Annotated in this window: 94 protein-coding genes, 3 tRNA genes and 2 pseudogenes (1 of these 99 running past the window's edge); 68 read left to right on the forward strand and 31 right to left on the reverse strand. The window is 72.2% G+C overall.

The window, feature by feature from the left end:
* Positions 1–753, forward strand: partial view of a transketolase-like TK C-terminal-containing protein gene (locus ACQPYA_RS07130; protein ID WP_433531850.1) — the end only. 1,605 nt of this gene lie to the left of the window's left edge; the window shows 753 of its 2,358 coding nt (coding positions 1,606–2,358); its start codon lies off the left edge, out of view; the stop codon is at positions 751–753.
* Positions 754–922: 169 nt separating this feature from the next.
* Here the strand turns inward: ACQPYA_RS07130 and ACQPYA_RS07135 are convergent, their stop codons facing one another.
* The 4 genes from ACQPYA_RS07135 to ACQPYA_RS07150 all read right to left on the reverse strand — a co-directional run bounded on the left by ACQPYA_RS07135 (position 923) and on the right by ACQPYA_RS07150 (position 3,083).
* Positions 923–1,825 (reverse strand): JmjC domain-containing protein, encoded by a 903-nt coding sequence (locus ACQPYA_RS07135; RefSeq protein WP_433531851.1) that lies wholly within the window; start codon positions 1,823–1,825, stop codon positions 923–925.
* 15 nt (positions 1,826–1,840) lie between these two features.
* Positions 1,841–2,284 carry a hypothetical protein gene (locus ACQPYA_RS07140; RefSeq protein ID WP_433531852.1) on the reverse strand — a complete coding sequence of 148 codons (444 nt, stop codon included), beginning with the start codon at positions 2,282–2,284 and terminating at the stop codon, positions 1,841–1,843.
* Positions 2,285–2,368: 84 nt separating this feature from the next.
* A complete protein-coding gene (locus ACQPYA_RS07145) occupies positions 2,369–2,605 on the reverse strand; it encodes a DUF397 domain-containing protein (protein ID WP_433531853.1) in 237 nt (78 codons plus the stop codon).
* A 145-nt stretch (positions 2,606–2,750) separates the two neighbouring features.
* Positions 2,751–3,083 carry a hypothetical protein gene (locus tag ACQPYA_RS07150; protein ID WP_433531854.1) on the reverse strand — a complete coding sequence of 111 codons (333 nt, stop codon included), beginning with the start codon at positions 3,081–3,083 and terminating at the stop codon, positions 2,751–2,753.
* 389 nt (positions 3,084–3,472) lie between these two features.
* Between ACQPYA_RS07150 and ACQPYA_RS07155 the strand changes: the two genes are divergently transcribed.
* Positions 3,473–4,246 carry a DUF5753 domain-containing protein gene (locus ACQPYA_RS07155; RefSeq protein WP_433531855.1) on the forward strand — a complete coding sequence of 258 codons (774 nt, stop codon included), beginning with the start codon at positions 3,473–3,475 and terminating at the stop codon, positions 4,244–4,246.
* Positions 4,237–4,437: a DUF397 domain-containing protein gene (locus tag ACQPYA_RS07160; protein WP_433531856.1), complete on the forward strand. Its 201-nt coding sequence runs from the start codon at positions 4,237–4,239 to the stop codon at positions 4,435–4,437. Before ACQPYA_RS07155 ends, ACQPYA_RS07160 begins: the two co-directional genes overlap by 10 nt.
* A gap of 122 nt (positions 4,438–4,559) precedes the next feature.
* Here the strand turns inward: ACQPYA_RS07160 and ACQPYA_RS07165 are convergent, their stop codons facing one another.
* Both ACQPYA_RS07165 and ACQPYA_RS07170 read right to left on the reverse strand, forming a co-directional pair.
* Complete coding sequence (locus ACQPYA_RS07165; protein WP_433531857.1) at positions 4,560–6,140, reverse strand: metallophosphoesterase family protein; 1,581 nt, start codon at positions 6,138–6,140, stop codon at positions 4,560–4,562.
* Positions 6,141–6,206: 66 nt separating this feature from the next.
* Complete coding sequence (locus ACQPYA_RS07170) at positions 6,207–7,379, reverse strand: PQQ-dependent sugar dehydrogenase (protein ID WP_433533404.1); 1,173 nt, start codon at positions 7,377–7,379, stop codon at positions 6,207–6,209.
* An 87-nt stretch (positions 7,380–7,466) separates the two neighbouring features.
* Here ACQPYA_RS07170 and ACQPYA_RS07175 point away from each other — a divergent pair, with 87 nt between their 5' ends.
* A complete protein-coding gene (locus ACQPYA_RS07175; protein WP_433531858.1) occupies positions 7,467–8,393 on the forward strand; it encodes a 2-hydroxyacid dehydrogenase in 927 nt (308 codons plus the stop codon).
* Here the strand turns inward: ACQPYA_RS07175 and ACQPYA_RS07180 are convergent.
* Positions 8,387–8,761: a PH domain-containing protein gene (locus ACQPYA_RS07180; RefSeq protein WP_433531859.1), complete on the reverse strand. Its 375-nt coding sequence runs from the start codon at positions 8,759–8,761 to the stop codon at positions 8,387–8,389. The genes ACQPYA_RS07175 and ACQPYA_RS07180 overlap by 7 nt on opposite strands.
* Before the next feature lie 205 nt (positions 8,762–8,966).
* On the opposite strand from ACQPYA_RS07180, the gene ACQPYA_RS07185 reads away from it, so the two are divergent.
* Positions 8,967–11,246, forward strand: coding sequence for an EAL domain-containing protein (locus ACQPYA_RS07185; RefSeq protein ID WP_433531860.1), 2,280 nt, complete (start codon positions 8,967–8,969; stop codon positions 11,244–11,246).
* Positions 11,247–11,268: 22 nt separating this feature from the next.
* On the opposite strand, the gene ACQPYA_RS07190 is transcribed toward ACQPYA_RS07185, so the two are convergent.
* On the reverse strand, positions 11,269–12,291 hold the full coding sequence (locus tag ACQPYA_RS07190) for a LacI family DNA-binding transcriptional regulator (RefSeq protein ID WP_433531861.1): 1,023 nt from the start codon (positions 12,289–12,291) through the stop codon (positions 11,269–11,271).
* Between the two features lie 383 nt (positions 12,292–12,674).
* On the opposite strand from ACQPYA_RS07190, the gene ACQPYA_RS07195 reads away from it, so the two are divergent.
* The 16 genes from ACQPYA_RS07195 to ACQPYA_RS07270 all read left to right on the forward strand — a co-directional run bounded on the left by ACQPYA_RS07195 (position 12,675) and on the right by ACQPYA_RS07270 (position 41,931).
* Positions 12,675–13,952: an ABC transporter substrate-binding protein gene (locus tag ACQPYA_RS07195; protein WP_433531862.1), complete on the forward strand. Its 1,278-nt coding sequence runs from the start codon at positions 12,675–12,677 to the stop codon at positions 13,950–13,952.
* A 97-nt stretch (positions 13,953–14,049) separates the two neighbouring features.
* The gene (locus ACQPYA_RS07200) at positions 14,050–15,042 is read left to right on the forward strand and encodes a carbohydrate ABC transporter permease (protein WP_433531863.1); all 993 of its coding nucleotides are present in this window, start codon (positions 14,050–14,052) and stop codon (positions 15,040–15,042) included.
* Positions 15,039–15,953 carry a carbohydrate ABC transporter permease gene (locus ACQPYA_RS07205; RefSeq protein ID WP_433531864.1) on the forward strand — a complete coding sequence of 305 codons (915 nt, stop codon included), beginning with the start codon at positions 15,039–15,041 and terminating at the stop codon, positions 15,951–15,953. Before ACQPYA_RS07200 ends, ACQPYA_RS07205 begins: the two co-directional genes overlap by 4 nt.
* On the forward strand, positions 15,950–18,505 hold the full coding sequence (locus tag ACQPYA_RS07210) for a glycoside hydrolase family 2 protein (RefSeq protein ID WP_433531865.1): 2,556 nt from the start codon (positions 15,950–15,952) through the stop codon (positions 18,503–18,505). Before ACQPYA_RS07205 ends, ACQPYA_RS07210 begins: the two co-directional genes overlap by 4 nt.
* A gap of 722 nt (positions 18,506–19,227) precedes the next feature.
* Positions 19,228–23,334: a BREX system serine/threonine kinase PglW gene (gene pglW, locus ACQPYA_RS07215; protein ID WP_433531866.1), complete on the forward strand. Its 4,107-nt coding sequence runs from the start codon at positions 19,228–19,230 to the stop codon at positions 23,332–23,334.
* Entirely contained in the window at positions 23,334–26,837 is a 3,504-nt protein-coding gene (gene pglX, locus ACQPYA_RS07220; RefSeq protein WP_433531867.1) for a BREX-2 system adenine-specific DNA-methyltransferase PglX, read from the forward strand. Before pglW ends, pglX begins: the two co-directional genes overlap by 1 nt.
* A 169-nt stretch (positions 26,838–27,006) precedes the next feature.
* Complete coding sequence (locus ACQPYA_RS07225; RefSeq protein WP_433531868.1) at positions 27,007–27,177, forward strand: hypothetical protein; 171 nt, start codon at positions 27,007–27,009, stop codon at positions 27,175–27,177.
* Positions 27,178–27,457: 280 nt separating this feature from the next.
* Positions 27,458–28,192, forward strand: coding sequence for a DUF4352 domain-containing protein (locus ACQPYA_RS07230; RefSeq protein WP_433531869.1), 735 nt, complete (start codon positions 27,458–27,460; stop codon positions 28,190–28,192).
* A 626-nt stretch (positions 28,193–28,818) separates the two neighbouring features.
* A complete protein-coding gene (locus tag ACQPYA_RS07235; protein ID WP_433531870.1) occupies positions 28,819–32,634 on the forward strand; it encodes a phage resistance protein in 3,816 nt (1,271 codons plus the stop codon).
* A complete protein-coding gene (gene pglZ, locus ACQPYA_RS07240; RefSeq protein ID WP_433531871.1) occupies positions 32,631–35,408 on the forward strand; it encodes a BREX-2 system phosphatase PglZ in 2,778 nt (925 codons plus the stop codon). Before ACQPYA_RS07235 ends, pglZ begins: the two co-directional genes overlap by 4 nt.
* Complete coding sequence (brxD, locus tag ACQPYA_RS07245; RefSeq protein WP_433531872.1) at positions 35,405–36,706, forward strand: BREX system ATP-binding protein BrxD; 1,302 nt, start codon at positions 35,405–35,407, stop codon at positions 36,704–36,706. Before pglZ ends, brxD begins: the two co-directional genes overlap by 4 nt.
* The gene (locus ACQPYA_RS07250; RefSeq protein WP_433531873.1) at positions 36,703–38,829 is read left to right on the forward strand and encodes a DEAD/DEAH box helicase; all 2,127 of its coding nucleotides are present in this window, start codon (positions 36,703–36,705) and stop codon (positions 38,827–38,829) included. The genes brxD and ACQPYA_RS07250 overlap by 4 nt, the downstream gene beginning before the upstream one ends.
* A gap of 99 nt (positions 38,830–38,928) precedes the next feature.
* The gene (locus ACQPYA_RS07255; protein WP_433531874.1) at positions 38,929–39,333 is read left to right on the forward strand and encodes a helix-turn-helix domain-containing protein; all 405 of its coding nucleotides are present in this window, start codon (positions 38,929–38,931) and stop codon (positions 39,331–39,333) included.
* Between the two features lie 35 nt (positions 39,334–39,368).
* Positions 39,369–39,788 (forward strand): VOC family protein, encoded by a 420-nt coding sequence (locus ACQPYA_RS07260; protein ID WP_433531875.1) that lies wholly within the window; start codon positions 39,369–39,371, stop codon positions 39,786–39,788.
* Between the two features lie 95 nt (positions 39,789–39,883).
* On the forward strand, positions 39,884–40,222 hold the full coding sequence (locus ACQPYA_RS07265; protein ID WP_433531876.1) for an ArsR/SmtB family transcription factor: 339 nt from the start codon (positions 39,884–39,886) through the stop codon (positions 40,220–40,222).
* 38 nt (positions 40,223–40,260) lie between these two features.
* Positions 40,261–41,931 carry a SulP family inorganic anion transporter gene (locus ACQPYA_RS07270; RefSeq protein WP_433533405.1) on the forward strand — a complete coding sequence of 557 codons (1,671 nt, stop codon included), beginning with the start codon at positions 40,261–40,263 and terminating at the stop codon, positions 41,929–41,931.
* A gap of 20 nt (positions 41,932–41,951) precedes the next feature.
* Here the strand turns inward: ACQPYA_RS07270 and ACQPYA_RS07275 are convergent, their stop codons facing one another.
* Complete coding sequence (locus ACQPYA_RS07275) at positions 41,952–42,413, reverse strand: DUF2690 domain-containing protein (RefSeq protein WP_433531877.1); 462 nt, start codon at positions 42,411–42,413, stop codon at positions 41,952–41,954.
* 137 nt (positions 42,414–42,550) lie between these two features.
* Between ACQPYA_RS07275 and ACQPYA_RS07280 the strand changes: the two genes are divergently transcribed.
* The gene (locus ACQPYA_RS07280) at positions 42,551–43,555 is read left to right on the forward strand and encodes a helix-turn-helix domain-containing protein (protein WP_433531878.1); all 1,005 of its coding nucleotides are present in this window, start codon (positions 42,551–42,553) and stop codon (positions 43,553–43,555) included.
* Positions 43,556–43,614: 59 nt separating this feature from the next.
* Here the strand turns inward: ACQPYA_RS07280 and ilvD are convergent, their stop codons facing one another.
* Positions 43,615–45,462, reverse strand: coding sequence for a dihydroxy-acid dehydratase (gene ilvD, locus ACQPYA_RS07285; protein WP_433531879.1), 1,848 nt, complete (start codon positions 45,460–45,462; stop codon positions 43,615–43,617).
* 112 nt (positions 45,463–45,574) lie between these two features.
* Between ilvD and ACQPYA_RS07290 the strand changes: the two genes are divergently transcribed.
* From ACQPYA_RS07290 to serA, 5 genes are all read left to right on the forward strand, one after another.
* Positions 45,575–47,986, forward strand: coding sequence for an EAL domain-containing protein (locus tag ACQPYA_RS07290; RefSeq protein ID WP_433531880.1), 2,412 nt, complete (start codon positions 45,575–45,577; stop codon positions 47,984–47,986).
* Positions 47,987–48,171: 185 nt separating this feature from the next.
* Positions 48,172–50,037: an acetolactate synthase large subunit gene (locus ACQPYA_RS07295; protein WP_433531881.1), complete on the forward strand. Its 1,866-nt coding sequence runs from the start codon at positions 48,172–48,174 to the stop codon at positions 50,035–50,037.
* Between the two features lie 58 nt (positions 50,038–50,095).
* Positions 50,096–50,611: an acetolactate synthase small subunit gene (gene ilvN / locus ACQPYA_RS07300; protein WP_433531882.1), complete on the forward strand. Its 516-nt coding sequence runs from the start codon at positions 50,096–50,098 to the stop codon at positions 50,609–50,611.
* A 79-nt stretch (positions 50,612–50,690) separates the two neighbouring features.
* On the forward strand, positions 50,691–51,704 hold the full coding sequence (gene ilvC, locus ACQPYA_RS07305) for a ketol-acid reductoisomerase (RefSeq protein ID WP_433531883.1): 1,014 nt from the start codon (positions 50,691–50,693) through the stop codon (positions 51,702–51,704).
* A gap of 343 nt (positions 51,705–52,047) precedes the next feature.
* The gene (serA, locus tag ACQPYA_RS07310) at positions 52,048–53,646 is read left to right on the forward strand and encodes a phosphoglycerate dehydrogenase (RefSeq protein ID WP_433531884.1); all 1,599 of its coding nucleotides are present in this window, start codon (positions 52,048–52,050) and stop codon (positions 53,644–53,646) included.
* A gap of 122 nt (positions 53,647–53,768) precedes the next feature.
* Here serA and ACQPYA_RS07315 read toward each other — a convergent pair whose 3' ends face one another.
* Together ACQPYA_RS07315 and ACQPYA_RS07320 are read right to left on the reverse strand one after the other, a co-directional pair.
* The gene (locus tag ACQPYA_RS07315) at positions 53,769–54,128 is read right to left on the reverse strand and encodes a hypothetical protein (RefSeq protein ID WP_433531885.1); all 360 of its coding nucleotides are present in this window, start codon (positions 54,126–54,128) and stop codon (positions 53,769–53,771) included.
* A gap of 426 nt (positions 54,129–54,554) precedes the next feature.
* Positions 54,555–55,400, reverse strand: coding sequence for an FAD:protein FMN transferase (locus tag ACQPYA_RS07320; protein ID WP_433531886.1), 846 nt, complete (start codon positions 55,398–55,400; stop codon positions 54,555–54,557).
* A gap of 216 nt (positions 55,401–55,616) precedes the next feature.
* Between ACQPYA_RS07320 and ACQPYA_RS07325 the strand changes: the two genes are divergently transcribed.
* Positions 55,617–56,648, forward strand: a complete 1,032-nt coding sequence (locus ACQPYA_RS07325) for a 3-isopropylmalate dehydrogenase (protein WP_433531887.1) — start codon at positions 55,617–55,619, stop codon at positions 56,646–56,648.
* A 202-nt stretch (positions 56,649–56,850) separates the two neighbouring features.
* Entirely contained in the window at positions 56,851–57,948 is a 1,098-nt protein-coding gene (locus ACQPYA_RS07330; protein WP_433531888.1) for a branched-chain amino acid aminotransferase, read from the forward strand.
* A gap of 85 nt (positions 57,949–58,033) precedes the next feature.
* On the opposite strand, the gene ACQPYA_RS07335 is transcribed toward ACQPYA_RS07330, so the two are convergent.
* The gene (locus ACQPYA_RS07335; protein ID WP_433533406.1) at positions 58,034–58,804 is read right to left on the reverse strand and encodes a tyrosine-protein phosphatase; all 771 of its coding nucleotides are present in this window, start codon (positions 58,802–58,804) and stop codon (positions 58,034–58,036) included.
* Between the two features lie 53 nt (positions 58,805–58,857).
* On the reverse strand, positions 58,858–59,346 hold the full coding sequence (locus ACQPYA_RS07340; RefSeq protein ID WP_433531889.1) for a PRC-barrel domain-containing protein: 489 nt from the start codon (positions 59,344–59,346) through the stop codon (positions 58,858–58,860).
* A gap of 305 nt (positions 59,347–59,651) precedes the next feature.
* On the opposite strand from ACQPYA_RS07340, the gene cimA reads away from it, so the two are divergent.
* Positions 59,652–61,235: a citramalate synthase gene (gene cimA / locus ACQPYA_RS07345; protein WP_433531890.1), complete on the forward strand. Its 1,584-nt coding sequence runs from the start codon at positions 59,652–59,654 to the stop codon at positions 61,233–61,235.
* 69 nt (positions 61,236–61,304) lie between these two features.
* Here cimA and ACQPYA_RS07350 read toward each other — a convergent pair whose 3' ends face one another.
* Positions 61,305–62,315 (reverse strand): endonuclease/exonuclease/phosphatase family protein, encoded by a 1,011-nt coding sequence (locus ACQPYA_RS07350; RefSeq protein WP_433531891.1) that lies wholly within the window; start codon positions 62,313–62,315, stop codon positions 61,305–61,307.
* Positions 62,316–62,725: 410 nt separating this feature from the next.
* Here ACQPYA_RS07350 and ACQPYA_RS07355 point away from each other — a divergent pair, with 410 nt between their 5' ends.
* From ACQPYA_RS07355 to ACQPYA_RS07390, 8 genes are all read left to right on the forward strand, one after another.
* A complete protein-coding gene (locus tag ACQPYA_RS07355; RefSeq protein WP_433531892.1) occupies positions 62,726–63,226 on the forward strand; it encodes a hypothetical protein in 501 nt (166 codons plus the stop codon).
* A gap of 205 nt (positions 63,227–63,431) precedes the next feature.
* Positions 63,432–64,481, forward strand: a complete 1,050-nt coding sequence (locus tag ACQPYA_RS07360) for an AAA family ATPase (protein WP_433531893.1) — start codon at positions 63,432–63,434, stop codon at positions 64,479–64,481.
* Positions 64,481–65,500, forward strand: coding sequence for a DUF58 domain-containing protein (locus ACQPYA_RS07365; RefSeq protein ID WP_433531894.1), 1,020 nt, complete (start codon positions 64,481–64,483; stop codon positions 65,498–65,500). The genes ACQPYA_RS07360 and ACQPYA_RS07365 overlap by 1 nt, the downstream gene beginning before the upstream one ends.
* Positions 65,497–66,456, forward strand: coding sequence for a VWA domain-containing protein (locus tag ACQPYA_RS07370; protein WP_433531895.1), 960 nt, complete (start codon positions 65,497–65,499; stop codon positions 66,454–66,456). The genes ACQPYA_RS07365 and ACQPYA_RS07370 overlap by 4 nt, the downstream gene beginning before the upstream one ends.
* 29 nt (positions 66,457–66,485) lie before the next feature.
* Positions 66,486–67,349, forward strand: coding sequence for a S1C family serine protease (locus ACQPYA_RS07375; protein WP_433531896.1), 864 nt, complete (start codon positions 66,486–66,488; stop codon positions 67,347–67,349).
* 109 nt (positions 67,350–67,458) lie between these two features.
* Positions 67,459–67,755 (forward strand): hypothetical protein, encoded by a 297-nt coding sequence (locus tag ACQPYA_RS07380; protein WP_433531897.1) that lies wholly within the window; start codon positions 67,459–67,461, stop codon positions 67,753–67,755.
* 78 nt (positions 67,756–67,833) lie between these two features.
* A complete protein-coding gene (gene arfB / locus ACQPYA_RS07385) occupies positions 67,834–68,259 on the forward strand; it encodes an alternative ribosome rescue aminoacyl-tRNA hydrolase ArfB (protein ID WP_433531898.1) in 426 nt (141 codons plus the stop codon).
* A 196-nt stretch (positions 68,260–68,455) separates the two neighbouring features.
* Positions 68,456–69,607, forward strand: a complete 1,152-nt coding sequence (locus ACQPYA_RS07390; RefSeq protein ID WP_433531899.1) for a cellulose binding domain-containing protein — start codon at positions 68,456–68,458, stop codon at positions 69,605–69,607.
* A gap of 93 nt (positions 69,608–69,700) precedes the next feature.
* Here ACQPYA_RS07390 and ACQPYA_RS07395 read toward each other — a convergent pair whose 3' ends face one another.
* Both ACQPYA_RS07395 and ACQPYA_RS07400 read right to left on the reverse strand, forming a co-directional pair.
* The gene (locus tag ACQPYA_RS07395) at positions 69,701–70,573 is read right to left on the reverse strand and encodes a 3-methyladenine DNA glycosylase (RefSeq protein ID WP_433531900.1); all 873 of its coding nucleotides are present in this window, start codon (positions 70,571–70,573) and stop codon (positions 69,701–69,703) included.
* A gap of 33 nt (positions 70,574–70,606) precedes the next feature.
* Positions 70,607–71,889: pseudogene (locus tag ACQPYA_RS07400) on the reverse strand (hypothetical protein).
* Between the two features lie 134 nt (positions 71,890–72,023).
* On the opposite strand from ACQPYA_RS07400, the gene ACQPYA_RS07405 reads away from it, so the two are divergent.
* The 4 genes from ACQPYA_RS07405 (at position 72,024) to ACQPYA_RS07420 (ending at position 73,544) form a co-directional block, all read left to right on the forward strand.
* Positions 72,024–72,827, forward strand: a complete 804-nt coding sequence (locus ACQPYA_RS07405; RefSeq protein WP_433531901.1) for a fumarylacetoacetate hydrolase family protein — start codon at positions 72,024–72,026, stop codon at positions 72,825–72,827.
* 106 nt (positions 72,828–72,933) lie between these two features.
* Positions 72,934–73,005, forward strand: a tRNA-Gln gene (locus ACQPYA_RS07410).
* 138 nt (positions 73,006–73,143) lie between these two features.
* Positions 73,144–73,216 (forward strand) — tRNA-Glu (locus ACQPYA_RS07415).
* Positions 73,217–73,471: 255 nt separating this feature from the next.
* Positions 73,472–73,544, forward strand: a tRNA-Glu gene (locus tag ACQPYA_RS07420).
* Between the two features lie 54 nt (positions 73,545–73,598).
* Here ACQPYA_RS07420 and ACQPYA_RS07425 read toward each other — a convergent pair.
* Positions 73,599–74,285: an IclR family transcriptional regulator gene (locus tag ACQPYA_RS07425; protein WP_092373513.1), complete on the reverse strand. Its 687-nt coding sequence runs from the start codon at positions 74,283–74,285 to the stop codon at positions 73,599–73,601.
* A 49-nt stretch (positions 74,286–74,334) separates the two neighbouring features.
* Here ACQPYA_RS07425 and leuC point away from each other — a divergent pair, with 49 nt between their 5' ends.
* The 4 genes from leuC (at position 74,335) to ACQPYA_RS07445 (ending at position 79,373) form a co-directional block, all read left to right on the forward strand.
* Positions 74,335–75,780, forward strand: a complete 1,446-nt coding sequence (leuC, locus tag ACQPYA_RS07430) for a 3-isopropylmalate dehydratase large subunit (protein ID WP_433531902.1) — start codon at positions 74,335–74,337, stop codon at positions 75,778–75,780.
* A 14-nt stretch (positions 75,781–75,794) separates the two neighbouring features.
* Positions 75,795–76,382: a 3-isopropylmalate dehydratase small subunit gene (gene leuD / locus ACQPYA_RS07435; protein ID WP_433531903.1), complete on the forward strand. Its 588-nt coding sequence runs from the start codon at positions 75,795–75,797 to the stop codon at positions 76,380–76,382.
* 172 nt (positions 76,383–76,554) lie between these two features.
* On the forward strand, positions 76,555–77,208 hold the full coding sequence (locus ACQPYA_RS07440; RefSeq protein ID WP_433531904.1) for an HU family DNA-binding protein: 654 nt from the start codon (positions 76,555–76,557) through the stop codon (positions 77,206–77,208).
* Between the two features lie 143 nt (positions 77,209–77,351).
* On the forward strand, positions 77,352–79,373 hold the full coding sequence (locus ACQPYA_RS07445) for an endonuclease/exonuclease/phosphatase family protein (protein ID WP_433533407.1): 2,022 nt from the start codon (positions 77,352–77,354) through the stop codon (positions 79,371–79,373).
* Positions 79,374–79,396: 23 nt separating this feature from the next.
* Here ACQPYA_RS07445 and ACQPYA_RS07450 read toward each other — a convergent pair whose 3' ends face one another.
* The 3 genes and pseudogenes from ACQPYA_RS07450 to cofC form a co-directional block, all read right to left on the reverse strand.
* Positions 79,397–80,275, reverse strand: coding sequence for an NUDIX hydrolase (locus ACQPYA_RS07450; protein WP_433531905.1), 879 nt, complete (start codon positions 80,273–80,275; stop codon positions 79,397–79,399).
* Positions 80,276–80,353: 78 nt separating this feature from the next.
* A complete protein-coding gene (locus tag ACQPYA_RS07455; RefSeq protein WP_433531906.1) occupies positions 80,354–82,681 on the reverse strand; it encodes an RNA degradosome polyphosphate kinase in 2,328 nt (775 codons plus the stop codon).
* Positions 82,682–82,963: 282 nt separating this feature from the next.
* Positions 82,964–83,569: pseudogene (cofC, locus tag ACQPYA_RS07460) on the reverse strand (2-phospho-L-lactate guanylyltransferase); the annotation flags it as partial.
* A gap of 129 nt (positions 83,570–83,698) precedes the next feature.
* Here cofC and ACQPYA_RS07465 point away from each other — a divergent pair.
* The 5 genes from ACQPYA_RS07465 (at position 83,699) to ACQPYA_RS07485 (ending at position 88,651) form a co-directional block, all read left to right on the forward strand.
* Entirely contained in the window at positions 83,699–84,436 is a 738-nt protein-coding gene (locus ACQPYA_RS07465; RefSeq protein WP_433531907.1) for a lysophospholipid acyltransferase family protein, read from the forward strand.
* 61 nt (positions 84,437–84,497) lie between these two features.
* Positions 84,498–85,496 carry an NAD(P)H-dependent glycerol-3-phosphate dehydrogenase gene (locus tag ACQPYA_RS07470; RefSeq protein WP_433531908.1) on the forward strand — a complete coding sequence of 333 codons (999 nt, stop codon included), beginning with the start codon at positions 84,498–84,500 and terminating at the stop codon, positions 85,494–85,496.
* Positions 85,497–85,501: 5 nt separating this feature from the next.
* Positions 85,502–86,659: a cystathionine gamma-lyase gene (locus ACQPYA_RS07475; protein ID WP_433531909.1), complete on the forward strand. Its 1,158-nt coding sequence runs from the start codon at positions 85,502–85,504 to the stop codon at positions 86,657–86,659.
* The gene (locus ACQPYA_RS07480) at positions 86,659–87,606 is read left to right on the forward strand and encodes a putative protein N(5)-glutamine methyltransferase (protein ID WP_433531910.1); all 948 of its coding nucleotides are present in this window, start codon (positions 86,659–86,661) and stop codon (positions 87,604–87,606) included. Before ACQPYA_RS07475 ends, ACQPYA_RS07480 begins: the two co-directional genes overlap by 1 nt.
* A complete protein-coding gene (locus tag ACQPYA_RS07485) occupies positions 87,599–88,651 on the forward strand; it encodes an ROK family protein (protein ID WP_433531911.1) in 1,053 nt (350 codons plus the stop codon). The genes ACQPYA_RS07480 and ACQPYA_RS07485 overlap by 8 nt, the downstream gene beginning before the upstream one ends.
* Positions 88,652–88,712: 61 nt before the next feature.
* On the opposite strand, the gene ACQPYA_RS07490 is transcribed toward ACQPYA_RS07485, so the two are convergent.
* Positions 88,713–88,913, reverse strand: coding sequence for a DUF397 domain-containing protein (locus tag ACQPYA_RS07490; RefSeq protein ID WP_433531912.1), 201 nt, complete (start codon positions 88,911–88,913; stop codon positions 88,713–88,715).
* A 4-nt stretch (positions 88,914–88,917) separates the two neighbouring features.
* Positions 88,918–89,763, reverse strand: coding sequence for a helix-turn-helix domain-containing protein (locus ACQPYA_RS07495; RefSeq protein ID WP_433531913.1), 846 nt, complete (start codon positions 89,761–89,763; stop codon positions 88,918–88,920).
* Positions 89,764–90,062: 299 nt separating this feature from the next.
* Here ACQPYA_RS07495 and ACQPYA_RS07500 point away from each other — a divergent pair, with 299 nt between their 5' ends.
* Both ACQPYA_RS07500 and ACQPYA_RS07505 read left to right on the forward strand, forming a co-directional pair.
* Positions 90,063–90,299 (forward strand): hypothetical protein, encoded by a 237-nt coding sequence (locus tag ACQPYA_RS07500; RefSeq protein WP_433531914.1) that lies wholly within the window; start codon positions 90,063–90,065, stop codon positions 90,297–90,299.
* A 169-nt stretch (positions 90,300–90,468) separates the two neighbouring features.
* Entirely contained in the window at positions 90,469–91,575 is a 1,107-nt protein-coding gene (locus ACQPYA_RS07505) for a D-alanine--D-alanine ligase family protein (protein WP_433531915.1), read from the forward strand.
* A 90-nt stretch (positions 91,576–91,665) separates the two neighbouring features.
* Here ACQPYA_RS07505 and ACQPYA_RS07510 read toward each other — a convergent pair whose 3' ends face one another.
* Both ACQPYA_RS07510 and ACQPYA_RS07515 read right to left on the reverse strand, forming a co-directional pair.
* Entirely contained in the window at positions 91,666–92,280 is a 615-nt protein-coding gene (locus tag ACQPYA_RS07510; protein WP_433533408.1) for a DUF3515 family protein, read from the reverse strand.
* Positions 92,281–92,289: 9 nt separating this feature from the next.
* Entirely contained in the window at positions 92,290–92,523 is a 234-nt protein-coding gene (locus tag ACQPYA_RS07515; RefSeq protein WP_013284547.1) for an Lrp/AsnC ligand binding domain-containing protein, read from the reverse strand.
* A gap of 194 nt (positions 92,524–92,717) precedes the next feature.
* Between ACQPYA_RS07515 and ACQPYA_RS07520 the strand changes: the two genes are divergently transcribed.
* Positions 92,718–93,656, forward strand: coding sequence for a thiamine-phosphate kinase (locus ACQPYA_RS07520; RefSeq protein ID WP_433531916.1), 939 nt, complete (start codon positions 92,718–92,720; stop codon positions 93,654–93,656).
* Positions 93,657–93,706: 50 nt separating this feature from the next.
* Positions 93,707–94,174, forward strand: a complete 468-nt coding sequence (locus tag ACQPYA_RS07525; protein ID WP_433531917.1) for a GNAT family N-acetyltransferase — start codon at positions 93,707–93,709, stop codon at positions 94,172–94,174.
* A 178-nt stretch (positions 94,175–94,352) separates the two neighbouring features.
* Here ACQPYA_RS07525 and rpmB read toward each other — a convergent pair whose 3' ends face one another.
* Positions 94,353–94,544 carry a 50S ribosomal protein L28 gene (gene rpmB / locus ACQPYA_RS07530; protein WP_093401721.1) on the reverse strand — a complete coding sequence of 64 codons (192 nt, stop codon included), beginning with the start codon at positions 94,542–94,544 and terminating at the stop codon, positions 94,353–94,355.
* A 247-nt stretch (positions 94,545–94,791) separates the two neighbouring features.
* Between rpmB and ACQPYA_RS07535 the strand changes: the two genes are divergently transcribed.
* Positions 94,792–96,513, forward strand: a complete 1,722-nt coding sequence (locus ACQPYA_RS07535; protein ID WP_433531918.1) for a DAK2 domain-containing protein — start codon at positions 94,792–94,794, stop codon at positions 96,511–96,513.
* Entirely contained in the window at positions 96,510–98,711 is a 2,202-nt protein-coding gene (gene recG / locus ACQPYA_RS07540) for an ATP-dependent DNA helicase RecG (RefSeq protein ID WP_433531919.1), read from the forward strand. The genes ACQPYA_RS07535 and recG overlap by 4 nt, the downstream gene beginning before the upstream one ends.
* 97 nt (positions 98,712–98,808) lie before the next feature.
* Here recG and ACQPYA_RS07545 read toward each other — a convergent pair whose 3' ends face one another.
* Positions 98,809–100,308: a cell wall anchor protein gene (locus ACQPYA_RS07545; RefSeq protein ID WP_433531920.1), complete on the reverse strand. Its 1,500-nt coding sequence runs from the start codon at positions 100,306–100,308 to the stop codon at positions 98,809–98,811.
* Between the two features lie 383 nt (positions 100,309–100,691).
* On the reverse strand, positions 100,692–101,696 hold the full coding sequence (locus ACQPYA_RS07550; protein ID WP_433531921.1) for a cell wall anchor protein: 1,005 nt from the start codon (positions 101,694–101,696) through the stop codon (positions 100,692–100,694).
* A gap of 254 nt (positions 101,697–101,950) precedes the next feature.
* Here ACQPYA_RS07550 and rsmD point away from each other — a divergent pair, with 254 nt between their 5' ends.
* From rsmD to mutM, 8 genes are all read left to right on the forward strand, one after another.
* A complete protein-coding gene (gene rsmD / locus ACQPYA_RS07555) occupies positions 101,951–102,514 on the forward strand; it encodes a 16S rRNA (guanine(966)-N(2))-methyltransferase RsmD (protein WP_433531922.1) in 564 nt (187 codons plus the stop codon).
* On the forward strand, positions 102,511–102,993 hold the full coding sequence (gene coaD, locus ACQPYA_RS07560) for a pantetheine-phosphate adenylyltransferase (RefSeq protein ID WP_433531923.1): 483 nt from the start codon (positions 102,511–102,513) through the stop codon (positions 102,991–102,993). Before rsmD ends, coaD begins: the two co-directional genes overlap by 4 nt.
* A 151-nt stretch (positions 102,994–103,144) precedes the next feature.
* Positions 103,145–103,642, forward strand: a complete 498-nt coding sequence (locus tag ACQPYA_RS07565) for a hypothetical protein (RefSeq protein ID WP_354818719.1) — start codon at positions 103,145–103,147, stop codon at positions 103,640–103,642.
* Positions 103,643–103,831: 189 nt separating this feature from the next.
* Entirely contained in the window at positions 103,832–104,395 is a 564-nt protein-coding gene (locus ACQPYA_RS07570; protein WP_433531924.1) for a YceD family protein, read from the forward strand.
* A 5-nt stretch (positions 104,396–104,400) separates the two neighbouring features.
* The gene (gene rpmF, locus ACQPYA_RS07575; protein WP_091435485.1) at positions 104,401–104,574 is read left to right on the forward strand and encodes a 50S ribosomal protein L32; all 174 of its coding nucleotides are present in this window, start codon (positions 104,401–104,403) and stop codon (positions 104,572–104,574) included.
* Positions 104,575–104,703: 129 nt separating this feature from the next.
* Positions 104,704–105,654 carry a phosphate acyltransferase PlsX gene (locus ACQPYA_RS07580; RefSeq protein WP_433533409.1) on the forward strand — a complete coding sequence of 317 codons (951 nt, stop codon included), beginning with the start codon at positions 104,704–104,706 and terminating at the stop codon, positions 105,652–105,654.
* A complete protein-coding gene (gene rnc / locus ACQPYA_RS07585; RefSeq protein WP_433531925.1) occupies positions 105,651–106,547 on the forward strand; it encodes a ribonuclease III in 897 nt (298 codons plus the stop codon). Before ACQPYA_RS07580 ends, rnc begins: the two co-directional genes overlap by 4 nt.
* A complete protein-coding gene (gene mutM, locus ACQPYA_RS07590; RefSeq protein WP_433531926.1) occupies positions 106,540–107,397 on the forward strand; it encodes a bifunctional DNA-formamidopyrimidine glycosylase/DNA-(apurinic or apyrimidinic site) lyase in 858 nt (285 codons plus the stop codon). The genes rnc and mutM overlap by 8 nt, the downstream gene beginning before the upstream one ends.
* Before the next feature lie 22 nt (positions 107,398–107,419).
* Here the strand turns inward: mutM and ACQPYA_RS07595 are convergent, their stop codons facing one another.
* Both ACQPYA_RS07595 and ACQPYA_RS07600 read right to left on the reverse strand, forming a co-directional pair.
* Positions 107,420–108,247, reverse strand: coding sequence for an endo alpha-1,4 polygalactosaminidase (locus tag ACQPYA_RS07595; protein WP_433531927.1), 828 nt, complete (start codon positions 108,245–108,247; stop codon positions 107,420–107,422).
* A gap of 123 nt (positions 108,248–108,370) precedes the next feature.
* On the reverse strand, positions 108,371–109,735 hold the full coding sequence (locus tag ACQPYA_RS07600; RefSeq protein WP_433531928.1) for a CAP domain-containing protein: 1,365 nt from the start codon (positions 109,733–109,735) through the stop codon (positions 108,371–108,373).
* 358 nt (positions 109,736–110,093) lie between these two features.
* Between ACQPYA_RS07600 and ACQPYA_RS07605 the strand changes: the two genes are divergently transcribed.
* From ACQPYA_RS07605 to ACQPYA_RS07615, 3 genes are all read left to right on the forward strand, one after another.
* Complete coding sequence (locus ACQPYA_RS07605) at positions 110,094–110,288, forward strand: hypothetical protein (RefSeq protein ID WP_433531929.1); 195 nt, start codon at positions 110,094–110,096, stop codon at positions 110,286–110,288.
* A gap of 229 nt (positions 110,289–110,517) precedes the next feature.
* Entirely contained in the window at positions 110,518–114,132 is a 3,615-nt protein-coding gene (smc, locus tag ACQPYA_RS07610; RefSeq protein WP_433531930.1) for a chromosome segregation protein SMC, read from the forward strand.
* The gene (locus tag ACQPYA_RS07615; RefSeq protein ID WP_433531931.1) at positions 114,132–114,752 is read left to right on the forward strand and encodes an HAD-IA family hydrolase; all 621 of its coding nucleotides are present in this window, start codon (positions 114,132–114,134) and stop codon (positions 114,750–114,752) included. The genes smc and ACQPYA_RS07615 overlap by 1 nt, the downstream gene beginning before the upstream one ends.
* A gap of 51 nt (positions 114,753–114,803) precedes the next feature.
* Here the strand turns inward: ACQPYA_RS07615 and ACQPYA_RS07620 are convergent, their stop codons facing one another.
* Positions 114,804–115,325, reverse strand: a complete 522-nt coding sequence (locus tag ACQPYA_RS07620) for a DinB family protein (RefSeq protein WP_433531932.1) — start codon at positions 115,323–115,325, stop codon at positions 114,804–114,806.
* Positions 115,326–115,343 lie beyond the last annotated feature (18 nt).

The following is a 115,343-nucleotide window of genomic DNA, read 5'->3' on the forward strand; positions in this document are numbered from 1 at the left end:
ATCACCCTCGCCCCGGAGGGCGGCGCCCACCAGTCGACCATCACCGCCAGCGTGGGCCTGGAGCTGCCCGGGGTGACCTTCGTCGAGCCGGCCTACGCGGCCAGCCTGGACTGGCTGCTCTGCGACGCGTTGGGCCACATCGCCGGGGCACCGCAGCCGACGCCGACCGCCGCACCGGCCGAGGATGGCGCGTACTACTTCCGGCTCAGCACCCGGCCGGTCGAGCAGGCGCCGTTCGAGGATGCCCGCGCCCGGCTCGGTGACGCGGTGCTGCGCCGGCAGGTGCTCGCCGGGGCGTACCGGCTGGTCGACGCCCACCAGGCGTACCCGCATCTGGCCGACGCGCCGACGGTGCAGCTGGCCGCCTCCGGCGCGGTGCTGCCCGAGGTGCTCGCCGCGGCGGCGGAACTGGCCGACGAGGGCGTCGCCGCCCACGTGGTCGACGTGACCAGCCTGGACCGCCTCTACCGGGCCTGGCAGCGCACCCTGCGCCAGGGCGTGCGCACGGCCACCGTGCCCAGCGTGCCCGGCGCGCTGCGGTCCGCCTTCGCCGACCGGGTGCCGGTGGTCACCGTGCACGACGCCGCCTCGCACGCCATGGCCTGGCTCGGCTCCGCGGTCGGCGCCCCCGCCGTCCCGCTCGGCGTCGACGAGTTCGGCCAGTCCGGCAGCGTAACCGACCTGTACGACCTGCACGACCTGCTTCCCGGCAGCATCGTCAACGCCGCCCTGGCCGCCCTCACCCTCCGCTGAGGATCTGACGGGATGCCCCCGGATGAAGATCACGCCGGGGGCATCCGCCCACCTTCATGATCACGCTCGATCGTGGATCGAGTGCCATCCGGACGGTGATGAGGCCACTCGGTCCTGGTTGGAGCACGATCATGCGCCGGGAAGAGGAACTGTCCAAGAAGTCGCTTACCTACGAGGTGTACTCCAGCTCATCACGCGCGAGCCGGCGCAGCCTTTCGGCCACCTCGCTGGTATCGAGGCCCTGGAGATACGCCACCAGGGCGTCACGGGTCTCCGCGACGATGTCAGGCAGCGCCTCCCCGTGGATGTCGCGTGGCAAGAGGACCTGCCGGAAAGCCAGCTCCTCGATCGCCTCGCCGGCCAGCTTCTCCGAGATCCACAGGGGCGTGCGCTCCCGGATGGCGAAGGTGAGGTGCACGCTGGGGTCGTCGTCGGCGTTGTACGGGTTGTGGACCCACCCTCTCGGCAGGAGCATGGCCTCGCCTGGCCCGAGGTCGATGATCCGCTCGGGGCCGGAGTCGAGCCAGCCCTCCAGGTAGTCGTCCCGCCAGACCCGCCACGACTCCAGATGTGAGCGCATCGGGGCTTCCACGACTGGCGGCCACAGCTCCCACCGTTTCCGGCCGGACACCTGGACGATGACGGCCATCTGCTGGTCCCAGTGGTGCCGCAGTCCCTGCCGGCACCCCGGGGTCATGAAGACGTGGACGTAGTTGCTGTAGCCGGTTTCGTTCTGGATCTCCTGGCTGATGCGCGCCATGGCGGGCATGACGCGCTGGAGGTTGCCGACGCGGACGGTATGCCCCTCGTCGTAGAGCTTGTGCAGTCGTTCCGCGTCGGCCCGGCCGTGCGTCCCGGTGAAGATGCGAGGGTTGACGGCGGGGTCGGGAGCCTTGATCGCGGCAACCTCGTCGGCAGGGATGCAGTTGAGGTCGATCCAGGACCACACCTGCTCGGCGGTGAACATCTCGTCCAGGCAGGTGCGGGTGCGCCGGTAGACGTGCGGCTCGTCAGGCCAATGGTCCAGCAGGTGGGTGACGCCTTCCTCGGGGAGTAGGAGCTTGAGTGTCAAGGCTCCTCCTTCCTGTCAGCGTGGAGGTAGCGGGCATGGAATCGTGGGGAAGAGGCGGTTGGGGCAGCAGACGACGGCGAAGGAGACGTAGCTGAAGGTCGCGGTGTAGTAGCCCCAGCCCACGTCGCTGCCGAGACGCAGGCTCTCGCATTGCTGCGCGACCTTCTCGGCCACGGTGAGCAGCGCGCCGCCGGATGTGTGGGCGGGGTTCGCCGCGCGGACCCGGCTCATCCAGGTTCCCGCGCCGGCAACGTCAGCCCACGTCCGATCGGCGGCGGCCTGGTCGCGACGAAGCAGCCAGTGGCCGAGCTGGACCGGTGTCATGGTGTTGGCGAGGAAGACCCGCGTCTGCTCATCGCCGGGGTCGGGGCCAGGTCTGCGCTGCCCCTCCTTGGCGAAGTCGTCGCGCGAGCCAATCCAGGGGCCGAAGCCGTGCCAGTGACCGTTCCAGTCGCCCATCCGTGCCCTTCTCCGTTCTGTGGGACCGGCCGCCCCGGTCCTGGCGATCTGAGGGCGGCCGGAGTTGCCACGGGTACGCGGTGGTCAGACGGTCAGGCCCCGGTCCTTGACCCACCGGAGCGCGAAGCTGTCCAGCTCCGAGCCGGTGAAGCGCAGGTTGCCGCCCGCGCCGCCGGGCTTGTTGTCGCGCATGACGAAGCCGTCCGCGGCGCCCGGGATCGGGGCGACCTCGGCGCAGCTCTCGTGGTCGCCGCCGAGGTTGCCGCCGCAGTAGGTCGTGAACTTCGCGCCGTTGACCGGCAGCTCGTACAGGTTGTCCATGGAAGAGAACCTTCCGTGCTCTCGCGTTTGCGGGAGAGATGCGGCTCCCGCGTCCGTGTCTGTCCTACCGTGGTGCGCTCGTGAAGCCGGGAAGACTTGCGGGCGAAGCCGCGCGGAGGCCCCCTCACCTTCGGTTCGCGGGGCTTCACTGCGCTCTCTCCGCGCTCGGCCGGCGGGCCGCCCAGGCAACGAACCTGCTGAACAGTTCCTCGGGCTTCGGTCCGCCGTGCGGGTTGAGCTGGTACAGGTCTCGCATTGCCTCGTACATCAGGCCGGCGAGGTAGATCGTCAGGCCGGAGACGTTGTCCCTGAACTCCACGGGCAGGAGGAGCCGGGCCTCTCCGCAGGGCCAGGGCTGCCCGTCCACTCGGCAGTGCCAGGTCGGGCGCGCCGGGGTGTGCGGGGTGTTCCCGCCTGAGCCGCTGGGACGGTCGGGGTGGGGGCCGCGACCCGGCCCCGCCAGCTGGTTGGTCAGCACGGCCGGCCTCCGCTCGCCCGCCACTGCTGGCCCGGCGTCAGCCAACCGGGGCGGCCGGGGCTCTGGAGGGGGAGTGCTTGCGTTGGCTGGCGCATCCATTCGGGCAGGTGCGTGCCGCGTCCACGCTGCGGCAGGACCGGCATGAGGACTGTGGTGCAGGTATACGAGGTTCGGGTACGCACGTCGGCCTCCATGAGCGAGCGATCGAGAGGGGCCGCCCCTGCCCTGGGGGATGTCCACGGGCGGCCCCGATGGCGAACACTCCTGCCGGGCTCCTTCACCTCCACCAGGTAGTGCCGCATGCCAGACACACTGCCAACCCGTGACGGGACGGCAACACCGCGTGTGTATATGGTGGACGGAAATCTGCGGCGTCCGATGGAGGTCCGATGAACGACGCACTGCGCGTAGCGCTTCACGAGGCAGGCCACACAACGGATTCGTTGGCAGCGCAGCTGGGCGTAGACCCGAAGACGACTGACCGATGGCTTCGCCAAGGCCGCATCCCACACCCCGGACACCGCGCTACCGCAGCCGCCGTTCTCGGTCGTGATGTGTCGGACATCTGGCCGGACACTTCGAGACGCCGAATCCGTGACCTTGTGTGGTTTCGCCCATGGCAGGAAATGGAGCGCGAGGCGATCGAGCTCCGTTCATACGAATCTGTCGTCCTGCCCGGACTACTACAGACCGAGGCGTACGCGCGAGCAGTCCTCGGGGCGAGCGGACGACGCACCCCCGACGAGGTGGATCAACTGGTGTCGGCGCGGCTCGCCCGACAGGCCGTCCTGAAATGGGAAAACCCCCCGTGGTTCACGGCCGTCGTGGACGAGTGCGCGCTGCGGCGCCCGGTGGGCGGCCCGAATGTGATGCGGGAGCAGTTGCAGGCGTTGATTGCATGGTGCGAGCTGCCGCACGTTCGGGTGCAGGTCGTTCCCTGGTCAGTGGGGGCATACTCCGGGCTCGACGGACCCTTCGTTCTCGCCACCAGCAGGGACCATCGCATCGCCGCCTATCTGGACACCCAGCTACAGGGGCAAGTGGCTAGCGATCCGGACGACGTCGCGGCCATACTGGCAGCGTGGGAGAACGTCCGGGTAGAGGCGATGTCCCACCGGCAGTCGATCGATTTGATAAGGGAAGTGGCGGAGACATGGACCTGAGCGGCGCCACCTGGCGCAAGAGCAGCCGCAGCAGCGGCAACGGCGGCAATTGCGTCGAGGTTGCCGACAACGTGCCCGGCGTCGTCGGCGTCCGGGACAGCAAGAACCCCGCCGGCCCGGCCCTTGTGTTCAACCCGGCGGCCTGGCAGGGCTTCGTCAACCTGGCGAAGCAGATCGGCCGCGTGGGCTGACCTCAACGCGGAAAAGCCCCCCAGCGCCGCTGGGGGGCTTTTCGTGCGGCCCACCTCAGGGCAGGCGCCGGTCGCGCATTCCTCGTCCAGCGCACCGGTGGATCTTCTCCGGATGAGCCCCGTCAACGGGTAGGGGTGGGAGTGACCGGGGCGGGAGGGCCCGCCGGTTGGGTCACCACGGTGCGTTCGAGGTTGACCTGGGCCTGGCCGGTGCCGCCGACGGTGATGTTGTCGTACGCCTGGAGCTGTTTCTGCTGGTCGAAGTAGAGCACGGTCATTGCCAGCGGGGTCGGTTCCTCGCCTTCCAGCCCGCGCAGGCCGGCGCCACCGGTGGAGCCCTGCACCATGAGTGTGGTGGGCTGCTGGCCCGGCACCTCCGGCAGCTTGCTGAGCTGTCGGCGGTGGGTGTGCCCGGCGAGCACGAGCGGGCAGGTGCCGGAGAGCGGGCCGGCGGCGGCCGGGTCGTGCACCAGGGCGATGTTCACCGGCTGCGGCGAGCTGCGGATCGTGGCGGCGAGCTTCTCGCCCGTGGCGGTCAGCTCGTCCGCCGTGGGGTCGTTGAGCCCACCGCTCGCCGGTGAGGTGCTCTTGTCCGGGGTGAAGCGGGGGTCGCCGATGCCGGCGATGGTGAGGCCGGCGACGGTGGTGGTCGTGTTGTCCAGCACGATCGCGTTCGGCTGGCGGGCCACCGCCGCGGCCGTCCGGTTGGAGTCGTGGTTGCCCCGGATGTAGACGTACGGCTTCCGGAGCAGGCTGATCGAGCCGACGTAGGACGCCTCCGGCTCGCTGCCCCAGTCGGTGATGTCGCCGGTGTCGATGATCACGTCGATGCCGAACTGCTCGGTGACGGTGCGGATCAGCTGCCAGGCGGCCGGGTTGAGGTGCATGTCGGAGATGTGCAGCACCCGGGTGGTGCCCGGTTCCGGCTCGTAGACCGGCAGCGCCGACACGGTGGTGTAGAGCTGGGTGACGTTGCCGAGGAGCCGCTGGAGCTGCTCGGCGTAGCGGGTGTAGTCGTTGGCGATCTTCTGCACGTCGCCGACGATCGCCGGGGCGTTGACCAGCAGCCCCTCGTAGCGCGGCTCCTCGATCGACTGGGGGCGGATGGTCGCCGCGGCGGTGCCCAGACTGCCGGCGGTGATCAGCAGCGCCAGCCCGCCGGCCCAGGCCGCCCGGCGGGTGTTCCGGAAGACCAGCAGCGCCAGCACCAGGGTGGCCAGCACGGCGGAGGCGACCGTGCGCAGCCCGAGCCGCATCACCCCCTCTTGAACCTCGTCGACCGCCGACTGGGTGGCCCGGTTGAGGCTCGCCGGGTCGTCGATCAGGGCCTCGACGCGGCTCTGGTCGAGCGCGCCCAGCTCCACGGTGAGGTGGGTCGGCCCGTCGTGGCTGTCCAGCAGCAGCGAGCCCAGCGGCGGGATGTCGATGGTGGTGCCGCCGGTGGCCGCCGGGGCAACGGAGAGCCGGGCGTGGAACGGCCCGATATCGGTGCCCACGTTCCCGCCGACGATGACGCCGGCGAGCACCCCGGCCAGCGTGACGGCCAGGACGGCCACGGCGACGGCGGCTCGGCGCAGGCCGACATACCGCCCACCCGGGCGTGGTGCGGCGGAGCGCCGCAGGGGTGGGAAACGGCGCGGGCGACCGGCGGGGGCGTTCCCGTCCGGGCCGCGGCGCGGCTCCTCGTTTTCCTGACCGTCCATGCTGAGATTCTGACCTGCCCGCAGAAGGATCTTGGCAAACCTGAGGTGGTGTGCTTCGAGAGTGCCTCAGCTTCGCCCAGCGCTGCCACCTGCGAAAACAAGTCGCAGCAGCCGGTCGTCCTCCGGTGCGGGCCGGCCCCGCCCGTCATGGTTGGAGGTGCTCACCCAGAGCGAGCCGTCCGGCGCGGCAGCGATCGCGCGCAGCCGCCCGTACTGCTCGGTCAGCAGCGCCTGCGGCTGCCCGAGCACCGTGCCGTTCTCGGTCAGCTCGACCAGCCAGAGGCGCTGGCCGCGCAGGCAGGCGGTGGCCAGCATCCGCTCGACCGCCGCCAGCCCGGAGCAGGACGCCTCGTCGGTCGACCACTGCACGATCGGGTCGACGTACTTCGCGTCGCCGCCGCGCCCCTCGACCTCGGGCCAGCCGTAGTTCTTGCCCTTGCTGATCTGGTTGATCTCGTCCCAGGTGTTCTGGCCGAACTCGACGGCGTACATCCGGTCGCCGTCCCAGGCGATGCCCTGCACGTTGCGGTGACCGAGGGACCAGACCGGGGAGTTCGGGAACGGATTTCCCGGCGCCGGCTTCCCGTCCGGGGTGATCCGGAGGATCTTGCCGCCGAGCTCCTTGACGTCCTGCGACCGGTCGATGTTGCCGGCGTCGCCGGTGGCGGCGTAGAGCTGCCCGTCGGGGCCGAAGGCCAGGCCGCCGCCGTTGTGGATGCCCGCCTTCGGGATGCCGGTGAGGATCGGGGTGGGCGCCTCGCCGAGCCGCATCCGGGCGACCCGGTTGTCCCGCTCGGCGGTGTAGTAGACGAAGATTGTCCGGTCCTGGGCGAAGTCCGGTGACACCGCGATCCCCAGCAGGCCACCTTCGCCCCCGGCGGCCACGTCGTCGATGGTCTGCACCTCGGTGACCTTCAGGCCGTCCGGGCTCGATTCCGGGCCGACCTGGAGGATCCGGCCGCTGTCGCGTTCGGTGACCAGGGCGCCGCCGTCCGGCAGGAAGGCGATGCCCCACGGCACCCGCAGCCCGCGGGCGAGCACGGTGGCGACGACCGCCTGGTCGCCGGCGCTCGCGGTGGCCGAGGGGGTGGGCAGGTTCGGTGGCTCGCCGGCCGGATCCGGCTCCGGTTCGCCGAGGCTGCAACCGGTGGCGGCGAGCAGCAGCGTCGCGCAGGAGGCCGCGAGGGCCGTGCGGAGCTGTCGGGCGCGGGGGTACGGGGGAGCGCTCACCCGCCCCAGGGTAGCCCGCCGCGGTCCGCGTCGTGGTGGTCGGCGCGGGCTACCCCCGGCGGTGGTACCGGCGGCGGGGGCCTATCGTCGACGAGCGTGAAGGTATGGATCCCGCACCAGGCCGGTCATGCCCTGCTCGGCGAGGTGCCGGCGGAGGTCACCGTGGAGACCATGACCGGCCCTGGAAACCTGCCCTCGCCGGTGGCCGGCGTCCGGTTCTGGGTGCCGCCCTTCCTCTCCACCGCCGACAGCACCGCCCTGCTGCACGAACTGCCCGACCTGGCGGTGGTGCAGCTGCTCTCGGCCGGCGCGGACGTCTGGGTCGGCCGGGTCCCGGCGGGGGTCACGCTCTGCGACGCCCGGGGTGTGCACGACTCCTCCACCGCCGAGTGGGTGGTCACCGCGATCCTGTCCCAGCTGCGCGCCTTTCCCGCGCTGGCCCGGGCCCAGGCCGAGCGGCGGTGGGCCTACGCCGAGGTGGCGCCCACCGACGAGTTGGCCGGCAAGCGGGTGTTGATCGTCGGTGCCGGCTCGATCGGCACCGCGCTGCGGGACCGGCTCACGCCGTTCGAGGTGGACTTCATCATGGTGGCCCGCACGGCCCGGCCGGAGCAGGGGGTGCACGGGGTCGACGACCTGCCGCAGCTGCTGCCGCGGGCCGACGTCGTGGTGCTCCTGGTGCCGTTGACCGAGCAGACCCGGGGTCTGGTCGACGGGAGGTTCCTGGCCGCGATGCGCGACGGGGCGCTGCTGGTGAATGCCGCCCGGGGGCCGGTGGCCCGCACCGACGCGCTGGTTGCCGAGCTGTCCACCGGCCGGATCTCCGCCGCCCTGGACGTGACCGACCCGGAGCCGCTCCCCGCCGACCACCCACTCTGGGAGCTGCCGAACGTTTTGATCACCCCGCACGTGGCGGGGTCGGTGCGGGGCCTGCTGCCCCGGGCGTACCGGTTGGTCGGCCGGCAGATCCGCCGGTTCGCGGCCGGTGAGCGGCCGGAGAACGTGGTGGTGAACGGCTACTGAGCCGCTTCCACCTCGCGCCCGGCCGCGGCCACCAGTCGCGGCAGGTCCGCGCGGCGTACCGCCGGTAGCAGGAGCCGCTGGCCGTCACCGAGCTGGGCGATTACCCGGCCGCGCGGATCGGAGCCCAGCTCGACCACCTGGTCCCAGGGGATCCGGCGCTGGCCGGCCAGCGCCCGCAGGCGCAGCCCACGGGGGTCCGCGTCGGTGCCGGCGCGCCAGGCCCAGGCCACCACCGCCAGCGGCACCAGCAGCACCGGGAGGAGGTACGTGCGGGCGCTGGCCAGCGGCAGGGTGCCGAGGGCGGCGACGATCGCCGCGGCCAGGACGGCCTGGTGGTGCCGGAATCGCGCGGTGTCGGAGCGAGCCATCTCCCGATGATCCCACCAGGACGGGGACGTCCCGCACCGGGTTGACCGGGCCGCCGTCGGGCCACGGTCGTGACCTGGTTCACTGTCTGGTGGCCGTCACTCCATGCGGACTGTCTCGTTCACCGATGGTGGGCGGCGGACCATCATGTTCGCCGTCCGCGCACCGCCGCACCGCCCCCGTGCCCCCCTCACGAAGGCGAATGTCGTGCCCGTCGCGTCTGTGTTCCGCGCCTCCATGTTCCGCGCCACCGCGTCCCGCGGCACCGTCCACCGCCCGAGGCTGCCGGAGTCCTGCGTCCTCGCGGTGGTCGCCGTGCTGGTCGTGGTCGGTGCCGCCGGGCCGGTGCCGGCCCTCGGCGTGGTGGCGCTCGCCGGCGCGGCCGGTTCCACGCTGGCCGGCGTACGCCTGTCCCGGCTGAGTTCCGACGCGCCGGCCGCGAACCCTGCCGCTGGGCGGGTCGCCCGTCGCCGGGCGGCCCGCCCACGCCGGGCCGCCGCCCTGCTGCACGCCGCGGTGGTGACCGCCGGCCTGACTGCGGCGGTGCTGCCGCTGGCCGCTCCCCAGTACCATCCGGCGGCAGCCGCCGCCGGGCTCGCCGGCACCGCCGTGCTGCTGGGCGGCGGCCTGTCCAGCCTGCCCCGCCGGTCAGCCTCGCCGGTCCGGGTACGGCTGCGGCGGGTGCTCGACGGCGCTCCGCCCGGCATCTGCCTGGTGCTCGTCGCCTGGCTGCTGCTGCCGCACGCCGGCGTGGCGGCGCCGGCGCGGCTGGCGGTGGCGGTGACCCTCGGTGCGTTGGCCCTCGCCGCGCTGACCGTGCTGACCGGGAGACTTCGGAGTTCTGGCATCGCCAGGTGCCGGGCCGGGGCGGCGTTGACCCTGTTCGCCCTGGTGCTGCTGGCCGCGCTGCCGGCCGGTCCGGCCGCCGGGCGGGCGGCGCTGCTGGCCGTGCCCCCACTGGTGCTCGGCGTGCTGCTGACCGCCGCCGGGGTGCGGCAGGTGGCCCGGGCCGAGGTCGACCCGCCCCGGCGGGTCACGCTGGTCTGGCCGCGGGCGGTGCTCCCGGCGGCCGTGGTGGTGCTGGCCACCGTGTACCAGTTGCAGGCCGGCCTGTCGCCGGACCGCACCGCGGTGCTGCTCGCGCTCGCGTTGGCGCCTCCGCTGGTCGCGCGCGAACTGCTCGGCGGCATGGCGCGGAATCCGGACCCGGCGCCGGCCGATCCGACGCCGGCGGCGGAGTCGGTCACCGTGCAGGAGCGGGTGCCGGCCGGTCGGGCCGCGCTGCTGGGGGCCCTGGCGGCGCGGCCGGAGCCGGCGGTCGGCGCGCTGCTGGTGGTCGACCTGCACCTCACCGAGCTGCCCGGGATGGCCGTACGCGACGACGTGGCGGCCGAGGCCGTCCGCCGGGCCCGGGCCGTGACGGCCGACGACGACGAGGTGTTCGACCTGCCCGGGAGCGGGCTCGCGGTGGTCACCGGGGCCGGAGCGGTGCTGGCCTACGCGCTGGGCACCCGGTTGCTCACCGAGCTGAGCCGGCCCTACGAGGTCTCCGGGGCGGTGCTGCGGTCACGGGCCAGCGTCGGGCTCGCCGAACTTGCCCCCGGCCGGCCGGAGGACGTGCTGCGGCAGGCGGACCTGGCCCGGCGGCGCGCGGCCCAGCTCGGCCGCGACCGGGTCGAGTGGTACGACGCGTACCTGGAGGAACAGTTGGTCCGCCGGCTGGACCTGGAGCGGGAACTGCCCGGCGCGGTCGCCCGGGGTGAGCTGGATCTGGTCTACCAGCCGGTGCTCGACCTCGCCGACCGGTCGCCGGTGGGCACCGAGGCGCTGCTGCGTTGGCGCAGCCCGGTGCTCGGTACGGTCTTCCCCGCGGAGCTGCTGCCGGTGGCCGAGGATCTCGACATCGTCGGCGAGCTGGGCGCCTGGGTGCTGGACCGGGCCTGCCGGCAGCTGGCGGACTGGTCGGTCGGCGGCCGGCGGCTGTGGATGTCGATCAACGTCACCACCCGCGAGCTGACCTCACCGGACTTCGTGCCCCGCACGGCGGCCGTGCTGGAGGCGTACGGGGTGGGGCCGGACCAGCTGGTGGTCGAGGTCGCCGAGCCGCGGGTGGCCGCCGAGCTGCCGACCGTGGTGGCGCGGCTGGCGGGACTGCGGTCGATGGGCATCCGGACCGCCCTGGACGACTTCCGGGCCGAGCACGCCTCGCTCGCCCAGCTCCGGCGACTGCCGATCGACCTGCTCAAGGTCGGGCCGGAGACGGTCGTGGCGAGCAGCGACCCGCACCGCCCGCTGCTGGACGTGGTGGTCACCGTCGCCGACCGGCTGGGGCTGGAGGTGGTCGCCGAGGAGCTGGAGTCCGCCCACCAGGTCGATGTGGCGCAGCGGGCCGGGTGCCAATACGGCCAGGGGTACGAGCTGGCCCGGCCGGCGACCGCGGAACGGGTCGAGGCGTACTTCGAGGAGTTTCCGTCCACGTCCCGGTGACGACCGAAACCGCTTAACCGGTTCACTGTCCGCCCGGCGGTGGGCCGGTGCTGCCCCGGGGGGTGAGGTGCGCGGTCTCGTCCTGGAGGCCGAGCGCCGGGGCTCCCTCGATCACCTGCAACAGCTGGCGGGCGGCGTGCGCGCCGTAGGCCGGGATGTCCCGGCCGAGCGCGGTCAGTGGCGGGTGCACCAACCGGCACAGTGGGGAGTCGTCCCAGGCCACGATGGAGAGGTCGGCGGGGACCGCGAGCCCCATCTCCTGGGCGACCGACAGCCCGGCGATCGCCATCACGTCGTTGTCGTAGATCACCGCGGTGGGGCGGATGCGGGAGCTGAGCAGTCGTCGGGTCGCCCGCGCGCCCTCCTCGCCGGTGTAGTCGGAGGAGGCGGTGACCGCGTCGGCCAGGCCGAGGCGCTGGCAGACCTCGGTGAACGCCTGCGTCCGGATCGCGGTGTGCAGCAGGTCGGGCAGGCCGCCGACCCGGGCGATCCGCCGGTGCCCGAGGGCGTACAGGTACTCCACGGTCTCCACCAGCGCCGCCGCGTCGTTCGACCAGACGCTGGCCAGCCGGCCGGTGCCCGCCGGCCCGCCGATCACCACGGCGGGCAGGCCCAGCTCCTCCAGCGCCGGCACCCGGCGGTCGTCGGTGCGCAGGTCGCAGACGAGCACCCCGTCGACCCGCCGCTCACCCCACCACCGCCGGTAGACCACGATCTCGGCGCTCTGGTCGGCCACCACCTGGAGGGTCAGCGCGTACGACCGGGCGGAGAGTTCCGCCTCGACGCCGCTGATCAGCTCCATGAAGAACGGTTCGATGCCGAGCGTCCGGGCCGGCCGGGCCAGGATCAGCCCGATCGCCCGGGCGGTCGCGCCGGAGAGCGCCCGGGCCGCGCTGCTCGGGTTGAAGCCGATCTCGGCGGCGATGGCGAGAATGCGCTGCCGGGTCGCCTCGGAGACGCCCGGCTGGCCGTTGAGCGCGTACGACACCGCGCCCTTGGAGACCCCCGCCCGCCGGGCGACGTCCGCGATCGTGGGCCGCTTCACCGGCGTACGTCCTCCTGAACCGTTCCGTCGACCGGGCGGCTGCCCGGGCGGCGCTGGACACGCTACCCGTCGCCCACACCTGGCCGGGCGCGGGCCGTTCCCGGCGAAGCGGTCGCCCGGCCGCCGCAACTTGCTCGGTTCAGTCTACGTGGCCCAAACCGGGTGGAGACGCCTCCGTTGTCGGGAATCCCGCTCCGAACTGCGTGAGAGAGCGGTTATCAGGTGGTTTCGCGCGGGTATCCGCTCGTCAGGTTACGGGTTGGCCACGTCGTTAACCCTTCGTTGACACCATGGAAGTGCGCCCGTACGGTGGCCTCACTTATCCGGTTCAGTCAACGTTTCTCGATCTCGGGAGCGTTCCCAATGGTCTCGGAGGATGGGTCATGAGACGGTCTACGCCTCGTTGGCTGCGGGTCGCAGCCGTAGGTCTGGTGGTCGGCTCGCTGGTGGTCGCATGCAGCGGGCGCAGCACCACAGGTGACTCCGGTGGCGACGGCACAGTCACGTTGAAAATCAACTTCTGGGGCGACTTCGGCCTACAGGACCTCAAGGCCAGGTACGAGGCGGAGAACAAGAACGTCAAGATCGCCCTCAACTCGGGGGAGTACAACGCCCAGCACGAGGACCTGCAGAAGAAGCTGATCGCCGGCTCGGGCGCGCCCGACATCGCCGCCATCGACGAGGGCTTCATGGTCCAGTTCCGTAGCCAGGCCGACCAGTTCGTCAACCTGCTCGACAAGGGTGCGGGCAAGTACGAGACCAACTACCTGCCGTGGAAGTGGAAGCAGTCGCTGTCGGCCGACGGCCAGACCCAGATCGGCCTCGGCACCGACGTCGGCGGCCTGGCCATGTGCTACCGCACCGACCTGTTCGAGGCCGCCGGGCTGCCCACCGAGCGCGACCAGGTCTCCGCGCTCTGGCCCAGCTGGGAGGAGTTCCTGGCGGTCGGCGCGCAGTACACCGCCAAGACGAAGAAGAAGTTCGTCGACAACGCGACCAACCTCTTCAACCCGATCCTCGGCCAGCAGCAGGTCGGCTTCTACGACCAGAACGAGCAGTTGCAGATGGAGGGTGGCCCCAAGGTCGCCTTCGACTACGCGGTGAAGGCGGTCGACGCCGGGCTCTCCGCGAACCTCACCAGCTTCCAGGCCGACTGGGACAAGGGCTTCACCAGCGGCGCGTTCGCGGTGCTCGCCTGCCCCGCGTGGATGCTCGGGCACATCCAGAACACCGCTCCCGGCACCAAGGGCAAGTGGGACATCGCCGCGGTGCCGGGCGGCGGCGGTAACTGGGGTGGCTCCTTCCTCACCATCCCCAAGCAGGGCAAGAACGTTGACGAGGCGTACCGGTTCCTGGAGTGGCTGATCCAGCCGGAGCAGCAGATCGAGGTCTTCAAGACGGTCGGCAACCTGCCCTCGCAGCCGGCGCTCTACACCGACCCGGCGATCGCGGACTTCAAGAACGAGTTCTTCAACGCCGCGCCGGTCGGCCAGATCTTTCCCAAGATGGCGGAGGGCCTGACGCCGCAGTACCTGGGCAAGAAGAACGGTCCGACCCGGGTCGCGGTGGAGAACGTGATCAACCGGGTGCAGAACGGCACGCTCAAGTCGGACGCGGCCTGGGCCGAGGCGGTCAAGGAAGCCGAGAAGGCCAGCAAGTAACCGGCGCGGGGGTGGTGCGGGCACGCCGGTGCCCGCGCCACCCCCGGCCTCGGCATCCGTCCCCGCGGCTCCCGCCTCCCCGCACCTGGAGTGTCCGATGTCCACCACGCGCGCGGCCCCCGAACCGGCCACCCGGCGTCCCCGGCCCGCCCCGGGTCGGCGGTCGGCCTGGCGTGACCGGCTGCACCGTTTCGACGTGCGGTACATGCCGTACCTGATGATCGCCCCGTTCTTCCTGCTCTTCTTCGTCTTCGGGCTCTTCCCGATGATCTTCAACGGGGTGGTGGCGCTGCGCCACTGGCGCCTGGACGACCCGGATCTGACCGGCTGGGCCGGCACCGAGAACTTCCGTCGACTCTTCACCGACGGCGACTTCGGCAACGCGCTCTACAACACCTTCGGCATCTTCCTGCTCTCCACCGTCCCGCAGCTGCTGCTCGCGCTGATCATCGCGTCGCTGCTCAACCGCCGGCTGCGGGCGCAGAGCTGGTGGCGGGTCAGCGCCCTGCTGCCGTACATCACCCCGATCACCGCCTCCACGCTGGTCTTCAACGTCTTCTTCTCGCGCGACCTCGGGATGGCGAACTGGGCGCTCGGCCTGATCGGCATCGGCACCGAGAACCCGATCGACTGGCGGGCCGACAAGCTGCACTCCTGGATCGCCATCGCCACCATGGTCAACTGGAAGTGGATCGGCTACAACGCCCTGCTCTACCTGGCCGCGATGCAGTCCATCCCGCGCGACGTCTACGAGGCTTCGGCCCTCGACGGGGCCGGCCCGTGGCGTCAGCTCTGGCGGATCACCGTGCCGATGATCCGCCCGGTGGTGATCTTCACCGTGGTGCTCTCCACCATCGGCGGGCTCCAGCTCTTCACCGAGCCGATGCTCTTCGACCTCAACGCCCAGACCGCCCGGGGCGGTGCCGGCGGCGAATGGCAGACGGTCGCGCAGCTGATCTACAAGGTGGGCTGGAAGGACCTCAACCTCGGGTACGCCGCCGCGATGTCCTGGGCGCTGTTCCTCATCATCCTGGTGGTCGCCGCCCTGAACACCCTGTTGACCAACCGCATCTCCGGGGGACGCAAATGACCACCACGGCCCCGCCCCGGCCCACCGGCAGCGCGCCGCCGCGTGCCGCCCGCAAGCGCGCCGTCCTGCTCGGCCGGGCCCCACAGGACACTCCGGCCGGGTTCTGGACCTACCTCTTCCTGGCGGTCACCGCCCTCTTCGCGGCGTTCCCGCTGTACTGGATGTTCGTCATCTCGACCAGCAGCGACGAGGCGACCTCCCAGCTGCCGCCGGTGGTGATCCCCGGCGACCAGTTCCTGGTGAACCTGGACGAGGTCTTCTCCCTCCAGGACGTCTACTTCGCCGCCTCCCTGGTGAACAGCGTCATCGTCGCCACCGTGGTGACCGCCTCGGTGCTGTTCTTCTGCTCGCTGGCCGGCTTCGCCTTCGCGAAGCTGCGCTTCCGGGGCAGCCGGGCGTTGCTGCTCTTCGTGATCCTCACCCTGACCGTGCCCAACCAGCTCGGCGTCGTGGCGCTCTACATCGTGATGGGCAAGCTGGGCTGGAACGGCACCCTGCTGGCGGTGATCGTGCCCGGCCTGGTCACCGCGTTCGGGGTGTTCTACATGCGGCAGTTCATCGTCAACACGGTGCCCGACGAACTGGTCGAGTCGGCCCGGGTCGACGGCGCCACCACCATGCGGGTCTACTGGAACATCGTGCTGCCGGCCGTACGCCCGGCGTTGGCGGTGCTCGGCCTGCTGACCTTCGTGGCCACCTGGAACGACTTCCAGTGGCCCCTGATCACGTTGAACGGCACCGACTACCCCACCTCGATGGTGGCCATCTCCGACCTGGCCAGCGGCAACTACGTCATCTACCGGCGGGTGCTGGCCGGCGCGTTCGTGGCCACCGTGCCATTGTTGATCATGCTTGTCATCGGCGGTCGGCAGATCGTCCGCGGAATCATGGAAGGCGCGGTGAAGTCTTGAGCGACGCACGGGGGGCCGGTCCGGTCCGGCTGGCGCTGCACGACGGCTGGACCCTGCGGGCGGTGTCCGGCCCGCAGGCCCCACCCGAGGTGGACGGCCGGGCCGCGCCGGTCGAGGTCGATGGCCGAGTCGTGCCGGCCGAGGTCATCGGCCGGCACGTGCCGGCGGCCGTCCCCGGCTGCGTGCACACCGACCTGCTGGCGGCCGGGCTGATCCCCGACCCGTATTTGGACGACAACGAGACCGCGCTGGGCTGGATCGGGCACACCGACTGGGTCTACGAGACCACCTTCGACCGCCCGGCCGGCGACCACCGGCGGCTCGACCTGGTCTGCGCCGGGCTGGACACGGTCGCCACGATCACCCTCAACGGCGTCGAGGTGGGCCGCACCGAGAACATGCACCGGGGGTACCGCTTCGACGTCACGTCGCTGCTCCACGCCGAGGACAACACCCTGGCCGTACGCTTCGACTCCGCCTACCGGTATGCCGAGGCACACCGGGACCGGCTCGGCGACCGGCCCAACGCGTACCCGGAGCCGTTCCAGTTCATCCGCAAGATGGCCTGCAATTTCGGCTGGGACTGGGGTCCCACCCTGGTCACCGCGGGCGTCTGGCAGGAGATCGGACTGCACGGCTGGTCGGTGGCCCGGCTCGCCACCGTCCGCCCGCTGGTCACCGTCGACGGCGGCGACGGGCGGGTGGACCTGCACGTCGAGGTGGACCGGGTCGCGGAGCTGCCCGTCACCGTGCAGGCGGAGGTGGCCGGGGTGACCGCCGAGGCGACCATCCCGGCCGGAGAGCGGGCGGCGGTGCTGACCCTCACCGTCGCCGAGCCCGAGCTGTGGTGGCCCCGGGGCCACGGCGCGCAGTCCCGCTACGAGCTGGCGGTGACCCTGTGCGGGCCGGACGGCGACACCCTCGACGACTGGCGCCGGCGGATCGGCTTCCGCGCGGTGCGCCTCGACACCACCCCCGACGCCCAGGGCGCGCCGTTCGCCCTGCACGTCAACGACGTGCCGGTCTTCGTGCGCGGGGTCAACTGGATCCCCGACGACGCCCTCCCCACCCGGGTCACCCGGGACCGCCTGGCGCACCGCTTCGACCAGGCCACGCAGGCGAACGTCAACCTGCTGCGGGTCTGGGGCGGCGGCCGGTACGAGTCGGACGACTTCTACGACCTGGCCGACGAGCACGGCCTGCTGGTGCAGCAGGACTTCCTCTTCGCCTGCGCCGCGTACCCGGAGGAGGAGCCCTTCGCCAGCGAGGTGGCCGCCGAAGCCACCGAGCAGGTCACCCGGCTGGCCAGCCACCCGTCGCTGGTGCTCTGGACCGGCAACAACGAGAACATCTGGGGCTGGCACGACTGGGACTGGCAGGCGCCGCTGGCCGGGCGCAGTTGGGGTCACGGCTACTACCTGGAGTTGCTGCCCCGGATCGTCGCCGCTCTGGATCCGACCCGCCCCTACTGGCCGGGCAGCCCGTACTCGGGCAACGAGGAGATCCACCCCAACGACCCGGCGTACGGCACCACGCATATCTGGGACGTCTGGAACACCGACGACTACACGAAGTACCGGGAGTACCTTCCCCGGTTCGTCGCCGAGTTCGGCTACCAGGCGCCGCCCGCGTACGCCACGCTGCGCCGGGCGCTCTCCGACCAGCCGCTCGCCCACGACTCGCCCGGCATGGCGCACCACCAGAAGGCCATCGACGGTGACCTCAAGCTGCGCCGTGGGCTGGACGCCCACCTGCCCGTGCCGCGCGACTTCGACGACTGGCACTACCTGACCCAGCTCAACCAGGCCCGCGCCATCCAGCTCGGGGTGGAACACTTCCGCTCCCATCGTGGCCTCTGCATGGGCACGATCGTCTGGCAGCTCAACGACTGCTGGCCGGTCACCTCCTGGGCCGCCGTCGACGGCGACGGCCGCCGCAAGCCCCTCTGGTACGCGCTGCGCCGGGCATACGCCGACCGACTGCTCACCGTCCAGCCCCGCGACGCTGCTCCGGCCCGGGTGGACGGCGGTCTGGCCCCGGTGCAGGGCGGTCTGGGCCTGGTGGCGGTCAACGACACCGGCCAGCCGTGGCGGTCCTCGGCGACGGTCACCCGGCTCACCGTGGCCGGGGAGCCCCGGGCGAAGACCACATTGGAACTGGACGTGCCCGCGTACGCCACGGTGACGCTGCCGCTGCCGGCGGAGCTGGCCCGGCCGGACGAACCCCGAGCCGAGCTACTGGTCGCCGACGCCGGCACCGACCGCGCGCTGTGGTTCTTCGCCGAGGACCGCGACATCCGCTGGCCGGCGGCAGACTTCGCCGCGACGGTCGAACCGGCCGGCGACGGTCAGCAGCTCCGCGTCACCGCCCGCACCATCCTGCGCGACCTGACCCTGTACCCGGACCGCCTCCACCCCTCCGCCCGGGTGGACGAGGCGTTGGTGACGCTGCTCCCCGGCGAGTCGACAACCTTCACCGTGCACGCCGACACCCCGCTCGACCCCGCCGCCCTCACCACCCACCCCGTGCTCCGCTGCGTGAACGACATGTAAGGAAGGGCCCCCTATTAACGCCTGCGGTAGAGGAAGGGCCCCCTCTTAACACGACTACCGGAAGGGGACATCCGGAGGTCGACCTGCTCACCCAGATGTCCTGCGACACCTCGGCCCTGGCCGACGTACGCGGCATCCTGATCTGGGTCAGCCCCGGCCGGCACGACCTGGACCATCTCCGCGCCGAGTAGATTTCCGGCGCCTTCTCGTCCCGGAGGCGCCGACCCCTGTGGCATCCGGGACCACGTCGAAATATTGACGTGCATCGAACCGTGTGGTTATCATCGGACCGTGTCGGAAAGCGCTTTCCTTTGTCGTGTGGAGGGAGCGCATGCCTCCGGTCTGGCTCGGCCGCACCACCACCACCGGCGGCCGACGTCGATACTCGACCGGCCCTGGAGGAGGGTTGCGGATTTACGAATCGGGGCGCTGGCCCGACTCCGGCGGCCACGGTGGGGCGCAGGCTGCGGTGGCGGTCCTCGGTGTCGGATTCCGGACTTCTTGCCTCCGAAACGCGAATAATATGCACCGCGTCCCTCGCTCCAGCCCAAGTGATCAGCGTGAATGGGTGTCAATAGAGTGATCGGGTAGAAAAGTCGAGCATTTCTACCCACTGATCGAACTCTGGGCACCGTCGAGAAGCGGCGGTACCGTCCACGGGATTCGGGCAGCCGTATTCCTGGGAGTGATCGTCATGATTGCGCGGCAGCGCATGATGCCGGATGCGTGAGGGTTCGCCGCGCTGGGAGCAGATCAATCCCAGTTCCTACCTGCACGAGCAGGACGGGCTACGCGAATTGGCGTCGTACCTGCCGGACGCCGAGCCATATCACGTGTGGGCGAACGTCGAATTCGTCGGCACCGACGGCTCGATCAACGAGATCGATGCGCTGGTGCTCACCCGCAGCGGTCTTTACTTGCTCGAATTGAAGCACTGGCAGGGCCGCGTCGGCGGAGACGGTAACCGCTGGCGGCGACACGCGCCAAACGGCAATCGGTCCACGGTCGACAATCCGCTGATCCTGGCCAACCGCAAGGCCAAGCGGCTCCGCAGCGTCATGGCCTACTACGCCCCGACCGGCGTTCGCACCCCGTACGTGAACCCCGTGATCTTTCTGCACGCCCGGAACACCCGCTCCGAGCTGGACGACATCGGACGGCAGCACGTCTACGGCCTCGACAACAACAACGCGCAGTTGCCCAGCCTCAAACAGATGCTGCTGGCGCCGTCGACCGAGGCTCGCCATTCCGTCGACGCGGTACGCGGCCGGCAGATCGTCGAGCTGGTACGCGGCGCGAAGATCCGCCCGTCGGTGGCCGAGCGCCGAGTCAACCAGCTCATGCTGCACCAGCGCCCGTTCGCGGAGGGCATCGGCTGGCAGGACTTTCTCGCCGACCACACCCTCGATACCACAGTGCTGCGGCGGGTGCGCTTCTACCTGACCAGCCGGGCCGCCGACGACGAGGTACCGGTGATCCGGCGGGCCGCAGAGCGGGAGTTCCGGCTGCTCCAGGGCATCCACCATCCCGGTATCGCCCGCGCGCTGGACCTGGTCGACCACCCCTGGGGCCCGGCGGTGGTCTTCGACCACAAACCGGAGTGGCAGCGCCTCGACCAGTGGCTGGCCGAACGGGACGGCCGGCTGCACCTGGCCCAGCGGCTACAACTCGCACAGGACCTCGCCGAGATCGTCGCCCATGCCCACGCCCGTCGGCTGTCGCACCGCTCGTTGAATCCCCGGGCGGTCTACGTCTGCGACCCGGACAGCGCTCGGCCCACTCTCGTGGTCACCGACTGGCAGACCGGCAGTCGGCTACCCAGCACCCGGATGACCTCGCTCGGCTCGGCCACCGACCCGGCCGCCCTCGAACTCTTCTTCGACAACTCGGTCCGCCGCTACCAGGCCCCCGAGGCCGCCACCCTCGATGACCTGCCCGGCCACCAGCTCGACATGTTCTCCCTCGGCGCGGTGGCGTACCGGATTTTCGCCGGGGCGGAGCCGGCGGGCTCGGCGGAGGAACTCATCGCCGCCGTCGCCAACGGCGGACTGCCCCTGGACGCGGTCGCCGACGGCATGCCGAAGGCGCTTGTCGAGGTCATCTACGACGCCACCCGGGGCGACCCGGGGCAGCGGATGCGGCGGGTCACCGACTTCCTCGCCGGCCTCGAACTGGTCTGGGAGGAGTTGACCGCCCCCGAGCCGGAGCCGGTGGTGGATCCGCTGCACGCCCACCGGGGCGACGTGCTTGACGGCGGGCTGACCGTGCTGACCAGGCTGGGCAGCGGTGCCACCGCGATCGCGCTGCTGGTCACCGAGGACGGCACCGACGGCGGGCGGCAACTCGTGCTGAAGGTCGCCCGGGACGAGCAGTACGCCGACCGCTTCGCCGCCGAGGCCCGTATCGTCGGCAAGCTGCGCGACTCCCGGGTGGCGGCCCTGGTACGCGGCCCGATCAAGGTCGGCAGCCGGACTGCCCTGCTGCTGGAAAGTGCCGGCGAGCGGACCCTGGCCGAGGAGCTACGCGGCGGCCGGCTGGCCCTGGACCTGCTCGAACGCTACGGCCGCGACCTGCTGGAGATCGTTTCTTTCCTGGACGGTCAGGGGGTGTGGCACCGGGACATCAAACCGGCAAACCTGGCCGCCCGCCCCCGGCCCAAGGACAAGCAGCCGCACCTGTGCATCTTTGACTTCTCCCTGGCCGGAGTGCCGGCCGACCAGCTCACCGCCGGCACCACCACCTACCTCGACCCGTTCCTCGGGCCACCGCGCCGGCTGCGCTTCGACGCCGCCGCCGAACGGTTCACCGCCGCCGTGACCCTCTACGAAATGGCCACCGGGACGCTGCCCCGATGGGGTGCGGGCGCGAACCCTGCCACTGTCACCGACGAGGTCACCCTGGATCCGGCGGGCTTCGATGCCTCGGTGGCGGACCGCCTGGTCACCTTCTTCGCCACCGCACTGGCTCGGGACACCGCCGATCGGTTCGACACGCTCGACGAGATGACCGACGCCTGGCGGGCGGTGTTCCGGGAAATCCCCGAATCCACCGACGACACCGGTGGATTCAGGCCGCTGACCCGGGCCTCGTCGTTGGAGGCGACCGAGCTGACCGCCCGAGCCCGCTCGGCGTTGGAACGGCTTGGCATCGGCACCATCGGCGAGCTGCTGGACGCCGAGCCGTCCGCGTTGACCCGGGCCCGGGGCGTACCCGACGCCACCCGCAAGGAGATCCTGGCTCGCAGCCGGGAACTGCGCGACCTGCTCGCCACCGCCGAACCGGCGGCGCCCACCAGGTCGGACGCCCAGCACGTCGAAGCGGTCAGCAGCACCCTGCTGCCGGCGGCCACCGCCCGCAGCGGGTGGCACCGGACGGCCGTGCAGGTGCTGCTCGGCCAGACCATCGCCGACGGCTACTACCTGCGTTGGCCGTCGCAGGCGGACGTGGCCCGGGTGGTCGGTAAACAGCAACCGGACGTGTCCCGCCTGCTCAAGCGAATGATCGCCCGCGACTGGACCACCAGCCCGGCACTCGGCCTGGTCCGCGACGAGATCGTGGCGCTGCTCGACGCGCGGGGCGGAGTCGCCTCCGCCGAGGAGATCGCCGAAGCGCTGAACGTCACCCGTGGCTCCTACACGGCGGAACCGAAACGCACCGCCCAGGCGGTCGGCCTGGTCCGCGCCGCCGTCGAAACCGAGCTGACCCGGGGCGGGGACGCCCGGCTCGCCATCCAGCGGCTGCGCGGCAGCGACACCGTACTCATCGGTCGGGAGCCGGACGACCCCGGCACCGCGCGTACCGCTGACGACCTGCTCGGATATGTGACCCGGCTCGGTCGCCGCGCGGCCAGCCTGGCCGGCGGCGACCCGCTGCCCACCCGGGCTCGCGCGGTGGAGGAGCTACGCGCGCTGGAGCCACCGCCGGCCGGCGTGCCGCCGCTGAGCGACGCCCGGCTGCTCCAACTCGCCGCCGCCGGCAGTGGCGGCGAGGCCGCCGTCAACCCCCAGGGTCAGCTCTACCCGGCGGAACGGATGCCCGCCGGGCGCGCGCTTCGGCTCGCCGCGGGCGCGCTGGTCGGCCAACAACTCGACCCCGAGACGGTACGTGCCAGAGTGCGCGCCCGATTCCCGCGCGCCCAGGAGTTGCCGCCCCGACCGACGCTGGACGAACTGCTACGGGAGATCCCGCTCGTCTGGGAAGCCAGCCGGGGCTGCTACGTCCCGCCGCAGGGCACCTCGTCGGTGACCGGCACCCGCTCGGCCAGCACCGTCGGCCCGATCCTGGAACCGGACGCCGCCGCCCGCGCCCGCCGCCGCATCGCGGAAACCATCGACCGGTGTGGCTTCCTGGTGATGCTCACCTCGATCCGCCGCCCGGCCCGAACCCGCCGGGCCCTACTGGACCGGTACGACCTCACCGAGGTCGACGTCACCGCCATCATGCTGGCGCGACTGCGCTCACTCGGCTTCCCCTGGGAGGCCATCGTCGCCGCCGACACCGGCGTCTCGACCGACGCTGACTTCCGCAGTCTGATGGAGATCTTCCAACACGAGGTCATGCCGGCCATCGACACGATGCTGGCCGAGACCACCGGCCCGGTGCTCATCACCGAGGCCGCACCGCTGGCCCGCTACCAGCAACTCCGGCTGATCCAGGAACTGGCCGACCCCACCCGCCCCCGCCCTGCCGCCCGGCTGCTGCTTATCCCGGTCCGCCGTACCGAACCGGTGCTGCTCGACGGCCATCAGTTGCCGCTCACCTCGCCGGGCAGCCAGTCACTCTGGCTGCCCGAGGAGTGGGACACCCCCCGGGAGAGGAACGCGGCCTGATGATCCCGCTGAAGCCGCTGCAAACTCAGGTCACCGCCCTCACCGACGACCTTCGCGGGCAGGTGGGGCAGGACTCCGAGCTGGAATCCTCGCTGCGCAAGGAACACGCCGAGGCGACCGAGGCGCGGCGTACGGCTGGCGCCTTCGAAACCTGGCTGGAGGACATCCTCGACCAGGCCGCGGTGGCCTGGGTGCTCGGCTGCGTCTTCGTACGCTTCGTCGAAGACAACGACCTGGTCGAACCGCTCTGGATCGGCGGCCCGGAGCCGAACGCGCCGGTCGGCAGGGCCATGGGGGAGCGTCAGCAGCACCTGATCGACAATCCCCGCCACAACGACCGCGAGTGGCTGCGCGAGGCGTTCGGCTACCTGCGCGGGCTGCGCGCCACCGGCAAGATCTTCGACGAGCACAACCCGGTCTGGCGGTTCCCCATTTCCGGCGCGGCAGCCGAAGCGCTGTCGGAGTTCTTCCGGCGCGGGCCGGGTCTGGTCTCGCTGCGGGTCGAGGATCTGGACACCCGCTTCCTCGGCGACCTCTACCAGGAGTTGTCGACCCACGCCAAGAAGACGTACGCGCTGCTCCAGACGCCGGAGTTCGTGGAAGAGTTCATCCTCGACCGCACCTTCGAGCCGGCGGTACGCGAATTCGGCCTGCCGGCAACCTCGGTCATCGACCCCACCTGCGGCTCGGGCCACTTCCTGCGCGGCGCGTTTGACCGCCTGGCCGAGCGTTGGCGTAAGCGCGAGCCCGGGACCGACATCCGGGTGCTTGTGGAGCGGGCCCTCGGCCAGGTGACCGGAGTGGACATCAACCCGTTCGCGGTGGCCATCGCCCGCTTCCGGCTGCTGATCGCCGCGATGAACAAGTGCGACCTACGCTCCCTGGAACGCACCCCCGCCTGGGCAGTCCGGGTCGCCACCGGCGACTCCCTCCTGCACTGGGGCCGCACCTCCCGCCACCAGGGCGACCTGATTGCGCAGGTGGAGGGCCGGGGAGCTTTCGCGTACGCGACCGAGGACGCCGAGCTGCTCGCCGACTACCTGCGCGAGGGGCAGTACACGGTGGCGGTCGGCAACCCGCCCTACATCACCGTCGCCGATTCGGCCCGCAACAAGCTCTACCGGGACATCTATCCGGACGTCTGCCACCGGCAGTACGCGCTGACGGTGCCGTTCGCCAAGCGCTTCTTCGACCTGGCCAAGCGCGGCGACGAGCACGGCGAGGGTGCCGGCCACGTCGGTCAGATCACCGGCAACGCCTTCATGAAACGCGAATTCGGCAAGAATCTCATCGAGAACTACTTCGCCCACCAGGTGGAGTTGACCGAAGTCGTCGACACCTCCGGCGCCTACATCCCCGGCCATGGCACTCCAACCGTGATCCTGATCGGCAGAGCGAAGGATCGCCGACGTTCTCAGGTGGTTCGAACAGTTCTTGGTATTCGAGGCGAGCCAGGGCAGCCAGCCGATCCAGCCACGGGGCTTGTATGGTCTGCGATAGTCAAACAAGTTGACTTTCCTGGCTCTGATTCGGACTGGGTGAGCGTTCAGGACGCTGTCAGGACTCGGTTTGAGAGGTACCCGTGGAGCCTCTCCGGCGGTGGGGCAGGGGAACTTTACTCAGTGCTCACTATTGGTCGTTCTCTCCTAGGGGGAGTGATCGATGTCGTCGGTCGAACCACCCACACTGGGTTGGATGAAGCATTCTATCTTGCAAGTGCATCCGCACGGACGTTGGGTCTAAGCGCGGCGACGGTGCCGGTGGTTCTAGGTGAAGATGTTCGCGACTTTGCGTTGGCTGCGCCGACTTCGACCATGTTTCCCTATGATGAATCTGGTCTCGCTCGTGATCTAACCGACGGTGAGCGGCGATTCTACTGGCGGACTCGGGCATGGTTGCAGTCTCGAGTCGACTTTGGCCAGTCCCCACAGGATCGCGGCCTGCGATGGTTTGACCACAGCATGTTTTTCCCTAGGCGCTATCGAGCTCCGCTATCAGTCGCGTTTGCGTTCGTGGCGACGCACAACCACTTCGTGCTGGACCGGGGTGGGAAGGTCTTCAACCGATCGGCGCCGGTGATTAAGTTGCCGGAGGGGGCGACGGAGGACGAGCATCTGCGGCTGCTCGGGGTGTTGAACAGCTCGACCGCCTGCTTTTGGCTCAAGCAGGTCAGCCACAACAAGGGCAACGGCGGGATCGGTGGCGGAATCGGTGACGAAAACTGGGAACCCAGGTATGAGTTCACCGGGACGAAGCTTCAGGAGTTTCCGTTGCCCGGGGCGTACCCGTTGGGGAGGGCGCGGCTGCTCGACTCGCTGGCGCAGCGGCTTGTCAGCTTGAGTCCGGCGGCGGTCGCGGAGGCTGGTGTGCCGACCGGAGAACGGTTGGCGGGGGCGCGGGCCGACTACGACTCGACGCGGGCACGGATGATCGCGGCTCAGGAGGAGTTGGACTGGGAGGTCTACCGGCTCTACGGGCTGCGTGACGAGGATCTGACCTGCGCCGAGCCGCCGGAGATCGCGCTGGGGGAGCGGGCGTTCGAGATCGTGTTGGCGCGAAAGGTCGCGGCTGGCGAGTTGGAGACGCAATGGTTCGCGCGGCACGGTTCGACGCCGATCACCGAGGCGCCGGCGCACTGGCCGGAGGAGTATCGGGCGTTGGTGCAGCGGCGGATCGAGGTCATCGAGTCGGATCGCAACATCGCGTTGATCGAGCGGCCGGAGTGTAAGCGGCGGTGGGCCACCGAGGGCTGGGACGCCATGCGGGCCAAGGCGTTGCGAGACTGGCTGCTCGATCGGCTGGAGGCGCGCGAGGTGTGGGGCGACCGTCCGATGCCGCAGTCGGTCGCGCAGCTCGCCGACAAGGTACGCCACGACGACGCCTTCCGGTCGGTGCTGGAGCTGTGGGTCGGGCGCGACGACTACGACCTGACGAAGACCCTGGCGAAACTGGTCGCCGACGAGCATGTGCCCTACCTTCCGGCACACCGCTACAAGCCGTCCGGGCTGCGCAAGCGGGCGCAATGGGAGCGGACCTGGGTGCAGCAGCGGCTGGAGGACGCGGGCGAGAGCGTGGACGTCAAGGTGCCACCGAAGTACACCTCCGCGGATTTCGTCAAGACGTCGTACTGGCGGGCGCGCGGCAAACTCGACGTGCCGAAGGAACGCTTCGTCTCGTACCCGAAGGCGGGTCGCGACGGGGACGCCACCGAGCTGCTCGGCTGGGCCGGCTGGGACCACCTCGCTCAGGCCCAGGCGCTGGCCACCGTCTACCTGGACCGTAAGCTCCAAGCGGCCTGGCCGCCGGAGCGCCTGCTGCCGCTGCTGGCCGGCATCGCCGAGCTGGAACCCTGGCTACACCAGTGGTACGCCGACGAGCGCCCCGGCTTCCCCGGCTCACCCGCCCAGTTCTTCACCGACCTCATCGACACCGAGTTGTCTCAGCTCGGCGCCGACCGGCTGGCGCTGGCGGACTTGCGGCTACTGCGTCAGGAGTTGCCGTAGTGGGGCGTGTGCGGTTTCGCTGAGCACGGGCAAGGTCTGCACAGCCACCCTCAGCCGTCATCGGATCGCCGCGCTGGTGAAGGCGCGAGACGGAGATGCCTATCTCGCCGTCACTGCGGAGGGCTTCATGGGGGCGGGCCCTCGCTTGCTCGGAGTCATCTTGGGCTCTGTGCCCCATGTCGCGAGCGCAGATTGGCTTTCTGAGCCTGATGGGGCGTTCGGGATTACTCCGGAGTCAGGTCAGACAATTTACTCCACGATGATCCCGGCAGCTGCGCAGGCTTCGGTCATGAATGAGTTTGGCGAAGACGAGAACCTGCTGGCGGCCGAGATTCCTTGAGTGGATCTGGTTAGCCGTCGCCAAGCGGCCGTGGGTCTGTTTGGCGGATATCTGACAGAACGTCGTACTGGGTTGCGGCGGGTCCTTCCGCGCCATGCGGGTTGCGGTTCATGCGTTGGCTTGACGCCTGATATCCGAGTCATCAATTCGGTTGCTCTCTGGCTGAACTTGTCGTGCGGTCCGGGCCTCCCGGATGACTATTGCTTGCGATCTCCTGTGGCATCGTGAACGCCTTGCTCATGGCGCATAAGCGCGATCACGATCCGGGAGACACGACTCGATGACGGCCCAATACGAGCCTGGCCAGAATCCGCCACCCCAGGCGGGGCAGTTTCCTCCGCCGATGCTCGCTCCACCGTCCGCCCCCAAGAAGCGAGCCTCCTGGCTGCTGCCTGCGCTGATCGGTGTGGGCGCGTTCGTGATGCTGTGTTGTGGGGGCGCGTTCGTGATTGGCTTGGTCAGCGGCGATACGAATACCGAGGCCACCTCCGTCAGCAATGGCGCTCCAACCGCCGAAAGCAGCGCCCCAGCGAGTGAGGAGGCACCAGCGACAAGCGCGGCACCTGAGCCGGCAAAGACGACTGCGGCTCCAGCACCCAAGAAGTCGAAGTCCCCCGGCGTCGGCGACAAGGTGCGCGGAGGGGACTTCGAGTTGACCGTCAACGGGGTGAAGTGCGGGATCTCCCAGGTGGGCAGTGACTTCCTCAACACCAAGGCGCAAGGTACGTTCTGCAAGGTCAGCGTGACCGTCAAGAATGTCACCAAGAGCGCACACACCTTCCACGCCGACGGCAGCCTTACCGCCAAGGACGCCAGCGGTCGAGAGTTCGAGGCCGACGGAGAGGCCGGAATTTACGGCAACAGCGACGGGCAGGGGTTCCTCGACAAGATCAACCCGGGGAATTCGGTGACCGCGAACGTCTACTTCGATGTGCCGAAGGGCACCAAGCTCAAGACCATCACGCTCGACGCTGGCCTGTTCACTTTCGCTGAGGACGCCGTCGTCGTCCTGTGATCTGCCGATGAGTTCTGAGATCCGCCGCTAGGATCCACCCGCCGAGCGGCGACTGTGCGACGAACCCTTTGGAGCCGGCCGCGGGAAGGCAGCTTGACGGCCTCTGCAACTAGGGTGTCCAGTTCGTCGCCCGGCAGGTGATCTTCCGTGACGATCTTCTGCACGATGGCTGTTTGGACGCGGCCGACCATCTCCGGCTCATCGGCTGGTCCGGCGACGGGTCGATGATGGACATGATGAGCTGCTCGGCGGCCTCGGCTTTGATGCCGGGGCCGCCGTTGGCGAGCCTGGCCCGCAGTGGTTGCCGTGGCTGACCACACGTCAGGCCCGAGCACGCGGCGTCTCGGCTGCTGCTGAGGGCGATCGCCGAACCGGCGTTCGACTCGTTCGTATGCGCCTTGGAACGGTGAGTGAGAGTCTGTCGGGAAACTGACTCGCTCTGGCGGATGTGGTCGTCACTCGGGTCATATTCGTATATGCCGGCCTGATCTGCGGCTTCTCCGGCGAGCGGCCGTCTGATTCGCCTCCCGTCCATCGTGGTCGATGCAGGCTGGCGGAAAGTGTCAACCGGAGTGGTACCCGGACATCCATGCCTGTGGGTAGCGTGTCGGGCACCCTCGGAGGCTTTGGAGGCGACACCGGTGACGCTGCTGCGCAACCTGATCGATATTCCGACCTCGGTTGGCGAGGGCGACTTCGTGGTGAAGGCGGCCGAGGGCGCCGATCTGAGGCGGTACGTCGTCACCGAGCAACTGCGGGACAACTTCGGCACCGCGCTCCAACGCATTGGGCACGCCGTGACCACCGGCCGCTCGCAGGCGATGTTCCTGCACGGCTCGTTCGGCTCCGGTAAGTCACACTTTATGGCGGTGCTGCGGGAGATCCTGGCGCACCACCCCGACGCCCGGAAGATCAAGGGCCTGGAGTCGGCTGTGGTCGAGGCCGAGCCGTGGCTGCCCGGCCGTCGGTTCCTCAGTCTCACCCTGCACATGCTCGACGCGCGCTCGGTGGAGCAGGCGATCCTGGAGGGCTACCTGCGCCAGGTCACCGTCGCCCATCCGGAGGCGCCCGTGCCCGCCGTACACCGGTCGGACGCGCTGCTGGCGGACGCGGCCGGCCTGCGGCGGACGCTCGGTGACGACAAGTTCTTCGAGACGCTGCGTGGCGGCACCTCGGGGCCCGGTGCGGGCGGCACCGGTCTGGCCGCGTTGCGTGCCCAGGCCGAGGGCTGGGCCCCGCAGCGGTACGCGGAGGCCGCCGCGCAGCCACCCGGCACAAAGGACCGCGATGCGCTGGTCAGCGCGTTGACCCAGACCTTCTTCAGCGGCGCGGTGCACAGCGCCGAATATCTCGACCTGGACACCGGCCTCGCCGTCATCACCCGGCACGCCAAGTCCCTCGGGTACGACGCGATCGTTCTCTTCCTCGACGAGCTGATCCTCTGGCTCTCCGGTCGCATCGCCGACTACACCTTCGTCAACACCGAAGGTGCCAAGCTCAACAAGCTGGTCGAGTCCGCCGACTCGGCCCGGCCGCTGCCGCTGGTCTCCTTCGTGGCCCGACAGCGAAACCTGGAGGAGTTTCTTGGCCCGCAGGTCGGCGGCACCGAACGGGAAACCCTCGCGCATGTGATGCGCAGCGTCCAGGGGCGGTTCGGGGAGATCGTCCTCGCTGACACCAACCTGCCCGAGATCACCGAGAAGCGGCTGCTGGACCCGAACGACGACCAGGCACGGGCCACCATCGACAACGCGTTCGCCGCGGTGCGGCACCACCGCGAGGTGTGGGACACCCTGCTGCTCGGCGCGCAGTACGGCGACGCCGGCATCGGCTCCGACGCTGTCGCCTTCCGCCAGCTCTACCCCTTCTCACCGGCTCTGGTGGCCACCCTTGTCGCGCTGTCGCAGGCGCTTCAGCGGGAGCGGACCGCGCTGAAGGTGATGACCGAGTTGCTGGTGGAGCGGCGGGACACGCTGCGGGTCAACGACCTGATCGGGGTGGCCTCCCTCTTCGATTCGCTGGTGCTGCACGGCGAACTGCCCGACCGCCCGAAACTGCGCCAGCAGTTCGACGCCGCCCGTGGCCTCTATCTGCGTAAGCTGCGCCCGCTGCTGCTCGGCCTCAACGGGATCGACGAGGAGAAGGCTGCCGGCCACACCCAGTTCCAGCTGGACGACAAGCTGGTCAAGACGATCCTGCTGGGCGCACTGGTGCCCGAGGTGCCGGCGCTGCACAATCTGACCGCCGCCAAACTGCACGCGCTGAACTTCGGCTCGATCGCCTCCCCGATCCCCGGTTACGAGAACACCATGGTGCTCACCCGGCTGCGCAAGATCGCACAGGACGCGGGGGAACTGCACCTCACCGACGACCACGACCCGGTCGTCTCGCTCAAGCTGCACACCGTCGACTTCGACAAGCTGCTCGACCTGGTGCCGCACAACGAGACCTCGGCCGGCGTGCGCCAACAGTTGCTCCGCGAGCTGATCAGCGCCGAAATGGGGCTGGCCGGTGCCGAGGGCAGCCACGGCGAGTTGCAGCATCCGCGTGAGTGGCGGGGACGGCGGCACATCGTCCAGGTCAAGTTCGGCAACGTACGCGACCCGCACACCATGCCGGTCGCCGCCCTGATCGCTCCCGGTGAATCCTGGCGGATCGTGATCGACTACCCCTTCGACCCGCAGGACTTTCCGCGTAACGCCGACCGGGCCCGGATCGACGAACTGCCGCGCGGCTCGAACACGGTGTTCTGGCTGCCACTGTACCTGACCGACGACATGATGAGCCGGGTCGCCCAGCTTGCGAAGATCAATTATCTGCTCGGTGTCGGTGGCGCGGGGGAGCGGCTCAACACGCTCGCCGCGGACTGGCCCAAGGCCGACCGCCAGCAGGGTCGGGTCTATCTGCTCCAGCGGCAGACCCAGCTCCGCGACGGGCTGATCACCGCGCTCAAGCAGGCGTACGGCGCGGCCAACCCGCAGCTCTCCGATGTGGAGCCCGACAGCGTCGGGGTGCTGCACACCCTGGCCGACGGGCTGCGCATCGGTGACCCGCGCGGTGGCACGCTCGCCGACGCGTTCCGCAACCTCACCGGCGAACTGCTCGACTGGTCGTATCCGGGCACGCCCGCCCTGCCCGTGGACGAGAAGCCGCTGGCCCGCGCCGACCTGGCGAGGGTCCTGGAGTACGCCAGTCGGGCCGCCGCCGACCCCACCCACGGTGTCTCCGTAGATTCACCGGCCGATCTGAGGATCCTGCGCCGGATCTGCAACCCGCTCCACCTCGGCGAGGTGATCGACCACCGGTACGTGCTCGACATCAGCACCTGCTTCTGGAGTCGGCACCTGTTGCAGGAGGCGGCCAAGCTGGACTATCGGGACCGCTGGCCGGTGCACGCGCTGCGGAGACTGCTGGATGTGCCGAAGGCCCGAGGATTCGACCGGGACCTGCAAAGCTTGATCATCGCGGTCTTCGCGTTCGAGCAGCAGGTCAGCTGGTACGACAGCGGCGGAAAGGTCAGCGTCTCGGCGGTCGTCGGGGTGGAGGACCGTTTCGAGCTTCGCCACCCGCCGATGCCTGACGACGAGACCTGGAAGGCTGCCGTACGGTTCGGGCAGCCATTCTTCGGCGAGGTGCTGCCACTCTTCCGAAACCCGGCCAACCTGGGCATCCTTGCCGGCACGCTGCGTGGTGTTGCCCGGGCGTACGCCGGCCGTGCAGGCACCCTCGCCGAGAAGCTGGAGCAGCACTCCGATCTGCTCGGGCTGGATCCGAACGCCGACACCGGCCGGCTGGCCACCGCCCGGCGGGTAGCCCGGCTGCTCGCCGAGGTCGCGCAGGAGCAGGATGACGTGGTGCTGGTCGCCGTCGTCGCGCGGGGCGGGCTGCGCCTCGGCGGCCTCGACGGTCAGGCCGCGAGCCAGGTCTTCAAGCGGGCGGAGCAGCTGGTCGTCGCACTGGACACGGCCCAGTGGCCGGTGCTCGACGCGATCAAGCTCCGCTCCGGGAACGACGCCCGAGCCCTCGGCATCGTCAACCAGCTCCACGACGTCGCCCGGCAGGAACAGCACGCGGTGGATCTGGTGAGAGCGCTGCGGGAGGCAGTAGCCGACTCGGTGGCGGTGCTGGCCCGGGAAAAGCCCGTGCTGCCGCGGCCGGACCGGATTACGCCGCCGGTCGTGCCTGACTCGCCGGTGGTTCTTCCGCCGGACAAGATCGGGCTGCCGGTCAAGGTGGACCCCGCGACGGTCTCCGGGCCAGGTGAGTCCACTTCGAGGGTGACCGCTCTGCCCGGAGGGACGGTGCCGCCGGTGCCCCGGCAGGAGACCGTCCGCGACCAGCGAGGGCTGGACAAGCTGACCGAGAGGATCCGGGCAGAGGTCACTGCCGGTCGGGCGGTCACGGTCAGCTGGCAGGTCGAGGTGCCGGAGTGGTCCGCGTGAGTATTCCCCGAGCCGCGGTCCGGACCGCCGCGCTCCGCCGCAAGGTGGAGTCGTGGCTGGCCGAGGGCGACGACGCGGACGCCATCGTGCTGCTCGCCCAGCCACACTGGGTCAACGAACCGGTGCTCACCATCGGCGGCACGGTCGTGCGTGTCGTACCCTGCCCGACTCCCATCGCGGCGCGGGCTGCGCTTGCTGACCGCCTGGCGGACGAAAAGCTCGTGCTGTTGACCGACCTGACCGACACCGAGCTGGGTGACGGGCTGCTGGCGCACGTCAGCCTTCAGACCGGCCGCAGCGTCGACCCCTGGGACCTGGTCAGCCAGGCGTTCGGCGGTCAGGTGCGGCCCGACTCCACGCTGGTGCGTACCGGTCGATGGGTCGCGGATGCGCTCACCGAGCTGGCACCCTCCGACGGATGGCCGCCTCCGGCCGGCACCATCCTGACCCGCGACCATGCCCTGCGCCACCTCGCCGGAACCGTGCTGGGGCTCGAACCGGACGAGTTGGACGGTGCCGGGCTGTTGCAGTGGAGCACGAGCAGTCACGCCGCCGCGCAGTTGCGCTTCGTCGAGCTGCCCGCAGAGTGGGCCGACGGGATCGGTGACTTCCTGCTGGAGGCGGCCGGGCCGGTCGCCCTACCGGTGCTCGCGGCGGTCCGCGCGGGATACGGCGTCGACGCCATCCCGCTCGGCCTGCTGGCCGGGGTGCTCTGGCCCCGTGATCCGGGGTCGGCGGACGTCGAGATCGCGGTGGCGCGGACCCGGCTGGAACCACGTCTCGGCGGCGTCCGGATCACCGACGTATCGGCGACGGCATTCACCGAGGCCGCCGAGGCATGGGTCTACCGGGCGCTGGACGACGACGCGGTCCGGCACGACGCACACCGGATGCTGCGTCGGGCGGAGGAGATCGCGGCCGAGATCGACGTGACCGGCCGGCTCGCCGCCTCAGCCCTGCTGCCGGCCGGATTCACCCAACGGATGCGGGCCTTCGGTGCCATGGTCCGGCTCGCTCTGCCGGTGCCCTGCCCGGCGGTACCCGCCAGCGACCTGATCGAACGGACCCAGGAACGGCTGGCCGAAGTCGAGGCACACCGATCGGCGGACCGGACGCGGGTGGAGACCGCCCGGATGGCCGTCCGCCTGCTGCGTTGGCTGGCCACGCCGGAGGCCCGGCGGACCGCCACCATGCTCGACGTCGTGCACCGGCAGATCCGTGAAGACGGCTGGGTGGACCGGGCTCGGCTCGACATTTTCGCCGGTGACGTCGATCCGCAGGTCGCCGAGGCGTACCGGGCGCTGCACCAGGCGGTGGACATCCGCCGGGCCCGACACGACCGCGAGTTCGCCGAGCTGTTGCAGGACACCACCGGCGCGGAACGGGAGCCCGGTGCGCTGCTGCGGGTGGAAGACCTGCTGGACCGGGTCGTGCAGCCGATTCTGGACAACGACCGGCGGGTCCTGCTGCTGCTCCTCGACGGCATGGGTGCGGCGGCCGGGATCGAGATTGCCGAGTCACTCGGGCGCAGCGGTGCCTGGACCGAGCTGACTCCGGACGGCGGGCCACGCACCGCACTGCTCGCCGCGCTGCCGACGGTCACTGCCGTCAACAGGTGCAGCCTGTTCAGCGGCCGGATCGCCGCCGGTGATCGCAACGAGGAGGCGAAGGCGCTCACCGCCCGCTACCCGGACAGCGTGTTGCTGCACAAGGCCGACCTGCGGACACCGGCCGGGCTGGCGGTCGACCCCCAGGTCGCCGCCGCCATCGAGGATCCGGCGGTCCCACTGGTCGCCGCCGTCATCAACACCATCGACGATGCGCTGGACCGAAGCGACCCGGGTTCGGTCGAGTGGAACAACGAAACCGTCAAAGGGCTGCGGGATCTGCTCTCCGTCGCCCAGGGACGGGTCGTGGTGTTGGTCGCCGACCACGGGCATGTCGTCGATCGCGGCGTGGAGGCCGCGCTGCGGCCGTCGGAGAGCAGCGAGAATCGGTGGCGGGCGGCGACCGGCGAGCCCGGTGACGGTGAGCTGGCTTTCCAGGGCAGCCGGGTGGCGCTGGCCGGAGGCCAGGTGATTCTGCCCTGGCGGGAGGAACTGCGGTACGGCCCGCGTAAGGCCGGCTACCACGGAGGGGCGAGCGCGGCCGAGGCAGTCGTCCCGTTGCTGCTCTTCGCCGCCGGGGACGAGGATGCCGTCCCGGGCTGGGCCGGAGCACCGGTGGCCAGCCCCGAGTGGTGGCGTGAGCCGCTGCGGCCGGCGGCACGTGTGGCAGCGGCCGTCGCGGACCCGCGACCTGCGTCCGTACCGTCCTCCCGGCCCACGCCGGCTCCCCGACCGGGCCGCCGGCCGCGTCCGGCCGCCCAGGACGAGGGCCTGTTCGACCTGCCTGCGCCGGTCCCGGCGGCTCCGTCGCCGCCGCCGGCATCCCCGGCCGGGCCACCGGTTGCGCCGGACCCGGTGGTCGCGCTCGTCGACGCCTTGCTGGCCAGCCCGGTGTACGCGGACCGCCGCGACAGTCGGGCACCCGTGCCGGACGAGCGGGTGGCCGCACTGGTCGCTGCACTGGTCGCCGGGAACGGCCGGGCCACCCTGGAAACCCTCGCCACCCGGGCGGACGTGCCGCTGCACCGGATCTCCGGCACCTTCACTGCGCTGCGGCGGCTGCTTCAGGTCGAGGGCTATCCGGTGCTCAGTCTCGATCCCGACGGACGGACCGCGAAGCTGGACGTCCCCCTGATGATCGAGCAGTTCGGGCTGCCCGCGTCATGACCGTGCAGGTGAGCGCCCGCCGTCGGCGCGACATCATCGACGCACTGCGTCGGGGCGTGGTGCCGTCCAACGGCGTGGACGCGCTCGCGGTCGGGCTCGACCGCTTCACCACCGCCCTCGACGACGACCTGGAGCGGGTCGCCGGTGCGGGCAGCGTGTTCAAGGCCGTCCGGGGCGAGTACGGCGCAGGCAAGACCTTCTTCACCAGGTGGCTTGGTGAACGGGCCAAGCGGCGCAGCTTCGCCGTTGCCGAGGTGCAGGTCTCCGAGTTGGAGACGCCGCTGCACCGGATGGAGACCGTCTACCGCCGCCTGGTCGAGCAGTTGTCCACCGAGCAGTTCGCGCCGAGTGCCCTGCGACCCGTACTGGACAATTGGATCTTCGCCTTGGAGGAGGATGTCCTGTCAGCCGGCACGGCCACCGAGGCGGACGCCGAAGGGCTCGATCGGGCGGTAGGTGAGCTGCTGGAGATCCGGCTGGCGGAGATCTCCCGCAGCACGCCCGCTTTCGCGGCGGCGCTGCGCGGATACCGCACCGCCGTGGCCGTCGGGGACGAGGTGACCGCCGGTGGGCTGGCCGCCTGGTTGGGCGGGCAGCCGCACGTTGCGGCGTCGACCCGCCGGGCGGCCGGCATAAAGGGCGCCCTCGACCACTTCGGGGCGCTCACCTTTCTGCGCGGCCTGCTGACCGTGCTGCGCGACAGCGGCCACCCCGGCCTGCTGCTGGTGTTGGACGAGGTCGAGACCCTTCAGCGGGTGCGCTCCGATGCCCGGGACAAGGCACTCAACGCGCTGCGCCAACTCGTCGACGACATCTACGCCGACCGCTTTCCCGGGCTGTTCCTGATGGTCACCGGCACACCGGCGTTCTTCGATGGGCAGCAGGGTGCGCAGCGCCTCGCCCCGCTGGCCCAGCGGCTCGCCACCGACTTCGGACCGGAACCGCGCTGGGACAACCCGCGTGCCCCGCAGCTGCGGCTGCCCGGTTTCACCGAGGAGTCCCTCGTCCAACTCGGCGTCCGGGTGCGGGAGATCTACGGCGGAGACCGGGTAGCCGCCCGCGTCGATGATGGCTACCTCGCTGAGCTGGCCCGGGCGGTGGCCGGACGGTTGGGGGGCAGGGTCGGCGTGGCACCCCGGGTCTATCTCAAGAAACTCGTCGCCGACGTCCTCGACCGGGTCGACCAGTTTCCCGACTGGGATCCCTGGCAGCACTACGCCCTGACCGTACGTGCCGACGAGTTGACCGAGGTCGAGCGGAACGTCGCGGCGGCCGACGATGTCGACCTGCCAATGTGAGCGGCGACGAGTTGCTGGACCCGGTGCTGCTGCACCATGTGGTCAACACCCTCGGCTGGCCGGACCTGCGGCCACTGCAACGTGCCGCAGTGCCGCCGTTGGTCCGCGGTGAGGACGCGCTGCTGCTCGCCGGGACGGCGGGCGGCAAGACCGAGGCGGCGCTCTTTCCGCTGCTGTCCCGGATGACGGCAGAACGGTGGAACGGCACCGCACTGCTCTACCTATGCCCGCTGAAGGCGCTGCTCAACAACCTGCACCCGAGGATCGAGCGGTACGCCGGCTGGCTGGGCCGGACGGTGGCGCGGTGGCACGGCGACGTGCCGCACCCGGCGCGGCGGGCGGTGTTGTGGCAACGCCCCGACATCCTGCTGACCACCCCCGAGTCGCTGGAGTCCATGCTGGTCAGCGCGAACGTGGACCATCGAATGTTCCTCTGCGGCCTGCGCGCCGTCGTGGTCGACGAGGTGCATGCCTTTGCCGGGGACGACCGGGGGTGGCACCTGCTCGCTCTGTTGGAACGGCTGACCCGGGTGGTCGACCGGCCGCTGCAACGGGTCGGGCTGTCGGCGACCGTCGGCAACCCCGAGCAACTGCTCAGCTGGCTACAGGGCGCTGGGGCCGGCATCCGTCCGGGCACGGTCGTCGCGCCCGGACTGTCCGCAGCGACGCCGGTCGTCTCCGGCGGTGCCGCGCCACCGGGGGATGTCGAACTCGACTACGTCGGTTCCCTGGCCAACGCGGCCACCATCATCTCCACGCTGCACCGGGGTGAGAAGCGGCTCGTCTTCTGCGATGCCCGGCAGACCGTCGAGGAACTCGCCCAGTTGCTGCGCGAGCGGGGCGTCACCACCTTCCTGTCGCACGCGTCCCTCTCGCTGGACGAGCGCCGTCGAGCGGAGCAGGCGTTCGCCGAGGAACGGGACTGCGTGATCGTCTCCACCAGCACCCTGGAACTCGGCATCGACGTCGGTGACCTCGACCGGGTGATCCAGATCGACGCCCCCGCGACGGTGGCGTCGTTTCTGCAACGGCTGGGCCGCACCGGACGCCGGCCGGGCAGCCTGCGCAACTGCCTCTTCCTGTGCCGCAGCGGATCGGAGCTGATCCGAGCCGCAGCTTTGCTGCTGTTATGGGGGCAGGGCTGGGTGGAGCCGGTCCTGCCGCCGCCGGAGCCCCGGCACATCGTCGCCCAGCAGCTGCTCGCGCTCTGCCTCCAGGAGGGGCAGGTCGGTGACCGGCTCTGGCCACAGGCGTGGAACGATCTGGCACCCTTCGACGCGAGCGCCCAGCCGATCGTCCGTCACCTTGGCGAACAGGGCTTCCTCGACAGCGACGGCGGTCTGCTGTTCATCGGCTCCGAGGCGGAACGCCGGTTCGGCCGGCGACACTTCATGGAGTTGACCGCCGTCTTCACCGGACCACCCGAGTTCACCGTCCTGTACGGCCGGACCGAGCTGGGCAGAATCGATCCGAGTCTGCTCACCGAGGAGGTACGCGGCGATCGCCGGCTGTTGCTGAGTGGCCGGAGCTGGCGGGTCACCTACGTCGACTGGCGTCGGCGCCGCTGCTTCGTCGAACCGGTGGACGGCGGTGGCCGGGCCCGGTGGACCTCGTTGGGCTGGATCGGGTCGAGTTATCGGCTGACCCGTGCCATGCGTGACGTCCTGCTCGGCCAGGACCCGCCCGTGCGGATCACCAAACGAGCGGCGAGCAGCTTCGCCGAGATGCGGAAGGAACGCTCGCCACTGGTCCACCCGGGCGGCAACTGTGTCGTCCGGTCCCGCAGTGGTGACCTGTGGTGGTGGACCTGGGCGGGCCTACGGACAAATGCCACCCTGGCGGCCACGCTCGGTGAGGTCGTCGACCCGGTGCAGCGCTTCGACGATCACGCCGTCCGGCTCCGCGAGAATGTGACCCGCGCGCAGTGGCGGACCCTGGTGGCCGACGCCGAGGAGCGCTTATGCCTGCCGGAGGTCGACCAGCGTGCCCTGGCAGGCCTGAAGTTCGGCGTAGCCCTGCCCGAGCGGCTCGCCGCAGCCACCCTGGCTGCCCGCCTGGCCAACCTCGGCGGGGCTGCCGCCGTCCTGGCGGAACCCGTCCGCTTCGTCGACATGGTCGGTTGATCGACCGGTGAGCGTAGGCTCCGGCGAGCCCAGTGTTCGTCCGGGTCTCGCAGGTCGGACACGATCGGGTGTGACCGGATGTCGGTGGAAAGGGGGCGGGTGAGCAGGGCGGTCGAGGAGACGAACCGGGCGATGTTGCGGGCCCGGGACGCGATGGACCGGGCGTACGCGGACCCGCTCGGCATCCCGACGCTGGCGCGGATCGCGCACGTCTCCCCGGCGCACTTCATCCGTACCTTCCGGGCCACCTTCGGTGAGACCCCGCACCGCTACCTGCAACGGCGGCGGGTGGAACGGGCCATGTACCTGCTGCTGCACACCGGCCAGGATGTGACGGAGGTCTGTCATGCGGTCGGGTTCGGCAGTCTCGGGACGTTCAGTCGTACCTTCCGGCAGATCGTCGGCGAATCGCCCACCGACTACCGTAAGCGGCGCACGGCGCCGGCGGTGCCGGTGCCGAGCTGCTTCACGAAGGCCTGGACCCGACCGAGCAGTTTTGGATAAGCAGCAGGTCACGGCTCTCCACTAGCGTTCCGGGTATGACGATGAACGCGATCAGCCGCTCTCAGATCTACGTCCTCGACCAGGATGAGGCGCTCGACTTCTATGTTGGCAAGCTCGGCCTGGAGGTGAACACGGATCAGGATCTCGGCTTCATGCGGTGGCTCACGGTCAATGTGCCCGGCGACCCGAAGCGCGAGATCCTGTTGGAGAAGCCGGGCCCGCCCAACCTCGACCCGGCCACCGCCGAGCAGGTCCGTGAGCTGCTGACCAAGGGTGCGGCGGGTGGCTTCCTCTTCATGACCACCGACGACGCGCAGAAGACGTACGAGGAACTGGTCGCCAAGGGCGTCGACGTCACCGACGAGCCGATGGAGCGGCCGTACGGGATCGACTTCGGTATCCGTGACCCGTTCGGCAACCGGATCCGGATCGGGCAGATGTTCGACCAGGGCTGAGGCCGGCGCGGCGGACCCCGCCGGCCATCTATTTGAAGAATCCTGCAACTGCTAAAGTCTTCAGTACGCCGTCGGAGCGTGGAGGAGGCTGAGGCGTGTCGGTGCCGCTTTACCAGGCGAAGGCGGAGCTGTTCCGCACCCTCGGGCATCCGGTCCGGATCCGGGTGCTGGAGCTGCTCCAGGACGGCCCCAGGCCGGTACGTGACCTGCTCGCCGCCATCGACGTCGAGGCGTCGAACCTCTCCCAGCAGCTCGCCGTGCTGCGCCGGGCCGGCATGGTCACCTCGCACCGCGAGGGTGCCCTGGTGATGTACGCGCTCAGCACCCCCGACGTCGCCGACCTGCTCGCGGCCGGTCGGCGGATCCTCGGCGCGGTGCTCACCGACCGGGACGCCCTCCTCGACGAGCTGCGGGCCGGCGGACGGGAGCGGTGAGCGCCACCCAGGCCCGGCCCGCCGGCACGTCGGGATCGGTGCTGACCACCGCCGGGCGTCGCCTGATCGACCTGCTGCCCGGCCGCGCCGACTGGCGGGCGGTACGCCGGGCGCCCCGGCGCGACCTGGTCGCCGGGCTCACCGTGGCCATCGTCGCCCTGCCGCTGGCGCTGGCCTTCGGCGTCACCTCCGGCCTCGGCGCGGAGGCCGGGCTGATCACCGCCGTGGTCGCCGGCGCCGTGGCCGCCGTCTTCGGCGGCTCCAACCTCCAGGTCTCCGGTCCCACCGGTGCGATGACCGTGGTGCTGGTGCCGATCGTGGCCCAGTTCGGGGCGACCGGGGTGTTGATGGTCGGCGCGCTGGCCGGGCTGATCCTGATCGCCCTGGCCTTCGCCCGTCTCGGCCGGTACGTCCGGTATCTCCCGGTGCCGGTGATCGAGGGCTTCACCGCCGGCATCGCGGTGGTGATCGCCCTGCAACAGGTGCCGGCCGCGCTCGGTGTCGCCGACGCGGAGGGCGAACGGGTGCTGGCGGTGGCGGGCGACGCGGTCGCCCGTTTCGTCGTACACCCACAGCCGGCTCCCCTCGCGGTGGCGCTCGGTGTCGCGGCGGTGATGCTGCTCGGCGCGCGCTGGCGTCCCGGGGTGCCGTTCTCGCTTTTCGCGGTGGTCGCCGCCACGCTGCTCGCGGAGCTGCTGCCGGTCGACCTGCTCCGGATCGGCGCCCTGCCGCAGGGGCTGCCCGCGCCCTCGCTGGACTTCCTCGACCTCGGTGCGATCGGCGTGCTGCTGCCCGCCGCGCTGGCGGTGGCGGCGCTGGCCGCGCTGGAGAGCCTGCTCTCGGCCACCGTCGCCGACGGGATGACCGTCGGCCAGCGCCACGACCCGGACCGCGAGCTGTTCGGCCAGGGGCTGGCCAACGTCGCGTCCCCGCTGTTCGGCGGCATCCCGGCCACCGCCGCGATCGCGCGTACCGCGGTGAACGTCCGGGCCGGCGCGGTCTCGAAACTGGCCGCGCTGACCCACGCGGTGGCCCTCGCCGGGATCGTGCTGGCCGCCGCGCCGCTGGTCGGCCGCATCCCGCTCGCCGCCCTGGCCGGCGTGCTGCTGGCCACCACCGTACGCATGGTCGAGGCCGCGTCGCTCTGGGCGCTGGCCCGCGCCACCCGGGGCGATGCCCTGGTGCTGGTGCTCACCTTCGCGGTCACGGTGATCTGGGACCTGGTCACCGCCGTGGCGGTCGGTGTCGGGGTGGCCATCGTGGTGGCGCTGCGCGCGATCGCCCGCAGCGCGAAACTCGAACAGGTCCCCCTGGACGCCACCGAGCACACCGCCGAGGAGCAGGCGCTGCTCGCCGAGCACATCGTGGCCTACCGGCTCGACGGGCCGCTCTTCTTCGCCGCCGCCCACAACTTCCTGCTCCGGCTCTCCGACGTCGCCGACGTGCGGGTGGTCATCCTGCGGATGGCCCGGGTCTCCACCATCGACGCCACCGGCGCCCAGGTGCTCGGCGACGCCATCCGGCGGCTCCAGGGCCGGGGAATAACCGTGCTGCTCTCCGGTATCGTCCCCGGCCACGACGAGGTGCTGGACACCCTCGGCGTGGCCGATCAACTACGCCGCGACGGCCGGGTCTTTCCGGACACCCCGGCCGCCATCGCGTACGCCCGCACGCTGGTCCCCGGCACTCAGCCGCGTACGCCGACGTAGCGGTGGGACACCTCCGACCCTCAGGCGCAGAGCGCTGTGCTGGTGTACGTGGCGCCGGAGGAGGTCACCACCTCGCCGACCGCGCACACCGTCATGTTCAGACCGTAGAGCTGGTCGCCGTAGTACTGGGTGCCGGTGCCGCCGTACTTGGTGGTGGTGGCGTAGGGGCTCGACCGGTAGACGTACACCCGGACGGTGTTGTTCGGGCTCACCCGGTTGGAGATCCGACCCCAGTTCGTGCCGCAGCTCGGGCTCCAGCGCAGTTCCACCACGGCCAGCGTGGTCGAGCCCTGCATGATGTACGCCGGGTTGTAGGTGGCGTTCTGGGCGCCGCTGGAACAGCCGGTGTTGGCCGGGTCGGTGCCGTCGCAGCCGTGGCCGCTGCACGTGGCGGCACTGGCGGGGGTGGCGACCAGCATGCTGGCGGCGAGGGCGCTCGCGGCGGCCACACCGGCCAGCCGTCGGGCATTGCGCATCGTCATGATTCCTCCGCTTGGTGGGCTGCCGAGGCCCGGAGATTCGGCCTCCCCATCTCTACCGTCCGTCGACAGTGGTCTCTACGCTGTGTCGCGTCGGACAATCAATCGCGGCGATGGTCAATCAATCCGAGGAGCGGCCCATGGCCCGCGCGGAACGCCCCGTGGACCCCACCGCTGATCCCGTCCAGGCCTTCGCCGCCGAGTTACGCAGGTTGCGGGAGGCCGCCGGGCGACCGACCTACGAGGCGCTCGCCCGCCGGGCACACCGCTCCGCCAGCTCGTTGTCCGAGGCGGCCGGCGGGCGGAAACTGCCGACGCTGGACACCGCGCTGGCGTACGCCCGCGCGCTCGGTGGCGACGAGGCGGAGTGGGCCGATCGCTGGCGGGCAGCGGCCACCGCGACAGCGGTCAGCGGACCGATCTCCGGGCGGCTCGACGGCTCCGCCGCCCCGACCGACGGGGCAGGCTCAGCTGACCGGGCGGGCCCGGCCGGCGGGGCGGGCCCGGTCGACGGACCGGCCGCTCCGCGCGGCGACGCGGGACGTGGGAAGCCGGGTTTCCGGGGTCGGCGTACCACCGGTGCCCTGGCCCTGGCGGCGGCGATGGTGGCCGGGTTCGCGGCCGTGCCCTGGCTCGCCGGCGGATTTCGCGTCGGTGGCAGCCCGGCGGCGGCTCCGACCGGGGCCGCGCCGCCGCCGGAGCGGACCGGCCAGCCGGCCGCCCCCGCGGAGACCCGGGAGGTCCGCGACGGCACCGATCCGAAGGACACCGGCTGCGCCGCCGATCCCGGTGTGACCACCGTGGACAGTAGTGCGGTGCTGCTCGACGAGCGGGTGATCGGCACGGTCGAGCTGCGCTACGCGCCGGCCTGCGGGGCGAGTTGGCCCCGGTTCGTGCCGTTGCCGGAGGCGGCGCAGGTGCCCCGGCCCGCGTGGATCCAGCTCACCGTCTTCGACGGCGACGACCCGTCCCGCAACGCCGACTTCGCCATGGACTACGCCGGCATCTCCACCTTCGGCAACATGCTGACCAGCACCCGCACCTGCGTCTGGGCGCAGGTGCGGCTCACCGGCCAGGGATGGGTCTCGCCACGGGCGCGTACCGGCTGCTGGCGCGGCGCCACGCAGGTCAGGCCGATCCCATAGCCCAGATGTTAGGAGGGGGCCCCTTTGATACGCGAGGCGTTAAGAAGGGGCCCTTCCTTTCACTCGGGGACGCGGCGGTAGGCGCCGTCGCTGGCGGAGGTGGCCATCGAGGCGTACGCGCGCAGTGCGGCGGAGACCGGGCGTTGACGGTCGAGGGGGGTGTACGGTCGGTCCCGCTTCTCCTGGGCGACCCGGCGGGCGTCGAGCAGGTCGGCCGGCACGTTCAGCTCGATCGACCGGTTCGGGATGTCGATGACGACCTCGTCGCCCGGCTCGACCAGCGCGATCAGCCCGCCGGAGGCGGCCTCGGGGGAGACGTGCCCGATGGAGAGCCCCGAGGTGCCGCCGGAGAACCGGCCATCGGTGAGCAGCGCGCAGGCCCGGCCCAGTCCCCGGCCCTTGAGGAACGAGGTGGGGTAGAGCATCTCCTGCATGCCGGGGCCGCCCTTCGGCCCCTCGTAGCGGATCACCACCACGTCCCCGGCGACCACCTCCTTGGCCAGGATGGCGGTGACCGCGTCGTCCTGCGACTCGTAGACCTTGGCCGGGCCACGGAAGGTCAGGCACTCCTCGGGCACCCCGGCGGTCTTGACCACGCAGCCGTCCGGCGCGAGGTTGCCGGCGAGGATGGCCAGCCCACCGTCGGCGGTGTACGCGTGCTCCCGGTCCCGGATGCAGCCGCCGGCCGGGTCGGTGTCAAGTGACGACCAGCGGTTGGTGGTGGAGAAGGGCTCGGTGGTGCGCACCCCGCCCGGCGCGGCGTGGAACAGCTCGACCGCCTCCGGGACGGCCGAGCCGCCGCGCACGTCCCAGTCGGCCAGCCAGCGCTCCAGGGAGGGGGAGTGCACCGCGTGCACGTCCCGGTGCAGCAGCCCGGCGCGGTCCAGTTCGCCGAGGATGGCCGGGATGCCACCGGCCCGGTGCACGTCCTCCATGTGGTACTGCGGCGAGTTCGGGGCGACCTTGGCCAGGCACGGGACCCGGCGGGAGATGGCGTCGATGTCGGCCACGGTGAAGTCCAGCTCGGCCTCGCGGGCGGCGGCCAGCAGGTGCAGGATGGTGTTCGTCGAGCCGCCCATCGCCACGTCCAGCGCGACGGCGTTCTCGAAGGCGGCCCGGGAGGCCACCACGCGGGGCAGCACCGTGGCGTCGTCGTGGTCGTACCACCGCTTGGCGATCTCCACGGCGGTGCGGCCGGCCTCGACGAAGAGCGACCGGCGCGCGGCGTGGGTGGCCAGCGTCGAGCCGTTGCCGGGCAGCGCCAGCCCGATCGCCTCGGTGAGGCAGTTCATCGAGTTCGCGGTGAACATGCCCGAGCAGGAGCCGCAGGTCGGGCAGGCGGAGCGCTCGATGGCGCCGAGCTGGTCGTCGGTGACGGCCTCGTTCGAGGAGGCGATCATGGCGTCGATCAGGTCGATCTTGGAGTGGACGATGCCCTCGATCGCCACCGTCTTGCCGGCCTCCATCGGCCCGCCGGAGACGAACACGGTCGGGATGTTGAGCCGGAGCGCGGCCAGCAGCATCCCGGGCGTGATCTTGTCGCAGTTGGAGATGCAGACCAGGGCGTCCGCGCAGTGCGCGTTGACCATGTACTCCACCGCGTCGGCGATCAGCTCCCGGCTGGGCAGCGAGTAGAGCATGCCGCCGTGGCCCATGGCGATGCCGTCGTCGACCGCGATCGTGTTGAACTCCCGGCCCACCCCGCCGGCCTCGGCCACCGCGTCGGCGACCAGACCACCGAGGTCCTTGAGGTGTACGTGCCCCGGGACGAACTGGGTGAAACTGTTCGCGATGGCGACGATCGGCTTACCGAAGTCGTCGTCGGTCATCCCGGTGGCCCGCCACAGGGCCCGGGCGCCGGCCATCGTCCGGCCGTGCGTGGAGGTCTTCGACCGCAGCTCAGGCATGCGTACCAGTCTGGCACCGGCGACCCGGCACCGGACAGGTGCGCGCTCCGTGTCCCAACAGATGCACACCCGGGGTCCCCACGGCGAGCACGCATCCGGCACAGTTGGAGGTGTGCACACACCCCCGGGCATGATCGGCGCCGCGGTGCTGAGCGCGCTGGTCGCCCTCGGGGCCGGCGTGCTGTTGGTCGCCGCCGTCCGGCGTCGCACCGCCCCGCACCGCCAGGCGTACGCGCTGCTCGCCACCGCCGGCGCGGTAGCGCTGGTGACCATGCTGGTCGGGGTGGCCGTGGCGCTGAGCGTCGGCGGGCACTGGGCGCACCAGCAATCACCGCGCAGCGGCTGGGCGACGCTGGTCGCGCTCGGCACGGCGGTGAGCGGTCTGCTCTTCTGCGTGGGCCTGCTCCGGATGCCCGGGGTGGCCGGCTCGCTGGGCTCGGCCGCCCGGCTCGCCCTGGACGGCGTGATCGTGGGCGCGGCGCTCTGGTTCGTCGGCTGGGTCCTCTTCTCCGAGCCGACCCGGCTGCTCGGCGAGGCCACCCCGTCGGCCTGCCCGGCGCTCCTGCTCGCCTCGGTCAGCGCGGCGCTGAGTTCCGGCCTCGCCGCGATCATGGTCTTCCGCGCCCCACCGCCCCGCCGCTGCCTCGCCGTGCTGGGCACCGGCATCACCGTGGCGACCTGCGGTGGGCTCGCCGTCGCGGCCGGGCTCTGCCAGGCCGGCCCCGGTGTGGCCGCGGTCGCCGCGGTGGTGCTGGCGGCGGGCCTGCTGACCGTCGCGGTGGCCGTGCACCGGATCGACCCGCCCGGCCAGGTCGCCATCGACGTGATCCGGCGCGACGGCGAGTACGCGTTCGTCCCGATGGTCGCCATGGCCGCCTCGGCGATGTACCACCTCCTCCAGGACGGCCGGTTCGACGGGTTGGCCATCGTCGCCGGCAGCGTCGAGGGGTTCGCCCTGGTGGCCCGGCAGTACCTCACCCTGCACGAGGTCCGGGCCTACGCCCGGCGGCTGGCCGAGCGGGAGGCGCACTTCCGCCAGCTCGCGCACACCGACGCGCTCACCGGCCTGGCCAACCGGCGGGGGCTGTTGCAGGCCCTGCACCGCTGCGCCGAGAGCGGTACCCCCTGCGTCCTGCTCGGCCTCGACCTGGACGGCTTCAAGAACGTCAACGACATGCGCGGCCACGACGTCGGCGACGCGGTGCTGGCCGAGGTCGGCCAGCGGCTGCGGGGCAACCTGCGCCCCGGTGACCTCGCCGCCCGCCTTGGCGGGGACGAGTTCGCGGTGCTCATGCACGGCGGTCCGACCGAGGCGGGGGTGGTCGCCGACCGGCTGCTGGGGGTGCTCGGCCGCCCCTACGAGCAGCCCGAGGGGCCGGTCTTCCTCTCGGTCAGCATCGGCCTGGCGGGTTGGGCCGACGAACCCGACGTCGAGCTGCTGCTGCGCCACGCGGATCTCGCGCTGCGCTACGCGAAGCAGCGCGGCAAGAACCGGATCGAGCGATACGACGGCGCGTACGACCGGCTGCTGCGTCGGCGTACCACGCTGGAGCACGAGCTGCGCGGCGCGATCGAACGCGACGAGTTGCGGCTGGTCTTCCAGCCGGTCGCCTCCCTGCCGTCGGTGCGCCCGGTCGGTGCGGAGGCGCTGCTCCGTTGGCGCCACCCCGAGCTGGGCAACGTCCGTCCCGACGAGTTCATCCCCCTCGCGGAGGAGTGCGGGATGATCGCCAGGCTCGGCGCCTGGGTGCTGCACCAGGCCTGCTTCCAGCTCTCCCGCTGGCTTGCCGAGGGGCATGACGTCTGGGTGTCGGTCAACGTCTCGCCGCGCGAACTGCACGCCCCGGAGTACGTGGTCCAGGTCGCCGAGGCGCTGCGGGCCCATCACGTCCCGCCGCAGCGGCTGGTGCTGGAGGTCACCGAACACGCGGTCGCCACCGATCTCGACGAGCTGATCCGTCGGCTGACCGCGCTCCGGCTGACCGGCGTGCGGATCGCCCTGGACGACTTCGGTGCCGGCTACTCCTCGCTGGGGCAGCTGCGCCGGCTGCCGATCGACATCCTCAAGATCGACCATGGCCTGGTCGCCGAGCACGAGCCGGTCCGACCGGTCGGGCGCGACGGCCCGGCGTTCGCCCCGATGGTGGACATCGTCATGCGGCTGGGCCACCAGTTCGGGCTGGAGGTCATCGCCGAGGGGGTCACCACGCCCACCGAGTTGGCTGCGGTGGTGGCCGCCGGTTGCCGGTTCGGTCAGGGCGCGCTGTTCGGCTGGGGCGTACCGGCCGAGCATTTGGAGGCGATGTTGGCGGCGGCCTCCTCCTCCGGTGCCCGGCCGGCCCGCCCGGCACCGGAGGACGCCCCGTCGCCGGCCCCGTTCCGATCGCCCGTCCCGCGCTCGGGTGAGGGCATCCCGGGGCAGGTCACACCGGGTGTGGCCGGTGTGCCGGGGAGCGCCGCGCCGAGAACCGTGAACCAAAATGTGGGATCAGTTGACTCATCGCGTGAGATGCGTCAGGCTTGAGCCCATGTCGTCGTACCGGTCGCTGCGAGTACTTACCTGAGCGCACTCTCCCTGACTGAGAGTGCGCTGGCCCCGTGCATCTGGCACGCGGGCCTTTTTCTTGCCGTCGAATCCATCGGAGCGGGCCCGCGCCCGCGTTCCACAGTGTGAGCAGCCCCACCCACTCCAGCCGAAGGCCAACCGCAATGACGAGACCCACGCCAGAGACCCTCGCCCACTCAGTCCGGCGCGCCCGCAACGCCGCCGAGGCCCCGGGCGACGCCGACCACACCCGCGCCGCCGCCACCCCGGCGGTACGCCCCGCACCGGCCCAGGTCTCGGGCGCCGGTTCGCTGGTGCGCTCCCTGGAGGCGCTCGGCGTCGACGTCGCCTTCGGCATCCCGGGTGGCGCGATCCTGCCCGCATACGACCCGCTCTACGACTCGACCGTCCGGCACATCCTGGTCCGGCACGAGCAGGGCGCCGGCCATGCGGCCACCGGCTACGCCCAGGCCACCGGTCGGGTCGGGGTCTGCATCGCCACCTCCGGTCCGGGCGCGACGAACCTGGTCACCCCGATCGCCGACGCGTACATGGACTCGGTGCCGCTGGTGGCGATCACCGGTCAGGTGGCCCGCCCCGCGATCGGCACCGACGCCTTCCAGGAGGCGGACATCCAGGGCATCACCCTGCCGATCACCAAGCACAACTTCCTGGTCCAGAACCCCGGCGAGATCCCGCGGGTGCTGGCCGAGGCGTTCCACCTCGCCTCGACCGGACGGCCCGGCCCGGTCCTGGTGGACATCCCGAAGGACGTCCTCCAGGCGCCGACCACCTTCGCCTGGCCGCCCACCCTGGACCTGCCCGGCTACCGGCCCACGCTGCACCCGCACGGCAAGCAGATCCGCGAGGCGGCCCGGCTGATGGGCAGCGCTCGCCGGCCGGTGCTCTACGTCGGCGGCGGCGTGCTCAAGGCCGGCGCCACCGAGGGCCTGCGCCGGCTGGCCGAGCTGACCGGCATCCCGGTGGTGACCACGCTGATGGCGCTGGGCGCGTTCCCCGACTCGCACCGGCAGCACCTGGGCATGCCCGGCATGCACGGCACCGTCGCCGCGGTCTACGGCCTGCAGAAGGCCGACCTGATCGTGGCGCTCGGCGCCCGGTTCGACGACCGGGTCACCGGCAAGCTGGACTCCTTCGCCCCGGACGCCACCGTGGTGCACGCCGACATCGACCCGGCCGAGATCGGCAAGAACCGGCACGCGGACGTGCCGATCGTCGGCGACGCCCGGCACGTCATCGACGAGCTGCTCGCGGCGGTCACCGCCGAGCAGGCGGCCGGGCACGGCACCGGCCTCGCCGACTGGTGGGCCCAGCTCGACGACCTGCGCGAGCGGTACCCGCTGGGCTACGAGGAGCCCGCCGACGGCACCCTCTCCCCGCAGTACGTGATCAAGCGGCTGGGGGAGATCGCCGGGCCGGACGCGATCTACGTGGCCGGCGTCGGCCAGCACCAGATGTGGGCCTCCCAGTTCATCTCCTACGAGAAGCCGCAGACCTGGCTGAACTCCGGCGGCCTCGGCACCATGGGGTACGCGGTGCCGGCGGCGATGGGCGCCAAGGTCGGCAAGCCCGACACGGTGGTCTGGGCGATCGACGGCGACGGCTGCTTCCAGATGACCAACCAGGAGTTGGCCACCTGCGCCCTGGAGGGCATCCCGGTCAAGATCGCCGTGATCAACAACGGCAACCTCGGCATGGTCCGCCAGTGGCAGACGCTCTTCTACGGTGAGCGCTACTCCAACACCGACCTGGGCACCCACAAGCACCGCATCCCGGATTTCGTCAAGCTCGCCGAGGCGCTCGGCTGCATCGGGCTGCGCTGCGAGACCGCCGAGGACGTGGACCGGACCATCGAGGCGGCGATGTCCATCAACGACGCGCCGGTGGTCATCGACTTCGTGGTGGGCAAGGACGCCATGGTCTGGCCGATGGTCGCCGCCGGCACCAGCAACGACGAGATCATGTTCGCCCGCGGCGTCCGCCCGGCCTTCGACGAAGACGAGATCTAGTCATGGCCGATCGCACCGAGCGAAGCGAGGGCCGTGAGGACATGACAAGGAAGGCACCATGACGATTCATACGTTGTCCGTGTTGGTGGAGAACAAGCCGGGCGTGCTGGCCCGGGTCTCCGGGCTGTTCTCCCGGCGCGGCTTCAACATCGACAGTCTCGCCGTCGGTGAGACCGAGAATCCGGACGTCTCTCGGATCACCATCGTGGTCAACGCCGAGTCGTCCCCGCTGGAACAGGTCACCAAGCAGCTCAACAAGCTGGTCAACGTGCTCAAGATCGTCGAGTTGGACCCGTCGACCTCGGTCGCCCGGGAGCTGCTGCTGGTGAAGGTGCGCGCCGAGCGCAGCGCCCGCGCCCAGGTGCTGGAGACGGTCAACCTGTTCCGGGCCCGGGTGGTCGACGTGGCCGCCGACACCCTCACCGTCGAGGCGACCGGCACCCCGGACAAGCTCGACGCGCTGCTGCGCGACCTTGAGCCCTTCGGCATCAAGGAGATGGTCCAGTCGGGCCTGGTGGCGATCGGGCGCGGTTCCCGCGCCATCACCGCCGGCCCGGCCCTGCGCGCCGCCTGATCCATCCGCTGGCCGGCCTTCCGGCCGGAGTCCAATGAGCCACGACGGGCCGCTGCGGCCGCCGTACGAAAGGGAAGTCATGAGCGTTGAGGTGTTCTACGACGACGACGCCGACCTGGGCCTGATCCAGGCCAAGAAGGTCGCCGTGATCGGCTACGGCAGCCAGGGCCACGCCCACGCGCTGTCGCTGCGTGACTCCGGCGTCGACGTGGTGATCGGTCTGCCGGAGGGCTCGAAGAGCCGGGCGAAGGCCGAGGAGCAGGGCCTGCGGGTGCTCACCCCGGCCGAGGCGTCCGCCGAGGCCGACGTGATCATGGTGCTGGCGCCGGACACCGCCCAGCGCAAGATCTACGCGGAGTCGATCGCGCCGAACCTCGGCGCGGGCAAGGCGCTGTTCTTCGGGCACGGCTTCAACATCCGCTACGGGCTGATCAAGCCGCCGGCCGACGTGGACGTGGCGATGGTCGCCCCGAAGGGCCCCGGTCACCTGGTCCGCCGGCAGTACGTCGACGGCAAGGGCGTGCCCTGCCTGGTCGCCGTCGAGCAGGACGGCAGCGGCGCGGCCTTCGCGCTGGCGCTGTCGTACGCCAAGGGCATCGGCGGCACCCGGGCCGGCGCGATCCGGACCACCTTCACCGAGGAGACCGAAACCGACCTCTTCGGCGAGCAGGCGGTGCTCTGCGGCGGCGCGGCGGCGCTGGTGCAGACCGGCTTCGAGGTGCTCACCGAGGCCGGCTACGCCCCCGAGGTGGCCTACTTCGAGTGCCTGCACGAGCTGAAGCTGATCGTGGACCTGATGTACGAGGGCGGTATCGCCCGGATGCGCTACAGCGTCTCCGACACCGCCGAGTACGGCGACCTCTCCCGGGGCCCGCGGGTCATCGACAGCCGGGTCAAGGAGCAGATGCGCAAGATCCTCGGTGAGATCCAGAACGGTGAGTTCGCCCGCGAGTGGGTGGCCGAGGACGAGGCCGGGCGGCCGAACTTCAGCAAGTGGCAGGCCGAGGGGGCGGCGCACCCGATCGAGGAGACCGGCGCGAAGCTGCGCGGCATGATGAGCTGGGTCGACCGACCGATCACCGAGACCGCCTGACCGGGCGGACCCGCCTGGCGGGTCCGCCACCACGGCCCGCGACCCGACGCTCTCCCCGGCGTCGGGTCGCGGGCCGTGGCCGTCTCCGCCGGTGGCGACGCGCCGCGGCCCCGGGACGTGACCGGACCGATCGCATCCGCCCCAGGTGAACGCGGGATTTCCGTCGGGTGACAACGCTCTGTGAGGGCACTCACCCCGCGGTCCGGGGCACGTCCGGCGGTGCGCCACCTACCATCCCTGATAGGTGTGTAGCCGGCACCGAACGGCCATGGCACGGATAAGCACAGGGCGCAGCGCAGCGCCCCGTCGCCCAGCCGACCGCATACGACGTCTACGAGGACCGATGAATCCTGTCGTACTGATCGCCGAAGAACTCGCTCCCGCCGCCATCGAGGTGCTCGCGCACGACTTCGACGTGCGCCACGTCGACGGCACCGACCGTCCGGCCCTGCTCGCCGCGCTCTCCGAGGCCGACGCCGTCATCGTGCGCAGCGCCACCCAGATCGACGCCGAGGCGATCGCCGCCGCCCCCCGGCTGAAGGTCGTGGCCCGGGCGGGTGTGGGACTGGACAACGTCGAGGTGCCGGCCGCCACCGCGCGGGGCGTCATGGTCGTCAACGCCCCCACCTCCAACATCGTCTCCGCCGCCGAGCAGGCCGTCGCGCTGCTGCTCGCGGTCGCCCGGCACACCGCCAGCGCCAGCGCCGCGCTCAAGGCGGGGGAGTGGAAGCGGTCGAAGTACACCGGCGTCGAGATGCAGGGCAAGACCGTCGGCGTGGTCGGCCTCGGCCGCATCGGGGTCCTCTTCGCGTCGCGCATCGCCGCGTTCGGCACCCGGCTGATCGCGTACGACCCGTACGTCCAGCCGGCCCGGGCCGCGCAGCTCGGGGTGCGCCTGGTCGGGCTGGAGGAGCTGCTGCGGGAGAGCGACTTCATCTCGATCCACCTGCCGAAGACCCCGGAGACCGTCGGGCTGATCGGCGAGAAGGAACTCTCCATCGTCAAGCCGGGCGTGCGGATCGTCAACGCCGCCCGCGGCGGCCTGATCGACGAGCAGGCCCTGGCCAACGCCCTGGCCGAGGGACGGGTCGCCGGCGCCGGGGTGGACGTGTACGCCAAGGAGCCCTGCACCGCCTCGCCGCTGTTCGCCTTCGACAACGTGGTGGCCACCCCGCACCTGGGCGCCTCCACCGCCGAGGCGCAGGACAAGGCCGGCCTGGCCGTGGCCAAGAGCGTGAAGCTGGCCCTACAGGGCGAGTTCGTGCCGGACGCGGTCAACGTGCAGGCCGGTGGCGTGGTCGCCGAGGACGTCCGGCCGCTGCTGCCGCTGGCCGAGAAGCTCGGCCGCGCCTTCACCGCGGTGGCCGGCGTGGTCGCCGCCAGCGTCACCGTCGAGGTGCGCGGCGAGATCGTCAACCACGATGTCTCGGTGCTCAAGCTCGCCGCCACCAAGGGCCTGTTCAGCTCCGTGGTGGAGGAGCAGGTGACCTACGTCAACGCACCGCACCTGGCCGCCCAGCGCGGGGTGGAGGTGTCGCTGACCACCCAGACCGAGACCGTCGAGCACCCGGTCCTGGTCACCGTCCGCGGCGCGCTGCCCGACGGCCGTACGGTCAGCGTCTCCGGCACGGTCGCCCCGGCCGGCAACCGGGACATCATCAAGCTGACCGAGGTGGACGGCTTCGACGTGGAGATCGGCGCCGAGGGCATCCTGCTCTTCCTCCGCTACGTCGACCGTCCGGGCGTGGTCGGCACGGTCGGCACCCTGCTCGGCGAGGCCGGCATCAACATCGCGGCGATGCAGGTGGCCCGTCGGGAGGCCGGCGGCGAGACGCTGATGACCCTCACCGTCGACCAGGCGCTCGGTGCCGACCTGCTCACCTCGGCCGCCGACTCGATCGGCGCGACCGCGGCGAGCGCCGCCGACCTGCGCGACGAGTAGACAGTTCAACGTCCACGCACGACTTGTGGGGGCCCGGCCGGTCGGCCGGGCCCCTCGTCGTCGCCCGTCGGTCGCCGCCACCGGTTCGACCGGGGTACGGCCGAGGTGGTGGGGCGGCCGGGTCAGCCGGGCAGCCGGGCCGCCGGTGGCGGGTAGACCGAGCCGTCCTGCGCGTCGAAGAGCATCAGCCGGTGCTCGCCGGCGAGCCGTTCGATGTCGAGCAGCACCTGGTCGGCGCAGGCCGGGTCCAGGTTCAACTCCACGTGGTCGGCCGCCGTGTGCAGCGGAGCGACCGCCCATGGAGTGTTCGGCCCGGTCGGCCGGTCGGGGTAGCTGGCGGTGATCGCCCGGTAGAAGGCCACGAGGCGGGGGTCGGGTTGCCCCGCGCGGTGCCGGCCGTTCCGGCACTGCTGCACCGCCGCTCGCACGTCCTCGGGCGTCGCCCCGTCCGCCAGGGCCCACACGCTCAGATCGAAACTCACGGCCGACAGCGTGCCATCCACGGTTCACCTTGTCGAAACGACCCCGCGCAGGCCAACCGGTAGGCGGGCAGGATCGCGCCAGATGGTCCCCTGTGGAGCCCTTGCCGCGAAACGCGTCGATTCGATAGCGTACGGAGGCGGTCACTGGCCGAGTCCGTGACGCCGGCCCGTCTTCGGGTGGCGCGGTCGACGTCCTGGCCGGCTGGCCCGCACCCCTCGATTGCGCAAGCCACGCGCACTCGTCGCCGACCGGCCTCCACGGTCGTTGCCGCGACCGTGGGGGCCGATCGCTGTCCCCGCCACAACCGACCCGCCCTCCCACCCGCCCGGTGACAGCCGTGCGGGGATCTGCCGTGCGGGGAACGGCCTCGCGGGCGCCATGACGCCCCCGCTCAGCGAGGGGCCCGGCTCAGCGGCGGCCTCGGCTCAGCGGCGGTCGGCGAAGAGCACGCGATAGTCCGATCCGGAGCGGAACCAGTCCAGCCCGGCCGGGCCGGCGGCGTACAACGCGGTGGCGTAGGCGTCGGCGACCGCGAGGTCGGGGCCGACCACCGTCGCGGCGACCAGTTGGTCGGCCGGCTCGCCGGTGTGCGGGTCCACCACGTGACCCTGCCGGCCGGTCACCCCGGAGGTGCCGATGGCACCCGCCGTCATCTCCAGCACCAGCGGCGCGCGGTGCCGCTCGGTCGGGTGGTGCACCGCGACCCGCCACGGGCCGCCGTGCCCGGCCTGGCCGCGTACCACCAGGTCGGCGCCGGTGAGCACGGCGTAGTCGTGGATGCCCGCGGCGCGCAACCGGGCCGCCGCCTGCTCGACCGCCCACCCGCCGAGCAGGCCGCCCGGGTCGAAGCCGCCGGGCACCGCCCAGGCGTCGAACCAGCCGTCGGTGGCCGCCCGCATCGCGGCGCACCGGTCCACCAGATCCGCCAGCGGCGGGTACGAGTCGGGGCCGATCTCGCCCCGGCGCAGCCGGGCCACCAGGCTCTCCGGCCGGTTCGGGCCGTAGGTGAGGTCGATGGCCCGTAGCTCGGCCACCGCGTCCCGCAGCGCCTCGCCGACACCGCGCCGGCCGAGCCACTCCGGTGCGTTCAGCAGCAGGGTGTACTCCCCGGTCGAGGTGCGTACGCTGTGCCGAACGGCGATCCGGTCCCCGGCCACCGACCCGGCCCGGTCGGGGCGCGGATCGCGGGTGCCCAGCCGTAGGTCGGGACGGCGGAGGCGGAAGGCCGCCGGGTCCACCCAGCGGGTTCGTGGCTGCTCGTCGGTCCACATCGCATCGCCCTCTCCTCGACGCCCACCGCGCCGTCGCAGTCGGCGTCCGGCCCCGTGAGCCGTCAGGGCCCACGCTAGGCAGCGCACATGACCGCACCATGAATGCCTCCTGGGAAGCTGCTGTGCGTCCTGGATTCCCGGAAAGTGGAACATCCGTACCGGGAGGCGGGACAGCCGCGTACCGTCGAGCCGACACGAGCGAAGGAGCTGACGGACGTGGCACGGATCGCGGTGGTGGCCGGGGACGGGATCGGACCCGAGGTGGTCGCGGAGGCCCGCAAGGTCATCGACGCGGCGCTGCCCGGGGTCGAGGCGACCGAGTACGACCTCGGCGCGGCACGCTACCACCGCACCGGCGAGGTGCTGCCCGACCCGGTGCTGGCCGAGCTGGCCGAGCACGACGCCATCCTGCTCGGCGCGGTCGGCGACCCGACCGTGCCGCCCGGCGTGCTGGAGCGTGGCCTGCTGCTCAAGCTGCGGTTCGCCTTCGACCAGTACGTCAACCTCCGCCCGTCGCGGCTCTGGCCGGGAGTCGGCAGCCCGCTGGCGACGGTCAAGTCCGGCGAGGTCGACCTGGTGGTGGTCCGCGAGGGCACCGAGGGGCTGTACGCGGGCGCCGGTGGCGCGCTGCACCGGGGCACTCCGGCCGAGATCGCCACCGAGGAGAGCCTGAACACCCGGCACGGGGTGGAGCGGGTGGTCCGGGACGCCTTCGCCCGCGCCCGGCGGCGCGAGCGGCGCAAGGTGACCCTGGTGCACAAGACCAACGTGCTCACCCACGCCGGCTCGCTGTGGGCCCGCACCTTCGAGGCGGTGGCCGCCGAGCACCCGGACGTCGCCACCGAGTACCAGCACGTCGACGCCGCCGCGATGTTCCTGGTCACCCAGCCCCAGCGGTACGACGTGGTGGTCACCGACAACCTCTTCGGCGACATCCTCACCGACATCGCCGCCGCCGTCACCGGCGGGATCGGCCTGGCCGCCAGCGGCAGCATCAACCCCGACGGGACGTACCCGTCGATGTTCGAGCCGGTGCACGGCTCCGCGCCGGACATCGCCGGCCGCGGGGTGGCCGACCCGGTCGCCGCCGTGCTCTCCGGCGCCCTGCTGCTCGACCAGCTCGGGCACGGCGACGCCGCCGCCCGGATCACCGCCGCGGTCAGCGCGGAGCTGGCCAGCCGTGGCCCGGAGGTAGCCCTGCGCACCGCCGAGGTGGGCGACCGGATCGCGGCGCAGGTAGCCGCCTGAGCCGGTCGTGACGCCGCCGGTCGCCCGACACGGGAGGCCGGCGGTCGCCGGGTTCCGGCGACCGGTGGATACGTCACCGTCCGTGTCCTGGCTACCCGCCGGTCGACCTATCCGCTGAACGACCGTTCGGGGTAAGTTTCTGGCATCTACGTTTCCGGCATGCGGTCGGCGCATGTCGTCGTCCCTCAGGGAGGTCAGCGCGATGAGCGGTGGTGACAAGCTCGACTTCGAGATTCGTCCGAATCCCGCCCCGGTATCGGCCAGCGACCGGGCTGCGCTGCTGGCCAACCCCGGGTTCGGTCGGGTCTTCACCGACCACATGGTCACCATCCGCTACGCCGACGGCAAGGGCTGGTACGACGCCCGGGTCGAGGCGCGCGGTCCCATCCCGATGGACCCGGCCAGCGCGGTGCTGCACTACGCGCAGGAGATCTTCGAGGGGATGAAGGCGTACCGCGCCAGCGACGGCGGCGTGACGATGTTCCGCCCGTACGCCAACGCGGCCCGGTTCAACACCTCCGCGGCCCGGATGGCCATGCCGTCGCTGCCGGAGCAGACCTTCGTCGACTCGCTGCACCGGATGATCGAGATCGACCGGGAGTGGATTCCCGACGGTGCGGAGGGCAGCCTCTACCTGCGGCCGTTCATGTTCGCCAGCGAGGTCTTCCTCGGCGTCCGCCCGGCCAACGAGTACCTCTTCGCGGTGATCGCGTCGCCGGTGGGTGCCTACTTCTCCGGCGGAGTCAGGCCGGTGACGGTCTGGGTCTCGCCCGACTACACCCGGGCCGCACCGGGCGGCACCGGCGCGGCGAAGTGCGGCGGCAACTACGCCGCCTCGCTGGCCGCCCAGGCCGAGGCCGCCGAGCACGGCTGCGACCAGGTGGTCTTCCTGGACGCGGTGGAGCGGCGGTTCGTCGACGAACTGGGCGGGATGAACGTCTTCTTCGTCTACGACGACGGCTCGGTGGCCACCCCGCCGCTGACCGGGACGATCCTGCCCGGCATCACCCGGGAGTCGCTGCTCACGCTCGCCTCGGCGGCCGGGCACCGGGTCGAGGAGCGCCCGGTGACCTTCGACGACTGGCAGGCGGACGCCGCCAGCGGCCGGCTCCGCGAGGTCTTCGCCTGCGGCACGGCCGCGGTGATCACCCCGATCGGGCGGGTGCGCTTCCCCGACGGGGAGTTCAGCATCGGCGGCGGTGAGCCCGGCACGGTCACCATGGCCCTGCGCCAGCAGTTGGTCGACCTCCAGCGCGGCAACACCGCCGACCCGTACAACTGGGTCCACCGCGTGCTCTGAGATGTAAGGAAGGGCCCCTTCTTAACGCCTGCGGTAGAGGAGGGGCCCCTTCTTAACGCGCCCGCCGGCGGCGGGGGCGGCATACCTAGTCGAGCAGGTGGGTGCGCAGGGCGGTGAGCTGGTCGTCGGTGACGCCGGCGTGGCGGAGGTAGTCGTCGACGGAGCCGTGGCCCGCGCGGATCTCGGCCAGGAAGAGCAGCATGGTCTCCACCGGCGAGGCGAGGAACGGCGGCGGCACCTCGGCGGCCTCCGGGAGGACGGTGGCGACCCAGGCGCCGAAGCGCTGCGACGCCTCGTTGCTCAGCGCGTAGTCCGCGGCGATCTCGGCGTCGTCGACGCCCAACACGGCGAGGGTGAGGCCGCAGACGATGCCGGTGCGATCCTTGCCCGCGACGCAGTGCACCACCACCGGGGCGTTGGCGCCCTCGGCGATCAGGCCGATCGCCTCGGCGAGCCCGGCGGTGCCGGTACGGGCCAGGTCGGCGTACCGGTCGGCGAGGTAGCGGGCGAGGTCGCCACCCGGCTGGTACGGCTGCTCGCCCCACTCGGCGTGCTCCGGGTGGATGTGCCGGTAGGTGAGCCCGTCGAAGTCGGGGACCCGGCCGTCGCGCTCGACCTCCAAGGGGCGGCGCAGGTCGATGACGGTCCGTACGCCGAGCGCCGCGAAGGCAGCCTGGTCGGCCTCGCCCATCCGGTGCAGGGAGTCGGAGCGGTAGAGCCGGCCGGTGCGTACCGTGCGGCCGTCCCGGCCTCGGTAGCCGCCGACGTCACGGAAGTTGAACGTCGTGCTGAACGGGAATCTGCGGTTGACCTCAATGGCGTCCACCCTGACACGGTAAACGGCCGGTGGGGCGATGCCCACCGGCCGTCACATCCGTCTCCGCCCACCGGGGTGGTGGCCGGGAGCCGCTACCGGAAGAGTCCGGGCGGAGTCGCGGCGTACGTGTCGTTGTAGTAGCCGCCGAGCTTGTCCCGGTACGTCGGGTCGGTGGCCGTCTCGTCGTACTCCGGAGCCGCCTTGATCTGGTCCTTGCTCCGGTCCACGTAGACCTTCTGTTCCTCGTGGTCGACGTGGTTCACCGTCCCGGCCGGGAGCATGACCTTCTTACCGAAGATCCACGGCCCGGTGTCGACCACCAGGTAGCTGGCGTTGACCTCCTGGCTGCTGCTGTCGATCTTGCCAACCGAACCGTCGGTGGCCTCGATCTTGTAGCCGACCATGTTGACGCCGGCCACCCCGGCCTCGTCCCGGTAGGCCCAGGGATCGAAGGCGTTGGCGGGGGCGGGGAGAGTCGGGCTTCCGTGGCCGCCGAGAATCGTGACGTCCTCGTCCGACACCGCGCGCAGCGGAGCCGGGTCCGCCGTGGCGGGCGTGCTGTCCGGGTTGAGCCTGTCCATGGGATCTCTCCTGCCTCGACTGCGCTGAGTCGTTCTCGGAGGATGGGGTTTCCTGGTCCCGGAGACTCCTACCCGGTGCGGCGCGTTCTACACCCCGTGCCCGGAATCCACCCCCGCGCCCTATCCCGAAATGTGGATTGTGCCTCCCAGATTCCGTCGGCGGGTGGCAGAGTACGCAACGTGACCAGCACCGCCCGCATTATTGGCAACTAGCGCGCCGGCCTCCCTCCGCCGAGCGCGCAGACCTCCCGCAGCCGCGGGGGGTCTTTTTGTTGCGCTGGCCGGTGCCTGACGAAGGGATCCCCATGACGTTCCAGGTCTACGACACGACCCTGCGCGACGGCGCCCAGCGCGAGGGGCTCAGCTACTCGGTGGTCGACAAGCTCGCGGTGGCCCGGCTGCTCGACGAGCTCGGCGTCGGGTTCATCGAGGGCGGGTGGCCGGGCGCGGTGCCGAAGGACACCGAGTTCTTCCGCCGGGCGCGGACCGAACTCGACCTCCGGCACGCGCTGCTGGTCGCCTTCGGCGCCACCCGCCGGGCCGGCGCGGTCGCCGCCGACGACCCGCAGGTGCGCGGCCTGCTGGACGCGCAGACCCCGGCGATCGCGCTGGTCGCCAAGGCCGACCTGCGGCACGTGGAGCGGGCGCTGCGTACCACCGCCAAGGAGAACCTGGCGATGATCCACGACACGGTGACCCACCTGGTCGCCGAGGGGCGCCGGGTCTTCGTCGACGGTGAGCACTTCTACGACGGCTACCGCTTCGACCCGGCGTACACCGCGTCGGTGGTGGAGACCGCGCTGGCCGCCGGCGCCGAGCGGTTCGTGCTCTGCGACACCAACGGCGGGATGCTGCCGTCCCAGGTGACCGCGGCCATCGCCGACCTCACCGACCGGATCGGCGTCGCCCCGGAGCTGCTCGGCATGCACGCCCAGAACGACACCGGGTGCGCGGTGGCCAACACCATCGCCGCGGTCGAGGCCGGCGTCCGCCACGTGCAGGGCACCGCCAACGGGTACGGCGAGCGGCCGGGCAACGCCGACATCTTCGTGCTCGTCGCGAACCTTCAGCTCAAGCTCGGGCTGCCGGTCCTACCGGAGGGCTGCCTGGAGCAGATGGTGCGGGTCTCCCACGCCATCGCCGAGATCGCCAACATCGCCCCCGACACCCACCAGGCTTACGTCGGGGCCGCGGCCTTCGCTCACAAGGCGGGGTTGCACGCGAGCGCGATCAAAGTGGATCCGCTGCTCTACAACCACGTGGAACCCGAGGTGGTCGGCAACGACATGCGGATCCTGGTCACCGAGATGGCCGGCCGGGCCAGCATCGAGCTCAAGAGCCGCGAGCTCGGACTGGATCTGGCCGGCCATCCGGAGACGCTGTCCCGGGTCACCAACCGGGTCAAGGAACTGGAGGCGGGGGGTTGGTCGTTCGAGGCCGCCGACGCCTCGTTCGAGCTGCTGGTCCGCTCCGAGCTGCCGGACGCCGCACCGGCGCGGCCCTTTGCCCTGGAGTCGTACCGGGTGCTGGTCGAGCACCGCGAGGACGGCGCGGTGGTCTCCGAGGCGACCGTGAAGATCCGGGTACGCGGCGAGCGGGTGATCGCCACGGCGGAGGGCAACGGCCCGGTCAACGCGCTCGACGAGGCGCTGCGGGTCGGCCTCGGTCGGCACTACCCGGAGCTGCGGAACTTCCAGCTGGCCGACTACAAGGTCCGCATCCTGGAGGGCAGCCACGGCACCGGCGCGGTGACCCGGGTGCTGGTCGAGACGGCCGACGGCCGGGGCGGCGGCTGGACCACCGTCGGCGTGCACCCCAACGTGGTCGAGGCGAGCTGGCACGCCCTGGTCGACGCCCTCACCTACGGCCTGCACCGGGCCCGGGTGTAAGGAGGGGCCCCCTCTTAACGCGTAGCGTAGAGAAGGGTGCCCTTCTCACGCGCTCACGCGCTCACGCGCTCACGCGCCTGGCGGCGTCGGCGGCTCGGCGGGTGGCAGGCGCAGCTCGGCGAGGACCATCCGGTGGTCGCTGCCGGGTAGCGGGTGCACCGCCACGGCACGTACCGCGATGCGGCGATCCACCAGCACGTGATCGATCACCACAGGCGGGATCGGGTCGCCGTCGTACGGGCCCCAGGTGCCGGTCAGCCCGGCGCCGACCGAGGCGGCGGCGTCGGCGTAGCCGGTGCCGAGCAGGGCTCGTAGCGGCGCGTGGTCGAGGGTGGCGTTGAAGTCCCCGGCGAGGATGCTCAGCGGTCCGTCCGGGGTGGCCACCGGCTGGGCCGCCAGGTCGTCGCGCCAGTGGCCCGTCTGGTCCAGCGCGTACGGAGCCGCCGGGTGCGCCGACTCGACGCGTACCGGGGGCGCGCCGGGCACCGTCACGGTCGCGTACGCCTGGGTGAAGCCCCACCCGCCACGGAGCTGGCGGAGGCCGCCGTCGCCGATCGGGTGCCGGGAGTAGAGGCCGGAGCCGGGGGTGCCGACGACCGGGTTGAGCTGCCGGTACGGCATCAGCTGGTGGAGCCCGAGCCGATCCAGCTCGGCCTGGGCCGTCGGGGTGAACTCCTGCACCACGAGCACGTCGACCCGCCCGGTGCGGACCAGGTCGACCAGCGTCCCCGGATCGGCGGCGCCGGCGAGCAGGTTGGCGGTGAGCACCCGTACCGTCGGCCCGGTCGCGGACGGTTGTGTCGCGGGCAGTGCGCGGGGCACCACGACCGCGAGCAACGCCACGGTGGTCAGCGCCGCGACGATCGCCGGCCAGCGGCGTCGCAGGGCGAGCGCGAGCAGCAGCGGGAAGAGGCTCCCGGCCGCCGCGTACGGGGTGAAGGCCAGCAACTGCACCAGCGGCCCCCGGTCCAGGCCCACCAGCCGGGCCGCCGCCCACCCCGCGCCCGGCGCGACGGCGAGCCAGCAGAGCGCTGTCCACACCGGCAGCGCCGCGGCTCGCCGGTTGATGGTGATCTTCACAGTCCGCAGCCTACGCGTGCTGTCAGGCGGTGGCGGGCTGCCCCGGCGGCCGTTCCGGGTGCCGGTGACGTAGGCCCGGAACCGGATTGCCGAATTCTTTTTGCGAATGCCTTACGGGTTCGCCGACGCAATTTTTGTGGCGCTGATCGGACACGTCCTAAAAAGCGTGATCACTATTGACCAGTGGCATTTTCTGGTGCTACGTTCCAGCTGGTCGGGCGGCCGCGACCGCAGGATGTAACCCCAGCTCAGGATGCATGTAGGCGGCCGAGCGCAGCCGTCGGGAGATGCGCTCCCGAAAGAAGTACGCCGACGGGACGCGTTCATTGTCACCCGACCCGGAAAAGGCAATATCCGCCCCGCGCGTCGCGGGTCGGCCGTTTCTCCATGGTCACCAAGGGGGACCTGTCATGCCCAGTTTTTTCCGACGTAAGGCGGCTGCGGTGGCGATCGCGGCCCTGGCACTGGCGCTGGCCGGCGGTGGGATCGCCGCCGCGCAGCCGACGACCAAGGCTCCGGGGGGCCAGCCCGCGAGCCGCGGGGCACAGCAGCCGGCGGTCACCGCGGCGTCGCTGAACAGCGCGAAGGCGGCGCTCGCCAAGGGCGACGCCGTCACCGCCGCCTCCATCGACCTCTACCGGACGGTGGTCAACGCCAACGGCACCAAGGCGCGGGGCGACGGTGTCGTCATCAAGTACGGCGTCGGCCAGTACGAGGTGCAGTTCGGCAGCAACGTCGCCACGGCGTTCTACGTGGCGACCATCGGCCGTCCGGACTCGTGCTGCGTCCCGCCGGGCGGAGAGGTTTCGGTGGCGCCGCGCCTGCTCACCCCGAACGGGGTCTTCATCCAGACCCGCAACTCCGCCGGGGTCGCCGCCGACCTGCCTTTCTACCTCATCGTGCACCGCTGATCCGTCCGTCGTCGCCGGCCCCGTCCTGCGGATGGGGCCGGCGACGCTGTCCGGCCTGTCATCGGTTGGACGGTGAAGGCGGGCTCTGGCTCGGTTTGCGTGGTGCCGCTTCTTCCACGCCGTAACGGTGCCGGCGCGCCGTCTGGGTCACCGAGGGCCGGAAATTCCGACGTTTGTCCGATGGTCGCCTCGGGAAGCAAGCACCGTGACGGACATCTCGGACACCATGGCCAGCGTGCCCAGCCCGGCCGATCCCGACCCGACGGCGGCGCAGCTGGAACAGACGCTCTTCGAGGTCAAACGTGTGATCGTCGGGCAGGACCGGCTCGTCGAACGCCTGTTCACCGCGCTGGTCGCCGACGGGCACTGCCTGCTGGAGGGCGTGCCCGGGGTGGCCAAGACGCTCGCTGCGCAGACCCTCGCCAGGGTCGTCGGCGGCACCTTCTCCCGGATCCAGTTCACGCCCGACCTGGTCCCCTCCGACATCGTCGGCACCCGCATCTACCGGGCCTCGCAGGAGAGCTTCGACGTCGAGCTGGGCCCGATCATGGCGAACCTGGTGCTCGCGGACGAGATCAACCGGGCGCCCGCGAAGGTGCAGTCGGCGCTGCTGGAGGCGATGGCCGAGCGCCAGGTCTCCATCGGCGGGCGCAGCTACCAAGTGCCGGAACCGTTCCTCGTGCTGGCCACCCAGAACCCGATCGAGTCGGAGGGGGTCTACCAGCTGCCCGAGGCGCAGCGGGACCGCTTCCTGATGAAGGTCCTCGTGGACTACCCCGACGGCGCCGACGAACTGGCCATCCTCTACCGGATGAGCGCCGACCGCCCGAGCGCCCACCGGGTACTCGACCCGGAGCGACTGCGCGAGCTCCAACTCCGCGCCACCCGGGTCTTCGTGCACCACGCCATCGCCGAGTACGTGGTCCGGCTCATCCTCGCCACCCGCGATCCGGGCCGGTTCGGGCTGCCGGAGATCGCCCCGCTGCTCGCCTACGGCGCCAGCCCGCGCGCCACCCTCGGCCTGGTCGCCGCCGCCCGCGCCCAGGCCCTGCTCCGCGGCCGGGAGTACGTCCTGCCCGACGACGTCCGGGAACTGGCGGTGGACGTGTTGGCGCACCGGCTGGTGCTCTCCTTCGACGCGGTCGCCGACGGGGTGACCGCCGAGTCGGTGGTGCGCCGGCTGGTCGACGTGGTCCCGCCGCCCCGGGTGGCCGCCGAGCAACCGGAGTACGCGGCCGACCTGGCAGTCGCCTGATGGGACGCCGACCCGCCCCGGTGCCCGTACCGGCGGATCCGGGGTTGACCGACCTCACCCCCGACCAGCGACTGCGCCGGCTGGAACTCACCGTCACCCGGCGACTCGACGGGCTGCTGCACGGCGAGCGGCGCGGCCTGCTGCCCGGACCCGGCAGCGAACCCGCGGGCAGCCGGGAGTACCGGCCCGGTGAGGACGAGGTGCGCCGGATGGACTGGGCGGTGACGGCCCGCACCACCGTCCCACACATCCGGGAGGTGGACGCCGACCGGGAGCTGACCACCTGGGTGCTGGTCGACGCCAGCCCGAGCATGGAGTACGGCACCGCCGAGCTGGACAAGCGGGAACTGGCCGTGGCCGCGGTCGCCACCATCGGCTTCCTCACCGCCGGGGCGGGCAACCGGCTCGGCGCGCAGGTGCTCACCCCGTACGGCCTGCACCGGGTGCCGGCGCGCGGTGGGCGTACCCATCTGATCGGGTTGTTGCGCGCGTTGCTGGCCGCGCCCCGGGTGGGTGGCCACGACGTGGACGCCGCGCCGATGCCCGACCCGGCCGAGCTGTCCGACGCGTTGGCGGCGGTGCACCGGGTGGCCAACCGGCGTGGCCTGGTGGTGGTGGTCTCGGACTTCCTCGACGGACTGCCCGACGACCCCCGCCGACCGGCCGCCTGGGAGCGCCCGCTGCGCCGGCTCGCCGTGCGGCACCAGGTGCTCGCGGTCGAGGTCACCGACCCGCGCGAGCTGGAACTGCCGGACGTGGGCCTGATCACCCTCGCCGATCCGGAGACCGGCGAGCGCCGCGAGATCTGGACCGGCGACCAACGCCTGCGCGAGCGGTACGCGGCGGCCGCCGCCGCCCAGCGCGACCAGGTCCGGCAGGCCGTGCGCCGGTCCGGTGCGAGCCACCTGGCGCTGCGCACCGACCGGGACTGGGCCGCCGACATCGTGCGGCACGTGCATGCGCAGCGCCGCCTGGCCACCGCACCGGCCGCCGGACGGCAACGCGGAGGTGCCGCGTGATCTGGCAGTCGCCCGTCCGGCTCTGGCTGCTGCTCGGGGTGCTCGCCCTGGCGGCGGCCTACCTGGTGGCGCAGCGGCGCCGCAGCCGGTACGCCGTCCGGTTCACCAACCTGCGGTTGCTCGACCGGGTGGCGCCGCAGCGCCCGACCTGGCGTCGCCACCTGCCGGCCGGTCTCTTCCTGGCCATGCTGGCGCTGCTCGTCGTCGGCTTCGCCCGGCCCACCGCCGAGGTCCGGGTGCCCCGGGAACGTGCCACCGTGATGGTGGCGGTGGACGTCTCCACCTCGATGCTCGCCACCGACGTGGAGCCGGATCGGCTCAGCGCGGCCAAGAAGGCCGCCCGGCGGTTCGTCGACGGCCTGCCCGGGGAGTTCAACGTCGGGCTGGTGGCCTTCGCCGGCAGCGCCGCCGTGCTGGTGCCGCCGAGCACCGACCGGGAGGCGCTGCACGACGGTATCGAACGCCTCGCCGAGGGGGTGACCGGCGTGCAGGGCACCGCGATCGGCGAAGCCATCAGCACGTCGCTGGGGGCGGTGCAGGCGTTGGACGAGAAGGCCGCCACCCAGCCGCCACCGGCCCGGATCATCCTGCTCTCCGACGGGGCGAACACCTCGGGCATGGACCCGATGGAGGCCGCCGCCGCGGCCGTCGCCGTCGAGGTGCCGGTGCACACGATCTCGTTCGGTACGCCGAGCGGCTTCGTCGACCGGGGCGGGCGGCCGATCCAGGTGCCGGTGGACGGAGAGACGTTGCAGGCCGTCGCCGAGGAGACCGGGGGTGGCTTCCACCAGGCCGGTACGAGCGACGAGTTGCGTGCCGTCTACGAGGACATCGGCAGCTCGGTGGGCTGGCGGACGATGCGGCAGGACGTCTCGGCCCGATTCATCGGGCTCGGGCTGGTGTTCGCGATGGGTGCGGCGTTCGGCTCGATGCGGTGGTTCTCCCGCCTGCCCTGATGCCGGCCAGACACGTGAGGAGCGTTCGTATGGCAGTGCAGACCGGACTGGGTGAACCGCGGGGCCCCTGGTTCGTCTCGCCGGACCTCGACCCGGACGGGCGGGGACGGCCGGACGGAGCCGCGGGGGCGCGGGACCGGGCGGCGTGGAGCTGGCGCCGGCGACTGCTGGCGGGGCTGGCGGTGCTGGCGCTCTCCACCGGCTCGGGGGCGCTGGCCGGCGGCTGGGTGGCCAGCCGCGACGGTGGCCCGGGACCGGCTGCGGCGTCGGCCGCACCGGTGCCGGCCGAACTGGTCACCGCCGCCGAGAAGACCGTGCCCGGGGTGGTGTCGGTGCTGGTCGGCGGGGCCGGTGGGCAGTCGGCGAACGGTTCCGGCTTCGCCGTGGACTCCGAGCAGCACATCATCACCAACGACCACATCCTGGCCAAGGGGCGGGGCGGCCCGGTGACGGTGGAGTTGCCGGACGGCCGGCGGTACGCCGCGGAGGTGGTCGGCCGGGAGCCGGGCAGCGATCTCGCGGTGCTGAAGGTGCCGCCGTCGGCCGGGTTGGCGCCGCTGCCGCTGGCCAAGCCGGGGTCGACCCGGGTCGGCGAGCCGGTGCTGGCGGTCGGGTCACCGCTGGGGCTCTCCGGCACGGTCACCGCCGGCATCGTCAGCGCGCTCGACCGTCAGGTGCGGCTCGGCGACAACCGGCACCGGGCGGTGCAGACCGACGCCTCGATCAATCCGGGCAACTCCGGCGGGCCACTGGTCAACGCGCGGGGTGAGGTGGTCGGGGTGAACACCGCGATCGCCACGATCGACGGCAACGGTTCGATCGGCATCGGATTCGCCATCCCGATCGAGCAGGTGCAGCAGACCGCCGACACGATCATCGGCAAGGGCGGTTGATGCACGGAGAGTCACTGTCTGATTGCGGAGAGATGAGTAAACTGTCGGATTTCCGGCGAGCGATGATCGGGAAATGGAAATATTACGCTGAGTATGGATACTGGCGTGGGTGGAGCGTCCTCTCATCGCGGCCCTCCTGTTGGTGGGGCTCATCATCGGAAGTGGCGTCGGGTCGTCGTACGCCCGCGCCCGGCGCGGCTGGAACGACTACCAGGCCGCGAAGAAGACCGTGCCCGGCGCCCGGAGCGCCGCGTGGCTGCTGATCAAGGTGGTCACCACGAAGATCGGGGTGATCGCCCTGCTGCTGATCGGGGCGGTCGCCTACGCCGCCGCCGGTGGAGGCGACGAACCGGCCCCCGCGGCGCCGAACCCGAGCAGCACGCCCGACGAGAGGCCGGCACGCTAGACCGGCCGGCAGTGCTGGCCGGTCGGCAGTGCCGGCCGGCCAGGCTGGCGGGCGGGGCTGGCACGCTAGCCTCAGGGCGTGGACGACGGAATGCGGGTGACCGACCGGTGGGTCGTGCCCGCCGCCGAGCTGCGGGAGCGGTTCTCCCGGTCGTCCGGGCCGGGTGGGCAGGGCGTCAACACCACCGATTCCCGAGTCGAGCTGAGCTTCGACCTGGCCAACTCGCCGACCGTCCCGGAGCCGTTGCGCGTCCGGGCGCTGGACCGGCTCGCCGGCCGGCTGGTCGACGGCGTGCTGACCATTGCCGCGAGCGAGCACCGGGCCCAGTTGGCCAACCGGGAGGCGGCCCGGGAGCGGCTGGCCGCGCTGCTGCGCGAGGCGGTCGCCCCGCCGCCCCCGCCGCGCCGCCCCACCCGCCCCTCACGCGCCGCCAAGGAGCGCCGGCTGGCCGAGAAGAAGCGCCGGTCCCAACGCAAGCGCGACCGCCGCGCCGACAGCGACTGACCCCGCGCCCCCGCCCGTCAGGTGATCAAGAGGTTGCCTCCAGATCTCGGCCGGTTCTGACGTAAACCTCTTGATCGACGCGGGCGGGCGGCGGGAACGAGTTTATTGATGCCTGTCGCTTGGTTTGGTTGAATGCGTGCGGGAGCAACCGGGCCGTCACATCGCATCCACGACACGTGACAGGAGTTCCCTCATCATGCTCCGAAGGCCTCTGCTCACCGCCCCCGCGGCCGCGTTCCTGGCCGTCGTCCTCGCCGCCACCGCGTGGTCGGCGCTGCCCGCCCCGCCCGCCAACTCCGCGGTGTCGGCCCAGCCGTTGTCCGTCGCCGCGCCGGCCCCGCTGGCCGACCCGGTACGGGTCATGCCGCTCGGCGACTCGATCACCGGATCCCCGGGTTGCTGGCGCGCCCTGCTCTGGAACCGCCTCCAGTCGGCCGGGTACACCGCCGTCGACTTCGTCGGCACCCTCGGCCCGCAGGGGTGCGGCCAGCCGTACGACGGCGACAACGAGGGCCACGGCGGCGCCCTGGTCACCAACGTGGCCAACCAGAACCTGCTGCCGGGCTGGCTGTCGGCGACCCGGCCCGACGTCGTGCTCATGCACTTCGGGACCAACGACGTGTGGAGCAACATCGCCCCGGCCACGATCCTGGCGGCGTACGGCAGGCTGGTCGACCAGATGCGGGCCAGCAACCCCGCGATGCGCGTCCTGGTCGCGAAGATCATCCCGATGGCGCCGAGCAGCTGCGCCGAATGCGGTCAGCGGGTCGTGGCCCTCAACGGCGCCATCGACGGCTGGGCGGCGGGCAAGACCACCGCGCAGTCCCCGATCGTCGTGGTGGACCAGTGGACCGGCTTCAGCACGGCCGCCGACACCTACGACGGGGTGCATCCCAACGCGGCCGGCGACCGGAAGATCTCCGACCGGTGGTACCCGGCGCTGACCGCCGCCCTGACCGGCGGCCCGACCCCGACGCCGACCCCGACGCCGACCCCCACCGCCACGCCCACCCCGACGGCCACGCCCACGCCCACCCCGACGTCGGCCGGCTGTGCGGCGAGCTACCGGGTGGTCGGTCAGTGGCAGGGCGGGTTCCAGGCAGAAGTGACTGTCCGTAACTCCGGGACCACCTCGATCGCCGGCTGGGTGGTCCGGATCGACTTTGCCGACGGTCAAACGATCACCCAGGCGTGGAGCGCCGAGGTGACCCAGAGCGGGTCGACGGTTACAGCACGTAACGCAAGTTGGAACGGTGCCCTGGCGCCGGGTGCCCAGACCACCTTCGGCTTCCTCGGTACCGCCGGTGCCACCAACACCGCTCCGGCCGTGAGCTGCGTACGGTCCTGACGGTCGGGGCCGGGGCCGGCACGGCCCCGGCCCCGCGATCCGGACCGGCTCGCGGCTCGGGCCGCACCGGTGGCTCAGGCGGGCGTTGGTGGCTCAGGGCACGGGGATCGCGGCCAGCAGGCGGGCCCGCAGGGCGGCGGCCCGCTCGGCGAACTCCCGCTGCGCCTGGACGTACTCGTGCCGACCGTCGACGGTCTCCACCCGGATTGGCGGGCAGCCCAACTCGGCCAGGTCGTACGGCGACGCGCGCATGTCCAGCGTGCGGATCTCCCGCGCCAGGGCGAAGCAGTCGGCGACCAACTCGGACGGCACCAGCGGAGAGAGCTTGTACGACCACTTGTAGAGATCCATGTTGGCGTGCAGGCAGCCCGGCTGCTCCTGGGCGTGCTGCGTCTCCCGGGTCGGACGCAGCACGTTGAGCGGCCGGGCCGGCGCGGTGAAGAAGCGGTACGCGTCGAAGTGGCTGCACCGTACGCCGCGCTCCTCGACGACCTCGGCGGTGCGCTCCGGGGACAGGCGCAGCGGCCAGGCGTTGTGCCGGACCTCCTGCTGGCTCTGCCGGTAGACCATCGCCCACTCGTGCATCCCGAAGCAGCCCAGGTGCGGCGGTCGTCCCGCGGTCGCGGCCAGCAGGGCCGTGATCCACCGCAGCGAGTCGGCGCGCCGGGCGCGTACCGCGTCGGTGTCGAGGGCGACCCCGGCGGGGAGGGCGTGGTAGTCCGGGCCGAAGTCGGCGGGATCGGCCTCCCGCAACACCACCCCCGCGCCCGGATGCCACCGCCGCAGCTGCGCCGGCCGGTGCGAGTAGTAGGTGAAGAGGAAGTCCTCCACCGGGTGCTTCTCGCCGCGTCGGCGACGAGCCAGGTGGGGGGTGAGCCAGGCGTCCACCCGCTCCTCGTGGGCCCGGCGGCGGGCCCGCCAGGCGGCCGCGTCGAGCACGGCCGGGGCGAGGGCGCTGGCGGTCACCGCCCAAGGGTACGACCGCCGCCCACCCGCCGGTCAGGGCACGCCGACCCGGACCCCGGCGGAGAAGACCCCGCTGCGCAGCTCCAGCAACTGCGGCGCGTCGCGGCCCTGGACCGTGAAGACCAGCGGCAGCACCAACCGGCTGTTGGCCGCCATCGGCTCGGCGAAGACGTCCCGCCCCTGGTTGGCCCGTCGGGTCGCCGGCTCGTCGGTGGTGACCCAGTTGCCGTTCGTCAGGTACGCCCGTTGCAGCTTGCCGTGCCAGCTCTGATGCTCCGGTGTGAGGTTCCGGACCCCGACGGTCGCCTGGCACTGCCGCGCGGCCTGGCCCGGGTCGCAGATCATCCGGTAGACGGTGAACTCGAACGCGTCCTCGCGCAGCGGCACGCCGAGCCCGCCGGCCACCCCGGTGCCCTTCCACGCGCCACTGGTCGGTTGGCTGTCGGTGTCGATCGCGGCGACCCGCCGGGTGGCGGACCACGCCGCCGCGCCGACCGTGGCCGCCAGCACCGTCGCGGCCACCGGCACGATCAGCCAGATCGGCGGGGTACGCCGGCGGCTCGGTGGGCGGGGGTGGCCGGGCGGGGATAGACCGTGCCCGGCCCCGCCGAGGCCAGCGCGGCGGCGACCGGCCGCCGGTTACGCCGCCAGGCGACGATGGCGACGACGCCGAGCGTCAGCAGCGCGACCGCGCCGGCCAGCAGCGCGGGTGCCTGGCGACGCCATCCCGTCGCCTCCTGCGGCTGCGCCGCCACGGCCTGCGGGTCCGTCCAGGTGGCGGTCGCGCAGTCGTACGGCTGCCGGCCGTCGCTGGCGAACGCGCAGGCCGGCGCGGTCAGCGGTTGCTGCGCGGCGGCGGTGCTGAGGGTGGTCCCCAGCGTGGTGGTGCTGCGCGGGGGCAGCTTCAGCCGCCAGGTCACCTCGGTCGCCGTCGAGCCACCGGGACGCACCTCCCGGCCGCCGTTGCTGATCGCGGTCGCCGAGACACCCTGGGGCAACTCCTGGCGCACCGTGGTGTCCACCGGGGTGTTGTCCGCGTTGCGGACCTCGATGCGGTACCCGGGCTCGGTGGTGTTCTGCGGCGCGACCGCCACGCTGACCTTCGGCTTCGCGGCCGGCGCGACGACCCGCGTCGGTGTGGGCACCGCCGGCGGCGCGGAGGGCATGGTGGGCTCGGGTGACGCCGCCGCCCGGGGCGGTCCGGCCGCCGCGACGTCCGCGGTGGTGGCCGCCGGCAGCAGCGGCAGGGCGGTGAGGAAACCGACGCAGTGCACGATCGCCGCGAGGGTCCTGTGGTGTCGTGTCGATGCAGGCATGCGAACGAACCTCCGCAGCCGACGCTAGGTGCGGGGTCGCGTCGAGCGGGTACGAAGCGGTGAATCCGGCACCGCGGGCGACCGCCGCAGGTAGGCTGCCCCACCCGGGCTGCGGCCCGGACTAGATTGGCCTGGTGCGTATCGCTCGTTTCGCTCATGCCAAGGGAATGTCGTTCGGGGTCGTCGAGGGGGAGCCGGAGGCGGGCCCGCAGGGGCTCACCATCGCCGAGATCTCCGGCCACCCGTTCGGTCAGATCACGTTCAGCGGTGTCCGGTGGGCGCTGTCCGACGTCCGGCTGCTCTCGCCGATCCTGCCCAGCAAGGTGGTCTGTGTCGGCCGCAACTACGCCGAGCACGCCGCCGAGCACGGCAGCGAGGTGCCGAAGGAGCCGCTGCTGTTCCTCAAACCCTCCACCTCCGTCATCGGTCCGCGGGACGCGATCCGGCTACCGGAGTTCAGCAAGCAGGTCGAGCACGAGGCGGAGCTGGCGGTGGTGATCGGCGCGCCGGGTGCGCGCCGGGCGGACCGGGCCGCGGCGGAGCGGGCCATCTTCGGCTACACCTGCGCCAACGACGTCACCGCCCGGGATCTCCAGCGCTCCGACGGCCAGTGGACCCGGGCCAAGGGGTTCGACTCCTTCTGCCCGATCGGGCCCTGGATCACCACCGGCCTCGACGTCACCGATCTGGAGATCCGCTGCGAGGTGGGGCGCGACCCGGAGGAGATGGAGGTCCGTCAGCTCGGCCGGACCCGGGACATGGTCTTCGACGTGCCGGCTCTGGTGTCGTACGTCTCGCATGTGATGACGTTGTTGCCCGGCGACGTGGTGCTGACCGGTACGCCGGCGGGGGTTAGCCCGCTCACGGAGGGGGATACGGTGACCGTCCGGATCGAGGGCGTCGGCGAGTTGACCAACCCGGTCGTCTCTGCGTCCTGATCCGGGCAGAGTCCCTGTTTCCGCTGCTCAGGGCGGTTTCCGGAACTCGATTTGGCCTCTAGGTGCCGGGAGGGTAGAGTTTGATCCCGGCGCCGCAAGGGGCCAATGGGGTATGGGGTAATTGGCAGCCCGACTGATTCTGGTTCAGTTAGTCTAGGTTCGAGTCCTGGTACCCCAGCGCAGCCGAGATTCAGCAGAATCGAGGTCGCTGGATTCTGGTGGGGTTCAGCACCGATGCACCGCAAGGGTTTTCGGTCACGAGTTCTGGTAGAGTTCGGCGGCACCACCGCAGGGTGGTGCCGCAAGTGTGTGTTCTGGCCCCGTCGTCTAGCGGCCCAGGACGCCGCCCTCTCAAGGCGGTAGCGCCGGTTCGAATCCGGTCGGGGCTACAAGTTCGGACGGCTCGTTCCGCTTCGGTGGGCGGGCCGTTTCGTGTTGTGGCTGACTCTTCACTTCCCGCGTGCGTGCTGTCCCGCCTGCCGGCTCGCCCTCCAGCCGCCCCGGTGCCGCGTCACCTGATCGGGTGAACCCCGTCGCGGCCTGGGGGCACGCGGCCCCGCCGACCCCAGCTACGGCCGAGCCGAAGGACGCCGCTAGACTACTGCCGCACCGCCCCGTGCGGGGTGGTGAACCAGAAAGTGCCTGGCCCCGTCGTCTAGTGGCCCAGGACGCCGCCCTCTCAAGGCGGTAGCGCCGGTTCGAATCCGGTCGGGGCTACAGATACACGGCCCGTCCCCTCCCGGGACGGGCCGTTCCGCATCCCCACAGGGTCTAGAGGCCGGAGAGGCGCTGGCCGGCTCGGACCACGGCCATGGCGTGGCGTTCGCCGGGGCGGCGGCCCAGGCGTTCGATGGGACCGGAGATGCTGATCGCGGCGATCACGCGGCCGGTGCGGTCGCGGATGGGGGCGGAGACGCTGGCCACACCGGCCTCGCGCTCGGCGACGCTCTGCGCCCAGCCGCGGCGGCGTACCTCGGCGAGGGTGCGGCCGGTGAACTTGGAGCGGGGCAGCAGCGGCATCACCGCCTCGGGCGGCTCCCAGGCGAGCAGTATCTGCGCCGCCGATCCGGCGATCATCGGCAGCACCGAGCCCACCGGGACGGTGTCCCGCAGGCCACTGGCCCGTTCGGCGGCGGCCACGCAGATCCGCTCGTCCGCCCGGCGCAGGTAGAGCTGGGCGCTCTCGCCGGTGGCGTCGCGCAACGCGGCCAGCAGCGGCTCGGCCGCCGTCAGCAGCACGTCCGGCGCGGCGTTGGCCAACTCGCCCAGCCGTGGACCGGGACGCCAGCGGCCCTGGGTGTCCCGGACGAGCATCCGGTGAATCTCCAGCGCCTGCGCCAGCCGGTGCGCGGTGGCCCGGGGCAGCTTGGTGCGTTCAACGAGTTCGGCCAGGCTGGCGCCGTCGACACAGGCGGCCAGGATGACCACCGCCTTGTCGAGAACGCCGACACCGCTCATACTGTGTCCCACAAGCCGAAACTTACCTCCCAGAATTTAGGATGTCCAGATGGTGGGAGTCACTCCTGAGCCGAGGACCCTGGCCGAGAAGGTCTGGGACGCGCACGTCGTCCGGTCCGCCGATGGTGAGCCCGATCTGCTCTTCATCGACCTGCACCTGCTGCACGAGGTGACCAGCCCGCAGGCGTTCGACGGGCTGCGGCTCGCCGGCCGCCGGGTGCGTCGTACCGACCTCACGCTCGCGACCGAGGACCACAACACCCCGACCGGGTACGCCGACCCCGCGTTCCAGCTGCGCCGTGGCGATCTGCTCACCATCGCCGATCCCACCTCGCGGACCCAGATCGAGACGTTGCGGCGCAACTGCGCCGAGTTCGGTGTGAAGCTGCACCCGCTGGGCGACGAGAACCAGGGGATCGTGCACGTCATCGGCCCGCAGCTCGGCCTCACCCAGCCCGGCATGACGATAGTCTGCGGCGACTCGCACACCGCCACCCACGGCGCGTTCGGTGCCCTGGCGTTCGGCATCGGCACCAGCGAGGTCGAGCACGTGCTGGCCACCCAGACGCTGCCGCAAGCCCGGCCGAAGACGATGGCGGTCACCGTCAACGGCCAACTCGGCCCCGGCGTCACCGCGAAGGACCTGGTGCTCGCGCTGATCGCCAAGGTCGGCACCGGCGGCGGGCGCGGGCACATCGTGGAGTACCGCGGCGAGGCGATCCGGGCGCTCTCCATGGAGGGGCGGATGACCATCGCCAACATGTCCATCGAGTGGGGCGCCAAGGCCGGCATGATCGCGCCGGACGAGACCACCTTCGCGTACCTGAAGGGGCGGCCGAACGCGCCGGCCGGCGCGGACTGGGACGCGGCGGTGGCCTACTGGCGGACGCTGCCCACCGACGAGGGCGCGAGCTTCGACGCCGAGGTGATCCTGGACGCCGCCGAGATCGCGCCGTTCGTCACCTGGGGCACCAACCCCGGCCAGGGCGCGCCGCTGGGCGCCGTGGTGCCGGACCCGGACGACTTCGGCACCGAGCCGGAGCGCGCCGCCGCCCGCCGCGCGCTGGCGTACATGGACCTGCGCCCGGGTACGCCACTGCGCGACCTCCCGGTCGACGTGGTCTTCGTCGGCTCCTGCACCAACGGCCGGCTGGAGGACCTGCGGTCCGCCGCCGACGTGCTGCGCGGCCACCGGGTCGCCGACGGCGTACGGATGCTGGTGGTGCCCGGCTCCGCCGCCGTCCGGGAGGCCGCCGAGGCCGAGGGGCTGGACAAGGTCTTCACCGATGCCGGGGCCGAGTGGCGGTTCGCCGGCTGCTCCATGTGTCTGGGCATGAACCCGGACACGCTCTCTCCGGGGCAGCGCTCCGCCTCGACCTCCAACCGCAACTTCGAGGGCCGCCAGGGCCGGGGTGGGCGTACCCACCTGGTGAGCCCGCCGGTCGCCGCCGCCACCGCCGTGACCGGCCGGCTGGCCGCCCCCGCCGACCTGTAGAAGGGCTGCGACAGATGGACAAGTTCACCGTGCACACCGGCACCGCCGTGCCGCTGCGTCGGTCCGACGTGGACACCGATCAGATCATCCCGGCCGTGTACCTCAAGCGGGTGACCCGTACCGGTTTTGCCGACGGGTTGTTCAGCGCATGGCGGGAGGACCCGGGATTCGTACTCAATGATCAATCATATGCGGGTGCGTCGATTCTTGTGGCCGGGCCGGAGTTCGGCACCGGATCGTCCCGGGAGCACGCCGTGTGGGCGCTGCGCGACTACGGCTTCCGTGTGGTGATCTCACCCCGCTTCGGTGACATCTTCCGGGGCAACGCGCTCAAGGAAGGTCTGCTCCCGGTCGAGCTGGAATTGAAAGCCGTCGAGCAGATCTGGGGTCTGGTCGAGGCCGACCCGACCGCCGGGATCACCGTCGACCTGGCCGCCCGCCAGGTCCAGGCCGGCGGCTCCACCTGGTCGTTCCCGCTGGACGACTTCAGCCGTTGGCGGCTGATGGAGGGCTTGGACGACATTGGACTCACCCTCCGGCACGAGGCGCAGATCGGTGCCTTCGAGGCCGCCCGCCCGCCCTTCCTGCCCCGGGTCGCCTAGCCGTTCGCCGCGGTCTCCAGCCGATTTCGCCCCCACCGGTGCCACCGGTGGGGGCGAATCCGTTACGACACAAGGGCTTTTTTCCACCGAATGTTTGTGTCCCGGCAGCACAGGGCATACCGTGCGCGCAGAATGGCTCGCGTCGAGTCAGTTGCACAATCAGGAGGAAGTCGTGAACAAGGCCGAGCTTATCGAAGCGCTCGCCGTTCGCCTGGGGGACCGGAAGACGGCGACGGCCGCGCTCGACGCGGTCCTCGCTGAGGTCCAGGCGTCGGTTACCAAGGGCGAGAAGGTGGCGATCACCGGTTTCGGAGCGTTCGAGAAACGCGTCCGGGGCGCCCGAACAGCCCGCAACCCGCGTACGGGCGAGGCGGTGAAGGTCAAGAAGACATCGGTGCCGACCTTCCGCCCCGGCGCCGGGTTCAAGGAGATGGTGGCCAGCGGCAAGGTGCCGAAGGCGACGGCGGCGGCGAAGAAGATCGCCGCGTCCGCCGCCAAGGCCACCGGTACGAAGGCGGCCGGCGCCAAGGCGACCACCGCGAAGAAGACCACGGCGGCGGCGAAGACCACGGCGGCGGCGAAGGCCACGGCGGCGAAGAAGACCACCGCGACCAAGACCGCAGCGGCCAAGAAGACCACCGCGACCAAGACCGCGGCGGCGAAGAAGACCACCACGAAGGCCGCCCCGGCGAAGAAGACCGCGACAAGGACCACCGCGGCCAAGACGACCGCTGCGGCAAAGAAGACCGCCGCGGCCAAGACCGCGACGGCGAAGAAGGCCCCGGCGAAGAAGGCGCCGGCCAGGAAGGCGGCAACCCGGCGCTGAGCCGGCCGTACCACGAAGGCGTCCGCCATCCCGGCGGGCGCCTTCGCCGTGCTCGGAGGCCGTCAGCGGGGCGAATCGTTGACCGGGGCGGTGTCCGGCATCCAGAATCGCCGCACCGCCCCTCGGCGAAGAGAGGTACCGTGCTGCGCCACCGTCACCTTGGTACCGCCACCCTGGCCCTGGGCGTCGTCGTCCTGGTGGATGTCCTCCAGGTCTTCCTGCCGTCGGTCATCACCATCTTCGGCCAGGCCGCGTCGACGCCGGCCGAACTGCTCGGGGCGTTCGCGCTCGGCTGGTTCGTGCTCGCGCTCGCCGCACCGGCGCTCATCCTGCGGGTCGGTGCCCGCCCCGTCGGCCTCGCGGCGGCCGTTCTGCTGGGTGCCAGCCGGCTCGCGCTCACCGCCGGGCCCGGCGGCCGGACGCAGCTCTGGCTGGCCGCCGCCGGGCTGTTGGCCGGCCTGGTGTGGCTGGCCGCCACCGCGGCCCGGGTGCAGCGTCCGGTGCCCGGGCTGACGCTCGGGCTGGCCGTCGGCGCGTTGGGTCACGCCCTGCTCGGCACGCACGACCTGGTGTGGTGGGGGCGCTGGGAGGCGTGGGCGCTCAGCGTCGTACCGGTGGCGTTGCTGCTCGCCGGAGTGGCCGCGCCCGTGCGCCGTCCCGGATCGGGCACTCCGCTGTCGGGACGCCGGACCTGGCTGCTTGCCGGGCCGGTGCTGCTGCTGGGTGGCATGGTCGCACTGTCACCGGCGGTGGCGGGCACCGCGATGTCGTTCTGGTACGGCCGCGCCGGCACCGCCACGCCGCCCGCGTTCGCCCTGGCTCCCCTCGCGGCCGCGGTGGCGCTGTTCGTGTTCGGCGCGCTGACCCCGCCCCACCCACGGTGGCGTCCCCTGCCGCCGGTGCTGCTGCTGGCCGGTGCGGTGCTGTTCGGGTACGGGCCGCCGCCGTGGCTCGTCTTCGCCATCCTGCTCACCGCGGCGGGCCTGGGCGGCTGCCTGGCACTGGCCGACGCCGCGCCGGCTGACGTCGCACCGGCCGTCGCGCCGGCTGACGTCGCACCGGCCGTCGCGCCGGCTGACGTCGCACCGGCCGAGGCTGCACCGGCCGTGGCCGGCGGCATCGAGCCGGCGGCGGCTGGCCGGGCGTACGCGGCGGTCGGCGGGATGCTCGTCTTCGCCGTCGTGGCGGTGCTGTACTACGCCGCCTACGACATCGGCTACCCCAATGGCTGGCTGCCCGTCGGGGTGGCCGTCCTGGTAGGCGTGGTGGCGCTGGGCGGTCGTCTCCGGACCCCGCCGCCCACCGCGCCGCCGTCGGCGCGATCCCGCCCGCCCGTCGCGCGGTCGTCCCCGGCCGCCGCGGAGCTGCCCGCGGGACCGGTGGCGGTGCTGGCCGCCCTGATCGCCCTCGCCGCCGCGTGGGTGCATGGGCCGTGGCTGGTGGCGAGCAACCGGGACGGGCCGCCGGAGCAGATCCGGATGGTGTCGTACAACATCCGGATGGGTTTCGGCCTCGACGGCCGGCTCGACCTGGCCGCCCTCGACCGCGCGATCGGCCGGGCCGACGTGGTGGTGCTCAGCGAGGTCGACCGGGGCTGGCTGCTCAACGGCGGCCACGACACGCTGCACCTGCTCGCCGCCCGGCTGGAGATGCCCTACGTCTTCGCGCCGGCAGCCGACCCGCTCTGGGGCGACGCGGTGCTCAGCCGTTGGCCGGTGGACCGGGCCCGGACCCGCCCGCTGCCCGCGGTGGGCGCACCCACCGGGGCGCAGGCGCTCGGCGTCACGGTGGATTTCAGCGACGGCGTTCGGCTGGCCGTGGTGAGCACCCATCTGCAACCACCGCCCGGCGAGGACCCGGTCGTGCAGGCCCGTGCCGTGGCCGAGTTCGCCACCGGGTACGCCGACGGCCTGCCGCTGGTGGTCGCCGGGGACTTCAACACCGAGCCGGGCGACCCGGCGTTCACCGCACTCACCGGCGTCGGCCTGGTCGACGCGTTGGCGTCCGGGCGTCCGTTGCCCACCAGCCCGGCCGACGACCCACGGGAGCAGATCGACCACGTCTTCGTCTCGCCCGACCTGGTCGCCACCGATCCCGTCGCGGTGCGCAGCACCGCCAGCGACCATCTGCCGGTCGCCGTCACCCTCACGTTGCCCACCGGCTGAGCGGCGGCGGTCCGCGCATGCCTTCAGAGCCGGTCGGCGGCGACGAGCCGGTCGTCGGTGAAGGCGAGCAGCCAGCCGCCGCCCTTGCCGGTGGTGTAGTCGGCGGACCGCCCGGCGAGCCGCTCCAACGCCCCCGGGATCACTTTGCCCTGACTGCACACCGCCACCGGTTCGCCGGCCGCCGCCAGCGCGGTCAGCCGCGCCGCGGCGGCCAGCACACACTCGTCCGGCTGCTGGCCGGCGAGCGGTTCGTCCAGGTCTCCGCAGACCTCGATCGGCAGGTCCAGTGCCGCGGCGGCCGGGTCGAGGGTCTGCACGCACCGGCGCGGTGAGGCGGAGAACAGCCGGGTCGGGCGGATCAGCGCGACCAGCGGCGCCAACGCGTACGCCTCGGACCAGCCACGGGCGTCCAGCGGCCGTCCCGCATCCGGCCCGGCCCAGGCCAGCCGATCGCCGGCGTGCCCGTGCCGGGCCAGCACCATCGTCGCGGTGACCCGGGGCAGCGCGGCGAACGCGGCCAGCACCTCCGCGTCGTGCGGGTAGCTGACCAGCGCCACCGCCTCGTCCACGGCCAGCCAACGCACCTCGTCGACCTCGGTGTCGGGCTCGAACCCGCCGCTGCCCACCGCCCGCATGGACCAGTAGTCGACCACCTTGAGCCGGCCCTCGCTGCGGTACCGTACGGTCGGCAGCCGTAGCTCGGGCACCGCCTGGGCGTCGGCCTCCTCGGCGACCTCCCGAGCGGCGGCGATCAGGGGATGCTCGCCCGGCTCCAGCTTGCCCTTCGGCAGCGACCAGTCCCCGTAGCGGGGGCGGTGCACCAGGCACACCTGCGAACCACCGGGCCCGGTCGACCGCCACACCACCCCGCCGGCCGCGTGGATCGCGGTCACGCCGGCCACCGGTTCCGGCTCCGCCGGGTGGCCGACCGCCGGGCGTACGGGATATCCGCCATCTGCTCAGCCTATTCCCATGGCCGCTCAGCCGGCCGTGCTGCCGACCCGGCGCAGCAGCAGGCTCTGTAGGTGGGCCAGGGGCGTCTCCGGGGAGCCGGTGCGCCGGGTCCAGGTGCCGTCGCCGGCCAGCTCGAACGCGTCGACGTCGGGGCTCATCGCCGCGCCGAACACGTGGTCCAGCTCGGCCCGGGCGACCGGGTCGCTCACCTGGACCAGCGCCTCGACCCGCCGGTCCAGGTTGCGGTGCATGAGGTCGGCCGAGCCGATCCAGAACTCGGCGTCGCCGTTGTTGCCGAAGCGGAAGACCCGGGAGTGTTCCAGGAACCGGCCGAGGATCGAGCGGACCCGGATGTTCTCCGACAGCCCCGGCACCCCCGGCCGTAGCGTGCACATCCCCCGGATGATCAGGTCGACGTGCACGCCGGCCCGGGACGCGCGGTACAGCGCGTCGGTGATCTCCTCGTCGACCAGCGCGTTCACCTTGAACTGCACGAGCCCCGGCATGCCGAGCCGGACGTGCGTGATCTCGCGTTCGATCCGTTCGATCAGGCCGCTGCGGATGCCCTGCGGCGCCACCAGCAGCCGCCGGTACGCGGTCTGCCGGCTGTAGCCGGTGAGCACGTTGAACAGGTCGGTCAGGTCGGCGCCGATCTCCGGGTCGGCGGTGAGCATGCCGAAGTCCTCGTAGAGCCGCGCGGTCTTCGGGTGGTAGTTGCCGGTGCCGATGTGGCAGTAGCGCCGGATCTGGTTGCCCTCCTGGCGTACCACCAGGGCCGTCTTGCAGTGGGTCTTGAGACCGACCAGGCCGTAGACCACGTGGCAGCCGGCGCGTTCCAGGGTCCGGGCCCAGCCGATGTTCGCCACCTCGTCGAAGCGTGCCTTCAGCTCCACCAGCACCACCACCTGCTTGCCGGCGGCGGCGGCCTCGACCAGCGCGTCCACGATCGGCGAGTCGCCGCTGGTGCGGTAGAGCGTCTGCTTGATGGCCAGCACGTTCGGGTCGGCCGCGGCCTGCTCGACGAAGCGCTGCACGCTGGTGGCGAAGGAGTGGTACGGGTGGTGCACCAGCACGTCCCCGTCGCGCAGGGTGGCGAAGACGCTGCGTGGCACCTCGCCCTCGGTGAGCCGGGGGTGGGTGGCCGGCACGAACGGCGGGTCCTTCAGGTCGGGCCGGTCGGCCTCGCCGTACAGCTGCCACAGGGCGGAGAGGTCGAGCAGGCCGCGGACCCGCAGCACGTCCTGGGCGTCCATGTCCAGTTCCCGGACCAGCAGCTCCAGCATGTGGTCGGAGATCGACGCGGCCACCTCCAGCCGCACCGGCGGGCCGAACCGCCGTCGGGCCAGCTCCCGCTCCAGCGCCTGGAGCAGGTCCTCGTCGCGGTCCTCGTCCACCTCCACCTCGGCGTTGCGGGTCACCCGGAACAGGTGACACTCCACCACCTGCATGCCGGAGAAGAGCTGGCCGAGGTGGACCGAGATCAGGTCCTCCACCGGCAGCATGCGGACCCCGGGCTGGTCCCGGTCGACCCGGACGAACCGGGGCACGTTGTTCGGCACCTTCACCCGGGCGAACAGTTCGGGCCCGCCGTCCGGGTCGCGGACCGACACGGCCAGGTTGAGCGACCGGCCCGAGATGTACGGGAAGGGGTGGGCCGGGTCGACCGCGAGCGGGGTGAGCACCGGGAAGATCTGCTCGCGGAAGTAGGTGCGCAGCCGCTCCCGCTCGGCGTCGCCGAGGTCGGCCCAGCGCAGCACCCGGATGTCCTCGGCGGCCAGCTTCGGCAGCACGTCGTCGACGAAGCAGGCGGCGTGCCGGGTCACCAGGGTGGCGGCCTTCCCGGCGATCAGCTCCAGCTGGGTACGCAGCGGCATTCCGTCGCCGCCGCGTACCGGCAGGCCGGCGGAGAGCCGGCGCTTGAGCCCGGCCACCCGGACCATGTAGAACTCGTCGAGGTTGCTGGCGAAGATGGCCAGGAACTTGGCGCGTTCCAGCAGCGGGGAGCGCTGGTCCTCGGCGAGCGCCAGCACCCGGGCGTTGAAGTCGAGCCAGGAGAGTTCCCGGTTGAGGAACCGGTCCTCCGGCGGGGCCCAGGCGCTCGCCGGCTGGTCTTCGGCGGGTTCCGGCAGCCCTGGCTCGGCCACCGGGTCCAGCACCTCCTCCAGGCCGGCGGAGCCGGCCGCCAGGTCGGTGCCGGCGAGCTCGTCGGGGGCCGGCCGGGTGGCGGTGGTGTCGTCGGGGGTCGGCCCGGTGGCGCGGAACCGCCCGTCGGCCCCCCGGGGGCGGCCTCCGTTGCGGCTGGCGGGGTCGTCGGTACCGGCAGGGCTGGCAGGGCGTTCGCGAGGGGTGCTCACCTGCTCATAATCACCCGACTCGGGTTAACGCAAAATGAACTTGGGCTGGGTAGGTCAGGACATCGTCGGCAGCGTCACGCGGACGACGTCACCGCCGGCGTCGGTCTCCACCCGGACCCGCTGACCGAGCCGGAGCAGCCGCAGCCCGGAGGCGTCGAACGCCCGGGCCGGGAAGGGCAGTTCGGTGCCGTCGTCGAGCAGCAGGAGCCCGCTACGGTTCGCCGCGTCGAAGGTCGCCACCGTGCCCTGCATGCCCAGCACCGTACACCTCGGCGGGTGGGTCAGCGCCGTGGTGCGCGGCCCGAGCCCGAGCCGGGCCGCCATGGTCAGATCCTCGGCGGTGTCCACGTCGCGGCGGAGGCTGGGCCAGTCGCCGGCCAGCGGGCACGCCCCGCTCGCCAGGTGCGCCGCGGCCGAGTCGGGCCCGAACCGCGGGTCCAGCGGTACGCCCGGCGGCGCGGCCAGCAGCACGGTGCCGGTGCCCGGGGCGTCGGCCACGAAGCGGCGTACGCCCGGCGGGTCGGCCTGCGCCGCGCGCAGCGCCGCCGCCAGCTCGGCCGGACGCAGCGCGGGCAGGTCGGCGGTGAGCCCGGCCACCCAGCCGCCGACGCCGGCCGAGCCGTGCCGGAACGCGGCGTTGAGCCCGGCGTCCGCGACGTCCGGCAGCACCCGGGCGCCCGCCCGGCGGGCCGTCGCGCCCACCCGGGCGTCGTCGGTGACCACCAGCACCTCGGCCACCCCCGGGCAGGCCCGCACCGCGTCCAGCGTGTCGGCGGCGAGCGCCAGCGCCAACTCCTCGTGCGGTACGCCCGGCACCCCGCCACGCAGCCGGGTCTTCGCGGCGGTCAGGCGCTTGACCGGCACCACCACCGTCCATGGCTGACTCACACCTGCCATTCTGCCAGCCCGACGGCGGTACCCTCACTGGCCGTACCAGGGGCGAGCAGGCATGATTTCGGCTGCGGACGTCACCGGACTTCTCCGGTGGGCGGGTCGGGGCGGCCACGAGGAGGCACGGTGGGTCAGCGCAGGCTGGGGTTCTGGCAGTGGTTCGCCGTGGTGCTGGTCAAACCGGTGATGACCGTCTGGACCCGGCGTACCTGGCGGGGCATGGAGCATCTGGGCCAGGACGGCCCCATGATCATCGTGGCGAACCACATCTCGCACGCCGATCCGCTGGTCTCGGCCCACTTCATCTACGACGCCGGGCGGTGGCCGCAGTTTCTCGGCAAGGCGAGCGTGTTCAAGGTTCCGGTGATCGGCTGGATTCTGCACCGGTGCCGGCAGATCCCGGTGGAACGGGGCTCGGTCGACGCGGTGAAGTCGCTGGACGCCCTGGTCAAGGCGCTCGACAAGGGCGGTGCGGTGGTCATCTACCCGGAGGGCACCACCAGCCGAGAGCCGCAGTTGTGGCCGATGAAGGGCAAGACCGGTGCCGCCCGGCTGGCGCTCGCCACCGGCGCCCCGGTCGTCCCGGTGGCGATGTGGGGGCCGGAGCGCATCTTCGATCCGCGCCGCGCCCGGATCAACCTGCGGCCGCGGATCCCGGTGACCGTGGTGGCCGGGCCGCCGATCGACCTGAGCCGCTGGGCCGGCGCCGCGCCGAGCCGGCAGGTGCTTGAGGAGATGACCGACGTGATCATGCTGCGGCTGCGGGACATGCTCGCCGAGATCCGGGGCGGCACACCGCCGCCGCTATGGCAGCGCGGGAGCCGGTCGAGGGCCGAGGGCCAGCACCCGGAGGCCGCCGCATGAGCGAGCGTCAGCGAGTGAGTCTTGTGCCTCTCGGCGGCGCGGAGCGTGGCGGAGTGCGGTCATGAGCGGGCATGTGGCGGTGCTGGGCGCGGGATCGTGGGGTACGGCGTTCGCGAAGATCCTGGCCGATGCCGGACGGGACGTCACGCTCTGGGCCCGGCGGCAGCCGATCGCCGACGTCATCCGCGCCGAGCGGCGCAACCCGGAGTACCTGCCCGGGGTGGTGCTGCCGGAACGGGTGACCGGTACCGGCGACGCCGCCGAGGCGATCTCGGGCGCCGAGATGGTGGTGCTGGCCGTGCCGTCGCAGACGCTGCGCGGCAACCTCGCCGAGTGGGTCGGGCACCTGCATCCCGGGGCCACCCTGGTCTCCCTGATGAAGGGCATCGAGCTTGGCACCACCAAGCGGATGAGCGAGGTGATCGTCGAGACCGCCAAGGTGGCGGCGGACCGGGTGGTGGTGGTCTCCGGACCCAACCTGGCACCGGAGATCGCCGCCGAGCAGCCGGCCGCCACCGTGGTCGCCTGCACCGACTCGGACCGGGCGACGCTGGTGCAGCGTTCGATCACCACGCCGTACTTCCGCCCCTACACCAACGACGACGTGATCGGCTGCGAGCTGGGCGGGGCGGTGAAGAACGTGATCGCCCTGTCGTACGGCATCGCCACCGCGATGGGCTTCGGCCACAACACCCGGGCGATGCTGGTCACCCGCGGGCTGGCCGAGACCGCCCGGCTCGGCGTCGCGCTCGGCGCGGACCCGCTCACCTTCGCCGGCCTGGCCGGCATGGGTGACCTGGTGGCCTCCTGCTCGTCCCCGTCGGCCCGCAACCGCACCTTCGGCGAGCACCTGGGGCGGGGCGCCACCCTGGAGGAGGCCCGGGTGGCCACCCGGCAGACCGCCGAGGGCGTGAAGAGCGCCCTGGCCATCCGGGACCTGGCCCGCGCGCACGGGGTGGAGATGCCGATCACCGAGCAGGTCGAGCTGGTCTGCCACGAGGGCGTCGACCCACGGGTCGCGGTGCGCGCCCTGATGAGCCGTACCACCAAGCCGGAGTGAACGACATGAGCGAGTACCGGTGGCTGTCCCCGGAGGAGTACGACCGGCGGTACCCGTCGCAGGGTGACGGCACCCGGTGCGTCCACGCCGGGCTGCCGGCGCCCGTGCCGGGCGCGCCGTTCCTGCCCGGTCCGGTCTTCGCCGCGCCGTACCACCTCGACCCGCGGCACGGGCCGGCGACGGCACCGAACGGGTACGGGCGTCCGGACAATCCCACCCGCCGGCTGCTGGAGGCGGCCATCGGCGAGCTGGAGGGCGGCGACTGCCGGGTCTTCGCCAGCGGCCAGGCGGCGATCACCGGGCTGCTGCTGGCGGTGCTGCGGGCCGGCGACACGGTGGTGCTCCCCGCCGACGGGTACTTCCCGGTGCGCGCGTTCGCCACCGACACGCTGGCCGGCAACGACGTACGGGTCTTGTTCGCGCCGACCGCCGGGCCGTACCCGTCCTTCGAGGGGGTGCGGCTGGTGCTGGTGGAGACGCCGGCCAACCCGGGGCTGGACGTCGTCGACCTGCCCGCCCTGGCGGAGCAGGTGCACGCCGCCGGTGCCCTGCTGGCGGTGGACAACACCACCGCCACCCCGCTCGGGCAGCGCCCGCTGGATCTCGGCGCGGACCTGGTGGTCGCCTCCGGCACCAAGGCGATGACCGGCCACTCCGACCTGCTGCTCGGCTATGTCGCCACCCGCTCCGCGGAGCTGCTGGAGCGGGTCGTCGCCTGGCGGACCGCCACCGGTGCGGTGCCCGGGGCGTTCGACGCCTGGCTGGCCCACCGCTCGCTGGCCACGCTCGATCTGCGGCTGGGCCGGCAGACGGCCAACGCCGAGGCGCTGGCCCATCTGCTGGCCGGACGCGCCGACGTGTCCGGGCTGCGCTGGCCGGGCCGGCCCGAGGACCCGGCGTACCCGGTGGCGTCCCGGCAGCTGCGGCGGATGCCGGGGGTGCTCTCCTTCGACCTCGGCAACGCCGAGCGGGTCGCCCGGTTCCTCGACGCGGCCCGACTGGTCGCGGCGGCGACCTCCTTCGGCGGCCTGCACACCACCGCCGACCGGCGGGCGCAGTGGGGTGACGACACCGCGCCCGGCTTCGTCCGGCTCTCCTGCGGCGTGGAGGACACCGCCGACCTGGTCGCCGACGTCGCCGCCGCGCTGGACGCCGCCGCCTGATGACGCCCGGTCCCTCCCCGGCCGAGCGGGACGCCGTGGTCGCCCGGTTGCGGGATGCCGGCTGCGTCTGGGCCGAGGACGAGACCCGCCTGCTCGTCGAGGCGGCCGGCAGCCCGGAGGCGCTGGCCGCTCTGGTCGATCGACGGGTCACCGGGGAGCCGCTGGAGTACCTGCTCGGCTGGGCGGAGTTCTGCGGTGAGCGGATCGCCGTCGAACCCGGGGTGTTCGTGCCCCGGGCGCGTACCGCCCTGCTGGTCTCGGCGGCCGTCGCGGTGACCGGACCGGCGGCGGCGGTGGTGGTGGAGCTCTGCTGCGGCTCCGGCGCGATCACCCGCGCGCTGGCCCGTCGGCTCGCCGCCCCGCGACTGCGGGCCGCGGTGGACCTGGACCCGGTGGCGGCGGCCTGCGCGCGGCGGAACCTGGCCGCGCTGGCCGTGCCGGTCTTCGTCGGTGACCTGTTCGACCCGCTGCCGGCGGCCTGGCGCGGCAGCCTGGACCTGGTGGTGGCGAACGCCCCGTACGTGCCGACGGGGGCGATCGGGCTGATGCCGTCGGAGTCCCGCCGGTACGAGACGCCGGTGGCGCTCGACGGCGGGCCGGACGGGCTGGCGGTGCTGCGCCAGGTCGCCGCCGCGGCATCGGGCTGGCTCGCCCCGGGCGGGCACCTGGTGGTGGAGGTCGGCTCGGATCAGGTCGACGCGCTCCGGTCGGCGCTGACCGAGGCCGGACTGGTGCCGGTGGTGGTCCGCGACGACGACCTCGACGCCACCGCGATGGTCGGCTGCCAGCCCGCCTGCGGCGGGCACCCGAACCAGGACGACCCTCGCGTGCCGTCCGCTTGGCCAGGTGCTGATCGACCGGTTGGTCGACCGGCGTGGCGGGCGGACGGGACGAGAACTAGCCTCACGTCAGGTCGGGACGGCGGGAGGCGGAGTTCGGGTGGGTAGTGCGACGGTGCCGGTGGTGGTCGGGATCGACAACGGCGGTACGAGCAACAACGCCACGGTGCTCACGCTCGACGGGCGGTTTCTGGTCGACGAGCTGGTGGAGACGCCGAGCGAGGTGCAGGCCGGGCCGGAGGCCGCGGTGGCGGCGATGGCCGCCGCCTTCGACGGCGTGCTGGCCCGCATCGGGGCGTCCCGTGATCTGGTCCGGGCGGTGGGCCTGGACACGCCCGGCCCGGCCAGCGCCAGCGGGGTGATCTCCTCGAAGGGGTCGACGAACTTCTCCCAGCCGGCCTGGCGCGGCTACGACATCCGGGGTGCGCTGGAGCGCCGGCTGGGACTGCCGGTGGTCTACCACAACGACGGCAACGCCGCCGCGCTCTACGCCCACCACGTCCACTTCGGCGCGGAGGCGATGCGGCGATCGTCGGTGTCGGCGATCGTCGGCACCGGGCTGGGCGGCGGCCTGGTCGAGAACGGCCGGGTGATCGCCGGTGCGGCGGGGATGGCGGGCGAGCTGGGGCACGTGCACATTCCGCTGGCGGGCGTGCTGGCGCCGCAGCAGCCGGTGCCGGTCTGCGCCTGCGGTTTCGCCGGTGACGTGGAGAGCATCGCCTCACTGACCGCGATCGAGCGCAACCTGCTGCCGTACTGGCTGTCCCGCTTTCCGGAGCACCCGCTGGTCGGCGCGCCGCCGGAGCGGGCGGCGAAGCTGGTCCGCGGCTACGGCGAGCGGGGCGACGAACTGGCCCGGGAGATCTTCGCCCAGCAGGCGAGGGCGCTCGGCGCGCTCTTCACCATCGCGGCCAACTTCACCGACCCGCACGCGTACTTCATCGGTGGTGGGGTGGTGGAGACGGCGCCGGAGTTCCGGGACTGGTTCCTCGCGCAGGTACGCGAGCACACCGTGCTCCGCGCGGAGCAGGCCGCGCTGGCCACCTTCGCGCTGGTGCCGGAGCGTGACATGGCCGGCGCGCGGGGCGTCGCGCTCGCCGCGTTGGAGGCGGCACGTGCCCTGCCGACCCCGCCGCCGCTGGTCGGCGACTGAGAGGGGGCTGACCGGGCCGGCGGTGCCCTTACCGGCCCGGTCAGCGGCTCAGTGGCGCGGCTCAGCGCACCGGCGGGGCCTGGGCGAAGGCGGTCCAGGCCCTCGGCGGGAAGAGCAGCAGCGGGCCGTCCGGGTCCTTGGAATCGCGTACGGCCACCGTCCCGGGGACGACCGCCACCTCCACGCAGGCTCCCTCGTCGCCGCTGCGGCTGCTCTTGCGCCACCCGGCCACGGCCACCGCCGCGTTGGTCGTCGGTGTCATGCCACTACCGTCCCTTCAGGAGTTTGAAGATTGCGTCGCGGCTGGCCGTCGGGCTCAGCGCGACCGTTCGCAGGTGCTCCATGATCTTGGTGCAGGTACGCAGGTCGCCGGGGCGGTCCAGGACCATCTGCCCGGCGACCGTCTCCACGGAGGCGATGATCGGGTCCTCCGGGTCGGCGAATTCGAGGATGTGCAGTGAACCGCGGGTGCCCCGGTGGTAGCCGGCGACCAGCGGGATGACCTGGACGGTGATGTTCGGCAGGTCGCTCATCTTGAGCAGGTGGCCCAGCTGCGCCTGCATCGCCGACTCGTCGCCCACCGGACGCAGCAGCGCGGCCTCGTCGAGGATCGCGTCGAATATCGGCGGCTCGTCACCGGCGAGCCGCTGCTGCCGGTCCAGTCGCAGGTGTACGCGCTCCTCGACGTCCTTGTCGCTGAGGGTGTGCGGGCCGCCGCGCATGACTCCGCGGATGTAGTCGGCGGTCTGCAACATGCCCGGCACCACCGACGGCTCGAAGTTGGCGATGCCGGTGGCCTCGGCCTCCAGCGCGATGAAGTCGATGGTGCGCCGGTCGAGCAGGTACGAGTAGGAGACCCACCAGCCGGGCTTGCGCGCGTCCTTGGCCAGCGAGACGGCCGCCGCGACCTCGTCCGCGCCGACCCCGTAGAGGGTGAGCAGGGCGCGTACGGTGGCCGGGCTGACCAGGGTCTGCGCGTTCTCGTAGCGGGACAGGGTGCTGCGGGTGCTGTTGATCTCGTCGGCCGCGGCCTCCAGGGTGAGGCCGGCGGCCTCCCGATGGTGGCGTAGGGCGATGCCCAGCCGGCGGGCGCGTGCGGTCTTCGGAGCCATGCATCGATGGTCGCACGTATTTGGGACTCTGTACATGAGAGAACGTCGGTGAGAGTTGCATTCATGCCCATGGAGCTGTCAATCTGTTAGCACGTCCTCACCGCCGGTTGTCGTGGCGACGGTGGTGGTGAGCGACCGGAGGGGATGGGGCGCGCGGCGGTCGGGTTATTCCCCCGTACCCGACCGCCGCGTGCCACGCCAGTTGTCGAGCACCGGAAGGGATTCGACGTGTTGGGAGACGCTCAGCGGCAGTCTCTGACTGGTCGGCGGGTGTTCGTCGAGCGCCTCGGCGGCCGGCGATGACACGCTTCCTGGTCGTGCTGACCGACGTCCGCCCCTGCGAGGGGGACGGCCGCAACGAGCGGACCGCACCCGAGCGTCGACGCCAGGTGGTCGGCGCGAGCAGCCGGGAGGCGGCCGACCGGATCGCCGGGGCGTTCATGGCTCTGGGCATGGTGCGGGCCGGGCGGCAGCGGGTCAAGGTGATCGCCATCGGCCGGCGGCACGCGTTCGGCGAGCGGGAACTGGCGGGCTGACCACGGTCGGTGGGTCGGCGGAACGGTCGTATGGTTACGCACCGTATATGGCTTGTTGACCGAATGCCGCCTCCCCGCGTTCTCGCAGGGTATCGACTACCCGCCCTCACCACGCACAGTAAGGTCATCCGGGAGAGCGCCAGCAGTGCGTCCCGGAAAGGTGACCGCAGTGACCACCCCAGGCAAGACCCGCGTGGCGATCGTCTTCGGCGGCCGGAGCCCGGAACACGGCATCTCCTGCGTCAGCGCCGGCAGCGTGCTCGGCGCGCTCGACCCGGACGAGTTCGAGGTGGTGCCGGTGGGCATCACCCGGGCCGGTCAGTGGGTGTTGACCAGCGGCGACCCGGCCGAGCTGGCGATCGCCGCCCGCCGGCTGCCGGAGATCACCGCCGACTCCGGCACGGACATCGTGCTGCGGGCCGACCCGACCGGCAACGGCCTGCTGGTGCTCGACCCGGCCGAGGGGCCGCGGGCGCTGGCCGATGTGGACGTGGTCTTCCCGGTGCTGCACGGCGCCTACGGCGAGGACGGCACCATCCAGGGCATGCTGGAGATGGCCGGCATCCCGTACGTCGGGGCGAAGGTGTTCGCCTCGGCCGCCGCCATGGACAAGGAGTTCACCAAGAAGCTCTGCGCCGCCGAGGGCATCCCGGTCGGCCCGTACGCGGTGCTGCGCAGCGGGATGACGTTGAGCGAGGCGGACAAGCAGCGGCTCGGCCTGCCGGTCTTCGTCAAGCCCTCCCGGGCCGGGTCCTCCTTCGGCGTCAGCAAGGTCACCGACTGGGCCGACCTGGACACGGCGATCGCCACCGCCCGGGAGATCGACAGCAAGGTGCTGGTCGAGGGCGCCATCGTCGGCCGGGAGATCGAGTGCGGGGTGCTGGAGGGCGAGGCCGGCGGCATGCCGGAGGCGTCCGTCATCGCCGAGGTCCGGGTGGTCGGTGACTACGAGTTCTACGACTTCGAGGCCAAGTACATCGACGCCGCGTCGGCCTGCGAGTACGACGTCCCGGCCAACCTGCCGGAGCGGGTCACCCGGGAGGTGCAGGACTACGCGGTACGCGCCTTCACCGCGCTGGACTGCGCCGGGCTGGCCCGGGCCGACTTCTTCGTCACCCCGGAGCTGGACGTCTACCTCAACGAGATCAACACGATGCCCGGCTTCACGCCGACGTCGATGTTCCCCCGGATGTGGGCGGCGGCCGGCCTGGAGTACCCGAAGCTCGTCGACCGGCTCATCCGTACCGCGCTGACCCGGGGCCCCGGCCAGCACTGATCCCACGGGTCGATGCCCGCCCGTCGCGCGCGGGAGCCGGCTGCCGGTCGACCGGCGGGCCAGCTCCGGCACGGTGCCGCGACAAGCAGGTCAGCCGGTGCAGCCGGAAGGCATCGGGCCAGCCGAACGGATCGAGGCGACGATCGTCGTGGAGATCGGAGCCACCCACTGCAACCCCTCGCCGTAGAAGTGCGGCACCCGGACGGTCACCGCGGTCTCCCGGTCGAGGGTGGTCAGCTCCGTGACGTCGGCCCGCTCGGTGGCGTGCCAGCAGACCGAGTTGACCACGGTCACATGGTCGGTGGGCTGCACCTCGGGCTCGTCGCCGCCGCAGGCCACCGTGACCGCCGGGTCGCCGTACGCGGCGTTCTGCTCCGGACCGGCGGTGACCGGCCGCTGCGGCAGGTCGCGGATGGAGGCGGGCAGCTGCGACAGCAGGGCACGGCAGACGATGGCCGGGCGCTCGGCCAGCGCCGGGGCGGCCATCTCCACCGGCGCGGTGGACTGCGGCTGCGCCGTGGTCGGCGACGGATCCGGGGCGGCGGCCGGGGTGCCCGGGGCGAGGTTGGCCACGGCGAGCGCGCCCGCCAGCAGCGCCACCGGCAGGGCCACCGCCGTGGCGATCAGGGCCGCGCTGCGGTTGGTCCGGTCGGGCGTCGGCGCGTCGTCGGGATGGTCGGCCTCGGCGACGGAGGATCTGGAGATCTCGTCCACTTACAGGCGCACCACCGAACACGTGAGGGTACGGGTGATGCCGGGCACCATCTGCACCTTGCTGACGATGAGTTTGCCGAGCTCGTCGACGGTGTTCGCCTCGGTGAGCACGACCACGTCGTACGGCCCGGTGACCGCGTCGACCCGGACCACGCCGGCGAGGTCCGCGATCAGACCGGCCACGTCACGCGCCCGGCCGACCTCTGTCTGGATGAGGATGTACGCCTGTACCACGACTCGGCCTCCCTCCGTCGCCGCCTGCCAGGCGGCCCGAAGTGAGAAAGTACCCTACGGACCAGGTGTGATCCCTATCGGTGGTCAAGGAGAAGCGGTGAGCGAGCGGGACGGAGCATCGACGTGAGCGAGCGAACCATCGGGCCCGGTGGTGTGGTGCCTCGCGTCGCCGCGCAGCGCAGCGGAGCGGCGGCGTGACTGTCGCGGGTGTCGGTGAGTTCGGGCTGATCGACCGGGTGACCGCCCGGCTGTCGTACGGCTCCACGGTGCTGCTCGGCCCTGGCGACGACGCGGCGGTGGTCGCCGCGCCGGACGCCCGGGTGGTCGCCTCGACCGACGTGCTGGTCGAGGGGCGGCACTTCCGCCGGGACTGGTCCGGCGCGCACGACGTCGGCCGGCGGGCGGCGGCGGCGAACCTCGCCGACGTGGTGGCGATGGGCGCCACCCCGACCGCCCTGCTGGTGGCGCTCTGTGTGCCGGCCGACCTCTCCACCGGCTGGGTGGAGGAGTTCGCCGATGGGCTCGGTGCCGAGGCGGCCGGCGTCGGCGCCAGCGTGGTCGGCGGGGACATGTCGGCCAGCCCCACCCTGACCATCGCGGTCACCGCGCTGGGTGACCTGACCGGCCGGCCACCGGTGACCCGGGCCGGCGCCCGTCCAGGGGACCTGGTCGCCCTGGCCGGCCGCACCGGGTACGCGGCGGCCGGGTTGACCGTGCTCTCCCGGGGGTTCCGTACGCCCCGGCTGCTGGTCGAGGCGTACCGGCGGCCGGAGGTGCCCTACCTGGCCGGTCCGCTGGCCGCCCGGCTCGACGCCACCGCCATGATCGACGTCTCGGACGGGCTGCTCGCCGATCTCGGGCACGTGGCGAAGGCCAGCGGGGTGGCCATCGACATCGGCCGGGACGCCTTCGAGGTGCCGCCGCAGATGCGTGACGCCGGACAGGCGCTCGGCGTCGACCCGTACACCTGGTTGCTGGCCGGCGGCGACGACCACGCGCTGGCCGCGACCTTTCCCCCGGCGACGACGCTGCCCGCGCAGTGGCGGCCGATCGGCCGGGTCGCCGAGGGCTCCGGCGTGACGGTGGACGGCCGCCCCTTCGACGGGCCGGCCGGCTGGGACCACTTCCGCTGATCCGCCGGGCACCTCCCGGTAAGGAGCCACCGTGGTCGTACCCTTTACTGGTGCAGAAGATCGAGATCCAGGTGGTGCCGTTCGACTCCCCGGTGGCACAGCGGTTGATCGCCGCCGCGCTGGCCGACCTGGGCGTCCGGTACGGCGGCAGCGGTGACGAGACCCCGGTCGACGCCAGCGAGTTCGCCGCGCCGGTGGGGACGTTCCTGGTCGCCCACCTCGACGGGCAGCCGGTCGGCTGCGGCGGCTGGCGCAGCCACGGCGAGGCGGGGGAGACCGCCGAGCTGAAGCGGATGTACACGGCTCCCGAGGCGCGGGGCCGCGGCGTGGCCCGGACGCTGCTCGCCGCCATCGAGGGCTCGGCCCGCGAGCACGGTCGCAAGCAGATCATCCTGGAGTGCGGCGACCGGCAGCCCGAGGCGATCGCGATGTACACCGTGGCCGGCTACGACCGGATCCCCAACTTCGGCTACTACGCCGACCACCCCGGCTGCCTCTCCTTCGGCCGCCCATTGTGAGAAGGAAGGGCCCCCTCTTAACGCCTCGTGTATAGGAGGGGTCCCTTCTTAACGCGCGGGTGTTAAGAAGGGCCCCCTCCTTACATCCGGGCCTGGCGGGGTGGGCGGACACGACGATGCCGGCGGGTCCGCTGGGACCCGCCGGCAGTGACGGTCGTGGCGTGCCGGTGCTAGCGCGTCAGGCGCGGGCGACCTTGCCCGCCTTGATGCAGGACGTGCAGACCTTCAGCTTCTTGGTCGTGCCGCCACCGGCCGGGGTGCGCACCGACTGGATGTTCGGGTTCCAGCGGCGGTTGGTCCGCCGGTGCGAGTGGGACACGTTGTGGCCGAAGCCCGGTCCCTTGCCACAGACGTCGCACACGCTAGCCACGGGATACTCCTGAGATTGAAACGTTCATGAGGTCGCCGCCAGGCGCTGCCCGGGCAACCTGGCCAGGGTACCGGATGGGTGATCCGCCCGGCCAACCGGGCTCGACGCCGCCCCAGCGGGCTCGACGCGGCCCAGCAGGGCCGGGTCACACCGCCGGTCGCGGGCGGTCGGGGGCCGGGAAATCCGGACGGCGAGGGACACGCCCGGCGGTCCGGCGGCTGTCAGCGTACGCCAGTAGGCTTCCACCGTGCTGGACACCCTCGACGACGCCGCCGTGCGCCGCTGGTGCGCCAGCGGGCTGGCCGCGCTCAAGCGGCACCAGGGGGAGATCGACGACCTCAACGTCTACCCGGTGCCCGACGGCGACACCGGCACCAACCTGGTGCTCACCCTCACCTCGGCGCAGCAGGCCCTGGCGATGGATCTCGACACCCTCGCCGACGGCGATTCGACCGCGCACGGGCACGCCCTGCGGCTGATGGCCCGGGGCGCGCTGCTCGGTGCCCGGGGCAACTCCGGTGTGATCCTGTCGCAGATCCTGCGCGGCCTCGCCGACGCGCTGGCCACGGTTCCCGAGGTACGCGGCCCGGAGCTGGCCGCCGCCCTGCGCGAGGCGACCATCGCGGCGTACGCGGCGGTCGCCCGGCCGGTGGAGGGCACCCTGCTCACGGTGGTCTCCGCGGCGGCCGGCGCGGCCGAGCAGGCCGGCAGCGACGAGCTGCGGGCGGCGGCCGAGGCGGCGGCGGGCGCGGCGGCGGTGGCGTTGGCCCGTACGCCCGAGCAGCTGCCGGCGCTGGCCCGGGCCGGCGTGGTCGACGCCGGTGGGCGGGGGCTGTGCGTGCTGCTGGACGCCCTGGTCGAGGTGGTCACCGGCGAGAGCCCGGAACGCCCCGCGCCGCCACCCCGGGCCGTGCCGCCACCGGCCAGCGCCGTCCGGGAGACCGGCTCCCCGGAGTACGCCTACGAGGTGCAGTTCCTGCTCGACGCCGAGCCCGAGGCGGTCCGGCGGATGCGCGACGTGCTCGCCGTGCTCGGCGACTCCCTGGTGGTGGTCGGCGACGGCAGCCCGTCGGTCGGCACCTGGCAGGTGCACGTCCACGTCAACGACGTCGGCGCGGCGATCGAGGCCGGCGTGGTGGCCGGCCGCCCGTACCAGATCTCGGTGACCCGCTTCGCCGACCAGCCGGCGCCGGAGCCCGCGCCGCTGCCCCCGGAGTCCGCGCCGGACGGGCAGCTGGCGTCGGGGCCCGCGCGGGCGCTGTCGGGATCCGCCCCGTCGGGGTCGGCGCGGGCGGCGGGGGAACCGGTCCCGGCCCCGGATGGCCGGGGCGCGGTGGTGGTGGCCGCCGGCGCGGGGATCGCCGAACTCCTCGCCGGTGAGGGCGCGGTGGTGGTGCCCGGCAACCCGTCGACCGGGGAGTTGCTGGACGCCGTCCGGGCCACCGGCGGGGTCCGGGTGGTGGTGCTACCCAACGATCCGGACGCGCAGGCGGTGGCGAACCAGGTCGCCGTGGAGGCGCGCCGGCTGGGAGTGAAGGTCAGCGTGGTGCCCACCCGCTCACCGGTGCAGGCGCTGGCCGCGCTCGCCGTGCGCGACCCCCGACGGCGGTTCGAGGACGACGTGATCGCGATGGCCGAGGCCGCCGGCGCCTGCCGGTACGCCGAGGTCTGCCGGGCCGCCCGGGAGGCGCTCACCGTGGCCGGCCCCTGCCGCGCCGGCGACGTGCTCGCCCTGGTCGAGGGGGAGGTGCACCTGATCGGCACCGATCTGGTCGACACCTGCCTCGCCCTGGTCGACGGGATGCTCGGCGGCGGCGGCGAGCTGGTGACCCTGCTCGTCGGGGCCGACGCGCCGGACGGGCTGGCCGACGCGGTGCGTACCCACATCGCGGGCCGTTGGCCCTTCGTGGAGGTGCAGGCGTACCCGGGCGGGCAACCGCACTATCCGTTGCTGGTAGGTGTCGAATGACCTCCGATGCGTCCACCCAGGACACCCCGCTGAAGAAGCTGGTCGGCGAGAAGACCGCCAAGGCGCTGGCCGGTCACCTCGACCTGCACACCGCGGGTGACCTGATCTACCACTTCCCCCGCCGTTACGACGAGCGTGGCGAGCACACCGACATCCGCGGCCTCGACGTCGGCGAGCAGGTCACCGTGCTGGCCCAGGTGCAGCGCACCGCCGTACGCCCGATGCGCCAGCGCCGGGGCAACCTGCTGGAGGTGACCGTCGGCGACGACTCCGGCGGCACGCTCGCGCTCACCTTCTTCGGCAACCAGGCGTGGCGGGAGCGGGAGCTGCGGCCCGGCCGGTGGGGGATGTTCGCCGGCAAGGTCACCGAGTTCCGGGGCAAACGGCAGCTCAACGGACCCGAGTACGTGCTGCTCGGCGACCAGACCGACGGTGAGGCCGCGGCCAGCGAGCAGGTCGAGGAGTTCGCCGGGGCGCTCATCCCGGTCTACCCGGCCGCCGCGGCCGTGCCGACCTGGGTGATCGCCCGATGCGTACGGGTGGTGCTGGACACCGTGACGCCGCCGGAGGACCCGTTGCCCGCCACGGTGCGGGCCAGCCGGAACCTGATCGGCCTCGGCACCGCGCTGCGCGAGATCCACCGGCCATCCAGCCGGGAGGACCTGTACCGGGCCCGCCGCCGGTTGAAGTGGGACGAGGCGTTCGCCGTGCAGCTCACCCTGGTGCGGCGCAAGCGACAGGCCGCCGCCGCACCCGCGCAGCCCCGGCCCGGGCGGACGGGCGGGCTGCTGGCGGCGTTCGACGCCCGGCTGCCGTACGAGCTGACCTCCGGCCAGTGCGACGTCGGCGCCGAGATCGCCGCCGACCTGGCCGCCGGCCACCCGATGCACCGCCTGCTCCAGGGTGAGGTCGGCTCCGGCAAGACCGTGGTGGCCCTGCGGGCCATGCTCCAGGTGGTCGACGCGGGCGGGCAGGCCGCCCTGCTCGCCCCGACCGAGGTGCTCGCCGCCCAGCATCACCGGGGCATGCTCGACCTGCTCGGCCCGCTCGCCCAGGCCGGCGAGCTGGGCGCCGCCGAGCACGCCACCCGGGTCGAACTGGTCACCGGCTCGCTCGGCGCGGCGGCCCGACGGCGGGCGCTGGCCGAGGTCGCCAACGGTTCCGCCGGCATCGTGCTGGGCACCCACGCCCTGCTCTACGAGGGGGTCGACTTCGCCGATCTCGGCCTGGTGGTGGTCGACGAGCAGCACCGGTTCGGTGTGGAGCAGCGGGACGCGCTGCGCGCCAAGGCGGAGCAGCCGCCGCACGTGCTGGTCATGACCGCCACCCCGATCCCGCGCACGGTGGCCATGACCGTCTACGGCGACCTGGAAACCTCCACCCTGTCCCAGTTGCCGCGCGGCCGGTCACCGATCGCCTCGCACGTCGTACCGGCCGCCGAGAAGCCGGCCTTCCTGGACCGGGCCTGGCGTCGGCTGCGCGAGGAGGTCACCGCCGGCCACCAGGCGTACGTGGTCTGCCCGCGCATCGGGGAGTCGTCCGGGGCCGACGAGGAGACCCCGGCCGAGGACGACACCGGCCGCCGACCGCCGCTGGCGGTGACCGAGGTCGCGCCGCTGCTGGCCGAGGGGCCGCTGCACGGTCTGCGGATCGGTGTCCTGCACGGCCGTCTGCCGGCCGACGAGAAGGACGCGGTGATGCGTTCCTTCGCCGCCGGTGGGCTGGACGTGCTGGTGGCCACCACGGTTGTCGAGGTCGGTGTGGACGTACCCAACGCGACGATGATGGTGGTGCTGGACGCCGACCGGTTCGGGGTCTCCCAGCTGCACCAGTTGCGGGGTCGGGTGGGGCGGGGCAGCGCCCCCGGGCTCTGCCTGCTGGTGACCGAGGCGGCCGAGGGCAGCAGCGCGCGGGAGCGGCTGGACGCCGTCGCCTCCACCACCGACGGCTTCAAGCTCGCCGAGCTGGATCTGGAGCAACGGCGGGAGGGCGACGTGCTGGGGGCCGCCCAGTCCGGTCGCCGCTCGCACCTGCGGCTGCTGTCGCTGCTGCGCGACGCCGACCTGATCCGCGACGCCCGGGCGGAGGCGATCGCCCTGGTCGATGATGATCCCGAGCTGGCCCGCCATCCGGCGCTGGCCGCCTCGGTCGCGGCCCTGGTCGACGCCGACCGCGCCGAATACCTCGAAAAAGGCTGAGGGGCGCGCCGTCCGGCGCGCCCCTCAGGTTCGTAAGGAAGGGCCCCCTGTTAACGCCTGCGGTAGAGCAGGGGCCCCCTCTTAACGCTCAGCTTGCTCACGCGGTGAAGTGGATCCGCCGCCGCCGTGCCATCACGAACAGGATCGCGCCCACCGCCAGCAGGGCGATGGCACCCGCGGCGATGCCGCCGGCCGCCGCGCCGGTCACCGGCAGGCCGGGCTCCTCGCCGCCGCCACCGCCGCCGCAGCCCTCGGGCGCGTAGACGACCTCAAGCTCCAGGCCCAGCTCCGGCAGGACGACCAGCGCGGTCTCCTCGTCGCCGGCCGGGAAGGTGACCTTCTCCGACTTGCCCGGCTCGACGGTACGGGTCTCGGTCTTGTCGCCGTAGGTGAACTCGACCTTGACCGGCACGCCGCCCTCGGGGTTCGACGCGGTCAGCGCGAAGGTCTCGCAGTCGGCGGCGGTGGTCACCGTCGGCAGCGGGCAGTCCTCGGGACGCTCCCAGGAGTACGTGCCGTTCTCGATCACCTTGCCGTCGACCAGCACCTCGATCTTGCCGGCGTTCGCGGCGGGCACCACGGTCTCGTTGTCGGCCTTGCCCGGCTCGACGGTGACCGTCTTGGACCAGCCGTTCTCGCCCCGGACCTCGAACTCGACCGGGTACTTGGAGATCGAACCGTCGTTGCTCAGCGAGACGGTGACGGTGCCGTCGCAGGCGGAGGCGAAGGTGGACGCCGGGGTGGTGCAGTTCTTGTCACCGCCGTTGTACCAGCCGGGCGGGCCGGAGGAGCGGTTGCCGGGCGCGCCCCGCTCGCCGAGCTTCTTGGAGCCGTAGCGCGGTCCGTTCTCGACCAGCGGGTCGATGACCTCGTCCACGCCGCCCCAGATCAGGTCGACCTGGGTGTGGCAGTCCGGGACGCCGACGTTCAGCTCGATCTCGGTCTGGCTGCTGCTGAGGAAGTCGCTGTCCGGCGTGCCGTAGACGTACTGCGGGGTGGCGAACTGCGGCCGCGGCGCGAAGTACGACACCAGGGTGAAGTACTGCTTCTCCTCGCCGCAGAGCGGCAGGTCGCCCTCCAGCTTCACGGTCGCCGTACCCTTCGGGCCGTCGAACGTGTGGCTGTACTTCGCGTCGCTGGCGTCGATGCACTTCGGCGCCGGGGCACACGGTGCGTCGCGGTCGAGCCTGATGGTGCCGCTGTTGGTCTGCTCGCGGCGGTTGTCCCAGCGGGCCTCGACGGTGAGCTTGGCGGTCGCGGTGTCACCCGGCACCCGCGCAACGGCCTCGACGAAGCCGCCCCGGGTGATCGCCACGCCCTGCAGGTCGACGGCGTCGGCGCCCGGCACGAGCACCTTGACCGGGGTCGACGGCTCGGCGGTCACCTTCTTGATCGTGGCGGCCTTGTCGCGCTCGCTGTTGACCACCTTCCACGTGATCACCCGCTCGCCGCTGAGCTGGTCGCAGACGACGGTGCCGGTGATGGTGGTGTGGTGGGCGCTGGCCGGGGTGGCCACCGCCGCTGCTCCGGACAGGCCGATGAGGGCGGCTGCCAGGACAGCCAGCGGTCGCCGCAGCGACAGCTTGGGTCGGATCACGCGTACTCCCGGGGTGAAGAAGCGTCAGGTCTCGCACGGGTGGACGGACGGCGCTGGCAGAGCCTGCCGCGCCTGAGACGGCGCCTCCCGTGTCGCGGGCCGGCGGTGATGAAGCCGGCACCCGGCAGACCCTAGCGAGATCGTGAGTGTCGATACAGCCTTCAGAGATGCCTAAGGATGATGTTATGAATTCGAGATCATTGATGCACGAATCGTGATCATTCAGGGGCGTTGGGCAGCTGTGTCCGCTTCGGCCCCGGCGACCGCCGCGGACGTCGCGCACCGGCGTCGCGGACGTCGCGCACCGGGCGGGCCTGAACCGGCCGAGGGCGCGCCGACCGGCAGGTCGGCGCGCCCTCGGTTCAGGCGTTACTCGGTTCGGTTCAGGCGGTGAAGCGCAGTCGACGACGGCGGGCCACCATGAACATGGCTCCACCCGCGGCCAGCAGCACGGCGGCACCGGCGATGATGCCGCCCGTCGCGGCACCGGTGACCGGCAGGCCACCACCGCCGCCACCAGCGCAGTCCTCCGGCTGCTCCCACGCCACCGGCTCGCCCTCGAAGGTGCCCTCGTCGTCCACGAAGCTCGGCGTGACGACCAGGCCGTCGTAGGCGTCGAACGAGGCCGAGGTGGTCTGGCCCGGAACGGCCTCCAGCGTCTTGACCGTGCCCTTCTCGGAGGTCAGGGTGACCGAGAAGGCGATGCCGTCGGACGGGTTGTCGATCAGGAAGATCAACTCGTCGCAGGTCTCGGTGAGTTCGAAGGTCGGCTCACCCGGCTCCGGCACGACCGGCTCGTCGGTCGGCGACGGCTCCGGGGTCGGCTCGGTGGTCGGCTCGGTCGGCTCCGGCGACGGCTCGTCGGTCGGCTCGGTCGGCTCCGGCGACGGCTCGGTCGTGGGCTCGGTCGGCTCCGGCGACGGCTCGTCGGTCGGCTCCGGGCTCGGCTCGGTGGTCGGCGACGGGGTCGGCTCGGGCTTCGGGCACCAGCCGGTGACCTTCGCCTTCTCCGTCCGGGTGTTCGTGACGGTCGTCCGCTCCTTCTTCCAGACCGCGGTCACCGTCAGGTGGGCCTGCTTGCGGGCCGGCACGACCTGCTCGCCGACCAGCGAACCCTCGCCCAGCTTCGGCAGGGCCGCGCCGGTCACGATGGTGGTGATCGGAGTCCGGGACGGCGTGGTCACCCCGGTGATGACGGCGGCCCACTGGGTCTCGCTGTTCGTGACGGTCCACTCGACCTTCACGTCACCGTTCTTCAGCTTGCAGCCGACACCCTTGATGACCGGGTGGTGGGCGCTGGCCGGGGAAGCGACCGTGGCGACGCCCGCCAGGCCGATCAGCGCGCCGGCGGCAGCCGCCGCCACACGTCGGAAGTTCGGACGGTTCACGTCTACTCCTGATTGGAGGGAAATCGGAAGCTCGGCCAGGTGGGCGGAGAAGTACACGCCACCCCCGACACCCGGCAGACCTTAGCGATCCGGCGCGACTTGTCTCGCCCTTCAGGCACGCCTAAGGATCTTGTTACAAATCTGTGATCTTATATATACGGAAAGTCCTCACGTGACTTCGGAGCGACTGGACGCCGGTGGCCCGGGGTCGATCGGGTGTCGCGTAGCGTCGGGGGCATGAGCAGGTGTGCACGATGACCCGGATCGTCGCAGGCAGTCTGGGCGGTCGGCGGATCGCCGCACCGCCGGGCGCCGGCACCCGGCCCACCGCCGACCGCGTGCGTGAGGCGCTCTTCAGCGCCGTGCAGGCCGAGACCGACCTCGACGGGGCGCGCTTCGCCGACCTGTACGCGGGCTCGGGCGCGGTCGGGCTCGAGGCGCTCTCCCGAGGGGCCGCGCACGTGCTGCTGGTCGAGTCGGACCCGCGCGCCGCCCGGGTGATCCGGGAGAACGTGGCGGCCCTACGTGCGGCGCCCGGCGTCCGGCTGGTCACCGGAAAGGTCGCCACGGTGCTGGCAACCGGGCCCGAGGGTGACCCGTACGACGTGGTTTTCGCCGATCCGCCGTACGCGCTGCCGGAGGAGGGCGTGACCGCGATGCTCGTGGCACTGGTCGGCGGAGGCTGGCTGGCGCCCGACGCGTTGGTGGTGGTGGAGCGGTCCAGTCGGAGCGGACCGGTCGAGTGGGTGGAAGGGGTCACTGGCCTGCGCAGTCGCCGGTACGGCGAGACCATCCTTTGGTACGGTCGCCGATCATGAGACGTGCGGTGTGTCCCGGCTCGTTCGACCCGGTCACCAACGGTCACCTCGACATCATCGGCCGGGCCAGCCGGCTGTTCGACGAGGTGATCGTCGGCGTACTGGTCAACCAGTCGAAGACCGGCCTGTTCACCGTCGAGGAGCGGATCGACATGCTCCGTGAGGTGACCGCCTCCTACGACAACGTCCGGGTGGAGTGGTTCCGCGGGCTGCTGGTGGACTTCTGCCGAGCGCAGCGGGCGACCGTGCTGATCAAGGGCCTGCGGGCGGTCAGCGACTTCGACTACGAGTTGCAGATGGCGCAGATGAACATCGGCCTGGCCGGGGTCGAGACGCTCTTCATGCCGACCAACCCGCTCTACTCGTTCCTCTCCTCAAGCCTCGTCAAGGACGTGGCCAAGTGGGGCGGCGACGTCACTCCGCACGTCCCCGACGTGGTCCGCGACGCTCTGAAGATCCGCCTCACCCCACCAGCCTGACCCGCCACGTTCCGGCCGGGCCGGGGACGACGCGCCGGGGGGTGCGGTGGGGTGTGGGTGGCGTCGGGACGACATCATTGGTGGAAGCGGGAACCCGGCCGCAGCCCGCATGATGTAGGTCGGCCCGACGAACGACAGGAGTGAGGTACCGGTGGACCCGCTCGACCGCATCGACGAACTGATCGCCATGGTGGAGCAGGCGCGCTCCGTCCCGATGTCGCGCAACAACTGCATGGTCGACCGGGGCGAGATGATCGCGGCCCTCGACGAAATGCGCGCCGAGCTCCCCGCCGACCTGCGCCGGGCCGCCGCCCTGCTGGAAGAGCGGGACAAGATCATGGATGCCGGCAAGCGGGAGGCCGACCGGATCATCAGCGAGGGTGAGGCGGAACACGCCCGCCTGGTCTCGGTGAACGAGATCACGGTCTCCGCCGAGCACGAGGGTGCCCGGATCATCGCCGAGGCCCGCGCCGAGGCGCAGCGCCTGCGCGAGGAGGTCGACGACTACGTCGACACCGCGCTGGCCAACTTCGAGCAGTTCCTGACCCGGGCGCTGGCCTCCATCGAGCGCGGCCGGGACAAGATGCACGCGCTGCGGGAGATCGGCACCTTCGGCGGCGACGAGGCGGAGCGCCCACTGCCGTTCTGAGCACCGCCGCCGTTCCGAGCGCATGAGCGCCGTCGACGGTGGCGCGACATTTGACACCGGGCCGACCGGGATCGGTGCCGGCACCCCCGGACCGGCCCCGCTACCAGCCCTGGGCCGGCCCCGGTTCGACGCTGGGGGGCCGGTGCAGGTAACCTCGTTTGTCGGCCTCTCACCGGCCGGAGTCTGACTATGCCCAAGCACTCACCCACTTCACTCGACCCCAGGTCGCCGCTGGTCCTCGACACGAGGGACCTCCCGCGCCGACCTGGTGTGTTGCGTACCGTCAAACGGGTGGTCCCGGCGCCGTCGGACCTCGGCGTGGAGTTGATCGCCGTGCCGGAGGGCGCGGACCTCGACCTCGATCTGCGGATGGAGTCGGTGTCCGAGGGCGTGCTCGTCTCGGAGACCGTCAGCGGTCCGGTCCGGGGTGAGTGCGGTCGCTGCCTGCGTGAGATCAACGACTCGGTGACGGTGACGATCCAGGAGCTGTACGCGTACGAGAACAGCACCACGGACGTCACCACCGAGGAGGATGAGGTCGGTCGAATGCAGGGCGACCTGATCGACCTGGAACCGGCGCTGCGGGACGCGGTGGTGCTCGCGCTGCCGACCAACCCGCTCTGCCGGGAGGACTGCCCGGGCTTGTGCCCCGACTGCGGGGTGCACTGGGACGATCTGCCGGCCGACCACAGCCACCAGCAGATCGACCCGCGTTGGGCGGGCCTGTCGCAACTGACCCGTACAGAGGAGTAAGAACCGTGGCCGTCCCCAAGCGCAAGATGTCGCGCAGCAACACCCGGTCCCGCCGGGCGAACTGGAAGGCCGCGGCGGTCGCGACCGTGGCCTGCCCGCAGTGCAAGTCCGCGAAGCTGCCGCACGCAGCCTGCTCCGTCTGCGGCACCTACAACGGCCGCCAGGTCCTCGAGGTCTGACCCGGACGCCGAGTGACGTCTCCGACCACGGGTCGGGCGACGCGCACAGCCCGGCGATCGCCCGCAGCTCCCGCCGACGCCGGCCGGCTCTCTCCGGCCGGCGTCGCCACGGAGCCGGGCACCGCACGGATCGCCGTTGACCTCCTCGGCGGGGACGATGCTCCCGCCGTAGTGGTGGACGGCGCTCTACGGGCGATGCGTGCCGATGCCGATCTACACCTCCTGCTCGTCGGCCCGACCAAGGCGGCCGGCGCGCTGATCGATGCCCTCGACCCGGACCAGCGCGTCCGGGTCACCCTCCGGCCGGCGCACACGGCCGTCGAGATGGCCGACGATCCCACCGCCGCCCGTGCCGAGAGCACCGTCCGGGCCGCCGTCGCCGCGGTCCGCGCCGGGCAGGCCGACGCGCTGGTCTCCGCCGGGTCCACCGGTGCCACCGTCACCGCCGCCGCTCTCGGCCTCGGCCGTTGGCCCGACGTCCGGCGCCCGGCTCTCGTGGCCGCACTGCCCGCCGTCTCCGGCCCCGTCGTGCTGCTCGACGTCGGCGGCTCGCTTGAGCCGGGTCCGGCGACGCTCGCCCGGCACGCCGTGCTCGGCGCCGGGTACGCCGCGATCGCGCACGGCATCGCCGCGCCCCGGGTGGGGCTGCTCTCGGTGGGCACCGAGCACGGCAAGGGCGACCGCGCCCGCCGGCTGGCCGATCCGGTGCTCAGCGCCGCGGCACTGCCCGGCGAGGCCCGCTACGTCGGGCTGGTCGAGGGGTACGACGTCTGCCTCGGCACGCGCGCCGATGTGGTGGTCACCGACGGGTTCACCGGTAACGTGCTGCTCAAGGCCGTCGAGGGCGCGTACGCCATGGCCGGCGGGCCGCCCCCCGGCGGGGACGCACCCCGGGCGGCCGCCCTGCTCGGGGTGGCCGGGACGGTGGTGGTCTGCCACGGAGCCGCCCGTCCCGACGACATCGCCTCCGGCATCGCCCTGGCCGCCCATCTCTGGCGGCGCAACGCCACCGACCGGGTCGCCGCGCTGCTCGCCGGCGCCCGCACCGATCGCACGACCGACACCGAGGTACGCACATGAGCAACGACAAGCGACGGCGGCCCTCCATCGGCCATCTGGAGGCCGCATTCGGCGTGTCCCTGGATCCGGACCTGCTGGAGCGGGCGCTCACCCACCGCTCGTACGCGTACGAGAACGGCGGCCTGCCCACCAACGAGCGGCTGGAGTTCCTCGGCGACTCGGTGCTCGGTGTGGTGATCACCACCGCGCTCTTCCACAACCACCCGGACCTGCCCGAGGGGCAGCTGGCCAAGTTGCGGGCCAGCGTGGTCAACATGCGTGCCCTGGCCGACGTGGCCCGTGGCCTGGGCCCGGACGGGCTCGGCCCGTACCTGCTGCTCGGCAAGGGTGAGGAGACCACCGGCGGCCGGGACAAGGCGAGCATCCTCGCCGACACCCTGGAGGCGCTGCTCGGCGCGATCTACCTCGAATACGGGCTGGACACCGCCGGCCTCGTCATCCACCGGCTGTTCGACCCGCTGATGGCCGAGTCGGCCGGCCGGGGCGCCGCGCTGGACTGGAAGACCAGCCTCCAGGAGCTGACGGCCGCGCTGGGTCTCGGTGTCCCGGAGTACCGGATCGAGGGCGCCGGTCCGGATCACCTGAAGACCTTCACCGCGTGGGTGGTGGTCGCCGGCAACCGGTACGGCGGCGCCGACGGGCGGAGCAAGAAGGAGGCCGAGCAGCGGGCGGCGGAGTCGGCCTGGCGGACGCTCAACGAGCAGGCGGTGGCCGAGGCCGAGGCGGAGAGCGGCCGGGCCGCCCCGGTCGGCTCCTCGCCCGCGGCCGGGAAGAGCGGCCGGGCCCCGTCGGTCGGCTCCTCGCCGGCGGGCGGTGAGTCGGCCGGCGGCATGGCCGGCGACGGTCGGCCCGGGACGGTCGGCGAGATCCAGGCCGAGGCCCGACGTGCCTGAGCTGCCGGAGGTGGAGACCGTCCGGCAGGGGCTGGCCCGCTGGGTCATCGGCCGGCGGATCGGCGCGGTCGAGGTACGCCACCCGAGAGCGGTCCGCCGGCACCTGCCGGGCGGCGCGCACTTCGCCGACGTCCTGGCCGGCCGGACCGTGCTCGACGTGCGCCGGCGCGGCAAGTACCTCTGGCTGCCGCTGGACAGCGGGGACGCGGTGGTCGGGCACCTCGGGATGTCCGGTCAGCTGCTCCTGCAACCGGCCGCCACGCCCGACGAGACGCACCTGCGGGTCCGGTTCCGTTTCACCGACGACGGCCCCGAGCTGCGCTTCGTCGACCAGCGCACGTTCGGTGGGCTGTCGGTGAGCGAGGGCGGCGCCACCCTGCCGGCGGAGATCGCGCACATCGCCCGGGACCCGATGGACCCGGAGTTCGCCGAGGCGGATTTCGTCGCTGGGCTGCGTCGCCGGCGTACCGAGGTCAAGCGGGCCCTGCTCGACCAGACGCTGATCTCCGGCGTGGGGAACATCTACGCCGACGAGGCGCTGTGGCGGGCCGGGCTGCACGGCGTCCGGCCGACCGACGCGTTGACCGGCCCGGCCGCCCGGCGGCTGCTCGGCCACGTGCGGGACGTGCTCGGTGAGGCGCTCACCGCAGGTGGCACCAGCTTCGACGCCCTCTACGTCAACGTCGACGGCGAGAGCGGCTACTTCGACCGGTCGCTGAACGTGTACGGACGCGAGGGGCAGCCCTGCCGCCGCTGCGGCGCGCAGATCCGCCGCGAGCCGTTCATGAACCGCTCGTCGTACAGCTGCCCCCGCTGCCAGCCCCGCCCCCGGGCCGCGCTGCGCGGCTGACCTCGCGCCGCAGGGCCGGCGGTCACGGTGGTGGGCAGGGCAGGCGCCAGGCGTCGAGGACCTGGTTCTTGCGGATGGAGGCGAAGCCGTAGCCGATGCTGGTGACGCAGAAGTCCGTGGTGTCGCCGGTGTACTCGACGTGGAACACCGGCTTGCCGGCGTCGGCGAAGGGCAGCAGCCTGTCGCACTGGCCCAGCCGTACGCACTCCTCGTTGACCGCGAAGTCGAAGTCCGGCGCCAGCGCGGCGACCTGCGGCAGGTCGCCCAGCAGGCCGGGGGAGAGGCCGAGCGAGCGGGCCAGCGCGGCGACCCGCCGGTTGAAGTGCAACTGGTGGTCGAAGTGCAGCGGAAAGCCGGAAAACTGGTGGTAGCCGTCGGCGTCGGCGAGCACCACCGCGCCGAAGCCCTTGCCCCGGCAGAGCCGGAACCGGTCGGCCAGCACCGGCCGCACGGTGTCCCACTGGCGTACGTCCAGCCAGGTGCGCCCGGTGTCGGTGGCGGCGCCGCGTACCGACGGTGGGTACCGGCTCGCGTCCGGGTCCTCGGGGTGGACCGAGCCGACGTGCACCTGGCAGACCAGCCGGCGGTCCCGGGAACGCAGCTCGGTGGTCTGCGCCGCGGTGGTGGTGATCGGGTCGAGCACGAACACGTCCGCCTCGACGGCCGGGTCCAGCACCCCGGACAGCTGCCACTGCCATTGCCAGTAACGGGTGGAGGCGGCCGGCCAGCTGGTCGGCGCTCCGGGCGGGGGCAGGTCGGGTCGGCAGGCGGCCACCGTGGCGAGCAGCGCGAGCGTCAGGCCGGCCGACAGCGCCCGGCGTGCCGATCGCCCGCCCAGCCCGATGCGCATCGGCAGCTCCGCAGGTCGCGGGGCGGCGTTGCGCCGCCCGAGCCGGTACGCCGGCGCTGGCGTACCTCACCCGGTCAAACGACCACAGACCCGACAAGGACTCGCAGGCCTCCGCGACACAACTCAGCGCGGCGCGGCGAAGACCTGCGTCCAGTACGGCCCGTTGCTGCTCGCCACGCCGACACCGATCTCGGTGAAGGCGCAGTTCAGGATGTTCGCCTTGTGTCCGGGGCTGTTCATCCAGGCCTCCATCACCGCGGCCGGCGTCTTCTGGTTCCAGGCCACGTTCTCGCCGTACGTCCGCCAGGCGTACCCGACCCGGTCGATCCGGGTGCCGGGGTCGCTGCCGTCGCTGCCGGTATGCGACATGTTTTGGGTGTCCGCCTGGTCCTGGCTGTGCCGCTGGGCCGCCGTCATCAGCTTCTCGTCGATGCTCAACGCGTCGCAGCCGGCCTTGGCCCGCTCCGCGTTGACCAGCGCGACGACCTCGGCCGCCTCGGAGGTGGCGCCGGTGGAGGGGGTGGCCGAGGCCGAGGTGCCGCGGCTCGGGCTGCCCTGGCGCTCGACGCTCAGCGGCGACGTCGCCGTGCTGCGCGACGGCGCGGGCGTGGGCCGGCTGGCCCGGCTCGGCGAGGCCGACGGCGCGGCGGTGCTGGGTGAGGGGCTCAGACTCGGGCTGGGGCTCGGGTCGTCGAACGCCTCGACGGCGACGTCCTGCTCCTCCTCCGCCAGCGCCGGGGTGCTGGCGACGATGCTCTCGCCGGCGGTGTTGTCGGCCCGGGTGTCGTCACCGGGCAGCGCGAGGGCCGCGACGCCGATGCTCACCACGAGGGTGGCCGCCGCGGCGGCGCCGCCCAGCACCAGGGGACGCCGCGACCTCCGGCCGGAGGTGGGGCGGCTGGTCCGGGTCGCTGCCACGTCGGGTCCGCCGGTTCCGGCGGCACCATGGCGGACGAGGCTCGGCTCGCCGTACTGCTCCGGCATGTCGTACCGGCCGTGGTCGGTCATGTCGTACCGGCGGCGGTCGGTCAGTTCGGGTCGGCCGTGGTCCAGCACGTCGTACCGGCCGGGCCGGAGATCGTCCGGCCCGCCGTGCCACTGGTTCGCGGTGTCGTGATGCCCGGTGTCGTGACGCTCGGCGTGGTAACGCTCGGTGTCCGGCGCGGCGTGACGCGCGGTCCAGTCCACGCCCTGCCGGGCGGTCCGGTCCGTGGCCTGGCCGGCCGGCGTGGCGGGCCCGTCCACCGGCCAGCCGCCGGTGGTCGGCTCGTAGTACCCGGAGCTCGGCTCGACGGCCCACTGCTCGGTCGGCTGGTCCTGGTACCACCCGTTGGACGCGCCCTCCGGCTCGTCGCCGAAGAGATACGACGACCGTGGCGCCGGTCGGTCGGTCAACCAGGCCGGCTCGTCGGTCTGCGGTTCCGGTCGCCGGGCGGTCTGCTCCGGGTCGAACGGATCGTTGCTGCCGTGCACGCCTGTCGCCTCCACGGGTCGATTACGGGCCGGGGTGACGCTACGTGGTGGTTTTGAGCAGCGGCAATGTGGCTAAGGAAGAGTTAAGAGGAGCCTGCCCGTCCGGGCGAGGTGTTCCGGCGATTCGGAGCGTAGAGTCGGGGCGTCCGGACAGAGCGTGTTCGCGCCTTGCGGCGACCCCCGGCGACGGGCCAGGTGGACACCCGAGATGATCTACGGCCTGCGTGAACTTGACGAAGCAGGGGCTGTCGGCTCACTATGGAGATGTCGCCAGTCGCGCCCGGCCATGCCCAGAATTTGTTGGGAATGGTAGTCGCGTACACAAGGGCGCGCGTTGGCCGGCCTCTCCGGCAGCGCAAATCAAGGAGTCAACATGGCGAAGGCCCTCTTTGGCCACGTAAGTGCAGCGCCCGACCGGCGTCTGCTCGACGAGGTCACCCGACTGCGTGCCAGGGTTCAGTCACTGGAGTTCGAGGTCACCCGGCTGCGCGCTGAGAACGATCGGCTCGCGGCGGCTGCGGCAGAGGCGGACGATCTGCTCCGTCTGGCCGAGCCCGCGCTGACCTGACCCACCTGGTCGCCACAACCGAATAGCACCACCGCACCGCAGCGCGCCGACACCATGTGCCGGCGCGCAGTTCTGTGCGTACCCCGGTCGGCTGGTCACGGCCGCCTCCTCCGGCGCCCGCCAGGCGGGTCGCGTGGCGCGGGCCGGCCGGTCCCGGGTTAGTCTGCGGGTTTACCAGGGTCCGCGCAGCCGGGCGACGGTACGGCGGCCACGGACGAGGATCGAGAAGGTGCATCTCAAGAGCCTGACGGTGCGGGGCTTCAAGTCCTTCGCCTCCGCGACGACGCTCAAGCTGGAGCCGGGGATCACCTGCGTGGTGGGTCCGAACGGCTCCGGCAAGTCCAACGTCGTCGACGCCATCGCCTGGGTGCTCGGCGAGCAGGGCGCGAAGGCGCTGCGTGGCGGCAAGATGGAGGACGTCATCTTCGCCGGCACCGCCGGCCGGGCCCCGCTCGGCCGGGCCGAGGTGACCCTCACCATCGACAACACCGACGGCGCCCTGCCGATCGAGTACACCGAGGTCTCCATCACCCGCCGGATGTTCCGCTCGGGCGAGAGCGAGTACGAGATCAACGGCGACTCCTGCCGGCTGCTCGACATCCAGGAGCTGCTGTCGGATTCCGGCATCGGCCGGGAGATGCACATCATCGTCGGGCAGGGCCGGCTCGACGGCATGCTGCACGCGAAGCCGGAGGACCGGCGGGCCTTCATCGAGGAGGCGGCCGGCGTCCTCAAGCACCGCAAGCGCAAGGAGAAGGCGCTGCGCAAGCTCGACGCGATGCAAACCAACCTCAACCGGCTCACCGACCTCACCGCCGAGCTGCGCCGCCAGCTCAAGCCGCTCGGCCGGCAGGCCGAGGTGGCCCGGCGGGCCGCCGTGATCCAGGCCAACCTGCGCGACGCCCGGCTGCGGCTGCTCGCCGACGACCTGGCCACCCTGCGCACCACGCTGGACAAGGAGATCGCCGACGAGACCGCCCTGCGGCAGCGTCGGGAGCAGGTGGAGGCCGAGCACGCCGAGGTGCAGGCCCGCCTCGGCGAGCTGGAGGAGGCGCTCGCCTCCGACGCGCCGCTGCTGGCCGCCGCCCAGGACACCTGGTACAAGCTCTCCGCGTTGCAGGAACGGTTCCGCTCGATCGAGCAGCTCGCCGTGGAGCGGCTGCGCCACCTGAGCGCCACGCCGGACGACGAGCGCCCGGGCCGCGACCCGGAGCAGCTGGAAGCCGAGGCCGAACGGGTCCGCGAGCATGAGGAGGAGCTGCGCGGGGCGCTCACCGACGACCAGATCCGCCTGGCCGAGGCGGTGGAGCACCGCCAGGAGCTGGAACGGCAGCTCGCCGCCGCCGAGCGGGAGCTGGTGGCCGCCGCGAAGGCGATCGCCGACCGGCGGGAAGGGCTGGCCCGGCTGACCGGGCAGGTCAATTCCGCCCGAGCGCGGACCACCAGCGGCGGCGAGGAGATCGAGCGGCTCGCCGCCGCGCACACCGACGCGCTGGGCCGGGCCGAGCGGGCGCAGGCCGACCTGGACGCGGTCGCCGAACAGTCCACCGAGGCGGACCGCGACAACGCCGACCTGGATGCCCGGCACGCCGAGGCGGTCGCCGCACAGGAGAGGGCGCAGGCGATCGTCCGGTCCCTCTCCGACGCCGAGCGGGCGGCGGAGAAGGATGCCGCCACCTGGAAGGCCCGCGAGGAGGCGCTCGCGCTCGGCCTGCGCCGCAAGGACGGCGCCGGCGCGTTGCTGGCCCGCGCCGACCAGGTGCCCGGCCTGCTGGGCAGCCTCGCCGGCCTGCTCACGGTCGCCCCCGGCCACGAGGCGGCGCTCGCTGCCGCCCTGGGCGGACTGGCCGACGCGGTGGCGGTCACCGGCGTGGACGAGGCCGTCGAGGCGATGCGGCTGCTGAAGATCTCCGACGCCGGGCGCGCCGGGCTGCTGGTCGGCAGCCCCGCCGGGCCGGGGATGGCCGGTTCGGCCGACGCGCTGCGCCCGAAGCTGCCCGACGCCGCCCACTGGGCCCCCGACCTGGTCGACTGCGACGCCCAGCTCCGGCCGGCGGTGCATCGGGCGCTGCGCGACGTGGTGCTCGTCGACGACCTCGCCGCCGCCGCCGAGGTGGTCGCCGGCAACCCCGAGTTGCGGGCGGTCACCCGCGAGGGTGACGTGGTCGGGGCGTACGCGGCGGCCGGCGGGTCGGCGAAGGCACCCAGCTACATCGAGGTGCAGGCGGCCGTCGAGGAGGCCCGGGCCAACCGGCTCACCGCCGAGCGGAGCAGCGCCGACCTACGCGAACAACTGGTCGACGCGCGGGCCGCCGTGGCCGAGGCCAAGGAGCGGGTGCAGCACGCCGCCGCCGCCAAGCGGGAGGCGGAGAGCCACCGCAACGCCGCCGCCCGCCGCCTGGCCGAACTGGGCGCCGCCGCCCGCTCGGCGAAGGCGGAAACCGACCGCCTCGGTGAGTCGCGGGCCCGCGCCGAGGCGGCCCGGGAACGGGACCTCACCGCCCTGGCCGAACTGGAGGAGCGGCTGCGGCTGGCGGAGGCGACCCCGATCGACGCCGAACCCTCCACCGAGGAACGCGACCAGCTCGCCGCGATGGTGCCGCAGGCCCGGCAGAACGAGATGGAGGTCCGGCTCGCGGTGCGTACCGCCGAGGAGCGGGTCGCCTCGATCGCCGGGCGGGCCGACTCGCTGCGCCGGCAGGCCACCGCCGAACGCGCCGCCCGGGAACGGGCCGCGGCCCGGCGGGCGGCGCGTACCCGCGGCGCGGGCATCGCCCGGGCCGTCGCGGGTGGCGCGCGGGCGGCCCTGACCCGACTGACCACCAGCATCGCCCGAGCCGAGGAGCACCGGGACGCGGTGGCGCGCGAGCGGGCCACCCGCGAGGCGGAGCTTCAGGAGGTGCGAGCCGCCGCGAAGCGGTTCGGCGCGGAACTGGAGCGGTTGACCAGCCAGGTGCACCGGGACGAGGTCGCCCGCGCCGAGCAGCGGCTGCGCATCGAACAGCTGGAGGCCAAGGCCGCCGAGGACTTCGGCCTGACCGTCGAGACGCTGATCGCCGAGTACGGTCCGGGTCAGCCGGTGCCGCCGACCGAGGCCGAGGTGGCCGCCGCCGAGCGCGACGGCCTGCCGGTGCCCGAGCCGGTCCGCTACGAACGGCCGGTGCAGGAGAAGCGGGCCGCCAAGGCCGAGCGGGAACTGACCCTGCTCGGCAAGGTCAACCCGCTCGCCCTGGAGGAGTTCGCTGCGCTGGAGGAGCGCTACAAGTTCCTCTCCGAGCAGCTGGAGGACCTCAAGGCGACCCGCCGTGACCTGCTCACCGTGGTCAAGGACGTGGACGACCGCATCCTGGAGGTCTTCGCCAGCGCCTTCGCCGACACCGCCCGGGAGTTCGAGCAGGTCTTCACCGTCCTCTTCCCCGGTGGTGAGGGCCGGTTGGTGCTCACCGACCCGGACGACCTGCTGGCCACCGGCGTCGAGGTCGAGGCCCGCCCGCCCGGCAAGAAGATCAAGCGGCTGTCGCTGCTCTCCGGCGGCGAGCGGTCGCTGACCGCGGTGGCGATGCTGGTGGCGATCTTCCGCGCCCGGCCCAGCCCGTTCTACATCATGGACGAGGTCGAAGCGGCCCTCGACGACGTCAACCTGGGCCGGCTGATCACGCTCCTCGCCCAGCTGCGGGAGAAGAGCCAGCTGATCGTCATCACGCACCAGAAGCGCACCATGGAGATCGCCGATGCGCTGTACGGCGTGACCATGCGCGGCGGGGTCACCCAGGTGATCAGTCAACGGCTCAACCGGGCCGACGGAGACGACGAGCGGCAGGGCCGCGGCGAGGAGAACGGGTAGTGGCTCGGGAACGCGCGACGGCGCTCCTGGTGGACTTCGACGGCGTACTGCGGCGGTGGGACCCGGCGGTCGCCGCCGGGGTGGAGCGGGAGTACGGCCTCTCCGCCGGCGTGCTCGGCGAGATCGCCATGCAGTGGGGGCGTCTGCAACCGGTGCTGACCGGCCAGGTCAGCCATGCCGACTGGATGACCAGCGTGGCGGACGCCCTCACCCCGTCGCTGGGTGACGCCGAGCGGGCCCGTGCCGCGGTGGCACAGTGGCAGCGGTACCGCGGTGAGGTCGATCCCGAGGTGCTGGCGTTCGTCCGCGAGGTGCGGGCGGCCGGCATCCGGGTCGGGCTCGGCACCAACGCCACCGACCTGCTCGACGCCGACCTGGCCGCGCTCGATCTCACCGGCGAGCTGGACGTGGTGGTCAACTCCTCGGTCATCGGGGTGCACAAGCCGGCGCCGGAGTACTTCCAGGCCGCCTGCGGGGCGCTGGAGACCCCGCCGGCCCGGGTGCTCTTCGTGGATGACGAGGACCGCGCCGTCAGCGGCGCCCGGGTCGCCGGCCTCTCCGCCCACCGCTGGACCAGCCCCGCCGACCTCCGCTACCTCCGCGCCGCGCTGGCCACCTGAACGGATCCTGGTACGCCGATTGCCCCTCCGGGGGCGTTCCGTGTGATCGGGTCACTCGCCGGTAACGCCGTCGATGCGTTCGCGGAGGAGGTCGGCGTGGCCGTTGTGTCGGGCGTACTCCTCGATCATGTGGACGTAGACCCAGCGCAGGTTGAACGTCCGCTGCTTGGGGCGGACCTCGGTGAACGTCTCGTCGAGGGATCGGCCGGCGACGGCGGCGCGGGCCAACTCCACCTGCTGGTGGAAGGTGGCGAAGTCGGCCTCGGCATCGGCGTCGCGGGCGTCGAAGTCGGCGTCCGGATCCTCCTTGGTGAAGTAGGCGTAGGCCACCCGCTCGCCGCGGAAGTTCTCCCGGAACCACCAGGCCTCCACCTCGGCCATGTGCCGCACGAGGCCGAGCAGGGTGAGCCCGGACGGCTCGACGCTCGCGGTCTTCAACTGCTCGGCGGTCAGCCCCGCGCACTTGAGCAGCAGGGTCTGCCGGTGGTAGTCGAGCCAGCCATCCAGCATGGTGCGCTCGTCGCCGATGTAGGGCTCGGGGGTCCGGTCGATCTCCGGTGCTCGCCAGGTCATGCCCGCCATCCTGAACGT

This window comes from Micromonospora sp. CA-263727 (assembly GCF_050942455.1).
In the GTDB taxonomy this organism is placed as follows: Bacteria; Actinomycetota; Actinomycetes; order Mycobacteriales; family Micromonosporaceae; genus Micromonospora.

Excerpts from the sequence above, each read along its gene's own strand:
- ACQPYA_RS07140 (WP_433531852.1), bottom strand. The coding sequence starts at position 2,284 with ATGGGCGACTGGAACGGTCACTGGCACGGCTTCGGCCCCTGGATTGGC.
- ACQPYA_RS07145 (WP_433531853.1), bottom strand. The coding sequence starts at position 2,605 with ATGGACAACCTGTACGAGCTGCCGGTCAACGGCGCGAAGTTCACGACC.
- ACQPYA_RS07155 (WP_433531855.1), top strand. The coding sequence starts at position 3,473 with ATGAACGACGCACTGCGCGTAGCGCTTCACGAGGCAGGCCACACAACG.
- ACQPYA_RS07160 (WP_433531856.1), top strand. The coding sequence starts at position 4,237 with ATGGACCTGAGCGGCGCCACCTGGCGCAAGAGCAGCCGCAGCAGCGGC.
- ACQPYA_RS07165 (WP_433531857.1), bottom strand. The coding sequence starts at position 6,140 with ATGGACGGTCAGGAAAACGAGGAGCCGCGCCGCGGCCCGGACGGGAAC.
- ACQPYA_RS07180 (WP_433531859.1), bottom strand. The coding sequence starts at position 8,761 with ATGGCTCGCTCCGACACCGCGCGATTCCGGCACCACCAGGCCGTCCTG.
- ACQPYA_RS07195 (WP_433531862.1), top strand. The coding sequence starts at position 12,675 with ATGAGACGGTCTACGCCTCGTTGGCTGCGGGTCGCAGCCGTAGGTCTG.
- ACQPYA_RS07200 (WP_433531863.1), top strand. The coding sequence starts at position 14,050 with ATGTCCACCACGCGCGCGGCCCCCGAACCGGCCACCCGGCGTCCCCGG.
- ACQPYA_RS07205 (WP_433531864.1), top strand. The coding sequence starts at position 15,039 with ATGACCACCACGGCCCCGCCCCGGCCCACCGGCAGCGCGCCGCCGCGT.
- pglW (WP_433531866.1), top strand. The coding sequence starts at position 19,228 with ATGCGTGAGGGTTCGCCGCGCTGGGAGCAGATCAATCCCAGTTCCTAC.
- pglX (WP_433531867.1), top strand. The coding sequence starts at position 23,334 with ATGATCCCGCTGAAGCCGCTGCAAACTCAGGTCACCGCCCTCACCGAC.
- ACQPYA_RS07230 (WP_433531869.1), top strand. The coding sequence starts at position 27,458 with ATGACGGCCCAATACGAGCCTGGCCAGAATCCGCCACCCCAGGCGGGG.
- brxD (WP_433531872.1), top strand. The coding sequence starts at position 35,405 with ATGACCGTGCAGGTGAGCGCCCGCCGTCGGCGCGACATCATCGACGCA.
- ACQPYA_RS07260 (WP_433531875.1), top strand. The coding sequence starts at position 39,369 with ATGACGATGAACGCGATCAGCCGCTCTCAGATCTACGTCCTCGACCAG.
- ACQPYA_RS07275 (WP_433531877.1), bottom strand. The coding sequence starts at position 42,413 with ATGACGATGCGCAATGCCCGACGGCTGGCCGGTGTGGCCGCCGCGAGC.
- ACQPYA_RS07280 (WP_433531878.1), top strand. The coding sequence starts at position 42,551 with ATGGCCCGCGCGGAACGCCCCGTGGACCCCACCGCTGATCCCGTCCAG.
- ilvD (WP_433531879.1), bottom strand. The coding sequence starts at position 45,462 with ATGCCTGAGCTGCGGTCGAAGACCTCCACGCACGGCCGGACGATGGCC.
- ACQPYA_RS07295 (WP_433531881.1), top strand. The coding sequence starts at position 48,172 with ATGACGAGACCCACGCCAGAGACCCTCGCCCACTCAGTCCGGCGCGCC.
- ilvN (WP_433531882.1), top strand. The coding sequence starts at position 50,096 with ATGACGATTCATACGTTGTCCGTGTTGGTGGAGAACAAGCCGGGCGTG.
- ilvC (WP_433531883.1), top strand. The coding sequence starts at position 50,691 with ATGAGCGTTGAGGTGTTCTACGACGACGACGCCGACCTGGGCCTGATC.
- serA (WP_433531884.1), top strand. The coding sequence starts at position 52,048 with ATGAATCCTGTCGTACTGATCGCCGAAGAACTCGCTCCCGCCGCCATC.
- ACQPYA_RS07320 (WP_433531886.1), bottom strand. The coding sequence starts at position 55,400 with ATGTGGACCGACGAGCAGCCACGAACCCGCTGGGTGGACCCGGCGGCC.
- ACQPYA_RS07330 (WP_433531888.1), top strand. The coding sequence starts at position 56,851 with ATGAGCGGTGGTGACAAGCTCGACTTCGAGATTCGTCCGAATCCCGCC.
- ACQPYA_RS07340 (WP_433531889.1), bottom strand. The coding sequence starts at position 59,346 with ATGGACAGGCTCAACCCGGACAGCACGCCCGCCACGGCGGACCCGGCT.
- cimA (WP_433531890.1), top strand. The coding sequence starts at position 59,652 with ATGACGTTCCAGGTCTACGACACGACCCTGCGCGACGGCGCCCAGCGC.
- ACQPYA_RS07355 (WP_433531892.1), top strand. The coding sequence starts at position 62,726 with ATGCCCAGTTTTTTCCGACGTAAGGCGGCTGCGGTGGCGATCGCGGCC.
- ACQPYA_RS07365 (WP_433531894.1), top strand. The coding sequence starts at position 64,481 with ATGGGACGCCGACCCGCCCCGGTGCCCGTACCGGCGGATCCGGGGTTG.
- ACQPYA_RS07375 (WP_433531896.1), top strand. The coding sequence starts at position 66,486 with ATGGCAGTGCAGACCGGACTGGGTGAACCGCGGGGCCCCTGGTTCGTC.
- ACQPYA_RS07390 (WP_433531899.1), top strand. The coding sequence starts at position 68,456 with ATGCTCCGAAGGCCTCTGCTCACCGCCCCCGCGGCCGCGTTCCTGGCC.
- ACQPYA_RS07425 (WP_092373513.1), bottom strand. The coding sequence starts at position 74,285 with ATGAGCGGTGTCGGCGTTCTCGACAAGGCGGTGGTCATCCTGGCCGCC.
- leuC (WP_433531902.1), top strand. The coding sequence starts at position 74,335 with ATGGTGGGAGTCACTCCTGAGCCGAGGACCCTGGCCGAGAAGGTCTGG.
- leuD (WP_433531903.1), top strand. The coding sequence starts at position 75,795 with ATGGACAAGTTCACCGTGCACACCGGCACCGCCGTGCCGCTGCGTCGG.
- ACQPYA_RS07470 (WP_433531908.1), top strand. The coding sequence starts at position 84,498 with ATGAGCGGGCATGTGGCGGTGCTGGGCGCGGGATCGTGGGGTACGGCG.
- ACQPYA_RS07475 (WP_433531909.1), top strand. The coding sequence starts at position 85,502 with ATGAGCGAGTACCGGTGGCTGTCCCCGGAGGAGTACGACCGGCGGTAC.
- ACQPYA_RS07480 (WP_433531910.1), top strand. The coding sequence starts at position 86,659 with ATGACGCCCGGTCCCTCCCCGGCCGAGCGGGACGCCGTGGTCGCCCGG.
- ACQPYA_RS07490 (WP_433531912.1), bottom strand. The coding sequence starts at position 88,913 with ATGACACCGACGACCAACGCGGCGGTGGCCGTGGCCGGGTGGCGCAAG.
- ACQPYA_RS07495 (WP_433531913.1), bottom strand. The coding sequence starts at position 89,763 with ATGGCTCCGAAGACCGCACGCGCCCGCCGGCTGGGCATCGCCCTACGC.
- ACQPYA_RS07500 (WP_433531914.1), top strand. The coding sequence starts at position 90,063 with ATGACACGCTTCCTGGTCGTGCTGACCGACGTCCGCCCCTGCGAGGGG.
- recG (WP_433531919.1), top strand. The coding sequence starts at position 96,510 with ATGACCTCCGATGCGTCCACCCAGGACACCCCGCTGAAGAAGCTGGTC.
- rsmD (WP_433531922.1), top strand. The coding sequence starts at position 101,951 with ATGACCCGGATCGTCGCAGGCAGTCTGGGCGGTCGGCGGATCGCCGCA.
- coaD (WP_433531923.1), top strand. The coding sequence starts at position 102,511 with ATGAGACGTGCGGTGTGTCCCGGCTCGTTCGACCCGGTCACCAACGGT.
- ACQPYA_RS07570 (WP_433531924.1), top strand. The coding sequence starts at position 103,832 with ATGCCCAAGCACTCACCCACTTCACTCGACCCCAGGTCGCCGCTGGTC.
- rnc (WP_433531925.1), top strand. The coding sequence starts at position 105,651 with ATGAGCAACGACAAGCGACGGCGGCCCTCCATCGGCCATCTGGAGGCC.
- ACQPYA_RS07595 (WP_433531927.1), bottom strand. The coding sequence starts at position 108,247 with ATGCGCATCGGGCTGGGCGGGCGATCGGCACGCCGGGCGCTGTCGGCC.
- ACQPYA_RS07605 (WP_433531929.1), top strand. The coding sequence starts at position 110,094 with ATGGCGAAGGCCCTCTTTGGCCACGTAAGTGCAGCGCCCGACCGGCGT.
- ACQPYA_RS07620 (WP_433531932.1), bottom strand. The coding sequence starts at position 115,325 with ATGACCTGGCGAGCACCGGAGATCGACCGGACCCCCGAGCCCTACATC.